This window comes from Ignavibacteria bacterium (genome assembly GCA_025612375.1).
Lineage (GTDB): Bacteria > Bacteroidota > Ignavibacteria > Ignavibacteriales > SURF-24 > JAAXKN01.
This window is the reverse complement of sequence record JAAXKN010000015.1, coordinates 1-92,944: the sequence shown is the minus strand read 5'-3', so window position 1 is coordinate 92,944 and position 92,944 is coordinate 1. Positions and strand designations below refer to the sequence as shown.

The window sequence follows — 92,944 nt, the reverse complement described above, 5'->3', positions numbered from 1 at the left end:
AGGCAACGAATCATTTTTCAATATCCCAGGGTTACATTATTTATGAGTCAACTCGCCTCCCCCGAAGGGGGAATTTCCACTTGTATTAAACCCCCGCGTTAAGTATTTTTATCAATGCCGGGAACTGAAGAATTTAATAATAACTAAATACTAATATGGAACTTCCAACATTATATCACCTGATGGATGACGACGACCTCCTCATGATCTCTAACGCAATTAAAGAGGCCGAGAAAACAACATCCGGAGAAATCCGCGTCAGCATCAGGGAGAAAAAACCCTTCTTAAAGCGCAAAAAAACTATAGAGGAAATGGCTAAAGAAGAGTTCTTCCGCCTCGGAATGGATAAAACACGCGACAAGACGGGTATCCTTATTTACCTCCTTCTTTCTGAAAAAAAGTTTCATGTTCTTGCCGATACCGGAATTAACGAAAAAGTGCAAGATAATACCTGGCACAAAATTAAAGACGATATGCAGGAAAAGTTCCGCCAGGGATTCTTCTCCGACGGCATCACTCTGGGCATCCGTGAAGTCGGGGAGGTCTTAAGCAGACATTTCCCCATTAAGCAGGACGATACTAATGAACTCCCCAATACGGTCTCATTCAGATAAATTGTTCTGATGAATTATAAGTTTTGTTTAGGTGAATAGCTTGATGAATAGAAGATCTTTTATTGAAAAGGGCTTTTTAGCTTCCCTTGGCTTTGTTTTAACTTCCCCTTTTACAGGCCGTAAGGAGGACAGCCTCAGCGCTGCTGCTCTTAAAGTGAACCATCCCGACACCTCGCTCTGGAGCGATAACAGCCTCAGCCTTTCCTGGATCGGGCACTCCACAGTCCTTATGAACTTCTACGGCAAATGGATCTTAACCGATCCCGTCTTCTACGGACGCGTGGGCATTTATGCCTTGGGCTTTACCTGGGGACCTTCACGCTATTCAGCCCCGGCGCTTTCAATTGAGGAGCTCCCCAAAATAGACATGATTCTCCTTTCACACGCCCATATGGACCATATGGACTGGGAATCCTTAAAAACAATCGCTGAAAAGCAGCCCGGGCAAATTGACGTTGTAACTTCCTACCACTCCAAAGACGTAATTCAGGAACTCCCGTGGAAATCCCTTAAAGAACTCGACTGGGGTGAAAGCCACGAAATAGACTCAACAAAAGTCCGCGCCTGCGAGGTAAAGCATTTCGGGTGGAGATTCCCCTGGGAAAAAGACCGCTCAAGAGGCTTCTTTAAGGACGGCAGGAGCTATAACGCCTACCTCATAGAACGCAGCGGAAAGAAAATCCTCTTCGGCGGCGACACGGCTAACACAAATAAGCTCGAGGTCCTGAAAAACGAAGGCGTGGACGTTGCAATTATGCCTATAGGCGCCTACCGGCCATGGAAATTCAACCACTGCAACCCCGAGGAGGCTCTCATTATGGCCGAAAGAATGAATGCCAGATATTTTATTCCTATTCACTGCAATACATTCCAGCAGGGAATGGAACCCCGTGATGAACCCCTCAGGTGGCTTAATGAATCTATAAAGAACTATTCACTTAAACTGGGGCTTAATGAGATAGGACAGAGCTTCCGGATCTAGACTGAATCTTTCTAAAAGAATTGAAATTCTGCAATCCTTCTTATATAATATTCATATAAGCCGTGGGATGATGTCTGCCATGAAAGCTAAGGAACTTATAAGGATTATTGAAAAGGACGGATGGTATCACTTCCATTCGGAAGGGGACATACTTCAGTTTAAGCACACGCTCAAAATGGGCATTATTACCTTATCCGGCAGGCCGCACGGCATGCTGGCCCAAAACTCCATAAATAACATTCTTGATAAAGCAGGTTTAAGATGATGAAATACCTGATTATAGTGGAAAAAACAAAAACCGGCTTTTCAGCCTATTCACCCGATCTCGAAGGATGCGTTGCCACGGGATTTTCAAACGAAGAGGTGGAGCGTGCAATGCTCCTGGCAATCGAAGCCCATCTGAAAAGCCTGAGGGAAGAGGGCTACATTATACCGGAACCCGGATGCTACGCAAAATATATAGAAGTCCCGGATAAAACACACGAAGAATATTCCATGGGACAGTAGTTACCTCCTGGCAGGCGCCCCTTCACTTTCCGGGAGCTTTTTGTCCAGCTGCTGGTAAAGAATTCCCCCAATGATCAGAATAAGCCCTGTTATGGAATAAACCGAAATCTTTTCATTCAGTATAAACGTAATAAAAATAAGAGATATAAAGGGGGAAAGGTACGCCAGCGTGGAAGTCCGCGCTCTGTTTTTACTCAATGCAAGCCCCTTCATCCAGAGGAAGAACGTAACTCCCATTTCAAAAAGGCCTACATATGCAGCGCCCAGTATGTAAAGCGGGTCAGCAACTTTGAAGCTCCCGAAGAACATAAGATACAAGGCTGAATAAACCGTTCCCATAAAAAATGCCCCGAAAAGTTTGGACGGGGCCTCTCTTTTATCTATGACATTTAATATCCAGTACGCGCCCCAGATAAGTGAGCTCCCGACGGCAAGTATAACGCCTTCGGGGTCGTGGAACTTCAGGCTGAAAATGTCCCCTCTTGTAGCAATTACAACAACCCCAATAAAAGCGGTTAAAAGGCCAGCCACAGTCTTAAAGCCCAGTTTTTCTTTCAGGAACAAAGCCGACATAATGGATATCATTATAGGCCATGTGTAGTTAAGCGGCTGCGCCTCATAGGCAGGAAGGAGCGAGTAGGCCTTAAAGAGCACCATATAGTAAAGGAATGGGTTCAGCAACCCCAGGAACATGCTGTTAGGAATATACCGCCCTTTCAGCTCCAGGAACATTTTCTTCCTTTCCGAAAACATCATAATAATAAAAAGGACGATTGTGCTTGTAAGCGAGGAATAGAATAAAAGCTGCTCATAGCCCAATCCCTCAAGAGCCAGCTTAAAAGCCGTAGCCACCGTAGACCACAGCAGCACCGCGCTTACGGAATAAATAAACGATCTTTGTCTATATAGAAATCGGGAAATATTCATGCTGCAAAGTAAGAAAATATTGCTCAGTTTAACAGCTGTAATTTTATGGAGATAATTGAAGAGTGACCTTGATGCCTTCGGAATCTCAGTCTGAATGTCATTTAGCGATCTGACGCCTGCAACTGTGGACTTAAAGCTGGCTATGATAAAGTCTGGAAGAAGAATAAATACATATATTTATGAGTGAGAATCAGTACAAGTATGTATTTACCTTCATAATCCTTTTACTTATGTTGCAAAAGAAAAAGACACTCTTTAACCATAGATCGCCATATTTCCCAGATAATTAAAAGAAGAGCTGCTTCCAATGAGAAATCTTATTAGTTTCGGTCTTTTGGCAATTCTTTTCATCTGCTCAAAAAGTTCGGCTGAGAGCAATCCGGAATCTCAACTGAGACCATCATACTCTTTACATGGCCAAAACAACTCCTCCTTATCTGATAAAGACACAATGATCAGCAGAGTTATAAATGAGGTAAATTCAGACAGCATAAAAAGCTACATGCTTATGCTTGAGAGTTTTAATACAAGATATTATTCTGCTCCAAACAGATATTCTGTTGTCCAGTGGATTATTAATAAATTCAGGAGCTTTGGTTACTCGGAGGTTTATGCTGACTCATTCTTAAATCAGGGCATATGGTGTAAGAATATAACTGCCACCTTAAATTCCAATTCTACTCAGAAGGAAATTCTAATAGCAGGAGCTCACTATGACTCTGAGAATTATACCCTGTCCCCTGGAGCAGATGATAATGCAAGCGGTGTCTCAGCAGTGCTTGAGATGGCAAGAATATTAAAACACTCTGGAGTCAATCTTCCCCGCATTATAAAGTTTATAGCTTTCGACTGTGAAGAAGCAGGACTTGTAGGAAGCATGGATATAGCAAAGAAATTCAGGGAATCTGGGCAAGAAATCGGATTAATGATAAATCTTGACATGATTGCAAATGCAAGCGACACATGCAGGTATCTGAAAATTTATTCTTACAAGGGATTAGAACCATATCACCAGCTTTCTGATATAATTACTAAGAATTATACAACTCTTGAGCCTATAAATCTATATGACTATCATGGGCGTTCAGACAGCTACAGTTTTAATTATTATGGTTATCCTTCTATATATTTTGAAGAAAATGAGATCAATATAGATAGATACCATTCGTCAGGTGACTCAACTTCTTATTGCAATATACCTTATACAAAGGAGGTTGCAAAGGCTGCATTTGCTAATTTACTCCAGTATACATTTCTGCCCTCACCTGTAAAAAATTTATCTGCAGCCAATATTGGTGATGGTCAAAGTATCAGGCTAAAATGGGCTAAAAGCAATGAATCAGGTTTTTATAGGATATATATAGGGAAGAATTCTTATATCTATGACTCATCGATTACTGCTTCGGATACAAATATTGTAATAACAGGTTTAGCTGAAGGCTCTACGTATTACTTCGGTGCAGCCATTACAAGTAATAATTTTGAAAGTGTGATAAATGAAGTAGCAATAATTCCAGGCCATACACCATTAGCGCCTCATAACTTTAAGGATGATCCTCAAAAAGATAAAATTGTACTTTACTGGCAGAAGAATACCGAAGAAGATCTAAGGGGATATAATCTTTACAGGTCAATTGATACAGCTAATGGGTTTATAAAAATCAATACTGAGGCAATTAATGACACATTATATTCTGACAAAGAAAGAACTGATACATCTTACTATTACTACGTAACGGGTATAGATATAAACGGGAATGAAAGCAACAGAAGTAACGTTCTAAAATCACATGCTGTGACATTAAACCACGGACTACTCATTGTAGATGATTCGGATGAAATAACGGGAGACAAATACACAGATTCTCAGATCGACAGCTTTTATATTTCCCTTCTGACAGATAGAAAAGTCAGCTCATACGACTTAGTAAAGCTAAGGAGTATAAAACTATCCGATCTTGGAATGTACACTACAGTTATCTGGCATAATGATTCATATATTTCCAGCCCAAAGTATATAGATGAACTTGGGAAATATCTGGACTACGGCGGAACCCTGTTATATACAGGCAGCAACGTCTATGATTTTAAGCCTCATAAGGCTTACGAGATACCGTATGACTACACAGAAAACGATTTTATCTATAAATACCTGAAAATCAAACATTTATATAATGCAGGATTTTCCGAGTTTATTGGAGCTGTATCTGCCAACGACAGTTATAGATCAGTCGTAATTGACCCGTCAAAAAATCCTTCCGGTTATTTAACAAAAGTCGAAGCATTGCAGCCTGCTCCAGGAGGCAGCGTTGTACTTACCTATGATTCCAAATATAATGACGATACATATGGAAAATTAAAAGGGCAGCCGGTAGGCATTGAATATATTGGGAACGATTATAAAGCCGTAGTGCTTAGCTTCCCGCTTTTCTATATGAGCCTAAATGAGGCAAAAGATCTTATAAATTATATTATAAACGACAGATTCGGCAATGGAACCGAAGTTCATAACAGCCATAATATAGTTGGGAAATACTGGCTGTATCAAAATTATCCAAATCCCTTTAATCCTGAGACCAGAATAAAATATGATATTCCCGAACCCTCATATATAGAATTAAAGGTCTATGACATACTTGGAAGAAGTATCTCTACATTATATTCGGGTTTCAGAAAGTCTGGGAGATATGAAGCATTATTTGACGGCAGCAATCTCCCAAGCGGGATATATGTCTATCAGTTGAGGTCCGCTAATTATATGACTTCAAGGAAGTTTCTGTTGTTGAAATAAATTGGACAATACTTTTGTAAATAAGCCAGCATTAATGTTATGGAAATTAATGCTGGTTATTTCCTTAAAGATATTATGGAAAATCTCATTTCATTTATCATATAATACTTTTCAAAATTACAAACATTCCCCGACATTACCTGATTACCTGCCCGGATAAGACCTCTGCAATGTATATCGGAAATAAAATAAGTGTGATGAATAATTTTATTCCGGAAAATAGAACGGATTTTTTTATTTTTAAAGGTCTGCCTTGGCTTTTTATGGGCAGTTATATAAATTATTTAGACTTACTGATTAATACAGGATTGAAAATTATGCAGATCGTTGGACAAAATGTTACGGTTACTCAGATAATCCAGCTCATGCTGGCTCCCGCTGTTATGATTAACGCATGCGGACTGCTTATTCTCGGTATCAATAATAAATATTCACTCGTCGTCAACAGAATACGCCTCCTTAATGAGGAAAAACGCCACCTTGCGCTGAAAACAGGAGGCAGGGACTTTACTTATGAGGAAAACATCCGCCTGGAAAGCATCGCGCACCAGCTAAGAGAACTCGTCTTCAGAGTCAAACTCGTCCGCAACGCGGTCTTAAGCTATACCGCCGCAGTGGCACTGTTTGTTATGACTTCACTTTTGATTGCAATAGACTTCTTTAACCAGACACTTCACCTTCAGGGCCTGATAATTGCCGCATTCGTAATCGGAATGATAGTGGTCGTTGTCGGCATAGGCTTCGCATTTTTCGAAACTAAAAAAGGCTACGATATCGTGCAATATGAAGTAAAAGCAGATGAATGACGGTAACCAGTTCTCCGAAGACGAATTCCTGGAACCTGAGAATATGCTCATTCTCTATTCCAGAGGCGCCTTCCCTATGGCCGACGAGGAAGGGAGGATCGACTGGTACTGGCCCCAGACCAGGACCGTAATACCTCTCGATAACTATAATTTCCCCAGAAGCCTGCGCAAATTTATGGAGACATCGGGCTTTGAATACCGCTTCGACTATAGCTATATGCGGGTTATTAAAGGCTGCGCCGGACGGGAAACTACATGGATATCTGATAAACTCATCAGGGCGTATAAAAGACTCCATAAGGCAGGACACCTCCATACGGTGGAAGCCTGGCAGGGTGATAAAATTGTGGGAGGGCTCTACGGTATTACTTACCGCGGAGCCTTTTTCGGCGAATCAATGTTCTCAAAAACCCCGCAGGCCTCAAAGGCCTGTCTGATTAAACTTATTGAACACCTGAATGAAAAAGGCTTCCGGATGCTCGACGTGCAGTACCAGACTGAACACCTTAAAATGTTCGGTGCCGTTGAAATTACTTTCCGGCAGTACGAGGATATCTTAAAGAGGGCTTACCTTTCTGACTCTAAATTCTGATACCTACTTAGGGATAAAACCTCAGCCCCAGCGCCAGATCCACCGCCGCGCCTGAACTGGGTGCAAGCCCTACAAGAGCCCCCATCTCAAAGAATATCTCCAGTGGAACCCTGGCGGGAATAACATTAAGCCCGAATGAGCCCCTTACACCAAGACCCACATCACTTGCAGGCCTGTAGAAGAACCTGTCTTTATCATCTTTATACCAGAAGCCGTCGCCTCCGCGTCCGAACCCGAGAGCGCCGCCTAAACCTGCGTAAAGCATTGCTACACGCGAGCGGAAGGCATCAATGTGCCACAGATAATCCACATTAATGCGCGGACTTCCGAAATATGAGCCCCCGATGCTTCCTGTAAGTGCATTCTCCCTGTTAAACCAGTACTTGAGCGTGAGGCCCGTAGGCTCACCTAATATAATTCCAAACCCGAAATTCTTCCCTTCAGGCCCCTGCGCCAGGCTTTCTTTGGAAAAGCCCAGAATGAGGACAAGAATTACAAAAATATATTTTCTGAACATCTCTGTCTCTTCTGATTTCTTGCGTATAATTATTATTAAAAGAAAGCCGTTTCATTTACAAGTCATGATTATAATCATGCATAGGGGATTCACAAGGAGGATCCGGCTGGCGCCACTCTGACATCTACTGTTTTCCGTTTTCCCGCGTGTTGATTACCCTCAGCTCTGTAACAATCTTGTCTATCCTCACGTCGTGCAGGTCGCTTTCAATGTAATCAAAAACCTGAAACTCAAAGGCTGCCACCATCTTGGGGGCAAAGGTTTTCTTTAACAGACGGTCGTAATGCCCCCCGCCCTGGCCTACACGCTGCCCGCTTTTCGATATGGCAATGGCAGGCACAATAAAAAGGTCTATGTCCGAAAGGTCCTCGCCTGCAGATATTCCAGGCTCCCAGTAACCGTCGGAGTTCTGAATGAGGTCACCCCAGCCTGTAAACTGGGCGCGCCTGAAGGTCCCGTTTTCCTTATGAAACTTCGGCAGAAATACCTCTTTTCCCCGCCCAAAGGCAAAATCTATAATTTTCCGCGTGTCAACTTCACCCGGACGCGTGGATATATAAATGTGCAGCTTTTTGGCGTAATTAAATTCATCCGTATTCTTCAGATGCGCAATTATCCTCTCTGTTTTAAGTGATGCTTCAGCAGGAGTCAACAAACGTCTTTTTTCAAGGACCTTCTTTCGGGCCTCGGACTTGGGTATTAAGGTAAGCAGCGCCACTTTAACCTCTTTAGTTGTTTGACAATTTCAGCCTGTTGGACTTTAATATAATAATTTGACCGGTTATTGGAAAGTATTTTATTGAATCTGAGGGGGTGGGAATTCAGCATTAAAAGAAAAATTTTGTATTAATTCTCTGCAATTCTCAAATTAATCAGTTTGACGGAAAAATTTTTTTCATATATTGCGAATTATTTTTAAAAAATTTTCCGAAAACACCACTCGTCACCATATATATTTGTATAAAGAATTTTAATTTGGGGAAGGTTAGCTGAAATGGGGAAGAATCCGGAACAAAAGAGCAATAAGCTGGAGAAAATTATTAAGTCTTTCAACGAGCAGGCAAAAACTCTCCAGGAAATAATTGATAAAGTAAAGGCAGTTGATCTCGACGCCGAATTCCCGCAAAAGGAAGACGAGGAGCAGAAACAGGAAAAATAGCGCCACGGGGGAAATGGCGCCTCTGATTCCTTTTTATCAATTCCTTACTGCCCGAAAGTAATTTTATTTTTTCCGCCCGGGAATCTGTAGGTGTATTCTCCCGTAACGGAATTAATAAACTCAGGAAAATCTCCTTCTTTCCCGTTAAGCAATATGCTCGCGGGCTTTTTACTTAGACTTATATATACATTCCTGTTTTCTTTATAAGAAACCTCAACCATTGAGCCCATTCTCTGTGCACTTTCAACTTCACAGCTTAAAGAAGTAACATAAAGCGTCTCTTTACCTTCGGTGCTCTTTCCCGTTTTAATTTCGTTTTTTCCCGCGGGCACAATAACTGACCTGTTATTTATCAAAGGCCAGGGTTTGCCGTTTATTGTTACTTCGGGCCGCAAAACTTCTGTTTCAAGAATAAATGACTTCGGGGATTCTGAAACGTATTCATTTTCTTTGGTCTTCTTCAGCATGGCCGCCGAAGCTAAAGCGTAAGGGGAATACTCATAGTCGTAAGGATAAGGGGTGTTGTCCGCATAAATGCATACCCTGTCTGAATTCAGCGCCGCTTCGCGTATCAGCTCCATGAGCTCAAGACCTGTCTGTACCGGGGTAGGATACGGGTCGTCACGCCCTTCATCCACAACATTAATGTCAAGCGTCAGTGTTGCGCCTGCGCCAAGCTTTTCCCTGTAGAAGCTTCCTATCTTTTTATACCGGTCGGGCCCCATTACCCATAGGGGATACGGATCTTCCGCCTGCATGGTAAAACCGAACTCCTTCTGCAGGCTTACGTAATCCTTTGTTTCAACTCCTATAGCGCTTTTTACTTCACGGCTTAGAGGGTTGTCTATCTGCGTAAGATAAATATCAAGATCCTTTTCTTCTCTTAAAGGCCCCAGGAATTCCAGCACCTGGCGGTTCAGCTTCGTGCAGAGGTCAGCCCTGTATTCAAGAAATTTGTTCAACAGAGTTTTGTCTTTTCCGTAATAATTGGGGCTTGACGGACTGAAAATATTAATGGGGTCCTTTCCATACGTCTTCCTGAACTCATTCCTTACAAAACTGCTCATCGGGGTAAATGACGCCGGGTGCCTGTAGCCCAGCAGCGATTCAAAATAAAGCTCCGCTATGTCCACACCGTCCCAGTCCTGCGCCTCAATATATTCTTTAAGATAATCTTTCACGGCCTTAAAGCACTCTGGGTTTTCAAGTGCCATAAGCTTCCGCCAGTCGAGCGCCGCGTCCTCTCCCGTTGCCTTCTTCTGCCGCCATTCCGGGTGCATATTCCAGAACTCCTGGCTTACCATCGGGAGCTCCAGCCAGAGATAAACAAGTATTCCGTTTTTATGGCATTCGCCGATAAAACTTTCAAAATAATCCCCGCAATTATCCAAAGTGTACCAGCCGCTTAAGTGAACCTCCCCGATCCCGTAATCCTTTAACCTTGCGGCAAGCACCTGAGGATCCTCCTCGTCATGAAACCCGTAGTCCACGTAGGCTACAAGACGGTTATCCCTTATAAAAGGCTTGTAGTTAAAAAATCCGAGGAAATATTCGTGGAAGTAGGGGAATCTTTCATATCCGAATGAAGCCGGCTTGTCCAATGGAAGTGCAAGATATATGAACTTTCCTTTTCCCAGGCTCCCCCCGGCGGCCAGCGCCATCCCGCTTTCAGGCTCAACCGAGAAAGTCTTAAGATCCAGGCCCGTAAATTCCTCGGCCTGAAGATTACTGCGGAATTTTATTTCAACTTCAGGATGACTTAAATCGCGCGCAAACTTAACGCTTCTACTCCTGCCCGGAAACTTAAGCCCCAGCGCCTCGGCTAAAGATGAACGGGTCTCAGTTATAACGTTTATCCCGTTCCGGACGAAGTTCAGGATTTCTTTCCTGACGTTTTCCGTCATGCTTAGTGCCGCGTCAGAAGGAATAATAAGCACCCTTACTTCATCTGTCTTCAGGCTTTTTAAGTCTGAAACCTCAACAGGCTTTATCTTAAAGCCGAAAGAAGCAAAGGCGTTAAAATACTGGCTGTAGGAGGAAAGGGGAGTCGTGCCGCATTTAAGCAGAACAATTGCCCCGTCGCTTTCAAGCCTTTCCTCTGCCAGGGAAAACTTCCCGTAGGCCAGAAGGAAAAATAATGTTATAAGTAGTCTGAAAAGAAGAGTTTTTTTACCAAAAGAGACAGTTTTCAAATTTTGTATCCGTAGTTTAAGTGAAAGTAATTGCTTTTGCGGATCATCATTTTTTCAATCAGCAGGATTTACTTCCTGCAGGCAGAGTCATTAGTATCTCTCAGGATCCAGGTCGTATTTGCTGTAAAGGTCCAGTTCATCAAGGCGTTTTCTTACCGCTTTTTTAGTTGCGCCGAAATGCTCGGCAATAAATTTCATCGGGACATTCTTCGACACCCTTTTCTCAAGTTCCATGTCCATTTCCCTTGTCCACCTTACATTCGAAGAGGCCGGTTTCTTAAATAATATGCTTTTACTGACCTTTGAGGAATACCTCAGGGAATTCTCACGCGCGGGTATGAGGAAATGTTTTTCCGAAGAAAGAAGCGCTTCCTGCTCCTCTGGGCTTAAGAGTTCTTCAGGTATTTTAAGCCTCGTCTTTGTACGCGTAATTGCCACATAAAGCAGGTTAATTTCCTCGGCAAGCCCTGCTGCATCTATATTCTTGATCCCCTCTTTTCTTATGGCTTTTTTAATTGCCTCTTCGGAAATAAAATCCTTCTCAAGCGTCACCTCGTCATATTCCATCCCCTTGCAGCGGTGCACGGTTGAGAATATCATATCGGCCTTATGGCGCTCGCTGTCCGGAAGGTGCCTTTCCTTCAGAAGTTTTATAAGGCGGGGGAGTTCCCGTCCGTATTCTTCCACAATGTCAATGAGCATCAGAAGCTCTGTTTCCTCACTCTGTTCGGCGTACTCTTTAAGCTCCTCAAGCCCCTTCATGCGGCCTATCAGTTCGTCACGCACTAAGTGTGTGTTCCCTTCAGAAAGGTTCAGCACGTCGTAGAGCGACGCTCCTTCACCGGCAAAAATATAGGAATTCAGGTTGCCTTCAAAATAAATTTTATTCACGCCGCTGAAACCTGTAACGAGACTTATTGCCTTTACAAGAAGCCTCAGGTTTGTTCTGGCAATTACGGCTCTTGTCTTCAGCTCCTTCCTGTGGCCCAGTCCTGTTATTGTGTTTTCTTTATAATCAGTGAAATTTTCCTTCCACTTAAGCACCGACATTGCAAGGCGGGCCATCTCTTCATCCAGGCGGAAGCTGGTGCCGAGAGACATTTCACCAAAGCCCTCAACTTTTTCAAGCGAGTTAATTGCATAGCGCCAGCCGTAGATCTGCTGATGCGTGTCGCCAACGATAACCTTGCCCGCATCCTGATTCAGGAAAACGTCCAGCATTGCAGGGGATGCATCCTGCCCTTCATCAAAAAGTATATAGTCGTATTTAAGAAGCGGGTTTTTAAGCTGGAACATCTTGAGGTAGAAGTCGTGCGTTATGTCAATTTCAGACTTCAGCATTTTGGTCAATAGAAGCCTTGTTCCGTACTCAATCTGCTCATAATAACTCTGGACGAAAGCCTTTGCAACAGGGTCGTTTACAACCTGGCTGTAGTCCAGTTCCTGCACTTTTTCTTTTGTGCTGTTGCAGTAATACGAAACAAACTTCTTTATGTGGTTTGCAAGGACGTAGACGGCATTCCTGTCGCGGCTGTTTGTCTTAAGAGAAAGAATATCCATAACCTGACTTGTGCCTAGGCTGCTGCCAAGCGTGTAATTGCTTCTTTTAACAATGGAATCAAAAGCCAGTGAGTGAGCCGTTTCAACCCTTACGTTTCTTAGGCCTTCCGACTCGAAACGGTCGCGCGCGTATTTTTTTACCGATGAATTAAAAGCCAGGTAGAGGAGCTTTTCCGATTTCAGGGCTCTTTTGCGCGCATATTCAATAAGTGTGGTTGTCTTTCCCGAGCCCGCAACGGCGTTGATTTTAAGATCACCGTGACTATTTACAATATTCTTCTGTTCCTGGGTTAAATGCATATGTATCTATAGTGGACTTCCTCTTAAGTATCCTGCCTAAAAAATGAAAGACAAAGGTAACCAACCCGCGCTAAAAAATCAAAATAAAAGGGAAAATATCGGGGTCTTGTAATCTGATTTTCGGGCTCTTCCTTATCAACAGCAATGTTTTCATCTGATTCATTTGAGCCTCGGAAGAGGCGACTTGTCTGTAGAAAATGCTGTCATAAAAAAATATTCATAGCTCCGGAGGAGCGTCTTGTAAAAGGGGTATAATCGTATTCACCAATCATACAGGTCGCCTCTTCCAGGGCTCTAATGAGAGGTGGGGAAACATTTCCTTCTACAGACAAGTCGCCTCTTCCGAGGCTCTGGTGTGTATTTGGGGGAGTACTTTTACTTGTTCTCTTAACAATTGCATTTGCGGATTTTCTTCAGCAGGATTGCGGGTTTGTCTTTTACCCTCCACAAAAGCCCTTCTTCTTTAACTTCCAGCGCCCTCCCGGGCAGTATCTTATCCAAAAGACTGTTGCGCAGGTCGTAATAATCTGAACTGTTATCAGGCGTAAGCGTCACCTTATCGCCTTCAATATTCCAGCACCCCGTTTCGGTCCTTATTTCAGAAGGATCCCTTACCTGAAGGCTGTATGAGTAGTCTTCATTTATCTGGATATTCACCCACGTCTTCTGCCCTCTGACGGAATCAATTGGGACCTCGTACTCACCGGAAGGCCTGTCCTGGGCTAAAAGGACACCTGTGAAGATAAATATGAGCAATATATGTATTCTTAAAACCTTCATGTTTTACCTGCTTTCCAGGCAAAGATAGGAAATCCGCGTGAAAAGTTAAATCACCTGAGGCTGAAAATCTTCTTTAGTTCACGCTCCGGAAGCTCCGTAATCCAGCTTTCTCCAACCGACACGGTCAGCTCCGAGAGCTCTTTTTTCTGCTTTATCATGTCGTCAATTTTCTCTTCAAATGTGCCAAGCGTTATGAGGCGGTGGACTGTAACGTTCCTGTGCTGGCCTATGCGGTAAACGCGGTCTGTTGCCTGCGTCTCCACGGCAGGGTTCCACCAGAGGTCGTAATGAATAACCCTGGCAGCCGCCGTAAGATTAAGCCCCGTTCCCCCGGCCTTAAGTGAGACTACCATGATCCTTGTTTCCGGATTCCCCTGGAAGTCACTTACTATTTTATCCCTCTGGCTTCTTGTAAGAGATCCGTGAAAGAAAAATGTCTTCTCGTTTAGTTCTTGTGATATCATGCTCTCCAGTATATCCCCCATCCCCTTATACTGCGTAAATATCAGTATCTTCTCTTCCTAGCGTAGCATTTTCCTGAGGAGCTCAAGCGTTTTCTCCGATTTCCCGGAGAGCTCACTTCTAAAGTCTTCCTCTTTCTTAAACTGCGAAGGGTGGTTGCAGATCTCTTTAAGCTCCGTAATAAGCTTAAATATGGCCCCTTTTCTTGCCGCCCCCTTATTCAGCTTCAGCTCACCCAGGGCCGACTTTACAACCTCTTCATATAATACCGTCTGATCCTTTGTAAGAAAGCAGTATTCATCAAACACTATTTTATCCGGCAGGTCCTTTATTATTTTTTCATCTGTTTTAAGGCGCCTTAAAATAAATGGGGAGGTTATCTTCCTGAGCTTTGTTATCTTCTCTTTATCCCTGTACTTTTCAATCGGCATGGAAAAGTTCTTCCTGAAGCTTCCGAGCGTGCCAAGATAACCGTTATTAATATAATCAAATATGCTCCAGAGCTCTGTCATCCTGTTCTCAACCGGGGTGCCGCTCATGGCTACACGGTTAACCGCGCTTATCGACTTAACGGCCCTCGTCTGCTCGGCATCGGGATTCTTGATATTCTGCGCCTCATCTATAATGCCGATAGCCCAGGTAAATTTGCCGAACTTCTCCTCATCACTTCTTAATGTGCCGTAGGTTGTAATAACAACATCCACATTTTTAAGCATAAGCCTCCTTTGCGCGCCGTGATAGACAAAGACCTTCAGCTTCGGGGCAAATCTTGCAAGCTCTTTATACCAGTTTCCTGCAATGGTTGTAGGGCATACAACAAGGGCAGGGGAAGTGAGCTTTCCTTCTTCCTTGAACCTCAGTATGAGTGCAATTACCTGCACGGTTTTCCCAAGCCCCATATCGTCAGCCAGGCAGCAGCCGAAGCCCTTTACAGCATTCGTGTAAAGCCAGCGGAATCCCGTCTTCTGGTAAGGCCTGAGCTTTGTGTGAAGGTCCTCGGGATAAGTCACCTCCTCTGGCTTCAATAGCGCTTCAATCTTTCTTGCCAAAGCCTCGGCGGGAATGAACTTTTTCCCCTGGAACTCTCCCGTAAGAAATGTCTGCAGTATATCCCTGGGCGAAAAATCTTCCGGCTTGCGCGATATTTCATCCAGAATTGCCTCGGCCTTCTCAGGATCTAAGAGAAAGTAGCTGTCCTTAAGCTTTACAATTCCTCTCGACTCCATAGCCATCTTCCGGAATTCCTCGGCCGTAATCAGGGTGTCTCCAATAGCCACCTGCCACTGAAATTCCAGCAGGTCCTTTAAAGAAAAATATGTCAATGACTCATGGTGATCCCTGTCATTTGCCGTAAGTATCAGTTTAGGCTCAGCAAGGTCTTTTATGTTCTCCGGCAGAACGACCTTAAGCCCAAGCAGGTTTAATGTATCTGAAGTTTTCGTTATAAAATCAAAGATCTCCTCAGAGGTCATCGTGCCTAATTCCTCTCCCGAGCTGTTTAGAACTGCATTCAGCTGCGGGAAGTATTCAGAGGCTATCTTAACCTCGCGAAGGAGTTCTGTTCTTACTATTTCGCTTTCCATCCCGAAAAGGCTCCCTTTTTCTTCAAAGAGCCCCGAAAAGGGGAGCGGCTTTGAGCCTTCTTTCTGCCTGTCCCTTATTTCAACCTGGACTGAGTACCTGTCGGCTGTTATACTCTTAATTACCACCACAGGCTGAAGTGTTCTTTTTCTGAAGGTAATCCTTTCAAGCCAGTCCAGAACTGCCTTGGCGTAACTTTCTTCCTCAAACTTTTCAGGCTTAAAACGTTCCCCTTTAAAAAAAGCGTTATATATCTTCTGGTCGAGGAAAAAGAAGTTCCTCCCCAGCTTTGCCTCCTGCTGATGCACTATATAGGTAATGAATTCAGAAAGCACGAAAAGTTCAGGTTCTTTGAACACCGCCTGGTCGCTTTCCCTGAAAATAAAATCTTCCGGCGCCATGTTTTTAAGAAGCTCCATTGCCGCCTGCGTCTTCTCATCGTGTATTAGAGGCGTGTAGCGTATAATAAAGCTGTTGTCTTCAAAAAGCGTAAGCTCTGGGATAAAAGAAAATGTTTTCACCAGCGCCAGGGCAATTGATGAGGCGAGGTTAAGAAACATTACCGGGCGCGATGAATTATCACTGGAAAGGTCAAGGGGCAGTGAAAGGAAGTAGTTCATTACGTCCGTTCTTTCAGCAGCCTTCATCTTTTTTTTCTGGAGGCTCAGACTATTGCCCGAAAGCACGGGCATGTTAAGCTGAAGTGGTTCATCTCTGGTTTTTATTCCGGGGATGTACGTCTCAGGCGAGAAGAGGAAAACGGGTTCACTTTCACGGTAACTGGACTTTTCCTTTTTAGGCTTTTTTCCGCTGCATAGTATATGAATATCCAGGCGGTTCATCCGGACGTTTATTTCATCTTCAACATTTATTGTCTCGGCAAAGGAGGTAAGCGACTTATACTTTTCAATCAGCAATAGCTTAAAGTTGCTCTCGTTATAGAAGAGGGGATTGTCGGGTAGAAGCGTAAAAAGTGACCTTATATTAATGTCGTCAAATGACAGGTCGGGCTCCCTTTCTTCAGGCATTGCGGCATTTACACCCGCCTTTTCGTAAGGGATAAACTCGTCTTCTTCCCTGCTAATCTCCTCAATTGCAACAAGCCCCGCGTTTTGCATCAGCTCTTCTGTAGAAATGCCGCGCAGATTAAAAAGTATGAAAGGGTTTTTATCAATTTCATTTGCAATGAGGTAATAAACCGCGGCACGGTGCCGGCATGGGTTTTCTTTTTCCTCACACGTGCATGAGGAGGTAACTCTCTGCCAGCTTGTGGGGAAAAGGGGAATCGACTTCTCCTTCATCAGCTCCAGCATCTCTTCAGGAAGCCTGCCCAGGCTTAAATCGGAGGCAAGTGCAGGCTTTCCGCTTATGATTTTTTCAACCTGGCGTTTTTCTTCATCGCTGAATTCTATAAGCCTGATCTTCGGCTTATAGGTTTCCTGGTCGTGAACAAAAGCCAGTATTTCACGCCTCTCAAATTTTATTTCTTTGACATTCCCACGGGCGGCATATGCCTTCCCCTCCTCAAGCCTGTCCCTGTCAATGTCACTTTTCTCCAGAGCCTCAATCCACGCATTGCCCCACCACGTCCTTCCGAAAGCACTTCTTTCCACCTTATCCTCTTACTTACGATTACTCATCTTAAAAGATAAGGAATACCGGGAAATTTTAGGGGTCAAATATTATTTCTATTTCTTTTCAGCTCTTAGGCCTTCGTTTCCGGCGTCAAGAACGAACTTCCAGCGGCCGTTTTTATCTCTTTTCCATATTGTAACGTACGTTCCCTCACCAGTCAGTTTTAACCCGCCCGGGGTCCTCACTTCATAAGTCCCGTAAGTGTACCCCAGCTCCCCTGAAGATGCTATATCTGCAAAGACGGGTTTCCATATGAGCACAAAGGACGTGTCGGGCCGCCTGGAAAGAAGGCTTCTGATGGCAGATTTTCCCTCAACTGGATAGCTGTTTTTTCTTAATAGTACGGCGCTGTCTGAAGCAAAAGCAAGGAACGCCTCGTTTGACCCTTTTTCCTGTGAAAGCCTGGAGAACTCCATGTCAGCCTTCAGAAGCAGGTCTTTTCCTTTCTGCAGGTTAGTCTGTGCCGCTGCGCTGGAAATTATAAGCAGCGGGAACAGAGATAAAACAAAGAATCTCATAACAATTACCCTCTTTATTTTAATACAAGATATACAAGCGGTATCACACCGAACCAGATGATGTAGCTAAGCGCAATCTGCATTGTGGAATTAATCCTGCGGTCGAAATCGTTGGATTTGATTAGCCTGTAGAGGTTCATCCAGAGTATAACAGCGTGAAAAAGCACCAGCAGAAGCGCAGCCCCGGCGTAGCCGTCTAGTATTTCATAATACCACAGGAGAAATGCCGCAAGCGCGGCAAATGCCGTAAAGACAATTGAAAGCATGGCAGCGCGCCTGGGACCAAGAATTACAGAAATTGTTCTTTTTTTAACCGAAGAGTCGGCACTATAATCCGGAATGCCCGCAAGCGTAATTGCACCCATTACGGCAAAGAAAAGCGGGATGCTGAAAAACCACGGAAGAGAGTTATTCCACCGCCCTTCCTGGAAAACAAAGCCGCACATGATTACAACAGGACTGTGGGTTGTGCTTACAATAATTTCTCCTAAGCCCCTGTAGCAGAATTTAAGGGGCGGCACGGTATAGCCGACGCCCAGAATGAGGCTGGCCATAATCATTACTGCTGCAGGCAGCACGGATGAGGCAGGCGTGCTGCTTAGAAGCAGAAGTGAGCTTACCAAAATTAAGGCTGTAACCACTGAGGCCGCGGCTTTAACTTCACCTGAGGATATCTTCCCCTCGACCAGCATTCTCGTGCCCCCGGTATAAAAGCTGAAGTTTTTATTCAGCTTATCTGTCGAATAGTCAAAGTATTCATTGCAGAGGATTGTAAGGAGTTCAATTAAGAAAAGTATGACGTAGCCCCGGAGGTAAGCCTGAAGGTTAAAGCGCCCTGAACTTAAGAATGCCGCCGCGGCGCCAAGGCTGTAGGCAATAAGTGTCATGGGATAAAACTGAATGCGTATAATTTTCAGCCAGGAAAACAATTTACTCCTGAAGGGGATACTCATCGGTACCTGCCTTTTTTTAAGTTTTTATTCCCTCACTTTTCCTCTTGCCAGCGAGGCAAAGATTCCCGTAATACAAAGCACGGTAAAAACAGCAAACAGTATTTTTATGCTGTAGAGAAACATGCCGTAATATTCAGGCGTAATTCTGATTTTCCCGATTACAATTGAGAAAACCATAATTGATATTGCCATGCTCAGCATCTGTCCCGTAAGCCTCATCGTTGCAAGCGTGGCCGAGGCAACGCCGTAGATCTTCTTTTCAACCGAGCTCATTATGGCGTTTGTGTTTGGCGAAGTAAAAAGCCCGAATCCCATTCCTATAATCATAAGCGCCGGAACAATGAACCCCGTTGATGTGCCTGTCCCTATAAATGCCAGTGCAAAAAGCCCCAGGGCCAAAAGCCCCATTCCCAAAGAGGCAATTACGCCAGGCTCAACTTTATCTGAAAGCCTTCCTGCAAAGGGGGAAACAATCATCATAATAACAGGCTGGGCAACAAGAATAAGCCCCGCCTGCTGCGGCGTAAAAGCTTTTATGTACTGCAGGTAAAGACTCAAAAGGAACCCTATGGCAAACGTTGCGCTGTAGTTTATTAAAGCCGCAGCATTGGAAAAAACGAAAACCGTGTTGTGTCTGAAAACCTTCAGGTCCAGAACCGGATTTACCGTACGCGACTCCCACTTAATAAAAATTAAAAATCCCGCTATTGCAAGCAATATAAGAATGGCGCCATTTATTGAGGGCAGAAGCGTAAAGCCGTACATGAGCGCCGTTAATGCCAGGCTTAAGACAACTGAACCTGTAAGGTCAAACTTTTCCCCTTTTGCCTCGGCCCATTCCCCTTTAAGCTTCGTAATTACAAGATAAATGACTATGAGCCCCAGAGGGACATTCACATAAAAGAGGCTCCTCCAGCCCAGGTTCTGCGTCAAAACGCCTCCTAAGAAAGGACCAATTGAAAGCCCGAAATATGTAGCTGAAACGTTAATACCCAGAGCCTTGCCTCTTTCGCCCGGGGGATAAACCGACGTCAGAATTGCCACACCTGTCCCGAAGACCATTGCGCTTGCAAGCCCCTGCAGAACGCGTGCTCCTAAAAGGAGGTAGACTGATGACGACAGGGCACACATGAGTGAAGAGACGGTGTATAAAATAATTCCAATCAGAAAAAGCTTTTTTCTTCCATGTATATCGGCAAGCTTGCCCAAAGGGACTAAAAACACGGCGGCGGCAAGGAGAAATGAGCTTGCCACCCAGCTTAAAAGGACTGCATCAAGCATAAACTCCCGCCCAATGGCAGGAAGCGCAATATTTATGCTTGAGCTCATAAATGGAGTTGTAAAAGCGGCTGTTGTCGTAATCAGGAGCGCAGTCTTCTTTTGTTTATCTTCCGGCATCTTATCACTGCAGAAATAGTTTGTATTACGAAATTACCCATTTAACTTAGAAAAAATCCCCGAGAGGTACAACGTTCACCACCTTTCGATTTTCCAGGCGCAGAATAGAATAAATAATTTGTTTTGCGTATCATATATTATTCATTAACAAATTATGCTTTATGACAAAACTTCAACAGAGAAGAAAACGTTTTAAGAGGATCCTTCAGCCTTTCCAGCAGTTCATCCAGGCTGAGACCTTCAGCGGCATTCTCCTCCTGTTCTTTACGGTTCTGGCTCTCGCCTGGACAAACTCGTCTTTCCGCGACTCATACTTCAGCCTCTGGCATACAAAGGTAAACCTTGGCTTTGGGAGTTTCCTTCTGGATGAGCCGCTGCACTTTTTTATAAATGACGGGCTTATGGCCGTTTTCTTTTTTATGGTAGGACTCGAAATTAAAAGGGAAATTCTGGCCGGAGAATTATCTTCTCCCAGACTTGCAGCCCTCCCTGTAATTGCGGCCCTGGGCGGAATGCTTTTCCCGGCCCTCATATACCTCGTTTTTAACCTTGGTACCCCGACAGCCCAGGGATGGGGAATCCCTACCGCAACAGACATCGCATTTGCTTTAGGAATTATGTCGCTCGTGGGGAAGAAAGTGCCTCTGGGGCTCAAGGTTTTTCTTGCCGCCCTTGCAATTGCAGACGACATGGGCGCGGTAATTGTTATTGCTGCATTTTACTCTTCAGGCATATCCGTGTTCTGGCTTCTTACGGCACTGGCATTTTTTGCCCTCCAGATGCTCATGAACCGCCTGGGCGTGCATAAAAATCCCGTTTATGCCATTCTGGGCATTGGACTCTGGTTCACCCTCTGGAAAACCGGCATCCATCCTACCATTGCGGGGGTGCTTTCGGCAATTGCAATTCCTGCAAGAACAAAATTTATAAATGGAAATTTTACAGATTCGGCACGGCATTATTTAAGAGAATACGACAATGCTCCTAAAACAGAAGATCCTTTGGTTACAAAAGAAGAGCAGGAGGCGCTCCTGGGACTCGTGACAATAAGCGAAAACGCCCAGACTCCCCTGCAGAGAATTGAGCATAAGCTCCAGCCGTGGGTTTCATACTTCATTATGCCTCTTTTTGCACTTGCAAATGCAGGCGTTGAAATCGGACGCGAGATATCTGAGGCATACACCACGCCTTCAACAATCGGGGTCATGCTCGGCCTGTTCCTCGGGAAACCCCTCGGAATAATGCTCTTTTCTTACCTTTCAGTAAAGTTCAGGATTGCAAGCCTGCCCGCGGGGGCAAACTGGATGTCAATGCTTGGAACAGGAGCCGTGGCAGGAATAGGTTTTACCATGTCAATCTTTATAGCAAACCTCGCATTCGGGGCCGAAAGCCCTTTCTTAAGCTTTGCTAAAATCGGGATCCTGTCGGCTTCTTTGCTTTCAGGACTTGCAGGATGGCTTATACTAAGAAGCAGCAGATAAACTGCTGCTTCTTAATAAAGTTTAAATGCAGATTTCAGGCTGCCTGTCCGCAGCACTTTTTGTACTTCTTTCCGCTGCCGCATGGGCATGGGTCGTTGCGGCCTACCTTTTCTTCCACCCTGACGTAAGGCTTTACAGAAACACCCTTGCCGTCCTCAAAATACCAGCGGCCGTCTTTCTTCTTAAAGGTGGAAAGCTCATGGTGCTCTTTCTTTATCCCTTTCTGTGAAAAGGAGGCTATAAATTCAACTTCGCCTTCTTCATCCTGAGCCGTGCCTTTGGAAGTATTTTTAATCTCTATTCCCAGCCATTCGGAATTCTTCGACCAGTCGAGCGTGGCATCACGGTCAAAATCATCCCTGTGCTCAGGGTGTGTTGTATCATAAATATAATCTATTTCCTGCTTTACATATGCTGTATAGCGTGATCTCATCAGCTCTTCGGCCGTCTGGGCCGTTCTTTCACCTTTAAAAAGCGGCAGGCAGCATTTATTATACGCTTTACCTGATCCGCAGGGACAGTTTTCCATAGATCCTCTTTTATCCTTCATTTATTGCTTAATTTATTGAAATGCAAATATAAAAATAATTTCCGTTTCCTGAAATTTCAGATTTTAGTACTTGATCTTCTCAAACCCTTTGCCGAAAACACCCATTACAGAATTGTAGGAAAGAAAAGCATCCTCGTCGGCTTCCTTTACAATCCTGAGTATAAGACTCAGCTCATTTTTGCGCGCTACAACCATTAGGACTTCTTTCTCCTCGTTCGTGTACCATCCCTTTCCCTTAAGGAATGTTATGCCGCGCCTGAGGTCTTTTCCTATCTTTTCTGCAATTACTTCATTATGGTCCGAGAAGACAAAAACCTGCATCGACTGCTTTGCGCCCTCTAAGAACATGTCTATTGTATAGGTGGTAACAGCCATTACCACGCAGCCGTAAACAATCTTTTCCAGGGATCCGAAAATAAGGTACGACGAGGAGATAATTATTACGTCAATTACAAGCAGAACCTTGCCGGGACTCACATTTTTGTATTTTACTATCATCATGGCAATTATGTCCGTACCGCCCGAGCTCCCGCCCTGCGTAAAGACTATCCCGATTCCTAAACCTCCTAACATACCCCCTAAAATTGAAGCCATAAAAGCGTCCTTTACTACAGGGGCTTTAATATAATACTGCAGCGCTGAAAGAAAGACAGATAAAATCAGTACCGCGTAAACTGTTTTTATTCCGAAACCGGAGCCGAGAATTTTAAGCGACAGAGCGATTAAAAATGCATTCAGCACCAGAAACGTCAGACCCACGGGAAACCCCGTTACAAAATAAATAAGCGTACCCACACCGCTTAAGCCGCCGCCGACAATCTTGGAAGGAATTAAAAAGGCCGTCCAGCCGAGGGCATAAATAAACAGGCCGAGTGTAATTATAAGATAACTTTTTATAGAAGCAGAAGTTTTTTCCATATTTCCTTGTGTTTTTCCTTAAAATCAACACTATTAATAATTCAAAAAAGGTTTTGAATTTATGCATAAATACGGTACGTTTCAAGTAAAGAAGATTTACATGGATTATGAAGCAAAATTATAATAAACCCTATAAGACAGATAAAAACGGCAGAACGGAAAAAACCGGCAGGTTTGAAAAATCAGACAGAAGAGATAAACCGGAAAGAAGTGAAAAACCCGAAAGAAGGGGAAAACCCGATAAATGGGAAAAACCGGACAGAAGAAACAGGCAGGACAGAACAGAAAGAACTGAAAGAAGGGAAAGGCCTGAGAGAACAGATAGATTTGAGAAAACAGATAGATTTGAAAGAAAAGACCGACCGGAGAAAACAGAAGAATCCGCTGCGTCATTTGCCCGTATACTTTTGGGCAAAACTCCCCCTCAGGTAAAAAAAGACGAGGTTGAACCCCTTTCCAGGATGGACTATAATGCCGAAATAAGGCTTAAAGACGAAGCTTTTGCTGAATTCTGGCAGATAAATAAGCTCCCCCTGAAGCCTGAACCCATAAGGCGTTCACCCAGGCCAAGGCACTACCGAACAACCACAAAAAGAAGGGTTGTAAACATACAGGGTAAGTTTCATCTTTTGTTCAGCGAAAGCCATAAGCCTTCGGGAGAAGGCCTCTATAGCTATTCAGAACTGGAACCGGAAGAGCACAACGCAATATACAAGTTCCTCTTAGACAGGATAAATGAACCTGCCTTCAGGCTCATTGGCTTTAACCTTAACTACCTCATTATACGCGGCAGCTATACAGAATTTACCGTAATATTTAATGTGCACACATTAAATGCCGATACCGTAAGAAAACTTAAGGCTCTTTCCCTCCAATTGCAGAAGCTGGAAGTGAATATTGCCTCAGCTTTTATCTACCTCGATCCCACGCGTTCAGAATATTACCTCGAGAACCTGAGGCCTAAGGATCAGCTTAATTTCAAGAAGCTTTTCGGTCCCGATAAGATCTTTATTGTAATTAATGACAAAAAGTATTCATTCCACCCCACATCTTTTTCACAGATAAACCAGTCCATGATACCCGTAATGCTGGACCTGGCCAGGGAGATGCTTGCTGTAGATGAAAAAGACGTGCGCTTTGTGGATCTTTTCTGCGGATACGGGCTGTTTACGCACTTTCTGGCGGATGATTTCTCCGAGGCCACAGGCATTGAGGCCGAAGGAGCCTCTGTAAGATCGGCAATTGAGAACACCCCCTACTTCTCGCATAAAAGCAGGATAAGGTTCCTGGCAGAAAAAATTGACGAGGAGACCATGGATAGCCTCCTGCCCGCTGACGGGAAGCCCGAGGTATTTCTTTTAGATCCCCCGAGGCAGGGGACAGCTGAAGGGGTAATTGAATCGATTGCGGAAAGGGATCCCTTAAAGGTAATTCACATCTTCTGCGGCGTCGACGAGATCCCGAGGGAACTGAAACTATGGACAAAAAACGGCTACCGGCTTAAGCGCGTGGCCCCTCTGGATATGTTTCCCGGAACGCCGAACCTGGAGGTAATGCTCCTTTTTATCCCTGAATAACCGTTCAATTATTAAGCAATTGATTTAGAGGACTATTTTCCATACTAATTATATATTAATATGGAGAATAGTAATGCTGGAAGAAAAGGCAAAGCGTTTAATTGAGCTGAAGGAAGAGTACGACAGGGTAAAAGACGAATATATAAGGCTGAGGGATGAATTCCATAACGAACTCCTGAACAGCCAAAACAGGGATTTTGAGTTCCAGGGCTACAGGATCATGCTTGTGGACGACACGATAAGGCGTGAACTGGACCGGGCGCTTCTTCAAAGGACATTAAAGGAGCTGGGGCTTTCAGAAGACGAGATTATTTCCATTATAATATCCTCCAAACGTGAAATTCCCCTCTCCGGCGCAATAAAAATCATCAGAATCTAGTCATTTACCTTTAGGGCGCGCCGCCGCGCGCTCCTGCATTTCCTCACTTTTTAATTTTTAATTTTAATTGATTTCAGATTTCATAGCTTCCCGACTGCCCGTTTTCACTGATCCCGATCTCTTCCAGGTCGCGCGCGGCAGGACCGTTTACCACTTTGCCGAAACATGTGAACCTGGAGCCGTGACATGGACAGTCAAACGTCTTCTCCTCCCCGTTCCACTCCAGTATGCATTTGAGGTGTGGGCATACGGCGCTGTAGGCATAAAGCTTTCCATCGTCATCTTTGTATACCGCCGCCTTCGTCAGCCCCTGCCTTATTATTGCACCGTGTCCCGGCGCGAGGTCCTTTATGGAATCTATGTCGCCGGGGGATAAATATTCCTTGAACTGTTTTGCAACGTTCACGTTTTCCTGTATAAAATCGCTTGCCGCCTTAACTGTCTTACGCGAGGGGTCGTAAAGATCCTGCCACGGGTTCTGCCTTCCCATTATCATGTCTGTAATGAGTATACCTGCTATGGTGCCGTGTGTCATCCCGTTGCCGGAATCCCCCGTAACTATAAACACGTTGTCGCTGTCCATGGGATTACGCCCTATAAAGGCCATTGCATCCACAGGCTCCATTACCTGTCCCGACCACTTGTATTCAAACGACTCGACCGGAAATCTTTCCATGGTCCACATAACGAGGTTATTATACTTATCCTCTTCCTGAACCCCTTCTTCATCCGGCTGCCCCGTCTTGTGGTCCTCGCCTCCAGCAATCAAAAGATCGTACTCCGGGCTAAAATTCTGAAGCCTTACGTAGTGGTAAGGATCGCTCGTCCAGATGGAGTTCTGGTCCCCCGTGTCCCACCACAATGCGCGCGGAAGCGAGCCTTTCCTTACAAGCCCGCCAATGACATAAGTGCGGTAGGGCGCCTGCTTGGTATGGATCGCAAATGTATCGTTAATCGGGCTGTTTGTTGCAACAACTATATAGTCGGCCCTGATCGTAAAGCCTTTGTCGCTTGTAACCCCCAGATTCGTAACCTTGGATGCGTGCGTATTTGTAAAAATGAGGCCGCCGTTTCTTACAATGGCCGCGGCAAGCCCGTCGTAGTATTTCATCGGGTTGAAAGTAGCCTGATCGGGGAACATGAGGCATGGCCCTGTTTCCAGAGGGATACCCGGAACACCTTCTATCATCTCAGTTCTTATTCCGGCCTCGTGCGTGGCCTTAAGCTCGTCGTCAAGGGTTTTCTTTTTGTCTGAAGGGTGCAGGAAAAGATATCCCGGAAGGCGTTCAAAATCGCAGTCTATTTTCTCCTCATTAACAATTTTCTCAACCTTGCCTATAGCCGCCGAATGGCTTTCTGCGGCCAGGCGGGCATTTTCCTCTCCCAAGAGCTCCCTGATGTAAGAATACCTGTCGTCCAGGGCATTTGAAATGTGGGCTGTCGTGCGGCCCGACTCCCCGCTTCCTATCTCCCCGTCTTCCATAATGGCAACATTTTTCCCCTCCCTTGTAAGGAGGTAAGCTGTCGTAAGCCCCGAGATCCCGCCTCCAACTACAACAACGTCCACCTTCAGATTCCGCTCAAGCCTGTCGCTGGCAGCAGGTTTAACCGAGGCCGTCCAGTATGAAAGATTTTTTCCCGAGGTGATCTGTGAACTTGGAATCTCAGGTTCATTTGCAATAGGACTTTCCACATCCTGTCCTTTTACTTTCTTTGCCATCCATTCCTCCTCATTTCAAATTCGTAACTCTACTTATAAAGCCATAACTTCCGGATAAATGATGCCATATAAAAAAATAACCCGGCACAACCAAAACACCTGGTAAAAGGTGAACAGATAAGGTCATGCCGGGCAGCATGGGTAAAATGAAAATTTCTTCTTTAGCTTCCCGAATATTACCGGGTGCAAACCCCGGCAGTAAGTATCTGGATTAACAAGGAAAATTATCCGCTTTTAAGATCCTGATAAATGTACCGTACTTAAATAATAAATAAATATAAGTATAAATATGCAAGGTATTTTTTAACGGCGGCTGCAGTCACGAATTATTCCGTATAACTTTCTGGACGAATGTCCCTCTTATTGCGCAAAATTTTTCAAAATTCCACATTTTTTCTTATCATTATTAGTTAACATTTACAAACTGCGGATAAAAAAATGAAGCTTACAATTAATGATAAAGCAAAACTGAATAACGGCGCGGAAATCCCTTATTTCGGCCTCGGGGTTTACCAGTCGCCTCCGGGAGAGGAGACATACAATGCCGTACGCTGGGCGCTTGATGCGGGCTACCGCCACATTGATACGGCGGCTTTCTATAAGAATGAGCACGACGTGGGACGCGCAATTAAGGACAGCAGCGTGCCCAGAGAAGAGGTTTTTGTAACAACTAAACTCTGGAATGACGACCAGGGATACGACAAAGCGTTAAAAGCCTTCGACGAAAGCCTCAAAAAACTCGGCTTCGATTACGTGGATCTCTACCTCCTGCACTGGCCGGTATCAGGTCTTAGAGGCGATTCCTACAGGGCACTTGAGGAGATATTAAAGGATGGGAAAGCCAAAGCAATCGGCGTAAGCAACTACACCACTTCACACCTAAGGGAGCTCCTTAACTCCTGCAATGTGGTTCCGGCTGTAAACCAGGTTGAATTCAGCCCGTTTCTTTTCCAGAAGGGCTTATTCGAATTCTGCCTTGAGAACAATATTCAGCTCGAGGCCTATAGCCCTCTTGCCCGCGCAAGCAAGCTTAAAGACGCCCGCCTTAGGGAAGTTGCATCGCATTACGGGAAAACCACGGCACAGATCATGATCCGCTGGGCCCTGGAGCACAAGATTGTCGTTATACCCAAATCGGTGCATAAAGAGAGGATCTATGAAAACGCAGATGTTTTCGATTTCGAGATCTCAGGTGAAGATATGCAGACCCTCGACTCCCTTGATGAAAACTTCAGGGTAGCCTGGGACCCAAGCAGAATCCCATAAATTAAGGCGGAAATAGTTTATAAAGGGTAAGAGTTTCTGCCTTAGAATCTCCCCCTTTTCCGCACTCTGAAAAGATCCTTAAAATCATTCATTTTAAGGATCTTTTCTTTTTATATATTAGCTTAGATTAATTACCAACAGTTATTAATAACAACGCAACCCCCAATTTCACTCCAAATAATTAAATCAAAGAGGAAGGCGAAATAAAAAATATTAATTAAAAACTTATAAATCTTTATTTTTGCAAATATGATTCCCTTCTTACTACCCTTATTGATTAGAATAATATAAAATAATCTTTTTTAGCATTATAAGATTCATAAAGCGACGTTTCAATAAACATCTCTATATTTTTCTTTCACTGGACTAACACTTTATCAGCAATTTCCTATGGTTCTAAATAGTAATTGAAAAAGAATTTTAAATCGTAATCATTTTAACCAAGAAGTATAAAATTCCTATATTTTATAATCTTTTGCATCTGGCTGAAAGAAAATTATTCCTGCTAAACAAGAAATCGAAACACATTAAGAATATTACACATGTTACATATAGTTGCCATTGTTTCAGCAAATAATTAAATTTCCCCTTGCTTTACTCAAAAATTTGGAAATCCAAAAGGAAGACATTTCTTATTTCAAAATTCATTAAGTCTCTTAAAGAGACACTTTTCCCAATTGATTAATAATTGTAGGAGGAAAAATGAGTTCGGTTAATGAGATTGATGTTATTAAAGAAATCGATATATCTTTATCAAAAATTGAAGATGAAGATGCTCGAAATAGGATTTTAACATGGGTTAATTCAAAATATTTAAAATCACCTCAGATACAACAATTACCAGTTACTATCATTGATCAGCCCATAGCCGCAGCACAAGAAAAAACAAAAATAGCCAAAAGCTCTAACGGGAAATCAAAGAGCGCAAGAAAAACTACCTTTTCAATCGTCAAAGAGATAAGTCTTAGACCAGATGGAGTAAAATCCTTTAAGGAGTTTGTTAAAGAAAAAGATCCCAAATCCGACCAAGAAAAATGTTTGGTTGCTGTATATTATTTAAAAATGAATCTCAACATCGAAAATATTGACGCAAATTATGTCTTTACGTGTTTTAAAGATGCTGGATGGAGGACACCGGCAAATCTTACTACAACATTAACTGTGTTATCAAGTCAAAAGGGATGGGTGGATACTTCATCATTAAAAAGTATTGTTTTAACTAATCTTGGGGAGGATTATGTTGAGCATGACTTACCAGCAAAAGGTAAAAATGAATTATGAGTACAGGTCAACAAATGAATCAGTTTGCAGTGTTTGCGACGATTCCAGACGGATTGCGAATTCCTCTCATTGAAAGTTATAATGAAATACAGAAGAACTTTATTGAGCAAAGATGGGAACCTTCAGAACTAAATGGCGGGAAATTATGCGAAATCATATACACTATAATTAAAGGTTATATTGGCGGCACATATCCTCCTGCACCCAGCAAACCAAATAATATGGTTGATGCATGCAGAGCTTTAGAAAACACTCCCAACATAACCCGTTCATTGAGAATTCAAATTCCTAGAATGATTATCGCTCTTTATGAAATACGTAATAATCGTGGAGTTGGGCATGTAAGTGGAGATGTAAACCCCAATCATATGGATGCAGTCGCGGTGCTATATATGAGTAAGTGGCTAATGTCTGAACTTGTTAGGGTATTTCATAATGCAGATATGGTAACCGCCTCTGAAATTGTTGATTCACTTGTTGAGAGAAAAAGCCCAATTGTTTGGGAGGTAGATGGGAAACGGAGAATTCTAAAAAATGGGTTAACATTCAAAGACAAAACTCTCGTTCTTCTTCATTCAGCAAATCGGCATTTACAGGAATCGGAATTAATAGAATGGCTTGAAATTGTAAAACCGTCAAATTACAGAAGAGATGTTTTAATTCCTCTGCATAAAGAAAAACTTTTAGAATACAATAATTCAACCAAAGATATTTATATTTCCCCTAAGGGAATAAAATATATTGAAGACAATAATATTCTTAGTAATTAATGATATGGACTTCATGGGTGATTATCTAAGATGATGACTTAAAAGCAGCAGGAAATTTTCAGTACGTCGGCTAAACGGAAATGTTTAAAACAGCATAATTTCTAAATATTTTGAAGCCCTACTCATCATCTCCCCCTTCTCATAAAAGCTCAAAGACGGACTTGAAAACGGTTTTGGGCTTTTTGCATCTTTGCACTTCCTTTGCACTTCCCTCGCTCTTCTTATGAACCGCCATTCTGTGTGGCCCAAATGAAAATATTTCACTTTTTTATTTTTCAGGAAAATTTTCCGAAATCGCCCTCCGTCACCATATTATATATTGAGAGATTAATTTTTTTGAGACAATTAACTATAACTTAAAAATTACTGACTCAAAACTGATTTGTATTTTTCTTTCAAATTTTCTAAACTTGAAACGCAGAAAAAGCCATGGCCTTTCATGCTTTCACTTAGAGTTCTACAGTTTTAGTAATAAATAAGGTTGCTGATGAAACTTCTAAAAATTCTCTCCATTTTTCTTTTCTTTTCATCTTTTGTTTATAGCCAGTCAGATGAGTGGATTAACTACAAGCCTCAAAGTGTTGTAAGTTGCCAGGCAGTTGATGGGCAATTCCTGTGGATCGGAACCGGAAACTATCTAACCAAATTGAATATGTTGACTGGTGAAAAAGATATCTACAGCGCTGAGAATTCCGGCTTACCAGGACATCACGTTAATGCAATTACAATAGATCGCCAAGGGAATAAATGGATCGGCACGGATTTAGGACTCGTAAAATACAACGACACTACATGGACCGTATATAATACTTCAAATTCGGATTTGCCGGAAAACTACGTCTTGTCGATTGCCTTGGATCAGCATGACAATCTGTGGATTGCAAACGGCCTGAGAGCTGCTAAATTCGATGGGAAAAACTGGACTGTCTATAAAATAAACGGTTCTATTACTCCAGTCGGATATGTCATTTCTGTTGTAGTTGATAAAAAGGGGAACAAATGGTTTGCTTGCAACGGAGGCGGGTTGTTAAAATACAATGATACCACATGGACTGTATATAACCGTTCCAATTCCGGATTACCAGACTATAATTTTCTTACTCTTGCAATTGACAAAGAGGGAAATAAGTGGATGTCTTGCTATGCCGGACTTGTCAAATTTGACGATAGTACATGGACAATATATGACCCTTCTAACTCGAGATTACCGGATAACGGGATCCGGTCAATTGCAGTGGATTCCCTGGGAAATAAGTGGATCGCCACAAATGCAGGCCTTGCAAAATTTGACGGCAAAAACTGGACAGTATTCAATAACTCCAATTCCGAACTGCCGGAAAATCAGGTTTTATCTGTGGTAATTGATGATAAGGGGAATAAGTGGGTGGGAACAACTTACAGGATTTCCAGGTTCGATGACCAGAAATGGACGGTGTACAGGACTTCCAACTCAGGTCTTCTGTATACCGGGACCAACCAGATTGCCATAGACAGCCACAATAATAAATGGATGGCAGATAATTCTGTATTAACAAAATATGACGGAACTGAATGGACCGTCTATCGCCCTACTTTAACCGGAGTCTCCAATGCACAAATCACTTCAATCGCAATAGACCTTCAGGGGTATAAATGGATCGGATCAGACCTTGGCCTCTTCAGATTTGATGATACGACCTGGACAGTGTATAACAGCACAAATTTCGGGCTGCCTGGAAATTACGTAACATCAGTTGCCGTAGATTCCAAGGGTAATAAATGGCTTGGAATAGATTACACTGCCGGCCTGTTAAAATTTGACGGCCAGGACTGGAAATTTTATAGTACCTCAAATTCCGGTTTCCCAGGAATGTACATAGTTAATTCCATCTTAATTGATGAGAATGAGAATAAATGGCTTGGAACCTCAACATATGGGGAACTGATTGAGTATAACGACACAACGTGGACAGTATATGATAAGTCCAATTCAGGACTTCCACAGGATCTGGTTACTGTAGTTGCCTCAGATCAACAAGGGAATAAATGGATTGGGACTAAAAATAGTGGAGTAGTCAAATTTGACGGCAATAACTGGTCAGTATACAATAAAACCAATTCGGGTTTAAGCTCTAACTATATATATTCAATATGCTTTGATCAGAAGAATAACCTCTGGCTTGGAACGGATAACGGCCTGGGTAAGTTTGACGGAAAGACATGGGTCGTTTTTGACAGCTCTAATTCTGGTTTGGATGCTAAGTTGGTTAAATCAGTAGCTGTTGATAGAGATGGCAATAAATGGATAGCTACAGATAAAGGGGTTTCGGTCTTAAAAGGAGAAGGTATATTAGCAGAAGTTAAGACAGATAAGGTTTCGCACCCAGAAATGTTTTCACTTAGCCAGAATTACCCAAATCCGTTTAACCCGTCGACAAAGATTTCTTTTACAATTCCCGAAGGAAGATTTGTAAAACTAACCGTTCATGACATGCTCGGCAAAGAAGTTGCAGCACTTGCAAATGAATTCAGGTCTCCCGGAATGCATACGGTTCAGTTCAACGCCTCAAACCTCCCCAGCGGCATGTATATATATTCCATTCAGGCCGGAGAGTTCAGAAGTTCAAAGAAACTCCTCCTCATTAAATAGCATCAGGCGATATTTAATTCAAAGCCCTTGAAAATTCACTCTTCAAGGGCTTTTTTATTGAAAAATAAAGACGGATTAAAACATTTTGGGCTTTTTCCATTAAGGCCCGGTTTGCCTCACGCCGCCCACCTTCAGCTCCGGGTTTTCACTGGTTAGAAAAGTTAAAAACTGGTTATTCATGTCCGATAAGCTCATCCCATATATCTGGTCAAAGACCTCGAGACCCTTACCCTGCTGATAAAGCCTTATATATTTTGCAATTCCGTAGGTTGAGATCATATATTTCGTAAAAGCCCCGGCCATGGCGTACGAATTCCTCAGTATATTACCTGTTTCATCGTTGCGGATTATTTCAAATGGGGTCGAAATGTCGCCTTCGGCAATCCTGAGGCGCGCAAACTCATAAAGATCCATCCCGTCCCAGCTGTCCTCTGTCCAGACTGCCAAGCCCTCAGATATGATCCATTTATAGGGGCCTCTTGCGCCTGCTCCGAAAAACTTGTCCACAATAAAATGGGTCAGCTCATGCTTTCCCATAATATTGGAAAGGGAATATCCGTCCACACCGTAAATTGCGTCGTAATTCCCGATTTCATGCCCGTTTCCGAACTGCCCCGCGTCAGTTATATCGTCATACTCGTCAAAACTGCTGAAAATGAAGTAAATTGCCCTGAAATTATGGTCATGCAGGTGCATCTGGTTCAAGATGTCGAGGTAATTATTTTCCTGCCTGTTTGCAATCAGTTTAATTCTTCCTTCACTTTTTGAGCCCGGGCGGTAGTAAAAATCAAAATGTTTTGTGTGGTAAGAAAGCCAATCCCCTTCCTGAAGAATCTTTTCAGGTCTGTTTCTTTCAACAAATCCGGTTCTGCATCCCAAAAGCAGGCTTAAGAAAACCGCAAAAAGGACAAATAATAACTTTCCTTTCATCCAGGATTTCTGTCCCATTAAATGTTTTGAAATTAAGGTCTTAATTTAGCGGTTGTCACCTTTAATTCCAATTTCCCAAATTCAACAGGAATATTCAAACTACTAGTTTTTACCCGTATTGAATTTCCGGGCAGGCGCTCCCGGAGGCATCTACTTACAAATAACCAACTGTTCAATAGTAACCAATAATGGGCACTCTTTTTTGCCCTAAATGGGGGAAATAAGCACAAATACTGAGAATTGCACCCCCAAGGGCAAATGGCATATCTATTGAATGCGTATAGCCATACAATATGGCAAAAACAGATTAAAAAATGGAAAAAGAACTGGATCCTTCAGCAATACCGACCCCTAAAAAAGGGGGAATAAACCCAAAAGTATTAATAATAGGCCTTCCTGTATTTATTGTACAGCTTGTGGTGGTCTATTTTGTTACGGCTAATATCCTTATGAGTAAAAAGGATAAGGAAGCCAGCGCCTCCGATTCTAATAAAGGGAAAACCGAAGTAACCGGAGAAGCCAGCACTTCTTCCATTCAGACGGGCCCGATTGAGACCATAGAGGACCTGATTGTAAATCCGGCAGGCACAAACGGCCAGAGACTCCTCCTTACTTCAGTCGGTTTCGGCATCGCTGCCGGGGAAAAAGAAGCTGAGGAAGCAAAAAAGAAATTTGAAGAAAAAAAAGTGATCATTCAGGATGTGGTCAATACCACGCTTGCAAGCAAAACTGTCCCACAGTTAAGCAGCATTGCCTACAGGGATACAGTTAAGACAGAGATTATTAAAACACTTAAGTCGCGCGTTCCCGACATAAGGATCAACAATATATTTTTCAGCAAATTTATTATCCAATAAGTTTATAAACCCGAAGAGCTATGGCAGAAGTTTTATCACAGCAGGAAATCGATCAGCTTCTTAATAAGATGAAGACCGGCGGGGAACAGTCCCCGGCATCTGTGCCTGAAAAGGAGGCAATTCCCTTTGACTTCAGGCTCCCGAACAGAATTTCCAAAAACCAGCTCAGAACTATACGCAACATCCATGAAAACTTTTCCGAAAGCCTTAGCTCTTTCCTCCTTTCAAAGCTGCAGGCCATTGTAAATATTAACGTTATCTCGGTCGACCAGATCTACTATTCCGAATACGTGCTTTCGGTCTCAAATCCAGCCTGCTTGTTTACATTTGAAATAAAGGATACTGACATAAAGGGCATTCTTGAATTAAGCCCCGAACTGGCTCTTGCATTAGTCGACCGCCTCCTGGGCGGCAACGGAATGGGTACTAAACAGTCCAAGATCATTACCCCAATCGAGCAGAAAGTGCTCTTTATGATCGTTGAAAAGATCATGGTGGATCTTAAAAAGGCATGGCAGATTATAGGGGAATACGATTTTGAAGTCGAACGCTTCGAACCCGATATCGATTTCGCACAGATCACTTCACAGAGCGAAAGCGTTCTTCTTATATCATTTGAAATTTTTATAGGCGAGCAGTCGTACCTTATGAATATCTGCTTTGCCACGTTTGCCTTCGACACAATATTATCTAAAATGTCGAACCAGAAGCTCTCTTCAATCAGACCCGTTAAATATAACGGCACTACAGCCAGGAATATTCTTAACCAGCACCTCCAGAAAACTTCACTTAACCTGGCCGTGGAATTCGGCAAAACATCAATCTCTGTCGATGACCTGATGCACCTGGAAATTGGCGACATTCTGAGAACCAATAAAATAATAGGCGACGAGCTTAAGATTAAAGTGGCCGACAGGGTTATATTTATGGGACTGCCCGGAACGGTAAACGGCCACAAGGCGGTGAAAATTACGCGCAAAGTTGAAAATAAAGAAAGTATTTAAATAAAATCGCTCCCCGAAGGAAGCGATCAGACTATTGATTATAAAAAGAGAATATAAACGGAGAAGAAAATGTCTGCTGACGACATACTAAGCGAATTCGAACAGATCTCAGGAGATCAGATTACCGGCGGCGTGGCTGATTTTACTGAATTTGATGAATCCAATAACCGCAGCCCTGTGCAGAATGAAAAGCTTGAATTCTTAAAGGACCTCCAGCTTAGCGTTTACATTGAGCTCGGACGCACGCAGATGCTCATTAAAGACATTCTTGAGCTCGAAAGAGGCTACGTAATTGAACTCGATAAGCTGGCAAGCGAGCCCGTAGACATTTTTGTTAACAATAAGAAAATTGCCGAGGGCGAAGTGGTGGTTATCGACAAGCACTTCGGTATTAGAATTACAAACCTCGTCGACTCAAACGACAGGTTAAAAGGACTGTCCTGAAATGGAATTCTGGAATATATTAAAAATAATTTTTCTGCTGATCTTAATCCTGGGACTCATGTACGGAACACTCTACCTGGCCAGGAAATATTTCTTTACGTTTGATAAAAGTACAAAAAAATTAGTAAAAATAAAGGTGCTCAGCACCCAGATGATACTGCCTAAAAAGTACATTCAGGTGGTTCAGGTGCACGACAAGGTACTGGTTCTTGGCGTAAGCGACAACTCGATTAATCTTTTGCAGGAACTCAACAGCTCGGTAACAGCACGGCTGGTTGAAGAAGAGACTGCCAGAAACGATTTCAAAGACAACTTTAAGGATAATTTTGTTGAGATATTGAAAAAAAATTTGGGTATGAAATGAAAGTTTTTACTGCTGTAGTTCTCCTCTTCATTACACTTTCTTTATTCAGTGACGTAAGTTTTGCCCAGGCTAAGACCATTCCGCTGCCTAAAATAGGAATTGACGTCGGAACGGCTGACAGCCCGAAGGACGTATCTGTGACAATGCAGATGCTGATCCTCCTTACAGTGCTGTCGCTTGCTCCTTCAATAATGATTATGACCACCTCTTACCTGAGGCTGATCATTGTGTTCCATTTTCTTAAGACCGCACTCGGCACTCAGCAGATGCCCCCTTCGCAGATGCTTGCAGGCGTGGCGCTCTTTATAACGTTTTTTATCATGGCACCTACATGGACAAAAGTAAACAATGACGCCATTAAGCCTTACATGGACGGCAAAATGACCATGGAGGCTGCATACGACAAGGGCATTGAGCCTATAAGAGAGTTTATGTTCAGAAACGTAAGAGATGCCGACCTGGAGCTTTTCCTGGGGCTTTCTCACCTCGAACGCCCGAGGACAAGACAGGACCTGCCCACATACGTCCTCGTCCCGGCTTTTGCAATCAGCGAACTTAGAGCGGGCTTTATTATAGGTTTTTTCCTCTTTATCCCGTTTTTGATGGTGGACATGATAGTCTCAAGCGTGCTGATGAGTATGGGTATGATGATGCTGCCCCCGATGCTCGTCTCGCTCCCGTTTAAGATTCTTTTGTTCATACTGGTCGACGGCTGGAATTTAATTATCGGATCTGTAGTAAGGAGTTTTGGATAATGACAGAAGAACTGATAGTAGAAATACTGACAGACGTATTTTATACAACATTTATAATTTTACTGCCGATTCTGGGCATTTCGCTCCTGGTCGGTATCTTTATTTCTATCTTCCAGGCTGCAACCTCAATCCAGGAGGCAACGCTGACTTTTGTTCCCAAAATACTCGTCACCGCGGTCGCAATTATACTGCTTCTGCCCTGGATGATGGATAAAATGATAGCTATTACGCTCAGGCTCGTCAACATGTTCAGTACTGTGGTAAAATGACCGACATACTGGTAAATGACTTTGTAATTACTTTCCTGATATTCTTAAGGATTATTGCGGTCTTTGGAACGGCTCCCATTTTCGGCAACCAGGCTTTCCCCGCAATTGCAAAGGTATTCCTGGCCGGAATCATAGCTTATATTACGTTCCTGACGCTGAACACGGCAAAAATACAGATTGAACCGGACCTCTTTAACCTGGCCTTCTACGGCCTTAAGGAAGTGGTAACAGGACTCATAATAGGCTTCAGCCTGAACCTGGTCTTCTACGGCTTCTCTTTTGCTGGTATGCTCATCGGAAACGACATGGGTCTTAATATGGCCAGCGCTCTTAACCCTCTTCAGGAAACCGAGAGCAACGTTATCGGCGAAGTGTTAAACGTATTTGCAATACTGATTTTCTTTTTAATAAACGGGCACCATTACATAATTAGGGCAGTTGTATCTTCCTTCAGGATAATTCCCCTCGGGAAGTACACACTTACTCAGCCGGCATTTGACATTTTTATCAGGTATACGGCATCCGTCTTTGTTATTGCGGTTAAAATTGCCTCTCCCGTAATGGTATCCTTTTTTCTTGTCCATCTGGCAGAAGGCATTTTAGCCAGGATTATACCCCAGATGCAGATTTACTTTGTTACGCAGCCGTTGAAGATAGGTATAGGCCTCCTTCTTTTAATTTTCGTTCTGCCCATTTATATGTATTTTTTCAAAGGCATAATGGAAAGCTATGAAAACAGTCTCTACGACCTGATAAAAGCAATGGGAAGTTAGCACGATATGGCTGAAGCGGACGGACAGGAAAAAACCGAACAAGCCTCGAGTAAAAAGCTCGGCGACTCGAGGCAAAAAGGGCAGGTAGCAAAAAGCATCGAGATCAACTCCTTTGCGGTGTTTTCTGCGGGGCTTCTCCTGGTTTTTATGATGCACAGGCATCTTGGTGAAAATATAAGCACCATGGCAATCAGCATTTTCGGCGGCCTGGATAAACTGACGCTCGAGAAGGACCAGATTTCCGAATATGCCTATAAAGGAATTAGTTTTTTTATCGCAACGCTCGGCCCCATATTCGGAGGGCTCGTTGCAGTTGCTGTTATAGCCAGCTACGGGCAGATCGGCTTCCGCTTCAGCCCTCAGGCACTGGCACCCAAGTTTTCAAAGTTTAACCCTGTAACAAACCTTAAGAGCCTGTTCTTCTCCTCAAGGTCGATCGTTGAAGTGGGGAAGTCGCTTCTTAAGCTTATTGTTGTGGGTCTTTTTACATACTGGGTTCTTAAGGATTTTATACTCTCTGCCATCGGGCTGGTCAACTACCAGATCGACGACCTGGTAAACTTTATGATTGAGGCGGCCTATACGCTCCTGTGGAAGGTTTCCTTGTGCTACGCGCTTATTGCAGCCGCGGATTTTGCTTTTCAGAAGTACAAATTCAGGCAGGATATGATGATGACCAAACAGGAAGTTAAAGAGGAAATGCGTGAAAGCGACGGCAACCCGGAGATAAAAGGCAAGATCAGGTCTATACAGATGAAGCAGGCAAGGGCAAGAATGATGAAAGAGCTGCCGAAGGCAGACGTGGTCATTACTAACCCTACTCACTTTGCAGTTGCACTTAAATATGACCTGGGCAAGGATTCAGCTCCCAAGGTTATTGCAAAAGGTATGGATGAGCTTGCACAGAAAATAAAGAAAGTCGCCACGGAAAACGGCGTTCCTTTGCACGAAGACATTCAGCTCGCACGAGCCCTTTATAAGAACTGTGAAATCGGCGACGAGATTCCGGCTGAACTCTTTAAGGCCGTGGCTCAGATACTGGCATACATTTTTAAGGTCAAAAACGAAAAGAAAAAGAAGAGCATTGTTTAACCTATGAACCGGTTTGGTAAAAATAGCGACATTATACTGGCATTCGGCCTGATACTCATACTGGGCCTTATGATCATCCCCCTGCCGGCATTCCTGCTGGATTTCCTGCTTGCTGTCAGCATAACCTTTTCCGTGCTCATTCTTATCGTTTCGCTTTATATACAGTCGCCGACGGACATTTCGGTCTTCCCGGGACTATTGCTTGTTCTTACGCTTTTCCGCCTTTCACTTAATATGGGCTCAACACGCCTTATTCTCCTTGAAGGCTACGCCGGAAAGGTAATCGAATCTTTCGGCACCTTCGTCGTAGGCGGAAACTACGTCGTGGGTTTTATCGTATTCATTATACTCGTCATCATCCAGTTTGTTGTTATCGTAAAAGGTTCCGGCAGAATCTCCGAAGTTGCCGCCCGCTTTACTTTGGACGCCATGCCGGGTAAACAGATGGCAATTGACGCCGATTTGAACACCGGCCTTATTACAGAGGCCGAGGCAAGGGCAAGACGCGAAGGCATTTCAAGGGAAGCAGAGTTTTACGGAGCCATGGACGGTGCCAGCAAGTTCGTTAAAGGAGATGCCGTTGCAGGACTTATTATTAACGGAATTAACATTATAGGCGGGTTTATAATAGGCGTTGCCCAAAGAGGGCTCTCGCTTACAGACGCACTGCAGTCCTACACAATTCTAACCATCGGCGACGGCCTGGTCTCCCAGATCCCGGCTCTCCTGGTTTCGACGGCCGCAGGCCTTGTTGTTACAAAAAGTGCTGCCGGAACCTCACTCGACACGCAGATGAAAACGCAGCTTTTTTCAAACCCCAGGGTTCTGGGAACGGTTTCAGGAGCCGTTTTCATGTTCGCTCTCGTGCCTGGCATGCCTACAATCCCATTCGTTTTAATCGGCTCGGGACTTGCAGCTGCCTCATACTTCACCAAAAAGTCTAATGCCGCAAAGGCTGCCCTTCCGGCTGAGACTCCCGAGGAGATCATCTCAGAGCCTACGGCAGAGGATAAGGTTGAACAGTACCTGCAGGTCGATCCTATTGAAGTTGAAATCGGCTACGGGCTCATTTCACTCGTTGATGAAAACCAGGGCGGTAACCTGTTCCAGAAGATCTCTTCAACAAGAAAATATATCGCGCTCGAGTACGGCGTACTAATTCCGCCGGTAAGGGTAAGAGACAACCTGCAGCTTAACCCAAACGAGTACATAATTAAAATTAAGGGCAACGTTGTCTCGGCATACGAAATTTATACCGACCACTTCCTGGCCATGAATCCGGGCAACGTAACTGAAGGCTTAAGCGGCATACCTACTCAGGATCCGGCTTTTAACCTCGAAGGCTTCTGGATCTCTAAACAGGAAAAAGATAAGGCCGAGCTCTTAGGCTATACTGTTGTCGACAGCATCTCTGTCCTGTCGACACACCTGCAGGAAACCCTGAAGAAGAACTTCGATAAGATCCTCTCACGCCAGGCTGTTAAAACCCTGCTTGAAAACCTGAAGAAAGACTACCCGGCGGTAATTGAGGATATTAACCCCGACCTTCTGCCAATGGGCACAATACAGAAAGTCCTGCAGAACCTCCTTAAAGAACTTATCCCGATCAAGGACCTGGTGCAGATTCTTGAGTCGCTTATAGACTACTGCAAGGTAACAAAAAATATTGACGTGCTTACTGAATACGTAAGGCATTCTCTGGGCTACACAATTTCTAACATGTTCAAAGACGCCAACGGCATCATTCACGCCCTTGCTCTCGGCAATAAGGTTGAAAATTATATTACGCGCGCACTTCAGAACCAGAAGGAAGCCGTCCAGACGCTCGGGCTTTCTTCTAAAATGCTGAACGACATAAATGATTCTCTCAAAGAACATATACAGAACTTCAGGATGCTTGGCTACGCTCCTGTTCTTATTACATCGGCTACAATCAGGCCTTATTTCTACAGATTAATTAATTCAAGTTTCCCTGATATAGCAGTTCTTTCCTATACGGAGCTCCCTTCGGATACGGAAGTTGAATTTATAGGGAAATTAGAGGTTGAATATGCAAATTAAAAAGTACATCGCACTTACCCTCAAAGAAGCTTCACAGAAAATGAAAGATGAGCTGGGCAGCGATGCCATAGTACTCAGCACAAGAATTATTGATGACGACCCGCGCTACGGCCACAAAAGAGTCTTTGAGCTGACGGCGGGCGTGGAGGATGATTACGACAGGTCGAAGGCAGCCGTGCCGCCTGCTAAAGCCCCCAAAGCCCAGAGCCCGGCTAAACCTCAGGCCAAGACGAGGACTTTTGCCGAGGAGCTTCAGGAGCTTTCAGAAAAAGTTTACCTGCCCCCTGATAAGGATGCAGGACTCCAGGATCTGAAAAGCCGGATCATGAAGGCCAAGGATCCTCTTCAGAAGGCACCCTCGGCAAAAGCTGCCACTCTGAAAAAGGAAAATAAGAAAGATGCGCTTGAGCGCGAGCTTAATGAAATATCGGACACGCTTATTGCAAGGGAAGTGCAGAAAACCATAGTTGACGCCATAATAGACCAGCTCGGCAAATACACGGAATTTCTGCAGCCTTCGAATATAGACAGCTACGTGATTTCGACAATAAGCTCCATGATACCGACCTCCGCCTTTGAGGTGCAGAAAAAGCAGAAGACAAAAGTAATTGCTCTTGTCGGCCCCACGGGTGTCGGCAAAACAACCTGCATAGCAAAGCTCGCTGTAATTTCAAAAATACTGCATAACCTTAATATAGGGCTTATTTCGCTCGATACGTTCCGCCTGGGCGCAATCGACCAGCTTAAGATATTCTCCGAAATCAGCAACATTGAAATGAGAGTGGCCTATGAGCCGCAGGAGATCCCGGGGCTCATTGCAGAGTTCAGGAAAAAAGACATTGTATTTATAGATACCGCGGGAAGAAGCCAGAACAACTCGGGCCTCCTTAAGGAGACCAGCCGCTTCCTCGCATCTACAAAAGTCGACGAGGTCTACCTGGTCTTAAGCACCACAAGCACAACAAAGAACATTCTGGACGTGGCTCAAAAGTTCAGGGTCCTAAACTATAACGGCGTTGTCTTTACAAAGCTTGATGAGGCGGTCTCATTCGGCAATATACTGAACGTAACGGCTAATTTTAACGTGCCCATAAAGTATCTTACAAACGGACAGATAATTCCGGATGACATAATAGCCGCAGACCCGCAGTTTATTGCAAACATGATCTATACCGGGAAGATCAGCAAATGATCGGACAGACGGAAAGATTACTTGAACTTCAGCGCCTGAAGGCACAGGAGAAGAAACCCGAAGGAAAAGGAAAGATAATCTCATTCAGCTCAGGCAAGGGGGGAACGGGGAAGACATTTGTTTCCCTTAATACAGCCTACGCCCTTTCAAGAATTGGTAAGAAGGTGCTTTTGATAGACCTCGATTCAAATCTTTCCAATATCAATATAATGCTGAACCTGAGGCCCGAGAAGACGCTATTAAATTTTCTCCTGCACAGGAATTCTCTTAAGGAGCTTATTACACGCTATGAGCCGAGCCTCCACTTCATATTCGGAGAATCAGGTAAAGCCGACTACCCCATCCAGAGCGACCACCTCCTGGATTACCTCATAGAGGAGGTAAAGGACTTATGCCGCGAGTATGATTATGTGCTGCTCGACATCGGCGCCGGCGCCGGAGACGAGATAATTCATATTCTAAGCCAGGTGCACGCGAACGTTATTGTCCTTAACGCCGAACCCACGGCAATAATGGACGCTTATGTAATTGTAAAACTCATGCACATGAACGGATCAGCTACACCTAACTTTGCAGTCATAAACAAATGCTTTTCTGAAGAAGAAGCATCAACGGCTTACCTGAACCTCAGCAAGGCTGCCGAACACTTCCTGAAGGAAAACGTTTATTCACTCGGCTTTGTGGGGCACGACCAGATGGTAACAAAAGCCATTATGGCGCAGGAGCTTTATATAAGAAAATATCCTCGCTCAAAAACTTCACTTCAGATCATTAAACTTGCACAGGGACTTGTCCAGAAATTAAGACAGCAGCAGCTAAAGGCCACAGGTTTTTAGCCCGGGCCTTTAATGACTGAGTTAAAAATTCCATCCCTCAAATCCGTCTGTTAATCCCCTCAGCACGGCAAGGTTTCCAACAGCTCTTCCGCTTTCAAGACCCATATCGCTGTCGAAGCGGTAATGGATTCCGCCGTAGAGCCTGGAGATTGCGGCCTCTTCGGCCATCTTCTTAAATTCATCAGCCTTTTCAGGGAAAAGGTATCCCAGAACCGTATGTGCAGCCCCGGAGAAGCTTGAGTGCCCAGAGGTATATGACGGGAAGTTAGGCAGGCCCACAGGCGTAGTTATAGTTGTATCCACCTGCGAGGGCCTGATATACCAGTACGTATACTTTGCGTCCCAGCAGCAGATTCCTGCATCCATTATTGCCATATTCATGAGCGCAAGAGCCCTTGCGGTCTTAAATTCACTCATGTTCTTTGTTTTGATATAGTTGCTGGCAATTTCATTCCAGTGCCCCGGAGGCGTCGCGGTCCCGGCGCCGTCGGACCAGAATTTTGCAATTCTCAGCTGTTCATCCGTCCTGGTGTCTGAAATCTTTTTTACTTCGGCCAGAGCCGCCTTAAACTGGTCAGATCCGAATATTGGAGGTGGTGCCAGTGGCGGAAGTGAAGTCATAAGCCATGATCTTACCTTGCCCCACATTGGGAGCAACGGCTTCTGCGGAGGGTTCATGCTGCTGAACCAGCAGCCCGGGAAAATGGGCATTGTGCCCGTCCAGACCGCGTCATGCCCGTCCTGCATAGCGTAGCTGATGAATACACTTGAAATTATTGCCCCAAGAGTGTCTCCGGCCGTTATGTCGCTCGGGAAATTCTTTCCCGTATAAAGCTGAGAGCTTATTTCCTGAGTGGCCCAATAGTTAATGCTGTCTATGTCTTTAGGAAAGAGATAGCTTAAGACGCGCCTTGAGACAGAAGCAATAACTGCCTGCTCACATGGGTAGCAGGGTTCGGATGAGCTTCCCGGGGGAGATTCCCTGAGATAAATGTCCTTGTTGTACCATGCGGCAATTAAAGCGTCATACTGCGCCGTGCTTAAAAGTGCGTATGCCCTGGATGCCAGAGGCGGGTTGGTGCTGTTTTTTATGACGAGGTGTCTTGTAATCTCATTCCAGCGGATAATGGCCAGGCCATCCCAGTATTCAATAATATTGTTGAGGCTCTGTGTTTTCTTAAGCTGATACGCTTTAAGCTGATTAAGCTCATCTATAGCCTTCAATGAATTTTTCTCTGGCGGGGGAGGCAGTTTATAGGCCGAGGCTGAAGGAATAAGTATTGTTTTCAGATTGCCGCCGTGCGTTCCGGCTCCTGCTTTGGAGCCTGCGGGATCTACAGGGGACGTGGGCTTATCGCTGCAGCCCTGAAGAATAATAATTAAAATTGTTAAGAGCAGTACTGCTAAGAATCCAGGCCAACCGGAAAAGCTAAAAGTTTTCTCATGCGTTTTCATTCCTTTCTCTCAATTTATTGAAGAAACTTTACAGCCCCAAAGGATACATTAGTCCTTTGAAGCTGCTTCCAGATATAATTTAACAAGCCGCATGAGAATTTATAAGGTTGAAATCGGGTTCAACGGGTGCTGAAAATTATGCATAACATGGGTGGAACTTTAAAACATCCCGTAACCGGGAAGGGCCGGACGTACCTTAATTTTACTGCCGGATTTAAGGAGCGGTTTTTCTTCAATAATGATATCTTGCCTGCAGGAAATCTATCCTGTCATCCCGGACAAGATAAACAATTCTGTGCTCCTGCGTAATTCTGCGCGACCAGCAGCCGGCAAGCCCGTACTTGAGAGCTTCCGGTTTACCTTTGCCTTCAAAGGGAGTTTTTAGGATTTCTTCAATAAGCCTCAATATTTTCAGGGCCGTCTTCCGGTCCTGCTCAACCCACCAGATGAGGTCTTCGCGGAACTCGTCCTGAAATACGGCTTCCCGGTTTCTACCTGCGCTTTTCTTCGTCAATTTTTATCTCTGCCATAAATTCCTTAAGAGACTGTGGTTTAACATTCTCCGACTTTGCCCTTTCGAGCGCACTGAAGAGTCTTTCTGCATTTTTAGGCGAACGCAGAAGGTGAGCCGTCTCGATAAGTCCCGATAATTCCGAAGCCGATATCATAGCCACAGGTTCTGCATTACGGCGTGTTATAACAACGATCTCCTGATCATCTGTAACAGTATTGCAAAGCTTGGCGAAATTTGCCCTCGCCTGCGTATATGTCAAAGTAGACCTCATATTAAACCCCTTATCCAACTTACATAAAATAATAATGATGCTGTGTGCAGCTGCCAACCTGTACAGTACTAATGTACAGGTTAATTTAGGCAAAATCAAGCCCAATTAACTCCGGGTGTTAGGAAGCTGAGCATGTATAAACAGGTACATCACCAATACCGGTTTCATTGGGTAATTCAGAATGCGGATTTGATTATGCGGGAGCCTTCGCTCCCGCCTTGATTTGAAATGTCAGTTGAGCTTAATCTTTGCTTCAACACTATTAAGCACGGTGTCACTCCTGATTAAAGAGAGTACCTTCTGCACGTCATCATACAAAACACGGTCGCGCTCCATCGGGGGTACAACTTTCCTTACTTCATTATATGCTATTGCCGTACCCATCCCGCACTTTAACGGCTTGTGAAATTCTATGGCCTGACTGGCCGTCAAGAGCTCAATGGCCAGAACCGACTGCAGGTTCTGCATTATCCTGAAACACTTCTGTGCTGCAATGGAGCCCATGGAGTTGTGGTCCTCCTGGTTGGCCGATGTCGGTATTGAATCCACACTTGCCGGATGGCTTAAAACTTTGTTCTCTGAAACGAGGCTTGCCGCCGTGTACTGCGCAATCATTAAGCCTGAATTTAAGCCTCCGTTTGTTGCCAGAAACCTCGGTAACCCGCTTAAGGCGCCGTTAACCATGCGCTCAATTCTTCTCTCACTTACATTTGCCAGCTCCGAGAGCGCTATGGACATGAAGTCCATCGGGAGCGCCATAGGCTGCCCGTGGAAATTTCCCCCTTCAATGTGCTCTTCTTCTTCGGGAAAAATTAGAGGATTATCATTAGCCGAGTTGATCTCAATTTCAACCCTTGAACAGACGTAATTTATCGCGTCCCTGGAAGCCCCGTGTATCTGCGGTATGCACCTTAATGAATACGCATCCTGCACCCTCTTGTCGCCTGCAATGTGTGACTTCCTGATCTCGCTTCCTTTAATTAGCAAAAGCATATTCTGTGCGGTTTCTATCTGTCCCGGGTAAGGCCTGAGCTCGTGGAGCTTATGGTCAAATGCGCGGTCAGTCGCCCTTAAGGCCTCGTGCGTAAGTGCGGCCGAGATGTCTGCCGTCTTGATCAGTTTTTTTGCCTGAATCGCGATATAGGAGGCAAATGAAGTCATCATCTGCGTGCCGTTAATGAGTGCCAGCCCTTCTTTTGCCTGAAGCCTTACAGCTTCAAGCCCAAATTTCTTAAGCCCTTTTGAAGCCGGAATTATCTTCTCATTTTTTGCCCCATCACTCATCACGTCTTCAATTACCTGGACCCTCCCTTTTCCTATCATTGCAAGCACAAGGTGCGAAAGCTGCACCAGGTCGCCCGAGGAGCCTACAGAACCCTGCGAGGGAACAACCGGAATGATGTTGTTATTCATCATGTCCATTAAAAGGTTGACCGTTGAAAGCCTGATGCCGGAATGCCCCTTGGCAAGGGCGTTTACCCTAAGAAGCATCATTATTTTAACTATGAAGGGGGGAAGATATTCTCCCGTTCCTACCGAATGGCTTAAGATGAGGTTTTCCTGCAGGCTTGCAAGATCCTCTTTTGATATCCTGACGTTTGAAAATTCCCCGAAGCCGGTTGTAACACCGTAAATCACTTCTTCGTTTTCAACCCACTTTTCAATTAAGGCTCTTGCCCTTTTTACCTTCTTTTCTGATTCTTTAGAAAGGCGGACAAGAGGATTTTCCCTGAGAAAAAGTTCGATTTTACTTAGGCTCAGGGAATTTCCGTCAACTTCCATGATTGGTCTTTTCATGCAGTATTCTTTTTATTTTATTGGATGAGGCATCATTTGCCCTGTATTTAATCAATATCCTGTCCTCATCGTAAGTCGCACTGATGACGTCTGCAAGAGAGTGTATCTTTGCAACCGTCCTGGAATCTGTTAGCTCCAGCTCGACTGTCTCCTCCTTAAATTCCTCTTCAATGACAGATTTTATCTTATCCTTCAGCCCGTTAATATTAATCCCTCTTTCGGCTGAAATAAAAACGGCATTCATGTATTTGCGCAGTATGTAATCGATACGGGTCTTGTCCTCCAGGGCATCCACCTTATTAAAGATCTTGATCTGGGCTTTTTTCTCAACTCCCAGTTCCTTTAATGTCTGGTCCACAACGGCAATATGATCCTCAAAAAACGGGTGCGAAACGTCAATTACGTGCAGTATGACGTCGGCTTCACTTACCTCATTTAATGTGCTCTTAAAAGAAGCTACAAGGTGATGAGGCAGCTTGCGTATAAAGCCTACTGTATCGCTAAGGAGTATCGTCTGCCCGTTATCCAGCCTTAAGGAACGCGTTGTCGAGTCAAGCGTTGCAAAAAGCTTGTCTTCGGCCAGTACACCAGCATTGGTCAGAAGGTTAAGAAGCGTGGATTTGCCAGCGTTGGTGTAGCCAACAAGAGACGCCCTGAAGAAATCCTTCCTGTTTGCGCTCCTGGTCTGGCGCTGCGATTCAATTTTCTCCAGCTTTTCCTTCAGCATGCTGATGCGTGTGCGGATCATACGGCGGTCAGTTTCAATCTGCGTTTCACCGGGACCTTTGGTTCCAATACCTCCGTACTGCTTACTTAAGTGCGTCCAGGCGCGTGTAAGCCTCGGCAGCATGTACTGAAGCTGTGCCAGTTCCACCTGTGTTTTTGCCTCCCTCGTCTTTGCGCGCGTGGCAAAAATGTCAAGTATAAGACCCGAGCGGTCGACAATTTTCTTATTTACAAGCCTCTCAAGATTCCTTACCTGCACCGGTGTCAGGTCGTCATCAAAAATAACTATGTCAATATCGTTAAATTCCACCAGCTGCGCCAGTTCCTCAGCCTTGCCTTTACCCAGGTAATAGGCAGGTTCAATCCTGTCGCGGTCCTGAATAACCTTCATCCTCGTGTCCGCGCCTGCTGTTGAGGCGAGCATTTCAAGCTCGTCGAGGTGTTCTTCCACCTCCTGTTTTGAATATTCTCTTGTATTAAGAGAAACTAAAATTGCTTTTTCTGTCGTATTCTTTTGATTTTCTATCATAGATACCTTTCATTAAAACACATGTTCTGTTTTTTGGCAGAACTGCTTTAGATACTTAAATTCATGCAATATCTTTCTTTGCGCTTCTGGAAACGAGCATTTCAACAAGAGCCAGGACGAATGCCAGCATGAGGAAAAACCTCCAGAGTTCCGATCCAAAGCGCGCCTGCTGAATTTCACGCGTATAGTTTTCATTTACGTCCAGCCTGATCTGTTTCCCCTTAAAGCCGGTCTTGCTTAAGTAGTCGTTGAATTCCTTAAGCGTCAGGCTTGCCGGGTTGGATTCCATGGACGAATGATTTACGGAGAAATAATCTATAAGCCTGTCGCCCGAAAAAACCCGGTAGTTGCCGGCAGCGTTTGTATTGCTGTAGGTAATGTAATTCTGTCTCTCATTACCCATGTTAATAAACTCATCCGTCTTGTCGGGCCTCGAGATCTTAACCTGCGGAAGAGCCCTCATCTGCAGGTTTATTGTAACCATCTCGCCCGCCGTAAAGCTTGCGTCTTTGTGATCCTTGCTGGCCAGGTAAAAAACCGATTTATCTACTACAGGGGCAAAAATACCTTTAAGAGGGAAGTTGGACCAGTTAAGCACGGGAGCCGTATTCATCAAAAGTACTTTTCCTTTTCCCAGTGAATATTCGCTTAAGAAGGAGGAGTTGTCGGGCAGAGTAATTATGCTTTTTCCTTTCCCCTGTGTATTAAGCCTGAAGTAGAAGTAAACGTCCGGCGATTCGACCTGTTTTTTTGCTGATTTTGCAAATAGGTCAGAAAAAACCGGGTGCTCAAAGTCAATTTTGTCAAAGACGGCAGCATTCTGAAAAGAATTAGGATTTCCGGCCATTGAACCGGGCTCCGGGAGCTGAAGCTGTGATAAAAGCCCCCTGAAATTTGACAGGTTTGAAGCTGAACCGGGCATTATAAAAAGACCGCCGCCGCCCGTAGCATAATCCTTCAGCTTCTGAACGTTATTCTGTGCCTCGGAACCAATGGCAATTACAACATCGTAACTATTAGGATCAACAGAAGAAATCTGGCTAAAGTTTCTTTTTGTAACATTAATTGTCCCGTTTTCGCCCGAAGCCATAAGTGCAAGTTCCACATACCTTGAATCAGCGTCATTGTTGGAAAATATCATAACCGAGACCTTGTCCGGCACCACAATATTCATGTAGCGCCTGTTATCCTGGTTTATGTCGTCATCTTCCAGCTCGGCCTGAATATCCGTGTAGCCCGGGGACTTTATTACGGTCTCAAAGCTTACCTTCTTTGTCTCCCCGGCCCCCAGGCTAACGCTCTGCTGTGCGCTCCTTTCGCCGTTAATAAATAAAGAAGCTACGGTGTTGTTGGCGCCTCTGGAGGAGTAATTGGTAAGAGTGGCAGTAAAACTGACGGGCTTACCCTTTTCAAATATCTGGTTATTTGCCTCCAGGTTATCAATTCCAACGTTAAAGACGTCTTTTCCTGAAAAATCGAACGTATAGAGCTTAATCTTATCTCCCAGGATTCCGCTTAAATTTGAAGGGCGCTGATTAGGCTCGATTAAGTCTGTTTTCTGGAAGTCGCTTAAAAGATAAATTTCCCTGTTAAAATTGTGGCTTTCTGAAAGGAGTTCTCCCGCCTGAATAAGTGCCTTATTTATGGTCCCGCTCTCATAGGAAAGATCAACGGCATCCAGCTTTTTCCTGAAATCAGCAAAATTGGTCGTCGTTTTAACTTCTTCGTTTCCTGCCCCGGCAACCGTAATGAGGGCAACTTCGTCCCCTTCCTGCAGCTCATTAAGAAGAGTCTTTATGACCTGGCGCGCACGGTTAAAATCTGAGCCCTTCTCGTTTACAACCGACATGCTGAAAGTGTTATCCAGTATAAATACAGCCGTTGTTTTGGCAGAGCTTGTGGTTCCGCCTATGGCTATACCCTGTATGGTCGGCCTTGCAAATGAAAATACAACAAAAAGAATAACCAGGAACCTGAGTGCCAAAAGAAGCCACTGTTTCAGCTTTATCCTGCGTATCTTATTTTTCTGCAGCTCTTTGAGGAAAGTAAGTGTACTGAACTCTATGCGTTTTAATTTCCTTAAATTAAGCAGGTGTAGTAATACGGGGATTGCTGTTGCAATAAGTCCAAATAATATCGCGGGGTTAAGAAATGTCATTTATGAAAATTTATTCCCTCTAAAAATCTGTTTTTTATATCGAATCCGCCTCTTTTGGAAGCAGATATCCCTATGCTTAAGATCGTTACCATTCATAATAAAAATAGGAACTTGTCCTGTTAACAGCAATATAAAAATGAGGCAGTATTCTCTGAGGGAACACCGGCTGCCGGAGGCCGCGTTTTTGGTCCTCCCCGCGCAGCCGGTTAATTTCCTGTATTAGTATATTTTTTCAGATTAATATATCTTTTTCAGCTTTGCACCCCTGAAGTAATGGAGCAGTATCTCGTCGAAACTGTAACCCATTTCACCCATGACTGCAGCGCCTATCTGGCAGAGGCCGACGCCGTGTCCCCAGCCTGCACCCGTAAGAATGAACTTTCCGGGTACGCCGTTATTAACTTCCTGCTTATCCACAACAAAAGCCGAGCTGTAAAGGTGGGAAGGGGAAAGTATTCTTCTTATTTCAAGCTCTTTGCCGATCGTCAGTGTCTTTTTTGTACCCACAATTTTAAGCTTTATAAGCCTTGCCGAATAACCTCTTTCTACAGGAATAAGATCAACTATATCGCCGAAATCAATTCCGCTTTTTTCCTTTATCAGCTTGGAAATTTCTTCCTGTGTGTATTCAACTTTCCAGCGGTAGAAATCCGTTGTCTTCTGATCGAACTTTACCAATACCTGTGAAAGCACCTTCTGGTCGTGCGTATTGCAGAAAGCAGGAGGATTTGAGCGGATCCACTTGTCGGCGCTCTCTTCGTCTGAAAAATCGACCTTAAGGTTTTCGGGATCGTACTTATAGTCAACCACCTGCGAAAGATAAGGATGCTTTACCGGCTCCCATACATTCTCAAAAGCCTCTGAAATTCCGCCGCATGACTTTGAGTACCTGGTGTCGCATATCTTTTCGTCATATGTAAGAACAATTCCGCGGGTTTCCTCGATTGCTTCCCTTACCTTGTCGGTATAAGCCTTTGTAACACCCTGGTAACGCTGGCAGTGGTCGTCGGCGCATACGTCAAAGAGTGTATGGTCTTCCTTGTCGTACCATTTTATCAGCTCATTTTCAGTTTCGAAGGTTGAGGCATGCTTTGTGCCCGGAGTGCTTTCTTTTGTTTTATCCATCTGTGCCAGGAGCCAGCTTCTGGAAATAATTGAATGGGCTTTCAGGAGCTCCAGTGAGCTCGTAGCGCTCATTTCAGAAGAGATAACGCTTGTAAGATAAGACTCCACGGGAAGAGCATTTACGGCTGTAATCTTATCGCCTTCCTTAATAAGCTTCAGCTGGCCTGCAAATCTCTGGTTTTCTTTCTGTTCCCAGTGGAATTTAACGCCTATAACCACCTCTCTGATCAGGAACGATTCGCTTCTGAAGTCGTTCGGGCTGAAGGAGATTTCGCCTGTTACCTTGTAGGTCTCCTTTTCCGCTTCAATTACGATTATATCATCTTCCAGACTTGCAGTATATCTGCCGCTGAATGTATTCTTAAAACCGAAGGAGGAAAAGTCGCCATAAAGGTCAAAGCTTATTTTCTCTGCCGTCAGTATGCCCACGCTTACGGTTGGTTCAGTCATTTTATAATCTCTTGTTTGGGGTTAAATTTATTAAAACAACAATTAATAACTTCAGTAAATATAAATATAACACCTCAAAAGGTGAAATATAAAGTTTATTAATGATACGGGTTTTCGCATCCAATCTTGCGCGTTCATATCAATTGGAGTATATTTATTCCTGATAATTATCATCTGGTAAACATTTATTTTAACATAATGACATCTAAAGAAAGAATGCAGAAGGCGATGAGCCTTGAAGTGCCCGACAGGGTGCCTGTAATGTGCCAGCTTTCTCTCGGGCATTATTTCCTATATTCAGGACTGAAGCCTCTGGATATATGGTACACTTCCGAAGGCTTTTCTGAAGCCCTCGTAAGACTGCAGAAAAAATATAAATTTGACGGCATACTTGTAAACCTGCCCGGACGCGACCCGGACTACCGGCGTGACATTTCTGAAATTCAGGAAAAGGATAATGAAACCGTTATAAGGTGGAAAGACGGAAGCTATACGCTCTTCCCCCTTAACGATAACCCCCATTATTTCCTCTCCGGCGGCAGCCGGGGGTTTCCCTCTTTCGATGAGCTCGACCCGGAAAAGCTCTTCTACATAGAGCCTTGGGATATAACAGAAATTAAATACCCCTTTACATGGGGCTTTGAAAAGGAAGTGCGCCCCTTTGATGACTTCTTCCCAGGTTATCACTTTCTGACAATAAAAAAAGTTATTGAAAAGACAAAAGGCGAAGTATCCGTCCACTCCGAGGTCTTCTCTCCGTGGTCGCAGTTCCTGGAACTCCTGAATTATGAAAATGCCCTCATGGCTATTATGCTAGACCCCGTAAAGACAAAAGCCTGCCTTGAAAGCCTGACCCGGGGCGCAATAGCTCTCGGCAAAAAACAGGCTTCCATGGGAGTTGACGCCATACTAATCTCTTCGGCTTTTGCCGGTGCAGGCTTTATATCCAGAAAGCACTATGAAGAATTCGTTGCGCCCTATGAAAGAAAAATAGTTGAAGAAATTCAGAAAGAATATAATATACCCGTCTATACACATACCTGCGGCTCAATTGGCGACAGGCTCGATCTGATGATGAAAACCGGCACAAACGGAATTGACACGCTTGATCCCCCTCCGATTGGAACCGTGGATCTGGAGGAAGCAAAAAAAATATTGTCCGGAAAAGTATTTATTAAGGGAAATATAGACCCTATAAATACACTCCTTAACGGAAACAGGAGCCGGATTTTAGAAGACGTCCGCTGGCGCCTTGAAACAGGAAAGCCCGAAGGGGGCTACATTCTCAGCTCTGCCTGCTCGGTTGCCCCTTCAACGCCTCCTGAAAACATAATGCTTCTTGAAACTTTGTCTGAAGAATTCGGGAAATACTAGCAATATGAAACAGCACAAAGTGACCTTTCTTCCCGGTAAAAAATCCGGATACTTTTTTGAAGGCACCACACTGCGCGATGCGGCACTTGAGCTTGGACTTGTAATTGAGTCCTCCTGCGGCGGCATGGGCACGTGCGGGGAGTGCAAAGTGATAGTATCTGAAGGCCTTACTGCCCCGGGCGCTGCGGACAAAGAACTCCTTTCGCAAGAGGAACTTAAACAGGGCTTCAGGCTTTCATGCCAGAGCGTAATTACCAGTGACACAACCTGCATGGTGCCTGAAGAGTCTGAAACATTTGACCTCAGGATCATGACGGAAAGTAAGACCGGAGGATTCCTCTTAAACCCGGGTCTAAAAAAAGTGTTTCTAGAACTCCCGGAGCCCATGGGAGGGGAAAACTATTTTGATTTTGAGACTCTGACACTGGAGCTTAAGAAAAAAGGTTTTCCCGTTAAAGACTTTAATTTTCAGATGCTGAAAGAGCTCCCGTGGCTTTTAAGGAAAAACCGCTTCAGGATAACGGCAGTGCTGGACCAGGAAAGGCTCCTGCAGCTGGAAGCAGGAGACACAACAGGCTTTCTCTACGGAGCTGCCGTGGATATAGGCACAACTACGGTTGCTGCAAAACTCTTTAACATAAATACCGGCGAAGTCTCTGCCGTCAGCTCAGCCTTAAACTCACAGCAGCCCTTCGGGGCAGACGTTATTTCGAGGACAAATTATATTATAAGCAATAAAGGGGGCCTTGAAGAGCTTCACAGCTTAATCGTCAGCCAGGTAAACTCTCTTATCGAAGAGCTCTGCCGCGAGGCGGGCATTGAAAAAAGCGCAATCTACAAGGTTTCCGTTGCAGGCAACACCATAATGCGCCACATTTTCCTCGGCATTACGCCTGAGAATATTGCCTTCAGCCCTTACACACCCGTTGTAAAAAGGGCTTTAAGCCTGAATGCCGGTGAATTAAAAATTGACATCAATAATGGCGGAATTGTTTATCTTCTGCCCGACCTGGGTAGCTATGTAGGAAGCGATATTACAGCCGTGCTTACAGTATTAAATCTTGAATCTGAGGACGATATAAGGCTTGTTGTTGACATAGGGACAAACGGCGAAATAGTCTTAGGATCAAAACAAAGAATACTCGCATCATCTTCCCCTGCGGGTCCCGCCTGGGAAGGAGCCACTATTACGCACGGCATGAGGGCTTCCAGGGGCGCAATTGAAAGGGCTGAAATTAAAAACGGAAGCCTCAAGGTTCTAACCATTGGCGGCGCTGAGGCCAAAGGCATCTGCGGCTCAGGCCTCCACGACCTTGTAACTGAGTTCTTAAGAGCCGGAATAATTGATAAAAGCGGCCGTATTCTGGATAAGGAGTCTCTGCCTCAGGATACAAGCGATGAACTGAAAAACAGAATAATCCCTTCAGAAACCGGGATCAATAACATCATGCTTACCCAAAGCGGCATTATGCTTACACAGAAGGATATACGCGAGGTGCAGCTTGCAAAGGCTGCAATATCGGCCGGAATAAGCATACTGATGAAAGAGCTTAATGTTACCTCAGGCGGAATCGGCGGAATATTTGTTGCCGGCGCCTTCGGCAACCACCTGAAAGGGGAGGACGCCGTGGAGCTCGGGATGCTGCCTGATGTTGCACCGGATAAAATAAAGTTTATCGGGAATGCCGCACTTTCGGGCGCCGGGGCGGTGCTCCTCTCAGAAGAGGCACGGCTTAAGGCTGAAAGGCTTTCTGAAATAGTTGAGTATGTAGAGATCTCGGGACGGGAGGACTTTCAGGATATTTTTGTCAACTCAATGCTGTTTCCTTAATGCCGGGCACGGACTTATATACAGTTTACTTTGAGGCTGAAAGCATCCCATTTGATGAGGCCTCAGCGCGCAAATACCTGAGGCTTGGCAGCACCTCGGAAGACAGGGAGGCGCTCCTTGAAGTCTGCCGCGGCCTGTACCGGAAGCACATACATACCTTCAGCCCCGCCCTAAGGTATGGGACTTTTAACATTGCTGAAAAAGACCCCGAACGTTTCCGCACAGCGTTTAATGAAGGAAGCTCATTTTCCGGCAAAGGTATTTTCCGCCTTCTAAAAGACTGCGAAATGGCTTCACTATACCTCATTACTTTAGGCGAAGAAGCCGACAGCGTGATCCGCAGGCTTGAAGCTGAGGACTTTTTAGAGGGCTATATGCTTAACGCCGCAGCCTCAAGCCTGATTGAACAGATACAGGTAGAAGCCCAGGAGCTAATTCAAAAAGAAGCAGAAAAAAAAGGCCTGCACCCGGGAAAAAGGTTTTCTCCTGGCTACAGGGGCTGGGATCTTCAGGAGCAGGAAACTCTTATCTTAATGCTGCAGGGAGGCGACCTTGGAATTCACCTTACGGAAACTTATCTCATGCTGCCCATGAAATCCGTAAGCGGGGTCTACGGCTTAAAGAGATAACTTTCATAATGTGCCCCTGGGCCCCTAATTAATTGCTATTTCTTTCTTATATTTCGTTTAACATTTTTGATTTAACTAAATTGATTTAACCAAGAGAATTAAGATATATGTCCAGAAAATTCTTAACCAAACTGCACTCAGGCATAGTACTCGTTTCTGACGGCGCCATGGGCACCGAGCTTCAGAAGCGCGGCATGAAAACAGGCGTATGCCCCGAGGAACTTAATTTCGTAAATCCCGAAGTAATTCAGGCAATTCATAAAGATTACTATGAAGCCGGAAGCGACATAGTTGAAACAAACTCTTTCGGCAGCAACCGCATCAGGCTTTCACTCCACCAGATGGAAGACAGAGCCTTCGATTTCGCAAAAAAGGCGGCTGAACTTGCGCGTGAGGTATGCCCCGAAGGGAAATTTGTAGCCGGCTCAATCGGACCTACAGGAGAAATACTTGAACCCCTGGGACCGCTTAACCTCCAGGACGCCTACGGTGCATTTGCCGAAGAGGCAGAGGCTCTGGCCGAAGGGGGCGTAGACGTAATCTTTGTTGAAACCATGATGTCTATTGAGGAAGCTGAAACAGCTGTCCGCGCCGCTAAGGAAATAACAGGCCTTCCTGTAAGCGCCTCGATGACTTTTGAAGTCGGACCCTCAGGCCCAAAAACAATGTGGGGCGTGGACGTCAAGACAAGCATTGAACGCCTGGCAGCAGCAGGAGCGGACATAATTGGCTCCAACTGTGGCCGCGGTTTTGATGAAATGATACAGGTTATAAGTGAAATGAGGCCCCTGACACAATTGCCCATCCTGGCACAGGCAAATGCCGGCATACCTGAATGGATCGATGGCGTGAGCGTTTATAAGGAAACTCCTGAAATTATTTCACCCAAGGCCGGTGAGCTCTTAAAAATGGGAGTAAACATTATCGGCGGATGCTGCGGCACAGGCCCTCAGCACATCAGTGAGATAAGAAGACTTGCAGATAAATTTAACGACAGGAAAAAATAATATTGAGAACAAAACTTGAAATTGCCCAAAACTGGCTGCCGCGCTACACGGGGACAAAAATAGATGAATTCGGCGATTACCTGCTTCTGACTAATTTTCATAACTATGTAACACGCTTTGCCGAGCAGTTCAACTGCGAGATGCGCGGCATCGGTCGCCCGATGCAGACGGCCACAAATTCACAGGGACTTACAATTGTAAATTTCGGCATCGGCTCACCAAACGCCGCAACAATAATGGACCTCCTGGTTGCACGCCAGCCCAAAGGGGTCCTTTTCCTCGGCAAATGCGGAGGCGTTAAACACTCCACCGAAATCGGGCATTTTATTCTGCCTATTGCGGCAATTAGGGGTGAAGGAACTTCTGGCGACTATATGCCGCCCGAGGTGCCGGCACTCCCGTCGTTTAAGCTTCATAAGTTCGTTTCTGAAAAAATTGTTGAACACAACCAGGATTACCGTACCGGGGTTATCTACACCACAAACAGAAGAGTCTGGGAATGGGATGAAAAATTCAGGCATTACCTCGAAAAGCTTTCAGTTATCGGGATCGATATGGAAACGGCTACGGTCTTTATTGTGGGCCACGTAAATGAAATTGCCCGCGGGGCGCTCCTGCTCGTATCCGACATGCCCATGATCCCCGAAGGGATCAAAACCGAAGAATCGGACCGCAAGGTAACAGAAAACTACGTCGATCTTCATCTTCAGATTGGCATTGAGGCAATGACGGAAATAGGAATAAAAGGGGAAGCGATTAAACACTTCCGCTATTAAGATATTTTCAGATGCTTAACTTTCCTGGCTTCCCGATTCGGGATTCCGGGGCTTTGGCGTTTCAGAATGGCCTTCACTTCTGTTTTGGGATGCCGGTTTATTTTCAGAGGATCCCTGATCCTGCTGTTTCTCAGGCGAGGTGCTGTTGGGCCTGTCCTGGTATCTCCTTCCTCCGGACCTCTGACCCTGCTGGGGTCTTTGTCCCCCTTGCCTTTGTCCCTGCGGCCTCTGGCCTCTTCCCTGACCGCCGCCGCCAGGCCTTTGTCCGCCCTGTCTTCTGTATCCTCCGCCCTGCCTCTGTCCACCTGAGGGCTTTGACTCCTGGGGTTTTGCCTCACCCGTTCCGGTCTCAACCGGGGCTGCCACTTCAAGTTCACCCGGAAGCTGAAGGAGCTTTTCATCGGGCTGAATGCAGTGCAGGCTGTGTCCCAGGAAGCCTTCAATGGCCGGGATATAGAATGAATCGTCCTCTGTGGCAAAACTGATTGAAGTGCCTGTTGCGCCGGCCCTTCCCGTGCGTCCTATGCGGTGCACATAATCCTCGGGGTCCTGCGGCAGAGTATAATTTATCACGTGGCTTATGCCTTCGACGTGGATTCCACGGCTTGCAACGTCTGTAGCAACAAGAACGCGTATCTTTCCGTTTTTAAAGTCATCAAGTGTTCTTATTCTCTGGCGCTGATCAACGTCGCCTGAAATAAGAGAGCAGCTGATGCCGTGCTTAAGAAGAAGATCTGTAAGCCCCTGCGTTTCATCGCGCCTGTTTGCAAAGATAATAACCCTGTCCATATTCTGCTTTGTGATCAGGTTATAGACAAGAGGGTACTTCTCCTCGCTTGTAACTATATAAATAATCTGTTTTACCGATTCAACTTCCACCTGTGCCGGCTCAATCTCCACGCGCACCGCGTCTTTTGTCCAGTATCCTGCAAGCCTTTCAACGTCCGGCGTAATTGTAGCGCTGAAGAAAAGTGTCTGGCGCTTTTCCTTGGGCGGAGTAGCGCGTACGATCTTGCGCACGTCGGGTATAAAGCCCATATCTAGCATGCGGTCGGCTTCGTCAATTACCATTATTTCCACCTGGCTCAGGTGCACGTCGTGACGGTTATAGAAGTCCAATAGCCTTCCCGGCGTAGCCGCAAGTATATCAACCTGCTGGCCGTTAAGCTGGCGCTTCTGCTTCTGGTAATCCATGCCGCCGTAGACCGCCATAATGCTGAGGTTTGAATATTTCCCGAGCTTATCGGCATCGCTTGCAATCTGCATCACGAGTTCGCGTGTAGGAGCTATAACAAGGGCGCGGGGTGCGCCGTTGCGCCTTTTTGCCTCCGGCTTTTCTTTCATCAGGCGCGTTATGGCTGTAATGAGGAATGCTGCCGTCTTGCCCGTACCTGTCTGTGCCTTTCCCGTGGCATCCTTGCCGTTTAATGTATTAAAAAGGATTTCTGCCTGAATTGGAGTGCAGTACTGGAAGCCGAGGTCATAAATTGCATGCATGAGCTCGCGGGGAAGGTTGAGGTCATGAAACCTTGTTTTTCCTTCTGAGGGTTCTACCTTGAACTGCGAAACATCCCAGTTATCGGGCTGCTTTTTCTGCACCGGGGCTGCCTTGGGAGCCTGCGGCGGCCTTTCTTTTCTGACGGGTGCAGGGGTTTGCTGCTGCTGCTGGGGCTGTGGCCTGCGCCCTCTTTGTGCACCGGGCTGCTGTGGCGCCCTCTTGTCCTGTATTGGTGCGTGCTGGCGCCCGGGCTGGCGCGCATCCCTTGTTCCGGGTTTTCTTTCCTGTGCCGCCTTGCCGCCTGTAACCTTTATTTCCTTGGCCGGACCCTCTTTTTTCTTCTTACCAGCGTTTGATATCTTGCTTAATCTGTCCCTGACAAACTTAATAATATGTCCTAACAATTTTCCACCTTTTGAAGTTTTCTTTCATTTACTTAAATCAGCCCGCTAAATGGGACTGACATTCTTTTTCAGTTCCTCAGACCAATGCATACCCCTCCTCATATAAAGATACACATTTAATCGAATTAATAAACAAAATATACTAAATAAGTCTCTCATTTTCCTGTTTCAGGTGCTGCTCTCTTTAGCAGCCTTTTTCAGGCCTTCAGTGCATTATTTGCCATTTCCCCTTATGCCGTTTATACATTTATTTTGCCGGAGGCACAATACTGATGCCGCAGGACAAAATTATTCAGATCTATATTTCCTTTTTATTATGATTTGTATAACTTACCTCCGCAATAATCCACCATGAACAAGCGAGCAATTATGCAAGAACTAAAGTTGCCCGGGATCCTGTTTTCCCTCTTGCTTATATTTTTCTTTTTACCTGCCGCTTCAGATTCCCCAGGGATCTATGCCCAGGGAAGCGGAAACTTACGAGGCCTCATAACCGATTCAACCAGCGGGGAAGCCCTCGCATACGCCAGCGTTGCAATTCAGGAAATTTCCACGGGAGCATACTCTGATTCCAAAGGATACTTTCTCATCACCTCCGTTCCTGCCGGAAGACCACTTACACTCGTTGTGTCCTATATGGGCTACTACCCGAGGAAGATGACAATAAAACTTGAAAAGGGGAAGATGACCCACCTCGATATCAGGATGGTCCCTACAAGCGTTGTGCTACCGATGGTGGAAAAAGTTGAAAAGCGCATCGCGGAGGAAAACGCAACGGACATAAGCCTTCAGAGACTAACAATTAAGGAACTGGAACTCCTGCCCAAGGGAGTGGAGACCGACATATTCCGCTCACTTCAGTACCTGCCCGGCGTAAGATCCACCGGGGACGTATCGGCCAGGTATTACATAAGAGGCGGGGCAAGCAACCAGAACCTCGTTATGATAAACGGCGCCACTATATATAACCCTTTTCATGCTTTCGGCCTTTTCAGCATAGTTGACCCCGAAATGGTCAATAACATTGAGTTTTTCAAGGGAGGCTTCACAAGCGAATACGGCGGCAGGCTCTCCTCGGTCATGAATATTTTTACAAAAGACGGCAACAAGAACAGCTACGGCCTGAAGGCCGGCATAAGCTACTTAAGCGCAAAGGCCCTGGCTGAAGGCCCCATACCTTACGGCTCTTTCATCGTGACAGGCCGCAGGAGCTATTCAAGCGATATATATAAAAAATTTCTGAACGATAAGAACATCCCGCTCGACTTCTACGACCTTTCATTTAAGTTAAACTACTCAAACCCTGAATTTGTCGAAGGAAGCAAAATTACAATCCAGGGCCTTTTAAGCGACGACCGCCTCATGAACGGCGATGAGACACAAGCAGACCTCAAATGGTCTAACAGAATCTTCGGCTTCAAATGGTTCCAGGTCTCAGACAGCCCGCTTTTCTTTGAAATGGGAGTCTCCTTCAGCAGCTTTTTAGGAGAGGTTATTCCAAACTACAGCACGAGCAAACCCAAGAAAAATGAAGTAAGCGACCTTAATATGAAAGTCGACTGCAGCTATGTTTACGACTCAAAGGACGAGCTTGGAGTAGGCCTTAGCATCCTCCGCCTTAAAACAAATCTTTTTCTTGAGAATAACGGCGGAATTATTACGGATATCGGCTCCTCGGGAACCAACTTCGCCGTTTATGTTAAATACAAATACCTGCGCTTTAAGAACCTTGGAATCGACCTTGGAACAAGAATTAACCTGACCGGGCTTTCCAAAAAAGGGGGCGGATTCTTAAATGAACCCCGCCTGAGCTTTACATACAGGTTCATCCCTGAAATTGCACTTAAAGGCGCCTGGGGAATTTACCAGCAGGAAATGACTACACTTTCAGATGAAAGCGAGGTAATCTCGCTGTTTGAACCGTGGATAATTACTCCTAACTACCTGAGCCCCGCAAGGGCAAGGCATTATATTCTGGGACTCGAGACTAACTTTACCGATGAACTGAGCCTTGAGACAGAAGGGTACTACAAGAAAATCGAAAACTTCCCGGCATTAAACGAAAAGAAAGTATTTGATTCCGACCCGGATCTCGTTGCCGGCTCCGGCGAGGCCTACGGCCTTGAATTCATGCTAAAATATAAATTCCTGGATTTTTACTTCATGGGCTCTTACTCACTGGGCTGGACATACAAGACTGTCGGCGACTGGCTTTTCTACCCCAAGTACGATTCCAGGCATTCGCTTAACCTCACGCTTGAGTACAATTTCGGCAAGGACTGGCAGGCAAGCGTAATATGGGTTTATAACTCGGGACTCCCCTTTACAAAGATAACCGGGTACTACGACAAGCTGGATGCAGGGGATTACTTCAACCAGTTGAGCCTTTTTACTCCATATCAGCCTTTCCTGCTCCTGGGGGATAAAAACCTGGGAAGGCTGCCCGACTACCACAGGCTCGACATCAGCCTGTCGAAGAAGTTCAGTATCGGATTTGCAAACTTTTATCTGGATGCAAGCATAGTCAACGTTTATGACAGAAAAAACATTTTCTACTTTGAACGCAATACAGGCAAACGCGTCAACATGTTACCATTTTTACCAACAGCAACATTGAAGCTTGAAATATGAAGAAAATACTCCTTAGCATGATTGTCATTACGGCAGCCTTTCTCTCACCGGGCTGCAAGGACGAGGATTTCAGCCCGAAGGGCGATTTCAAGGAAAAGTATATACTTAACTGCGTCTTAAAGTCGGATACAACAGTGCAGACACTGACACTCTCCTCAAGCTACAACGTCGATGGGTATGACCCTCTGGCAAACAGAACCGACCCGGCTCTCCGGGGAGCAGACGTCAGGGTCTGGGTTGGCGACAGCGTCTATATCTTCAGGGAAGCAGAAGAATCCAGGAGCGACACTTCAAGATACAGCACTCCAATAAGATATTATTATGCAAAAAACTTCAGGCCCCAGGCCAATAAGCCTGCCGAAATACTGGCCGTGCTTCCAAACGGAAGGAAACTGCACGCCGCAACCAGTATTCCACTCCCGGTTTATGTCAACTTTGCCGAAATTGACTCAATCATCCCAATTGACGGCAGAAGTTACTTCAGAGCAGTCTGGAACACAAACTCGGGTCAAAACACCTACTATTATCCCAGGCCGTCACTGGTATACTTTAAGTTTGAAAACGGCATCCCAATTCGCCACGTCAGATATCTGCCGGAAAGATATATTCTGTCCGGAGGAAAATTTGTACCCGTTTATCCCTCTCCCACTTTGAACCTGGTATGCACGGTTGAGCTTGATGCCCTGAACCGCGTAATGGAGGAGATTTCGGCAGGGGACCCCAATAAGAAAAATTACGTGGTTCTGTCTGTCATTTTTGAAGTATGGACACTGGACATGAGCCTTTCGGGATACTACTCATCGTGCAAACTTGCAGACGATGGGTTTTCCGTAAAACTCGACCAGACCGATTTTACTAACGTTGAAGGCGGCCTCGGAATTTTCGGCTCCTGCGTAAGCTACCAGTTCCCTATGAGGCTCGACAAGAATTATATCAGCTCCTTCGGCTACAAGACAAAACTTGGAGCAGAATGAAATTGGCTAATATCCATAATGCCGTAAAAACCAACACATATTAAAATATGAGAAAACTTAATAAGACAACCGGAATTACTTTTTTACTTACTCTCCTCCTGTTTTCATTTGCCTGTGATAAGGAGGTTTCTGTAAGCCCTCCCGATCCGCCCGTCACTACGGGATACATTTATATAGATTCCAACCCCCGGGGAGCGGATATTTACTTAAATTCCAGGAATACAGGAAGGCATACGCCGGACAGCCTGAAATGGCTGGAAGGAACAGATTATACCGTAACACTGAAGTATCCCTTATACCGCGACACCGTATTTACAATAAAAATTGACGAAAAAGTTAGACAGGAAATTTTTGTAGACTACACTAATAATCCTCTGATGTACGGAAGAATCCAGTGCGAAAGCGACCCTAAAAACGCCACGATTTACATGGACGGGCAAAATACGGGCAAGGTGACCCCGTATATTCTGGGGCACATTTCTCCGGGCAGCCATCAGATCGCCTACAGCTTCCCGGGCTGCCGCGACGACAGCGTAAAGGTCACCGTCGAAAGCGACAAAACCAAATGGGCTTACGTTAAACTCAAAGACACAACCGTGTGGGTTAACTATAATACATCCAATTCGGGAATTCCCACAAATGCCCTTACCTCCATTCTAATCGATCAGTATGACGTCAAATGGATCGGCACAAATGGTGAGGGGATAATTAAATTTGACGGCAGGAACTGGCAGAGCTACAACTCCGGGAATTCCCCTCTTCCAAATAACTTTATTACCGCCATGGCCTTTGACAAAAATATGCACCTCTGGATAGGCACCAATAAAGGACTGGCTGAACTGAACGGTGATAACTGGACCATTTACAATAAGACTAACTCCATGCTCCCGGAAGATTACATTAACGCAATCTGCGTGGGCAGGAATAATGTCATATGGGTCGGGACAGAAAAAGGGCTTGTACAAATTGACGGAACAAACTGGAAGTTATTTAACACCGGCAATTCACCATTGCCTAACAATTCAATACAATCACTCGCAACTGAGCTCAACGGTAAGCTCTGGATGGGTGTCCTGGCAAAAGGTCTTGCAACATACGACGGCCAGGTCTGGGAAACATTTACTAAGGAAAGTGCCGGCCTGCCGGGGCGTAATACTACAGCCCTGGCCGTAGGACAGTTCTCGGAGGGCGTATGGGCAGGCTTTGTATGCACCTTACCCAGGGGAGCCGACGAGGGTGGACTCGCAGTCAGGGATAACGGAACCTGGATTGACAACTATTATTCCAAACTCCCTTCAAGAATTATAAAAAGCATCATGATTAAGGATAATATCAAATGGGTATGCACCGAAGCGGGACTTATTAAATTCTTTACCCCCTCGCGCTGGGATGTCCTTAATACCGCAAATACCCAGCTCCCGACTAACAATATTAGCGCCATAAGCCAGGATTCACACAGCTGGATGTGGATTGCAACCGAAACGGCGGGACTGGTAAAATATAAAGCGCGGTAGGCTTTTAAAAAATAAATCTTCATAAAAGGGGCATAAGTCTTTTGGGCTTATGCCCCTTTTATATATTGCCATTATCCTGTTTTTTTATTTCCTTAGATTTAATTGGAACTTAAAGTAAGTCTCCTTCCCGGCATTGTAATGCCTTTCCGGAACTTTTTAAGTGTATGTGTGTTTTCAGGAATAGATTTTATTTATTAGGAATTGTAACGTATGAATAGCAATGCTGTAAAGGTAATTCTTGTATCGTTAATCTTTGTAATCTTACTGTTTTTACCCTCACTTGATTCACTGGGGAAGAAGTACAGCCACCTGGTCTTCAAAGAGGAGAAAAAAGCCGACACCGTACTCGCTATGGATAAAACCCCGCCGGTTCCTGTAAACAGGAATCTGACGGCGGCAGTTTTTGGATACCTCCCCTCCTGGAAATATCCCGAAGCCGTTAGAAACATTAAGTTCAGAATGCTTACTCACCTGGCTGTTTTTAATTTTGAGGCAGACCGGGATGGAAATATTGCAAATCCCCCAATGTGGCCATGGACGGATGTCATCGATTCGGCCCATACAAACGGCGTTAAGGTCATAATGACGGTCCTGAACACAGACTCGCTTCAAAATCATAATATTCTGACAGATGCCGCATCCAAAGAAAAAAGCTTTAAGAATATCAGAAAAACCCTTAAGCAGTTCAGCCTGGACGGCGTAAACGTGGACTTTGAGAACCTGAAGCGCTCCGACAGGGACGGTGCAATTATCAGTTACATGAAGGATTTGACCTCATTTATTCATACGGAACTTCCCGGTGCAGAGGTGTCCTTTGCAGGCCCTGCCGTAAACTGGGGAGGGTGGAACTTCAAGGGGCTTTCAGAGGCCTGCGATTACATTTTTATAATGGGTTACGATTATTCCGACAGCAGGAGCAATATTTCAGGTCCCACGGCATCACTTAACGGCAGCTATTATTCAATTGAGAGCACGCTTTTAAGCACCGTATTCGGATACGGCGAGGTTACACAGACTGCCCCGCAGAAGCTGATCCTGGGCGTGCCTTATTACGGCAACCACTGGGTAACTGAAACAGGAAACCCGCAGGCTTTTAACGTCCGGTACGTGGAAACCCCCACATTTTCCAGCCTGATGCAGGATGCCGAACGCTACAGGTATAAAATTTTCTGGGATAAGTATAACAGCGTCCCCTGGATACGCTACCAGAAAAACGGCGAATGGCACCAGGTGTGGTTCGAAAACGCAAGAAGCATCGGTATGAAATACGACTATGCCATGGCCAGAAAGCTCCGTGGTGTCGGCATCTGGGCTTTGGGTTATGACGGCGGACGCCAGGAATTATGGAAAGAGATAGAAAAAAGATTCCTTTTCAGCAGCTTTACAAAGCTTGCAGCTATGCCCTTAAATCTCCAGGACAGGCCCTTTGACTTCAAAACCCTTCTTCCCAAAGGGATTCTGCGGGTTTCAGGAGTAAAAGAAAGATCTTAAATTTTGCATTATATTAGCTCGTAAACAAAAAAAGCCTGATCAAATCAGGCTTTTTTTATTTTCCTTTCAGAAATATTTCAGACGGAGATGATTTTCCGCGCATCATCAATTATAGATTCGGCTCTTTTCTTCCCATCCTTTATAACGTCTTCAACAGCCTCGTAGTAGTCGTTCATATCTTCCATTATGCCGTCTTTCTTCTTGATAATCTGTTTCCGCATCTTTTTACCGGAAACCGGAGTATAAAGCAGAGCTGTTATGCCTCCTGCAATTCCGCCGAGTAAAATGCCATACACAAAACCCATCGTTCCTTTACTCATAATAATCCCTCCTCATATTTAATCAATGCCTAATGACTGTTAGTATAGAATAATTAAATTGAATGATATTATCAATATTCAGCAAACATTAATTCACAATGACCTTGGACACAAACGGGGAAATATTGCCCCCTGACTTCTCTACAGCTCGCAGTACGACCCTTCGCCTGAAAGATTCCTGCACGGGTAGCGCCACGTGAGCCCCGATTCCTCGATCAGATCATCAGCGTTTTCCGGCCCCCAGGTGCCGGCAGGATATCCGAAGAGTTTAATTGTTGGGTACTTCTCCCATGCATCCAGCACCGGCTGAATGAACTTCCAGCAGGCCTCCACGGCATCCCCCCTGGCATAAAGCGTGGCGTCACCTTCCATTGCGTCTAAAAGAAGCCTTTCGTAGGCCCCGGGGACGTACTGGCTGGCAAGCTCTGAATAATGGAAGTCCATGTTGATGTCCTGCACGTTATAGCCGCGGCCGGGGACTTTCATGCTGACCCTTAAGAGCATCCCTTCGTCGGGCTGTATGCGGATTACGAGGTAGTTAATATAGTTATCCTGAGCTCTGAATAGGATGTGGGGTGAAGGCCTGAAGTGTATAACAGCCTCTGTAACGGAAGTCGGCATTCTTTTGCCCGTTCTTAAATAAAAAGGCACCCCGCCCCAGCGCCAGTTATCAATAAAAAGCTTAATTGCAACGTAAGTCTCGGCGTGGCTGCCCCTGTCCACCCCCATCTCCTCACGGTAGCCTGCAACAATTTCGCGCCCGATTTTATTTGCCACATACTGGCCGCGTATGACGTGGCTTTCAACGTCCTCCGGCTTCATGATCCTGAGGGATTCAAAAACCTTCAGCTTTTCATCCCTTATGGCCTCCGGCCTGAGTGAGGCAGGCGGCTCCATGGCAATAAGCCCCAGTATCTGCAGCAGATGGTTCTGCACCATATCCCTCAGGGCGCCCGTACTGTCATAGTACCCCCCGCGAGAGCCTATTCCTGAGCTTTCGGCCGCGGTGATCTCAACGTGGTGGACATAATTCCTGTTCCATAAGGGCTCAAATATGCCGTTTGAAAACCGGGTTACAAATATGTTCTGCACGGTTTCTTTTCCCAGATAGTGGTCTATGCGGTAGATCTGGTTTTCATTAAAAATGCGGCAGAGCCTCTTATTCAGGTCCTTAGCCGTTTCAAGGCTTTCCCCGAAAGGTTTTTCAATTATCAGCCTTTTCCAGCTTTTCTCCCCCTGAAACTGCATTTTTTCAACCCCAAGGCTTATTGCAATCTCCTCAAAGGCGCCCGGAGGCGTGGCAAGATAATAGATGCAGTTTTCCCCGGTTTCCAGCTCCCCGGAAAGTGATTTAATTTTCCTGTTTAGTTTCGCGAATTCCCCGGGAGAATAATCTTTAAGCGCTATATAATAAAGGCCGTGCTTAAAGCGTGCGGCCGTTTCATTTTTATCTTCCTCCGGCTCTATAAACTGAAAAGAGGAGTCCCTGAATTTCTTATCCGCCATCTCTGTCCTTGCCACTCCAAGTACTGCAAACCTTTCAGGCAAAAGGCTGTGCTCAAAAAGCTTATAGAGCGCAGGGATGAGTTTTCTTTTCGTAAGGTCACCCGAGGCTCCGAATATGACAATAATGCAGTTTTCCGGCTTTTCCATATCCCTTCCATTTCTTGTATACAAATTTTTGCCCTCTACATATGCCCTTTACAAAGCGATAATAACCTGAATGAGGTGCTCACATTTTTCCAAGACAAATTGGCATCTGTCTTTGAGGAGCCTTAATTTTGTATGGTCATTTTTAAGAACCATGTATGTTATTTAATGTAGAAAGAACATTGGTTAAGCAAAAGACATTATTTTTCACATTTTTCACACACAGAAGTGATGCATAAAAAAAACATATTCAGACTAAAAAAGTTAACTTTCATCCTCGTTTTCTTAGCTTCCCTTACAGGCACCATCTATCCGCAGCTGCCGCCGGTCAGGCTGGACTATTCATCCTACGCGCTTTCAGCCGACGGGAGGCTTTTAGGATACTACGGTGAAAAGCACAGGGTAGAGGTTAGAAGCACGGGCAATATCTCAAAATGGGTGATTTATTCCCTTATTGCCACAGAAGACAGGGATTTTTACAACCACGACGGCGTCTCCTACAAAGGCCTCGGGCGTGCAGTCATAAAAACGCTTACTGGCTCCACACAGGGAGGCAGCACGCTTACAATGCAGCTTGCACGTAACCTTTTCCTTTCACGCGAACAGACTATAACCCGTAAGCTCACCGAGATCAACATCGCACGGGAAATCGAGAAGAAGTATACCAAAGACCAGATACTCCTTCTATATCTTAATACATGCTACTTCGGCCACGGGGCCTACGGCATCTGGGCAGCCAGCCAGGAGTTTTTCAGCAAAACCCCCGACAAGCTTTCTGTAACCGAAGGCGCCACCATAGCCGGACTGCTTCAGTCGCCAAGCGGCTACGATCCGTCCAAAAACCCCGAGAAAACTTTAGCCCGCAGAAATGAAGTTCTGCACAACCTGCTCGAGGTAGGAAAGATCAACGAAAAGCAGTTCGAACGCTACCGCAGGCAGCCTTTGGGTCTTAAGATGAACCAGGGCCTGGGCCGCCATTTTTTAGAACACGTGCGCAAGGAGGCGCTCGAGATACTAAATTCAAGAGGAATTTCCCTAAACAGGGACCAGTTAAAAATAACAACAACACTGGACTACGACATACAGAAAGCAGCCGAAGACGCCGTTAACTGGCAGTATGGCCGGTTCCCCGGCTCAATGAAGCAGGCGCAGATTGGTCTCGTTTCAGTGGAAGTGGGTACAGGCAAAATCAAGGCAATGATCGGCGGAAGCCCCGGCTCGGAATCCCGCGGACTTAACCATGCAGATGAAATCCACCGCCAGCCGGGCTCATCTTTTAAGCCTTTTTTGTACGCAAGCCTGCTGGAAAAAGGTTTTACACTTGCAACACCCCTGCACGACTTCCCGATTGTTGTCGATTCGGGTTCAACAATGGAGTGGAGGCCTGAAAATTCAACAGGCAACTTCTCATACACCATGATGCCGATGATAAATGCCGTAAAACACTCCGTAAACGCGTGCGCTGCCGACGCAATGGTAAACTTTACTAAGCCCGATTCCGTAGCAGCTTTTGCTAAGAGACTCGGCATAAAATCAAATATTCCCCCTTACCCTTCAATTGCCCTGGGTACAGCTGAGGTTACTCCGCTTGAAATGGCCTCGGCCTATGAGGTATTTGCCTCGGAAGGACTTTATGCAAAGCCTTATTCAATACTTAAAATTGAGGACAGGAATAACAGGGTGCTTTACCAGGCACACCAGGAAACCACAACAGTGCTCGACTCTGCCACCTGCTACCTCATGTCACAGGCACTTGAGCAGGTGGTCGAAGGTGGAACTGCCACTTCGGCAAGGCCGTACTTTAAGGGTGTGGCGGCAGGCAAAACCGGAACCACACAGAACTCAGCTGACGTCTGGTTTGTTGGCTACAACACAAAGCTTTCCACTGCCATATGGATCGGATACGATAACCCTTCAAGAAAGCTTTCGGGTGGTTTTCAGTACGGCGGAAGCGCCTGCGCCCCCATCTGGGGAAGGCTGATGTCCGTAGCACACCTTCAGTACCATGGCTCATACGGCATGCAGTTTACACGCCCGTCAACCGTTCAGGAAATTGAAGTCTGCGAGGATACAGGCGAACCCGCAACCATAAGCTGCCCGCATAAGAAGCTGTACCCGGTAAATTTCCTCCTTCTTAAAGGAAGCTGCCATTTGCACCAAAACCAGATAGGACAAAAATTCTGATAAAGATCTATTCTCATGAGGGTAAAGTGAAAAGTCACTTTACCCTTTTTTATTCCCCTTTCAATTACCCCTTATTTTACTTTTAATATTTTTATAAGAAACAAAAACTAAAGATGCACAGGGCATTTCTCAGGTTTTACGAAGAGCTTAACGACTTCCTTCCCGAAGAAAGACGCAAGGTGAGGTTTACGCACTTTTATACCGGCCGCACTTCAGTAAAAGATATGATTGAGTCCCTCGGCGTGCCTCATTCGGAAATAGACCTGATACTGGTAAACGGGCAGTCGGTGGACTTTTCCTATATCGTTCAGGATGACGACGACATAAGCGTTTACCCTGTTTTTGAATCCTTTGACGTAAGGGATCTGACCCACCTGAGGCAGAAGCCTTTGAGAGAGCCGAAGTTCGTGCTGGATGTGCATTTAGGGAAGCTCGCCCATTATATGAGAATGCTGGGACTGGATACGCTCTACAGCAATAATTACTCGAAAGACGACCTCGTTAATATTTCCATTGAGAAAAGAAGGACTATTCTTACGCGCGACCGCAACATACTTAAGCGCAACGACGTAACCCACAGCTACTGGGTAAGAAGTGAGGACCCTGTAGAACAGGCGCGTGAGGTAATAGAAAGGTTTCACTTAGAAAGGGAATTACATGAATTCTCGCGCTGCATGGAATGTAACGGCCTGCTTGAAAAGGTGGATAAGGAGGATATCCTTGATGAACTTCCACCTAAGGTTGAGCAGTCGCAGACCGATTTCTACCGCTGCCCCGATTGCCTGAGAGTGTACTGGAAAGGGAGCCACTACGACAAAATGAAGAAGCTCATCGGCAAGATTGAAGGGAAGCAAAACTCCTGAGGCTTAAATCCTCCTGTTATCATTCCATAGCAATTCTTTCTCAACCGCTACTTTTGGCTTTCATTAATTGGCTTTTCTTTCTTAACTTCCAGTTTAGATTTTTTCCCGTTCTGAATTTTTCTGTCCTGAAACTTTTTCTCAAAACATAATTTATTGAGGAGTATCCATGCAGGAGCTAGAACAGTTACTTTCCCGGATAAGCGATTGGGTCTGGGGTTACCCGTTACTTATACTACTTTTCGGCACACACATTTTCCTTACTTTTAAGCTGCGTTTTATACAGCGCTATACCGGTAAAGCCATAAAGCTTTCCTTGAAGCGCTCCAAAGAAGGCACGGGCGACGTCAGCCAGTTCGGCGCCCTTACAACAGCTCTTGCGGCAACAATCGGTACGGGCAACATAGTGGGAGTGGCTACCGCCGTTGCGGCCGGCGGCCCCGGGGCAGTCCTCTGGATGTGGCTTACGGGCGTTTTCGGCATCGCAACCAAATATTCCGAAGCACTTTTATCAGTTAAGTACAGGGTTAAAACCAAAGAAGGTTTTATGGCCGGGGGCCCCATGTACGTTCTCGAACGCGGGCTTAAGATGAAATGGCTGGGCGTGGCCTTTGCGGCCCTAACAGCCGTTGCAGCCTTCGGAATCGGAAACATGGTGCAGGCAAATTCAATTTCCACGATGGTCGAAAGCAACTTCCACATCCCTGCGTGGATCTCGGGCATTCTCATGACCATACTGACAGCCGTAGTAATTATCGGCGGAATTAAGTCCATTGCCAGCGTCTGCGAAAAGCTGGTGCCCTTTATGGCAATTTTTTACGTTCTGGGATGCATAGCTCTTCTAATAATAAACGCCTCAACGGTTCCTGCAACTTTCATGCTGATATTAAAAAGCGCGTTTACCGGCCACGCCGTAATAGGTGGGTTTTTAGGAGCAGGCTTTAAGGAAGCCATCCGATTCGGCGTTGCCCGCGGCCTGTTCTCTAATGAATCGGGCCTTGGAAGCGCACCGATCGTTGCTGCTGCGGCACAGACAAAAAATCCGATACGCCAGGCTCTGGTTTCCTCAACAGGCACATTCTGGGACACGGTTGTTGTATGCGCAATGACGGGGCTTGTAGTTGTAAATTCAGGCGAATGGATGAAAGGCCTTCGCGGCGGGGAGCTCACAAGCTCGGCTTTTTCAGATATTCCGGTTATTGGCCCTATCGTCCTTACAGTGGGACTCCTGACATTTGTTTTTTCAACCATACTCGGCTGGTCTTATTACGGTGAAAAAGCCGCGGAATACCTTTTCGGCAGCAGGGTGATAAAACCCTACAGGTGGCTCTGGGTATTTGCCGTAATGCTGGGCTCCGTGCTCTCGCTTCCTGTTGTATGGTCATTTGCCGACATTGCAAACGCCCTTATGGCTATCCCGAACCTGGTCTCTCTCATTGCATTAAGCGGGGTTATTGTAGCCGAAACGAGAAAGTATCTCTGGAATGACCAGCTTGACCTCTCAGGCGATGAAGTGGTGGAAGAGGCAGAGGTTTCATCGGTAAAATAGCCTTAAGTTAAGGATAAAATTCTTAAGCCCCGGGAGAGTTAAATAATCCCTCCGGGGCTTTCTTTTTATGCGCCAAAACACGTTATAAGAGACCTTCAGGTTTGCTTTTCATTTTCGAAAGTAATAGATTTATTACTGCAGTAAACACATTTTCTAATTTATCGGTTGAGCTTTTTTTCCGGTACTGAGGATTGGCAAAGATGTGTTATATCGAGCAGCTTTTGTTAGGGCTTTTGCTTGAGAAAATAGGCTTTTATAAGCAACTGCCAGAACCCGGGTCGCCCCCTATAATTGTCTAGGACCGGTTCTTCAGTATCTGGACTTCAAGTTCATCAAGGAGTTTAGATAATGAAGATTCACTATTACATGCTCTCTTACCGCTTCGAGGCACTCGTGGCCTCTCACCTGGAGCCGGAAGCCTTCGGTTTGTATATGGCTGTCGGTACTCAGAAAAACACACGCGGCAACGTCCTTTTCTTTGAGATTGATCCGGATCTTCACAGTGATTACTTTCATCTTGAGGACATCAACGAGCGCTGTACGCCTCACAAGGATGGGAGCCCGAAACGCAGTAAATACATCAGCGTTTACCGTGTTATGGAGCACCTTAACCTTTCTGCCTTCGGCAAACTCTATCTTACTACTGCCGACGGGAGGGTGATACACCTTGAAGCCTCTGAGTATGACGTGAGCAATAACAGCTCAGGTCCAAATCTTTATCAGGAACTCTGTCCCGTATCTCCTTTAGTGTTATCTGCCCTTTCACCTGATGCCTTCGCAAAATTCATGACGGACCCGTGCAACCCGGTCAGCGTACCAAGAATATTCTTTGCCGACTTGCTGCTCGACCGTGATGACTCTGGAAGACTTGCAGGATATCTGCCGTATTCAGACCCGATGCACATAGTTGACTGCATAAACGAGCTGAAGCACAGCAGAAAGCAAACCAAAACCGTTTCAAGAAGTCCTCATATTCACAGCTTCTACAGGACTCTGCGCAGGGGATTTTTCCTGGGGGATCAGTCCGGGATAAAATACTATCCTTTCCCGGAGAGGCGTCACCTGGAAGTTGAATATGCTAAATGGTGGAGGTCCGCTTCGGAAAGTCTGGTTTCTTAAATAACTAATTTCTATAACAGTTTCAGAAAAAGCATTTTTGGTCCCGGCGCACGCCTGAGGTGTGCACCGGGACGGCATGTTTTTCTGTCTAAAAGCGATTTAATGGAAAAGTGAAATGACTCGAATCAAAAACTTTATGCGTTCCAGTAAGGCCCGGCGTAATTATTTGTTCGCTCTCATGCTTCTGTTCGTGGTAGCTTTTTTCTACAGGCCGGGTTTCAGTCAATCTGAATCAGCTGCTTCCAATATTGGTGAAGCTAAGTCCTTTGTTCCTTTCGCCCTTTTTTCTGATCCCAAATACAGCGGACTTGAGATCGTATGCCTTTTAACGGTCCTGGGTATTGCAGTTGCAGGATTACTTTATGCTCTTTTATTAGTCAAGCAGGTTTACAAAGCCGATACAGGCACAAAGAAAATGCAGGAGATAGCAGCAGCCGTCCGTGAGGGCGCAAATGCATATCTCGGTGCACAGTTCAAGCGTATCGGTCCCCTCATCGTAATTATTACATTACTTCTTTATTTTACATACACCGGAACAGTTGATGCTTTCCGCTGGGGGCGTTCGGGTGCATTCCTTGTAGGTGCACTCTTCAGCTGGATGGTTGGTTTTGTAGGCATGAGGCTTGCAACCGCCGGCAACCTCAGGGTTGCCGCTGCAGCTACAAGAAGCTACGGGGAAGCAATGCAGCTCGGCTACAGAACCGGTACCGTAACTGGTATGCTTACAGACGGCCTCGGCCTCCTGGGCGGAACGATGATATTCCTGATTTTTGGCGATACAGCCTATGAAGCCCTCTTAGGATTCGGCTTCGGCGGCACACTGCTCGCACTCTTTATGCGTGTCGGCGGCGGTATTTATACAAAAGCCGCAGACGTGGGAGCCGACCTGGTGGGAAAAATTGAAAAAGATATCCCAGAGGACGACCCTAGAAACGCCGCAACTATTGCCGATAACGTCGGCGATAACGTGGGCGACTGCGCCGGTATGGCAGCCGATATCTTTGAAAGCTATGAAGTAACGATCGTAGCTGCAATGATCCTCGGTATGGCTTCATTCGGCCACAAAGGCGTTATATTCCCGCTCCTTGTGCGCGGAATCGGCGTCCTGGGCTCAATCATCTCAACCTATACCGTTAAGGCAGGAGCTCATGATACCTCGGATACGGCTCTTCACAGCGTACACCGCGGTTTCTGGATCGGTTCAATAATATCTATACTCGGATTCTTCCTCTTAGGATTCGGATATCTGCATTTTGACGTAAATTATTTCGGTCTCGATAAATTAAACGAACTTACAAAACTGGGCTACTGGGCCGTTGACCCGAGAAACTTACCCTGGTTTGCTAATTTCGGTTTTACGGGACTTGACCTCCGTCCTGCATGGACATGCCTCATAGGCGTATTCCTTGCAATAGCACTCAACAAGGTAACCAGCTATTTTACACATACGGGCCACGCCCCTGTAAAAAGCCTTGCCAAGAGCTGCCAGACAGGTCACGCTACAAACATCATTCAGGGCTTTGCAGTAGGTTATGAGTCTACAGTTGCAGCAATCATAGTAATTGCAGCAGCCATTATGCTCTCAGTACTCTGCTACGCCGGAACACCTCCTCTCTTCGTAGCTTACGGCGTTGCAATGACAGGTATCGGTATGCTTACATTAACGGGCAATACCATTTCAATGGACGTTTTCGGGCCTGTTGCCGACAACGCCAACGGTATCGGTGAAATGGGTTATGAACCTGTGGAAATGGAAAAAGAAAAACCAGGCAACTACAAGCGTGCCCGCCAGATACTTGCAGACCTCGATGCAGTAGGCAACACAACAAAAGCCGAAACAAAGGGTATTGCAATCGGCTCGGCAGTTATTGCCGCGGTTTCACTTTTCTCAAGCTTTATTGCAGTAATTGCAGTAGGCAGCGAGGATAAGATCAACCAGATGAGTATTGCACAGTATATAACTGAAGCCGGAAAACTGACGGTTGCTAACCCGATAGTATTTATTGGCTTCTTAATCGGCGGCGCTGTTCCGTTCCTTTTCAGCAGCATGCTGATCCGTGCTGTTGGCCGTGCCGCTTTCTATATTGTACATGAATGCCGCATCCAGTTCCGCGACCCTCATATTTGGGAAGGCACAAAGAAGCCTGACTACGGACGCGTGGTTAATATCTGCACTAACACGGCTCAGAAAGAACTTATCGGCCCGGGATTCCTCGCTATTATGACCCCGGTTCTGGTCGGCTTCCTCTTAGGGCCCTACGCCCTTGGCGGTTTCCTTGCCGGAATGATACTTGTCGGACAGCTCCTTGCAGTATTTATGTCCAATGCCGGCGGTGCATGGGACAATGCAAAGAAGTTGATTGAAGACGGTATCTATGGCGGCAAGGGTTCAGATGCCCATAAGGCCGCTGTTACAGGCGACACGGTAGGCGACCCATTGAAGGATACCGCTGGACCTGCAGTCAACCCTCTTATTAAAGTAATGAACATGGTAAGTCTTCTTACACTGGGAATGGTGTTAAACTACAACATCGTCAGCGGACGCGTTCAGGGCTTTGGAGCTATCGTTGTAGGCCTCCTGGTGGCACTGATTGCACTTGGTGCAATTATATGGGCTGTATGGCAGAGCAAGAAAGAATCAAGCGATGCCCCTCAGTTTGAGGAGATGATAAGCGAGTCTGCAGAAGAAGAACTCCAGGAGCAGGACACCCTGAAATAATTCTTCGCAATCAAATAGTGCCATAAAAAAAATCCCCGCTTTTTAACAGGCGGGGATTTTTTTTTGACGTAAATGTAATAATAGGAAGTTAATTTTCTCTGTTAAAAGAAGCTATCAGTTCAAGCACGCTGTCTGTTATGTCTTCTGTTTCTTTGTTCGTACGCAGGTGCCCGTTTACAAGGAAGGAGAAGACGAGGTCTTCACCGTCAGCTGTTTTAACGTAACCTGAAAGCCCGCGCACGTTTGAGATGGTTCCTGTCTTTGCGTGAACGTTTCCTTCAGCCTTGGTGCCCTTCATGCGGCTTTTGAGCGTTCCGTCTATTCCCGCAACAGGCTGCGCGTCGTACCAGACGTTCCAGTAGGGGCTTTTCTTCATTTTTGTAAGAATAGTTACAAGCTGCTTTGGACTTACGTAATCGTACCTTGTAAGGCCCGAGCCGTCGACGTACGCGTAGGTGTCAGGCGCAATGCCGAACTCCTTCAGGACCTCCTCAACTATTTTCTTTCCTCCTCTGAAACTCCCTTTTCCTGTATATTTCCAGCTTAGTATCCTCGGCATTATCTCGGCATAGAGGTTCTGGCTTCTTTTCATCATTTCCTTTAAGACTTCGCTTAGTCTTGGGGAAAGGTGCTTATCGATGACCAGGAAGTCATTTGAGGTGTGTTTCCACCCCTGGAGGTCGTCACAGTCCACTGCACTTCCGTCAACCCTGATGCCCGACTGCTCCAGCACTTCCTTTAACACAGTAACATAGAAAAGTGTCGGGTTCGTGATAGTAGGCGATTCAACTATAGGCCTGGAACCGGCAACAAGGGTTCCGTTTATTACAATTTTATTTGTGCCGAAAGCGCGTGTAACGTAAACATTGCTGCGCCCGGTATCTGTAACCGTAAGGTTATTTACTATTGTATAATAGCAGCTCGGTATGTTGGGCTCAATTTTCACAGGCTCAAGCACTGTTTTGGGAGCCGTAATTTTAATATCTACATAGTTTTCATTTAACTGCAGGGGGCCGACTTCGGCAGAATACCAGGCATCCAGGCCGTCAAGCGACCAGCCGTCGCCAAGAGAGTTGTCGTCAAACGCATTGTCGTCGCCGATGACGTTTCCTGTAATGTGCCTGATCCCTTTCTCACGGAGCATTTTTGCCCAGCTGAAGAAAAGATCCCGGGGATCTTTCTGGAAATGGTTATAAAGCGTGGGGTCCCCGTTTCCAAAAACCACCAGGTCGCCATTTATCACCGAATCCCCCACAATTCCGTTGCAGCAGAGGTCGGTTTCAAATGTAAAATCGGGTCCCAGCCTGGTCAGAGCCGCAGCGGAAGAGAGGATCTTGTTGTTTGAAGCAGGATTGAACATGCGTTCTGAATTTCTTTCATACCATACGCGCCCTGTTTTAAGGGACTGTATCAGAACGCCCCAGTGCGCATGTGCAAAGAGGGGATCGCTGAAGCGCGCGTCAATTTTCTGCTGGAGCTCTTCAACGGTTGTAATTTTGTCTTTGGATGTTTCTTTAACAGAGGAGCATCCGGCGGAAATAAGAGCCATGGCCAGTAAAGGCCATGCGAAGGCAAGTTTTATCTTCATTAGAATATGTCCTGAAAAATTTATGTGCAATTTACAATTTGCATCGCTGAAATTAAAGTCCGGGCTTTCTTATTTTTGATTTTACAGCAATTCGCCTGAATTCAACGTTATTTCAAGGCTAATTTATATTCCTTTTCCGTTTTCCTTTTCTGGCTTAAATTTTCAGGAGAGTAAGTTATTTTAAGAAAGAGAGAAAAATAATCATGCATAAAATATTTTTTGTTTTATTATTTGCTGCTGCAATAATAGCCGGATGTAAAAACGATGATAATTCCACAACTCCACAGACCGGCAGCGGCCAGCTTAAAGTTTATATGACGGATGCTCCGGCGCATTACAGCTCCGTTAACATACAGGTTACAAGAGTGGAGGTTCACCAGGGAAGTGACACCAGCAGCTCTGCAGGCAGCTGGCTTGTAGTTAAAGACAGCACAATGAACATCGACCTCGTGCAGCTTCGTAACGGCGTAACGGCGCTTTTAGGAAATGCGCCTTTACCGGCAGGGCAGTATTCGCAGATCCGCCTGATTATCGGACCGGGGAGCTATGTTACTGATGAAAACGGCACCAGGCACGATTTGACCATTCCAAGCGGAAGCCAGACGGGCCTGAAGCTTAACAATTCCTTTACACTACAGGATGGAGTAACCTATGAGCTGACTCTGGACTTTGACGCATCGAAGTCGATTGTAGTAACAGGCAATAACAGCTACAAGCTAAAGCCTGTAATAAGAGTTGAGGCCAATGCCCTTACAGGCACCATATCGGGACAGGTGCTTCCTTTGGATGCCGCTGTTGACGTGCATACAATTGCGGGGCAGGACACCATTACAACATATCCTGATGCGCAGGGTCATTTCAAGCTAATGGCGCTTCCCGAAGGCACCTACACAGTCCACATTGCGCATTCAGAAACAGGCTACAAAGATGTTGAGCAGGCAAATGTAAAGGTAGTAAAAGGCCAGAACACCGACATAGGCACCATAACACTTCAGAAATAAATAATTATAATATTCATAAAAAACCGCGAGAGCGGTTTTCTATCTGTAGCCCAGGGTTTGACAGCCACCGCCGAAGGCGGATGGCAAAAACCCTGGGTAAAGAATATCCCAAACCATAATAGAACCGCCCATAGCGGTTCTATATCTGTTACATGAGCGTTTAATATTGTGTGATTCCGGTAACATATATAAAACCACTGACGTGGTTTTTTGTTATGTTGTGATATTTAACCCAGGGTGTCCGCATTCACCTGCGGTGGATGCAGCTACCCTGGGCTACAGACAGAAAACCACTCGCGTGGTTTTTCATACAGAATTCTGATTGCTTTTATCCCGTATTTCTTACACCGGCGGCGATGCCGTTTACGGTGGAGCGCAGGAGTGACAAAAGCTGTGCCTTCTCAGGAGGGGAAAGCTTCCCATTTCTGAATTCTTTTATAAACTTCACCTGTATAAAGCTTATAGGATCAATGTACGGGTTCCTCAGAAGGATCGACCTCTGCAGAGATTTATTTGAATCCAATAGGTTCTCCTCTTCTGTAATTTCAAGAATCATTTTTACCGAAAGCTTAAACTCTTCATCAATCCTTCTGTATATCTCCCACATTGGATCGCCATCCTCACAAAGCGAAAGGTACTCGCGCCCGATTATCATGTCCGTCTTAAGTAGCACCATCTCAATATTATCCACCATCACCTTAAAGAACTCCCAGTTCCGGTACATCTTCCTGAAGTCTTCAATTGAAGCCCGCCCTTTCTCAATCACCCTGCTTATGGCGTGTCCAAACCCGTAGTAACCCGTAATGGTCTGGCGGTTCTGCGTCCATGAAAATACCCATGGAATAGCTCTAAGCAGCCTGATATCTTTTCCCTTTTTGCGCGAAGGGGGGCGCGAACCGATCTCAATCTGCTCAATTATATCAATCGGCGTAACCGTTCTGAAGTACTGATAGAAGTCCGGGTGCGTAATAAGCTCCCTGTAGTATAAAAGTGCCTCACGTGAAATGTCTTCCATAACGGCACTGTACTCCTCAAAGCGGTCTTTCTTATTCTCCTGCCTGGAATTACTCGTGGCAATCATTACGGCTGAACTTATCAGTTCCAGGCTCCTTTCTGCAATCTCAGGAATCAGGTATTTTGAAGAGATCATCTCCCCCTGCTCTGTAATTTTAATTTTGCCCTGTATCGTTCCTCTGGGCTGAGCAAGAATGGACTGGTTTAAGGGGCCGCCGCCTCGTGAGATGCTGCCTCCGCGCCCGTGAAATAGTATGAGCTCAATGCCCGAATCCCTGCAGAGCTTTGTAAGATTGCGCTGCGATTTATAAAGCTCAATTTTAGAAGTCACAATTCCGCCGTCTTTGTTGCTGTCGGAATAGCCGATCATGATTTTCTGCACCATATTGCGCAGCTTTAAGTGGCCTCTGTATGCAGTGTTACTAAAAAGCTCGCGCATAATAGTTTCGGAATTTCTCAGGTCATCTATTGTCTCAAAGAGGGGAAGTATGTCGAACATCGACTGATAAAGCCCCTCGCGCCCCGCGTGGACTACACCTGCCTCCTTGGCAAGAAGAAGGACCGACATAACGTCGCTTACAGCCGAGCAGTTGCTTATAATATAGTCGTTGCAGGAATCCTCCGAAATATTTTCCTTTGCCCACCTGATGACGGAAAGCTCGCCAATAACCTGACGGGCTGTTTCCGAAAGTTCACTGAACTGGTTTATAAGCGGCCTCGGGTTCAGGATCTCCTCTGCAAGGATCTGATTTTTTTCATCCTCCTCCAGTTTCGAAAAATCCTTCTTTACGCCGCAGTAAGAAAATATCTCCTCCGTTGCCTCCCTGATCAGTGAAGCGTTCTGCCTTATGTCCAGAGAAATAAAATTAAACCCGAAGGTCTTTACCTTATATATGAGAGGAAGGATTTTAGAATCAGCAATTATGCGCCCCTTGTTCTCCGAAAGGCTGTTATACATTAGCTCCAGATCACCTATGAACTCTTCAGCATCCCTGTAGCCTTCAGACTGCTCTTCAATTGTTTTCCTGAGCTTAAGGGAGATAAGGAATAGCTTTACGCGGTAGACTTCCGAGGGATCCCTCAGAACGCTTTCAGCTGCCAGATCCTTCAGGCGGCTTCTGTCGTTTTCAATTGAAAGGTGGAGCCCGGGGCTTGCCGAGACGAGGTTCAGCGAAGTGCTGATGGAATCATATATCGGATCCAGATCCTTAAGATAAAGCTCAAGTATAATTTTCTTATAGTTTGCGGCTGTCTCTTTTGTAATATCCACCGTAACATAAGGGTGCCCGTCGCGGTCGCCTCCCATCCACGAGCCGAACTTAATTAAGGCAGGCGCAGGCGTCTGAATATTGAACACAGAGCCCAGCTTCAGGTTCAGGTTCTCATAGAACTCCGGAATAACGTCGTAGAGCACATTTTTGAAGAAGAACAGCCCGCGCTGTATTTCGTCTTTTACCGTCACTTTATGAAATCTTATTTCATTTGACTGCCAGAGAAGTGTAACTTCAGTCTGCAGCTGCCGCTTAATTCTTTCTTCTTCTGAAGGGGTAATCCTGGTGTACTCTCTTTTTAAGAGCAGGCGGCTGATGTTCAGTATCTTCTTCAGTATGGTCTGACGTGTGGCTTCTGTAGGATGCGCTGTAAAGACCGGTATCACCTCAAGGGATTTCAGGACATCCTGCAGTAGTTCCCTGCCTGCGCCTTCGTTTTTAAGGCACATCAGGGCTTCTTCAACCGATCCTTTCTGCGGCTTGTCGTTTGAGAAGATGTGCGCTCTCATGCGCCTTATGCGGTGAATTTCATCGGCGGCATTAACCAGAATAAAATAAACTGAAAATGCCTTTACCACCTTATAAGCCTTTTCGGGCGTTAATGTATCTATAAGAGAAACAATCTTTTTTCTTACCTCATCGCTGTATTCTGTTCTGAGGGATTTTGTCAGGGACCTGAGTGTTTCAACGGCTTCAAAAAGCTCCGGGTCCTCCTGTTCCACCAGAACATTGCCCAGTATAATGCCCAGCTCGCGGATATCCTTTTTAAGAGGCTCATCTTTTTCAGTTTCCTCGAGCTGTGTCAAGGGTTTAGTGTTCATATTCAATTCCCTGTTTTTCAGAATTAACCTTTATTGAGTGCAGCAAGGCTGCATTTTCTAAAGATAGCCTGATTTTGCTTAAATGTCATCAGGGAATTTCTGTCACCATGCGCGGTCTTACTTAAGAAGAATCATTTTCCTTGCCGCGCGGTAGCTAACAGATCCTTTCATTGAACTTGCCTCCATTAAGTAGAAATATATTCCGGAAGAAAGCTCCGAGCCATTGAAATTAAGCTCATAATAGCCCGCGTCTTCCACTTCGTCTACGAGTGTCCTTACAACGCCGCCGATTGAGTTGTAAATCTGCAGCCTTACCCTGCTTTGATTAGGCAGTGTGTAGCTTATTTTTGTTGAAGGGTTATACGGATTAGGGTGATTCTGAAAAAGCGTATAGTCTATTGGAACCGCCGCCGGCTTATCAACGCCTGTTATTACAGCAGCGCTTGCCTCGTTGCTATAGTCTGAGGCGCCAATCTGATTATAGGCCTGCACTCTGTAGACAAATACATCTTCTTCAAGCAGGGAGTCTGTAAATGACGCGGCATTTTTGTCAAGTGTTGTCAGGAATTTATACTGGGCGTCACTGATTATTTTTCTTTCCACGCTGTAGCCTGCTTCACTCTGGGAATTGTCCGTCCACGTAAGCCTGACCCTGCGGCCGTTCAGGGCTTCAGCCCTTAGGTTTCCGGGGGGTAAAAGAAGCGTCGAAAAGCTCCGGGGCGCGGAATAAGACCTTATCCCGGAAGAATCCTTTGCCGAAATTCTCCAGTAATACTGAAAGCCGTCTTTAAGATTACTTACCACGGCTTCGGGCTTATATAGAACTGAATCTGAAAAAACTGTATTATTAAAAAGCCCGTCTTCAGAAATCATTATTGAATAGCTTTCCGCATCGGGAGAAGGCTCCCAGTTAAAATTCAGCTTAAGAGGCTGGTTTTTCGCCTTGTCCTCAGGCAAGGTAAGATGGGGCATAACCGGGGCGCTTATTATAGATTCATTACTGTAGTCGGATATATTATAATCATTAAAGGCTCTTATCCTGTATGAATAAACCCTGCCTTCCTCAATTGAAGGGTCCGTGTAGTTCGTGCGCCCCGCGGGGGTTACGGCAAGCTGGCTGTAGGAATCCGAACCTGAGACCTTTCTTTCAATTACAAAACCTTTTTCGTTGTCTGAAATGTCTGTCCAGCTAAGTTCTATGGAACATCCGTCCTTTGCTTTCTGTGCAGTAAAATTCATGGGTGCCGGTATATAGTCGTCCACCATTTTAAGCCAGCCGTTGGATACTGCCGCCTGGCAGAACTGTTCCATAGTGGCGGCCGAATCGGCTCCAAGGCCCTCGCGTGCATAAAGCCATATGCCCTCGAGTCCAAGTGAGTTGGCTGCCTTAAATAGCTCCTGGTACTCATCGCCCCTTCCATCCATCCAGCTCATGGAGAATTTTGCTCCGAACTTTGAACGCATATCTCCCCAGCTGTCTGTCTGCTGGCTTTTACCCTGGGTCCATGGGGCTTCATAGTCATCGCCGTAGCCAATGTTTACATGGCAGAACGGAAACAGTATTGTGTTCCAGTTTACGTATGAAGTATACATTATATTGTCTGCGCAGTCAGCCGCAAGCCTCAGGTGGCTGCACCTTTTATAGCCGCCTATAACAAACCTGGAGCCGGGACGCACACTGTGCACGTAATCCCTTCTTGTTGCCAGTTCCTCCGGAGTATAAATATGGTCCCCTACAGTCGCATGCCCGCTGCAGTCATGTTCCACCGGCTCATCCTGGTAGTAGTAGCCTGCGGGCAGCTCTTTTACGGCGTCAAGATAAGTAGTACCCCACGTCATGATTACAATGTTCTTTGGTTCAAAGCCGGCATCAATTGCTCTTTGGTAGGGACTATCCTGGCTGTAGTGGATCTGGATTATTCCGGCACCGGAAAAGCCGTATTTCTTTCTGTAAGCGCTATAGCTTTCTTCTGTACAGGTTATATCGGTAGGACATATTACAATTAGTTTACCTTCAACGGGTTCATAGTGCCAAGTTGAGGCAACACACGTACCGGCGCCATCACTATTCTGCTGAAGTTTTTGGGCCTGCGCATTTATCCGCGCAGGAAATATTATGTTAAGCGTTAAAAGGAACAGTATTAGTATGCGTCTCAAGAAAGTACCCCTCATCGATGTTGCTCTCTGTAAATAATAACTTCGTATCTGAGTTTTAGAAAGATTATCGGAAAAATAAACGCTTAAGTTTAACCGCTTTGAGGGCAAGTCCCGCTTAAGGGACTGAAAGTTTACACCGTGTGAGACAAATTGAAAAGCAGGCGGAAGTCTGAATCCGCCTGCTTTATTTACCGGACATAATTAACTACATAACAAGTAAGCAGAACGCTAACGGGACTATAGACTTTTTATGTAGTTAATTATTTCTTCTCTTGATTGACCTGTTCTTTTCTGTATTCTGCCGATAAGTTCATCATCTTTTCCGTCTTCATATCTCAGGTCATCATCCGTAAGGTTTCCGTATTTCTGTTTCAGCCTGCCTTTAATAATATTCCAGTTGCCTTTTAATTCAAGCCTATCCATATACCTCTCCCTTTCTGATTGTTATTACACAAAATCAAATTACTTATTCACGCGCTCAGAATGCCTGATACCGGAAGATATTCTGGACTGTACATCCTTCCACCACTGTTTCTTAACCTTTTCATATTTAGGTTTCTGGTTGTCATTCAGTACATCCACAATCTTATCGTCAGCCGACTTTATAGCGCTTTGCATCTCATTTGAAAAGTTGCTTCTGTTTCTGCTGCTGCCGACATTTTCATTGTCCCTGTCTCTGCGGCTTTTTACGCTGCCCGTATTATCAGCCACATTATTTCTGTTTTGATCCATTCTGTCTTTCTGGGCGTCGGCAATGTTCTTCTGATAATCTATCAGTACGTCCTCAATATCAGCCGCCTTCTCGAGTGAGAGGTCCAGCTTCCTCATCAGATCGACCGACATGTCTTTGGCAAACTGCTCGAACTGAGGATTATCCTTATCCTCGCCTCCGGCATTATTATCAGTTCTGTCAGATCTGCCGCTGCCAATAACGTCATTTTTATCTGTACCTCTTCTTGTCTTCTTTCCCTTGGCAACGTCTTTACTGGTGCGGGCCTGATCTTCATTGGCTGCAAAGCTTTGAGAATAAACCTTATCCTTTATCTTTGACCACCAATCCTTTTTAACCTTCATGTATGCCGGAATTTCCTTATCCGTAATTATCTTTTCTATCTTATCGTTCGCGGATACATCGGCATCCCTGAATTTGTTATCCGACTTATCACTGCTGCCTACATTTTCACCCTTATCACCTTTCTGCTTGTCGTACACATCTTTCTGAAGGTCCACGAGAACGTTACTTACCTTATCTGACTGGTCCTTGGATAGATTTATTCTTCTTGAAAGCTTTAGGGTGAGATCCTTTGCAGTATTCTGGAATTGATTATCCTGATTGCTGCCGGATTTATTATCTTTGTCTTTATTTTTATATTCCTGCGCCGGCAGCTGAGAACTCTGAGACGATAAGAATAAAACAGCCAGAACGAAAACGAACATTTTTGCTAACTTTTCCATATAGCTCATAACCATCTCCCATTCTAACCTATTTTACTTAACCTTGCTATTACTTAACTTACCATATTACACCGAAACTTTAAAAAGTATATTCCTTAAATAGTACTTCTGCCGCGGAACAAGCTAATAAGAGCCAGTACAATTGCTATTACCAGCAGTACATGAATGAAGCCGCCGAGTGTGTAAGATGAAACCATACCAAGCAGCCATAGAACGATCAATATTGCAAAAATAGTCCAGAGCATAGTACCCTCCTTTTTATTTTAATTGAGTTCATATAAAACATAACATATTGGTTATATAAGAGGAATAAGGAATTTTCTGATATTAATGTCAGATAATCCGCTAACTGATTGTAGGATAATAACTTACATTTTTTAAAACAAAAAAAAGGCAGGCGGGAAAAGATCCCCATCTGCCTTTTTCGTTAAAAATTACCGGTTTTTCAGAGGCTCAGAATGTCGTTATAAATTGCAAAGGCCATAAATATGAGCAGAATTACAAATCCCACGTTCTGGATTGCCAGCTTTACTTTTACGGGAATTTCCCTTCGCATAACTCCTTCAATCAGGATTATTACAAAGTGGCCCCCGTCCAGCACAGGGAAGGGAAGTATATTTAATATTGCAAGACTGAGGCTGAGCATTCCAAGGAAGTAAATAAAAGGAATAAGGCCTGTATCGGCAGATTTAGCCGCAAACTGCGCAATCTTTACCGGTCCGCCGAATGCCGAGGAGAACTCAACTTTTCCTCTTATTACGTTGCTGAACATGGTGAAAGTCATAGAAGTAATGCGCCCTATGTCAGTCACTCCCGTCCACATTGCCTCACCCAGGCTCATTGCTCTGGATTCAATAGGGCCTGTAAACTGGTCATTCAGCATAACGCCTATCTTGCCGTCTTTAGAAGGTGTAACAGAAAGCTGAACTGTATCCTGGTTTCTTAAGACCTTGACAGGGATTGTTTTTTCCTTACTTTCCGAGATAATATAAGTCGTCTGTGCGTGGCTTTCGATCGGTTCATTATTCATCGAAATGAAAACGTCACCTTTTTTAATCCCGGCTTTTTGAGCAGGGAGCCCCTTAATGACGCTGTCAATTGAAACCTTAAAGCCGTCGGGAAGAAGCGGTCTTCCTTTACTTACATCCTGCGAGAAAGTTTTGCGCGGAACGTTAAGAGTAACCTCTTTGCCATGCCTGTCCACCTTGATAGTCAGGTCGCGCACAATATTATCTATATAAATTTTTGTCTCGGCGTCTTCCCAGTAAGTAACGGTTTTGCCGTCAACCGAGAGTATTTTGTCCTTATTTTCAAATCCGGCCTTGTCTGCAGGGCTTCCCGGTGCAACGTAGCCAATGGTAGTTGTCTTTGCCAGCTGCTTTTCCTGGAAGTAATTAATGCCGGCAAATACAAAGTATGCAAGCAGGAGGTTCATCAGCACGCCTGCGGTAATAACAAAAACCTTCTGGTGAGTAGGCCTGCTGCGGAACTCGTAAGGCTCGGGCTTTTTATCGGCAAACTTCACGTCAAAGCTTTCATCTACCATGCCTGCAATTTTAACATAACCGCCGAAAGGTAAAAGGCACACCCTGTAGTCTGTATTTCCCTGTCCGTCGAAGTCATCCGGCAGGTCGCCGAAGGAAAAGCCGTTCAGTTTATTCCATCCGAAGAGGCGTTTACCGAAGCCGATGGCAAAAACGTCAACCCTCATCTTGGATATTTTAGCCGCTATGAAATGCCCGAACTCGTGCACGAACACCAGTATAGCGATTGTAATTAAAAAATAAATTATATAATTCATACTAAGAGTTATTCTCCTTTTCGGTTAAAATAAGTTCAGGGCGTACTGCCTGGTCTTCCTGTCGCATTCAAATATCACATCCATATCCGGTGCACGGTGATTTTCAATTGAGTTCAGGGATTTTTCAATTACACGCGGAATCTCAAGGAATCTGATCTTCCCTTCAAGAAATTTCCCCACAGCAACTTCATTTGCAGCGTTCATAATGCATGGCGCCGTACCACCCGTATCCATTACGTCATAAGCAAGCCTGAGGCATTCAAATTTCCGGATATCAGGTTCCAGAAATGTGAGCGCCTTGATAGCAGGGAGCTTTGTTTTTTCATTTGTACTTACGAGCCTTTCAGGATAGCACAGTGCATACTGAATAGGCAGTTTCATATCCGGAAGCCCCATCTGAGCCTTGATGGAACCATCAACAAATTCAACCATTGAATGAACAATGGACTGCGGGTGGACTACCACCTCAATTTTTTCTTTGGGAACGGAGAAAAGCCACTTGGCTTCAATTACCTCGAGCCCCTTATTCATCATAGAGGCGGAATCGATTGTAACTTTGCTGCCCATCTTCCAGTTCGGATGATTCAAAGCTTCGCTTACCGTTACATTCTTCAGGCTTTCGGCACTCCTGTTAAGGAAAGGTCCCCCGGAGGCTGTAAGTATGAGCTTTTCAACCTCTTCGTGTTTTTCACCCACAAGGCACTGAAATATTGCGCTGTGCTCGCTGTCTACGGGTAAAAGCTCGGCATTGTACTCTCTGCACAGGCGTGTTATGAGCTCGCCTGCAACAACAAGGGTTTCCTTATTTGCCAGTGCAATTCTTTTCGAACGCTTTATCCCTTCAATTGTCGGAGCCAGACCCGCAAAACCCACCAGAGCGCTGACAAGTATGTCATAGTTTCCCTGGCTTGTTGCCTTAAGCAGGCCCTCATCGCCCGAGAGGATTTCAGTACGTGAAGTTATCCTTTTACTGAGTTCCTTTGCCGCTTTAGTGTCCCTGACAACCACAACAGAGGGGTGAAATTCTTTGATTTGCTGTTCCAGTAAGTCTATATTGGTGTTTACGGTCAGGCCTTCAATCTTAAATCTATCCGGATAGGCTCTGACCACATTCAGGGTATTAACCCCAATTGACCCGGTAGACCCCAAAATTAAAATATTCTTCATTTCAGCCAAATATTAAACACCAAAAGTTAAAAAAGTAACCGTTGCAAAGCAACGTAAAAGAACAGCAATCAGGTTCCATCAGTAAATAAATCTGTGAGTAACAGCCAAAAGAAAGTTTATTAATACTAAAACGTTAATTATGGTAATAATTGTTTCCAAACGCCCCAGATTCCCGTAAACTTCTTCACCTAAGGAAGTCCGGCCTTCCGTGTCCGCTCCAAGTGCAAGCCTGACCTTTTTAGCCTTCGGAATAAGGAGTGCAAATACGAGCACGATAAGTATAACCATTATAACCTGCTTTGTTACAAGCCAGTGGTTTATAGAAAAATTAAAAAACTGGTAATAAGGAAGAATTGAGGTCAGAATAACCCCCGTAATTACAATACCCGTCATGCCGATTATGCCCGTGATATTAACCAAATGCAGATAAACGGAAATAAGTTTCTTTTCCGGGGCGAGCCCCCTGGATCTTTTAATATTTTTCCTTAAGACCAGGTCGGCCGGCACAAGTCCCAGCCATACGACGGCTGAGAGTATATGTATTACGGTCAGAATTGCCTGCAGCAGCATTATTTACCCTCTTTAATATATTTTATGAATAAACTGAAAGAATTGGACATGGAATTGCCCTTTCTTTGCCCGTATTAACAGAATATATGAAAAATCTCAAAACAGTTAAAATTTAATTTATTTAAAAGCAAAAAAGGCGGAGACATTTTCTCCGCCTTTAAAACCTGAACTCCTGGACTCCGGGAATATCATACCGCAGCAGCTTTCCTGCGCTTTGAAGACTTATTATCCTCGGCAACAGAAAGTTTAACGTGCAAGGCACTGCAGACCTTCAGCAGCGTCATAATGTTTGAAATTATTCCGCTTTCAAGTTTGGAAACCTGCTGCTGAGTCAGCTTGGCCTGCCTGGCTAATTGGGATTAGGTTAGTCCTTTCTTCTCCCTGATCTTAGCAATCTTAACTGCTATGTCCTGAAGGAGTTTTTCTTCATATATGACGTAAGGTCAAGAAGGGGCCGTTTTTATCAGGAAGAATCCGCACGTGACTTACACCTTTAAGAATAAACGCTCTGCCGGGCCCACAAACAAAAGGCAGAGGCCCATTATTGAGCCCCTGCCTTATTTGCTATCTTATCAGATCATTACTTGAGAAGAATAATCTTTGAAGTAGTCACATTGTTCCCTGATTTCAAGAAGTAGTAGTAAATGCCGCTTGAGTAGCTTGTGGCATTCCATTCAAATGTATACTTCCCTTTTGCAAGATAGTCTGAAACGAGTGTCTTTACCTCCTGCCCCAGGGAGTTATAGATCTTAAGCTCCGTAAAGCCGTCAGAAGGAATAGAGAAGTTGAACCTGGTTGAGGGGTTAAATGGATTTGGGTAGTTAGAGCATGTGAAGCCTTCAGAAGTACTGCCCAAAGACTTAAGCCCCGGTTTTTCAACTTCAACGCCCGGCATTTCAGATATCTGACCCATGGCCATTTTACCCAATGGGTGATTGGGATACTTTGCCGTTATGGAAGAAAATGCCCTGTATGCCTCTGTGTTATTATTGAGATAGAACCTGTTTATGATTCCTTTCTCATAGAGCATTTCACATGTGAGGTCACGATCTATGTCTTTAGCCTTCAGCACTTCGTCACACTGGGCAAATGCCCCGGCAAAGTCATTCTTTCCAATCAGGCCTGGAATTAAGTATTTCTTAATGTATGGGGAATAAGGCTGAATCCCGCTCATACCAAGGAGTTCACTCAGATAAGAGGAGAGGCTTTCTTCTTCCCCTAAGTACCTGAGGCAGTTGGCGGTGAGGGAAAGTGAGTTTTTCAGTTTTGAGAGCTCATTAAAGCTTTTCTTTAATTCACCTTTTGATTTTTCTGCAATACTCAGGTATTCAGACTTATATTTCTCTATCCTGCCTTTATGATCCAAAGTAGTGTCCTGACTTGTCCTGTGTATTAGATCCGGATACATCCTGTCCAGATCCCCTGCAGGAGTTCCTTTTACTTCAGTCTGGTTGTTCAGGCTCAAAGAGGCAGTATTTGACTTAGCCAGGCCTGAGGGTGAAGAGCATGCAAGTGCAGATGGAGGGTCCGGTATGATGCAGTTTCCGTATACGCTTATGGGGTTTATCCTGCTATAGGTATTATGAAGCAGGTATGCGTAGCTTCCTCCTTCTGCATCCACGTCAAGCTCGTTATTGCAGAAGTAGTCCTCAGTCACATTATAGCTTGAGGTGCCTGAAAGGTAAATTCCCACCATCTGGTTTTCTATGCGGGAGGAACTGCATACGTTTCCGGTGCTGTTATAGATATTCAGGCCGAAATCGGCTCCATTTCCATTAGTAGCCGTAAGATGATATACGTTATTATTTGACGAATTTTCGATATGCATTACAGTACTCCAGAATCCGGAACTGACATCCTGTACCAATGAATTTGTGCCGCCATTGACATAGATACTTCCACTAGGCAGATATATCCCGTATAAATTGCAGTATGACGTGTTATTCAGGTATACAGTGCCGTTTATTGTTGCACCGTAGCCTGAGATTGTGACGTTACTTTTTCCAGTGAGGGAAAAGTTTTCATTGTAGGCTCTTTTTTGCAATTCGACTGTCTGTCCATAACCAGAGTAGTCTACAGCAGATTGTATCTTCGGGAAAAGGCCTTTCAAGATTCCGTTCTGTTTGAGGTATGCACAGTCTACCTCAAAACCGTTTTCAGTGGCCAGTGTCCCCCCGGAAGAAGCAATGTAATAGTCATTAAAATTTAATTTTGTCCTTGCTTTGATTGTAAGTGAATTTCCTGACGGGATTATTATATTACCGGAAAGATTACAATAATCCCATTCATTCGCGTTGAACGGATAATTCATAATATTATATATTGAAGGAATATAAGACGGATATATTTTCGGTAAACAGCTTTCGTTAACCGAAGCTGTTGCATTACATATAGCATCGATTCCGCATGTTCCATAGGCTATACGGAAATATCCTCCCCAGCCCCAGTTATCTCCCCAGCTGTTTTTGCATATCCAACATTCATTATTATCATCATAACCAACGATAACGACTGCATGTGAGCCAAGATAAGTAGTATCATATTTGCCATCATAAATTGCATAGTCGCTATTATATAAGTAACGGAATTTGTAATACACAAACATCCCAGCTAAAACAGGACTATATTGAAGTGAATTTTTTATTGCTTCTATAGATGCAGTGTTTTCCGAATAAGAAACTGCCCCAGCATATAAATTTGACATTGGATTTCCTGGTATTATGACATCAACTCTATTCTTTGATAAATAATCAAGCCCGCATGCCGGGTTTCTAGAACCAAAGCAACCACCACAGGAAGAGTTATTTGTGATTGTTGTTTCGTTTAAATTAATCTTGTCATTTCTTCCTATATATTGATGCAGCAACCCTTCCACTACCCCTGTTGCGGCATGCGCCCAGCAATTGTTACATTCCTGTTCTTCAACGTCTGACATTAAAGAACGCCAATCGGGTATAGCCTGTGTCTTCTGAAGAAGACCTAATTTCTTTTTCTTCTTGTACTCTTGATACATGCTATCCTGTCGCGCTAATATGCCTTTAACTGCAGCCCTGTCAATTATCAACCCGCATCGGTATTTGTCAATAAAAATGAGACAAATTTTTATAAATATTTAAGCAACA

At 45.0% G+C, this 92,944-nt stretch carries 77 protein-coding genes; 41 read left to right on the top strand and 36 right to left on the bottom strand.

All coding sequences use genetic code 11. The features are described from left to right. The first annotated feature begins 155 nt into the window (after positions 1 to 155). The 4 genes from HF312_11410 (at position 156) to HF312_11395 (ending at position 2,103) form a co-directional block, all read left to right on the top strand. A complete protein-coding gene (locus HF312_11410) occupies positions 156 to 614 on the top strand; it encodes a TPM domain-containing protein (protein ID MCU7520813.1) in 459 nt (152 codons plus the stop codon). A gap of 43 nt (positions 615 to 657) precedes the next feature. Next, positions 658 to 1,596, top strand: a complete 939-nt coding sequence (locus HF312_11405; GenBank protein MCU7520812.1) for a Zn-dependent hydrolase — start codon at positions 658 to 660, stop codon at positions 1,594 to 1,596. A gap of 79 nt (positions 1,597 to 1,675) precedes the next feature. Next, positions 1,676 to 1,861 (top strand): addiction module toxin, HicA family, encoded by a 186-nt coding sequence (locus tag HF312_11400; protein ID MCU7520811.1) that lies wholly within the window; start codon positions 1,676 to 1,678, stop codon positions 1,859 to 1,861. Then, positions 1,861 to 2,103: a type II toxin-antitoxin system HicB family antitoxin gene (locus tag HF312_11395; protein ID MCU7520810.1), complete on the top strand. Its 243-nt coding sequence runs from the start codon at positions 1,861 to 1,863 to the stop codon at positions 2,101 to 2,103. The genes HF312_11400 and HF312_11395 overlap by 1 nt, the downstream gene beginning before the upstream one ends. Here HF312_11395 and HF312_11390 read toward each other — a convergent pair whose 3' ends face one another. After that, a complete protein-coding gene (locus tag HF312_11390) occupies positions 2,104 to 3,030 on the bottom strand; it encodes an EamA family transporter (GenBank protein ID MCU7520809.1) in 927 nt (308 codons plus the stop codon). 307 nt (positions 3,031 to 3,337) lie between these two features. Here HF312_11390 and HF312_11385 point away from each other — a divergent pair, with 307 nt between their 5' ends. The 3 genes from HF312_11385 (at position 3,338) to HF312_11375 (ending at position 7,219) form a co-directional block, all read left to right on the top strand. Next, complete coding sequence (locus tag HF312_11385; protein ID MCU7520808.1) at positions 3,338 to 5,821, top strand: M20/M25/M40 family metallo-hydrolase; 2,484 nt, start codon at positions 3,338 to 3,340, stop codon at positions 5,819 to 5,821. A 365-nt stretch (positions 5,822 to 6,186) separates the two neighbouring features. Beyond that, positions 6,187 to 6,627 (top strand): DUF2721 domain-containing protein, encoded by a 441-nt coding sequence (locus tag HF312_11380; protein MCU7520807.1) that lies wholly within the window; start codon positions 6,187 to 6,189, stop codon positions 6,625 to 6,627. After that, on the top strand, positions 6,620 to 7,219 hold the full coding sequence (locus HF312_11375) for a leucyl/phenylalanyl-tRNA--protein transferase (protein ID MCU7520806.1): 600 nt from the start codon (positions 6,620 to 6,622) through the stop codon (positions 7,217 to 7,219). Before HF312_11380 ends, HF312_11375 begins: the two co-directional genes overlap by 8 nt. A gap of 7 nt (positions 7,220 to 7,226) precedes the next feature. Here HF312_11375 and HF312_11370 read toward each other — a convergent pair whose 3' ends face one another. Then, complete coding sequence (locus HF312_11370; GenBank protein ID MCU7520805.1) at positions 7,227 to 7,736, bottom strand: hypothetical protein; 510 nt, start codon at positions 7,734 to 7,736, stop codon at positions 7,227 to 7,229. Between the two features lie 124 nt (positions 7,737 to 7,860). Next, a complete protein-coding gene (locus tag HF312_11365; GenBank protein ID MCU7520804.1) occupies positions 7,861 to 8,454 on the bottom strand; it encodes a 5-formyltetrahydrofolate cyclo-ligase in 594 nt (197 codons plus the stop codon). A gap of 276 nt (positions 8,455 to 8,730) precedes the next feature. On the opposite strand from HF312_11365, the gene HF312_11360 reads away from it, so the two are divergent. Beyond that, a complete protein-coding gene (locus tag HF312_11360) occupies positions 8,731 to 8,895 on the top strand; it encodes a hypothetical protein (GenBank protein MCU7520803.1) in 165 nt (54 codons plus the stop codon). 44 nt (positions 8,896 to 8,939) lie between these two features. Here HF312_11360 and HF312_11355 read toward each other — a convergent pair whose 3' ends face one another. From HF312_11355 to HF312_11320, 8 genes are all read right to left on the bottom strand, one after another. Beyond that, on the bottom strand, positions 8,940 to 11,087 hold the full coding sequence (locus tag HF312_11355) for a hypothetical protein (GenBank protein MCU7520802.1): 2,148 nt from the start codon (positions 11,085 to 11,087) through the stop codon (positions 8,940 to 8,942). Between the two features lie 90 nt (positions 11,088 to 11,177). Further along, on the bottom strand, positions 11,178 to 12,947 hold the full coding sequence (locus tag HF312_11350) for a UvrD-helicase domain-containing protein (protein MCU7520801.1): 1,770 nt from the start codon (positions 12,945 to 12,947) through the stop codon (positions 11,178 to 11,180). Between the two features lie 387 nt (positions 12,948 to 13,334). Beyond that, positions 13,335 to 13,727, bottom strand: coding sequence for a copper resistance protein NlpE (locus HF312_11345; protein ID MCU7520800.1), 393 nt, complete (start codon positions 13,725 to 13,727; stop codon positions 13,335 to 13,337). Between the two features lie 50 nt (positions 13,728 to 13,777). Then, the gene (locus HF312_11340; protein ID MCU7520799.1) at positions 13,778 to 14,212 is read right to left on the bottom strand and encodes an SWF/SNF helicase family protein; all 435 of its coding nucleotides are present in this window, start codon (positions 14,210 to 14,212) and stop codon (positions 13,778 to 13,780) included. Between the two features lie 36 nt (positions 14,213 to 14,248). After that, entirely contained in the window at positions 14,249 to 17,383 is a 3,135-nt protein-coding gene (locus tag HF312_11335) for a DEAD/DEAH box helicase family protein (GenBank protein ID MCU7520798.1), read from the bottom strand. Between the two features lie 75 nt (positions 17,384 to 17,458). After that, positions 17,459 to 17,923, bottom strand: a complete 465-nt coding sequence (locus tag HF312_11330; protein MCU7520797.1) for a nuclear transport factor 2 family protein — start codon at positions 17,921 to 17,923, stop codon at positions 17,459 to 17,461. A gap of 14 nt (positions 17,924 to 17,937) precedes the next feature. Beyond that, a complete protein-coding gene (locus HF312_11325) occupies positions 17,938 to 18,876 on the bottom strand; it encodes a prenyltransferase (GenBank protein ID MCU7520796.1) in 939 nt (312 codons plus the stop codon). Between the two features lie 24 nt (positions 18,877 to 18,900). Continuing rightward, a complete protein-coding gene (locus HF312_11320; GenBank protein ID MCU7520795.1) occupies positions 18,901 to 20,274 on the bottom strand; it encodes an MFS transporter in 1,374 nt (457 codons plus the stop codon). A 161-nt stretch (positions 20,275 to 20,435) separates the two neighbouring features. Between HF312_11320 and nhaA the strand changes: the two genes are divergently transcribed. Continuing rightward, on the top strand, positions 20,436 to 21,755 hold the full coding sequence (nhaA, locus tag HF312_11315) for a Na+/H+ antiporter NhaA (GenBank protein MCU7520794.1): 1,320 nt from the start codon (positions 20,436 to 20,438) through the stop codon (positions 21,753 to 21,755). Positions 21,756 to 21,789: 34 nt separating this feature from the next. On the opposite strand, the gene HF312_11310 is transcribed toward nhaA, so the two are convergent. Both HF312_11310 and HF312_11305 read right to left on the bottom strand, forming a co-directional pair. Beyond that, entirely contained in the window at positions 21,790 to 22,284 is a 495-nt protein-coding gene (locus HF312_11310; protein MCU7520793.1) for a YchJ family protein, read from the bottom strand. A gap of 84 nt (positions 22,285 to 22,368) precedes the next feature. After that, the gene (locus HF312_11305; protein ID MCU7520792.1) at positions 22,369 to 23,223 is read right to left on the bottom strand and encodes a YitT family protein; all 855 of its coding nucleotides are present in this window, start codon (positions 23,221 to 23,223) and stop codon (positions 22,369 to 22,371) included. A gap of 107 nt (positions 23,224 to 23,330) precedes the next feature. On the opposite strand from HF312_11305, the gene HF312_11300 reads away from it, so the two are divergent. Then, complete coding sequence (locus tag HF312_11300; protein MCU7520791.1) at positions 23,331 to 24,800, top strand: class I SAM-dependent RNA methyltransferase; 1,470 nt, start codon at positions 23,331 to 23,333, stop codon at positions 24,798 to 24,800. Between the two features lie 73 nt (positions 24,801 to 24,873). Continuing rightward, positions 24,874 to 25,179, top strand: a complete 306-nt coding sequence (locus HF312_11295) for a hypothetical protein (GenBank protein MCU7520790.1) — start codon at positions 24,874 to 24,876, stop codon at positions 25,177 to 25,179. Between the two features lie 73 nt (positions 25,180 to 25,252). Here HF312_11295 and HF312_11290 read toward each other — a convergent pair whose 3' ends face one another. Beyond that, positions 25,253 to 26,899, bottom strand: coding sequence for an FAD-dependent oxidoreductase (locus tag HF312_11290; protein ID MCU7520789.1), 1,647 nt, complete (start codon positions 26,897 to 26,899; stop codon positions 25,253 to 25,255). Positions 26,900 to 27,337: 438 nt separating this feature from the next. On the opposite strand from HF312_11290, the gene HF312_11285 reads away from it, so the two are divergent. From HF312_11285 to HF312_11270, 4 genes are all read left to right on the top strand, one after another. Beyond that, complete coding sequence (locus tag HF312_11285) at positions 27,338 to 28,165, top strand: aldo/keto reductase (GenBank protein ID MCU7520788.1); 828 nt, start codon at positions 27,338 to 27,340, stop codon at positions 28,163 to 28,165. Between the two features lie 702 nt (positions 28,166 to 28,867). After that, positions 28,868 to 29,446, top strand: a complete 579-nt coding sequence (locus tag HF312_11280; protein ID MCU7520787.1) for a hypothetical protein — start codon at positions 28,868 to 28,870, stop codon at positions 29,444 to 29,446. 14 nt (positions 29,447 to 29,460) lie between these two features. Beyond that, a complete protein-coding gene (locus HF312_11275) occupies positions 29,461 to 30,216 on the top strand; it encodes a hypothetical protein (protein ID MCU7520786.1) in 756 nt (251 codons plus the stop codon). Between the two features lie 487 nt (positions 30,217 to 30,703). Next, complete coding sequence (locus HF312_11270) at positions 30,704 to 32,845, top strand: T9SS type A sorting domain-containing protein (protein ID MCU7520785.1); 2,142 nt, start codon at positions 30,704 to 30,706, stop codon at positions 32,843 to 32,845. Positions 32,846 to 32,944: 99 nt separating this feature from the next. On the opposite strand, the gene HF312_11265 is transcribed toward HF312_11270, so the two are convergent. After that, complete coding sequence (locus tag HF312_11265; protein ID MCU7520784.1) at positions 32,945 to 33,775, bottom strand: hypothetical protein; 831 nt, start codon at positions 33,773 to 33,775, stop codon at positions 32,945 to 32,947. A gap of 365 nt (positions 33,776 to 34,140) precedes the next feature. Between HF312_11265 and HF312_11260 the strand changes: the two genes are divergently transcribed. The 11 genes from HF312_11260 to HF312_11210 all read left to right on the top strand — a co-directional run bounded on the left by HF312_11260 (position 34,141) and on the right by HF312_11210 (position 43,422). Then, on the top strand, positions 34,141 to 34,632 hold the full coding sequence (locus HF312_11260) for a flagellar basal body protein FliL (protein ID MCU7520783.1): 492 nt from the start codon (positions 34,141 to 34,143) through the stop codon (positions 34,630 to 34,632). 20 nt (positions 34,633 to 34,652) lie between these two features. Beyond that, positions 34,653 to 35,636 carry a flagellar motor switch protein FliM gene (gene fliM / locus HF312_11255; protein ID MCU7520782.1) on the top strand — a complete coding sequence of 328 codons (984 nt, stop codon included), beginning with the start codon at positions 34,653 to 34,655 and terminating at the stop codon, positions 35,634 to 35,636. Positions 35,637 to 35,705: 69 nt separating this feature from the next. Continuing rightward, entirely contained in the window at positions 35,706 to 36,080 is a 375-nt protein-coding gene (fliN, locus tag HF312_11250; protein MCU7520781.1) for a flagellar motor switch protein FliN, read from the top strand. Between the two features lies 1 nt (position 36,081). After that, entirely contained in the window at positions 36,082 to 36,444 is a 363-nt protein-coding gene (fliO, locus tag HF312_11245) for a flagellar biosynthetic protein FliO (GenBank protein MCU7520780.1), read from the top strand. Continuing rightward, positions 36,441 to 37,199 carry a flagellar type III secretion system pore protein FliP gene (gene fliP, locus HF312_11240; GenBank protein ID MCU7520779.1) on the top strand — a complete coding sequence of 253 codons (759 nt, stop codon included), beginning with the start codon at positions 36,441 to 36,443 and terminating at the stop codon, positions 37,197 to 37,199. Before fliO ends, fliP begins: the two co-directional genes overlap by 4 nt. After that, entirely contained in the window at positions 37,199 to 37,468 is a 270-nt protein-coding gene (locus HF312_11235) for a flagellar biosynthetic protein FliQ (protein MCU7520778.1), read from the top strand. Before fliP ends, HF312_11235 begins: the two co-directional genes overlap by 1 nt. Further along, entirely contained in the window at positions 37,465 to 38,241 is a 777-nt protein-coding gene (gene fliR / locus HF312_11230; protein ID MCU7520777.1) for a flagellar biosynthetic protein FliR, read from the top strand. Before HF312_11235 ends, fliR begins: the two co-directional genes overlap by 4 nt. Before the next feature lie 6 nt (positions 38,242 to 38,247). Continuing rightward, positions 38,248 to 39,333, top strand: a complete 1,086-nt coding sequence (gene flhB, locus HF312_11225; protein ID MCU7520776.1) for a flagellar biosynthesis protein FlhB — start codon at positions 38,248 to 38,250, stop codon at positions 39,331 to 39,333. A 3-nt stretch (positions 39,334 to 39,336) separates the two neighbouring features. Next, the gene (gene flhA / locus HF312_11220; GenBank protein MCU7520775.1) at positions 39,337 to 41,394 is read left to right on the top strand and encodes a flagellar biosynthesis protein FlhA; all 2,058 of its coding nucleotides are present in this window, start codon (positions 39,337 to 39,339) and stop codon (positions 41,392 to 41,394) included. Then, on the top strand, positions 41,384 to 42,586 hold the full coding sequence (flhF, locus tag HF312_11215) for a flagellar biosynthesis protein FlhF (protein MCU7520774.1): 1,203 nt from the start codon (positions 41,384 to 41,386) through the stop codon (positions 42,584 to 42,586). Before flhA ends, flhF begins: the two co-directional genes overlap by 11 nt. Beyond that, positions 42,583 to 43,422, top strand: coding sequence for a MinD/ParA family protein (locus HF312_11210; protein ID MCU7520773.1), 840 nt, complete (start codon positions 42,583 to 42,585; stop codon positions 43,420 to 43,422). Before flhF ends, HF312_11210 begins: the two co-directional genes overlap by 4 nt. Before the next feature lie 21 nt (positions 43,423 to 43,443). Here the strand turns inward: HF312_11210 and HF312_11205 are convergent, their stop codons facing one another. The 7 genes from HF312_11205 to HF312_11175 form a co-directional block, all read right to left on the bottom strand. Continuing rightward, positions 43,444 to 44,877 (bottom strand): phosphatase PAP2 family protein, encoded by a 1,434-nt coding sequence (locus HF312_11205; protein ID MCU7520772.1) that lies wholly within the window; start codon positions 44,875 to 44,877, stop codon positions 43,444 to 43,446. Positions 44,878 to 45,109: 232 nt separating this feature from the next. Next, complete coding sequence (locus HF312_11200) at positions 45,110 to 45,391, bottom strand: Txe/YoeB family addiction module toxin (protein ID MCU7520771.1); 282 nt, start codon at positions 45,389 to 45,391, stop codon at positions 45,110 to 45,112. Then, positions 45,369 to 45,662 carry a type II toxin-antitoxin system prevent-host-death family antitoxin gene (locus HF312_11195; protein ID MCU7520770.1) on the bottom strand — a complete coding sequence of 98 codons (294 nt, stop codon included), beginning with the start codon at positions 45,660 to 45,662 and terminating at the stop codon, positions 45,369 to 45,371. Before HF312_11195 ends, HF312_11200 begins: the two co-directional genes overlap by 23 nt. Before the next feature lie 231 nt (positions 45,663 to 45,893). Further along, positions 45,894 to 47,459 (bottom strand): histidine ammonia-lyase, encoded by a 1,566-nt coding sequence (hutH, locus tag HF312_11190; protein ID MCU7520769.1) that lies wholly within the window; start codon positions 47,457 to 47,459, stop codon positions 45,894 to 45,896. Further along, complete coding sequence (gene hflX / locus HF312_11185; protein ID MCU7520768.1) at positions 47,434 to 48,714, bottom strand: GTPase HflX; 1,281 nt, start codon at positions 48,712 to 48,714, stop codon at positions 47,434 to 47,436. The genes hutH and hflX overlap by 26 nt, the downstream gene beginning before the upstream one ends. 61 nt (positions 48,715 to 48,775) lie before the next feature. Further along, a complete protein-coding gene (locus HF312_11180) occupies positions 48,776 to 50,872 on the bottom strand; it encodes a VWA domain-containing protein (protein MCU7520767.1) in 2,097 nt (698 codons plus the stop codon). A 237-nt stretch (positions 50,873 to 51,109) separates the two neighbouring features. Further along, a complete protein-coding gene (locus HF312_11175) occupies positions 51,110 to 52,447 on the bottom strand; it encodes a SpoIID/LytB domain-containing protein (protein MCU7520766.1) in 1,338 nt (445 codons plus the stop codon). Positions 52,448 to 52,645: 198 nt separating this feature from the next. Between HF312_11175 and HF312_11170 the strand changes: the two genes are divergently transcribed. The 5 genes from HF312_11170 (at position 52,646) to HF312_11150 (ending at position 58,064) form a co-directional block, all read left to right on the top strand. Further along, positions 52,646 to 53,821, top strand: coding sequence for a hypothetical protein (locus HF312_11170; protein MCU7520765.1), 1,176 nt, complete (start codon positions 52,646 to 52,648; stop codon positions 53,819 to 53,821). Positions 53,822 to 53,825: 4 nt separating this feature from the next. Beyond that, positions 53,826 to 55,652 (top strand): DUF4445 domain-containing protein, encoded by a 1,827-nt coding sequence (locus HF312_11165; protein MCU7520764.1) that lies wholly within the window; start codon positions 53,826 to 53,828, stop codon positions 55,650 to 55,652. Continuing rightward, positions 55,652 to 56,281 carry a hypothetical protein gene (locus tag HF312_11160; GenBank protein MCU7520763.1) on the top strand — a complete coding sequence of 210 codons (630 nt, stop codon included), beginning with the start codon at positions 55,652 to 55,654 and terminating at the stop codon, positions 56,279 to 56,281. The genes HF312_11165 and HF312_11160 overlap by 1 nt, the downstream gene beginning before the upstream one ends. Positions 56,282 to 56,388: 107 nt before the next feature. Then, entirely contained in the window at positions 56,389 to 57,288 is a 900-nt protein-coding gene (locus HF312_11155) for a hypothetical protein (GenBank protein ID MCU7520762.1), read from the top strand. Between the two features lie 2 nt (positions 57,289 to 57,290). Beyond that, a complete protein-coding gene (locus tag HF312_11150; protein ID MCU7520761.1) occupies positions 57,291 to 58,064 on the top strand; it encodes an AMP nucleosidase in 774 nt (257 codons plus the stop codon). Between the two features lie 15 nt (positions 58,065 to 58,079). Here the strand turns inward: HF312_11150 and rhlB are convergent, their stop codons facing one another. Continuing rightward, positions 58,080 to 59,876 (bottom strand): ATP-dependent RNA helicase RhlB, encoded by a 1,797-nt coding sequence (gene rhlB / locus HF312_11145; protein MCU7520760.1) that lies wholly within the window; start codon positions 59,874 to 59,876, stop codon positions 58,080 to 58,082. Positions 59,877 to 60,335: 459 nt separating this feature from the next. Here rhlB and HF312_11140 point away from each other — a divergent pair, with 459 nt between their 5' ends. The 4 genes from HF312_11140 to HF312_11125 all read left to right on the top strand — a co-directional run bounded on the left by HF312_11140 (position 60,336) and on the right by HF312_11125 (position 66,576). Then, positions 60,336 to 62,597 carry a TonB-dependent receptor gene (locus HF312_11140; protein MCU7520759.1) on the top strand — a complete coding sequence of 754 codons (2,262 nt, stop codon included), beginning with the start codon at positions 60,336 to 60,338 and terminating at the stop codon, positions 62,595 to 62,597. Continuing rightward, positions 62,594 to 63,571, top strand: a complete 978-nt coding sequence (locus HF312_11135) for a DUF4249 family protein (GenBank protein MCU7520758.1) — start codon at positions 62,594 to 62,596, stop codon at positions 63,569 to 63,571. Before HF312_11140 ends, HF312_11135 begins: the two co-directional genes overlap by 4 nt. Positions 63,572 to 63,618: 47 nt before the next feature. Beyond that, on the top strand, positions 63,619 to 65,085 hold the full coding sequence (locus tag HF312_11130; protein MCU7520757.1) for a PEGA domain-containing protein: 1,467 nt from the start codon (positions 63,619 to 63,621) through the stop codon (positions 65,083 to 65,085). Between the two features lie 210 nt (positions 65,086 to 65,295). Continuing rightward, the gene (locus tag HF312_11125; protein MCU7520756.1) at positions 65,296 to 66,576 is read left to right on the top strand and encodes a hypothetical protein; all 1,281 of its coding nucleotides are present in this window, start codon (positions 65,296 to 65,298) and stop codon (positions 66,574 to 66,576) included. A gap of 77 nt (positions 66,577 to 66,653) precedes the next feature. On the opposite strand, the gene HF312_11120 is transcribed toward HF312_11125, so the two are convergent. After that, positions 66,654 to 66,896, bottom strand: a complete 243-nt coding sequence (locus tag HF312_11120; protein ID MCU7520755.1) for a YtxH domain-containing protein — start codon at positions 66,894 to 66,896, stop codon at positions 66,654 to 66,656. A gap of 141 nt (positions 66,897 to 67,037) precedes the next feature. Further along, positions 67,038 to 68,549 (bottom strand): glucose-6-phosphate dehydrogenase, encoded by a 1,512-nt coding sequence (zwf, locus tag HF312_11115; protein MCU7520754.1) that lies wholly within the window; start codon positions 68,547 to 68,549, stop codon positions 67,038 to 67,040. Positions 68,550 to 68,777: 228 nt separating this feature from the next. On the opposite strand from zwf, the gene HF312_11110 reads away from it, so the two are divergent. From HF312_11110 to HF312_11090, 5 genes are all read left to right on the top strand, one after another. Next, the gene (locus tag HF312_11110) at positions 68,778 to 70,730 is read left to right on the top strand and encodes a PBP1A family penicillin-binding protein (protein MCU7520753.1); all 1,953 of its coding nucleotides are present in this window, start codon (positions 68,778 to 68,780) and stop codon (positions 70,728 to 70,730) included. 113 nt (positions 70,731 to 70,843) lie between these two features. Then, positions 70,844 to 71,593 (top strand): Mut7-C ubiquitin/RNAse domain-containing protein, encoded by a 750-nt coding sequence (locus tag HF312_11105; GenBank protein MCU7520752.1) that lies wholly within the window; start codon positions 70,844 to 70,846, stop codon positions 71,591 to 71,593. A gap of 166 nt (positions 71,594 to 71,759) precedes the next feature. Next, positions 71,760 to 73,139 (top strand): sodium:alanine symporter family protein, encoded by a 1,380-nt coding sequence (locus HF312_11100; protein MCU7520751.1) that lies wholly within the window; start codon positions 71,760 to 71,762, stop codon positions 73,137 to 73,139. A gap of 348 nt (positions 73,140 to 73,487) precedes the next feature. After that, the gene (locus tag HF312_11095) at positions 73,488 to 74,258 is read left to right on the top strand and encodes a hypothetical protein (protein ID MCU7520750.1); all 771 of its coding nucleotides are present in this window, start codon (positions 73,488 to 73,490) and stop codon (positions 74,256 to 74,258) included. A gap of 136 nt (positions 74,259 to 74,394) precedes the next feature. Further along, the gene (locus HF312_11090) at positions 74,395 to 76,977 is read left to right on the top strand and encodes a sodium-translocating pyrophosphatase (protein MCU7520749.1); all 2,583 of its coding nucleotides are present in this window, start codon (positions 74,395 to 74,397) and stop codon (positions 76,975 to 76,977) included. Between the two features lie 88 nt (positions 76,978 to 77,065). On the opposite strand, the gene dacB is transcribed toward HF312_11090, so the two are convergent. Continuing rightward, positions 77,066 to 78,565, bottom strand: coding sequence for a D-alanyl-D-alanine carboxypeptidase/D-alanyl-D-alanine-endopeptidase (gene dacB / locus HF312_11085; protein MCU7520748.1), 1,500 nt, complete (start codon positions 78,563 to 78,565; stop codon positions 77,066 to 77,068). A 203-nt stretch (positions 78,566 to 78,768) separates the two neighbouring features. Here dacB and HF312_11080 point away from each other — a divergent pair, with 203 nt between their 5' ends. Next, on the top strand, positions 78,769 to 79,566 hold the full coding sequence (locus tag HF312_11080) for a DUF4382 domain-containing protein (protein MCU7520747.1): 798 nt from the start codon (positions 78,769 to 78,771) through the stop codon (positions 79,564 to 79,566). 328 nt (positions 79,567 to 79,894) lie between these two features. Here the strand turns inward: HF312_11080 and ppc are convergent, their stop codons facing one another. The 10 genes from ppc to HF312_11030 all read right to left on the bottom strand — a co-directional run bounded on the left by ppc (position 79,895) and on the right by HF312_11030 (position 92,526). Beyond that, positions 79,895 to 82,672 carry a phosphoenolpyruvate carboxylase gene (ppc, locus tag HF312_11075; protein ID MCU7520746.1) on the bottom strand — a complete coding sequence of 926 codons (2,778 nt, stop codon included), beginning with the start codon at positions 82,670 to 82,672 and terminating at the stop codon, positions 79,895 to 79,897. A gap of 117 nt (positions 82,673 to 82,789) precedes the next feature. After that, the gene (locus tag HF312_11070; GenBank protein MCU7520745.1) at positions 82,790 to 84,829 is read right to left on the bottom strand and encodes a fibronectin type III domain-containing protein; all 2,040 of its coding nucleotides are present in this window, start codon (positions 84,827 to 84,829) and stop codon (positions 82,790 to 82,792) included. A 237-nt stretch (positions 84,830 to 85,066) separates the two neighbouring features. Further along, positions 85,067 to 85,252, bottom strand: coding sequence for a CsbD family protein (locus HF312_11065; protein MCU7520744.1), 186 nt, complete (start codon positions 85,250 to 85,252; stop codon positions 85,067 to 85,069). Between the two features lie 39 nt (positions 85,253 to 85,291). Beyond that, positions 85,292 to 86,284: a hypothetical protein gene (locus HF312_11060; GenBank protein MCU7520743.1), complete on the bottom strand. Its 993-nt coding sequence runs from the start codon at positions 86,282 to 86,284 to the stop codon at positions 85,292 to 85,294. A 95-nt stretch (positions 86,285 to 86,379) separates the two neighbouring features. Continuing rightward, complete coding sequence (locus HF312_11055; protein MCU7520742.1) at positions 86,380 to 86,529, bottom strand: lmo0937 family membrane protein; 150 nt, start codon at positions 86,527 to 86,529, stop codon at positions 86,380 to 86,382. A 200-nt stretch (positions 86,530 to 86,729) separates the two neighbouring features. After that, a complete protein-coding gene (gene rseP, locus HF312_11050) occupies positions 86,730 to 88,085 on the bottom strand; it encodes an RIP metalloprotease RseP (GenBank protein MCU7520741.1) in 1,356 nt (451 codons plus the stop codon). Between the two features lie 24 nt (positions 88,086 to 88,109). Next, positions 88,110 to 89,252, bottom strand: a complete 1,143-nt coding sequence (locus HF312_11045; GenBank protein ID MCU7520740.1) for a 1-deoxy-D-xylulose-5-phosphate reductoisomerase — start codon at positions 89,250 to 89,252, stop codon at positions 88,110 to 88,112. Positions 89,253 to 89,330: 78 nt separating this feature from the next. Next, positions 89,331 to 89,822: a hypothetical protein gene (locus HF312_11040; protein MCU7520739.1), complete on the bottom strand. Its 492-nt coding sequence runs from the start codon at positions 89,820 to 89,822 to the stop codon at positions 89,331 to 89,333. A 188-nt stretch (positions 89,823 to 90,010) separates the two neighbouring features. After that, positions 90,011 to 90,157, bottom strand: a complete 147-nt coding sequence (locus tag HF312_11035; protein ID MCU7520738.1) for a hypothetical protein — start codon at positions 90,155 to 90,157, stop codon at positions 90,011 to 90,013. A gap of 245 nt (positions 90,158 to 90,402) precedes the next feature. After that, positions 90,403 to 92,526 carry a T9SS type A sorting domain-containing protein gene (locus HF312_11030; GenBank protein ID MCU7520737.1) on the bottom strand — a complete coding sequence of 708 codons (2,124 nt, stop codon included), beginning with the start codon at positions 92,524 to 92,526 and terminating at the stop codon, positions 90,403 to 90,405. Positions 92,527 to 92,944 lie beyond the last annotated feature (418 nt).

Excerpts from the sequence above, each read along its gene's own strand:
- HF312_11340 (MCU7520799.1), bottom strand. The coding sequence starts at position 14,212 with ATGGGGGATATACTGGAGAGCATGATATCACAAGAACTAAACGAGAAG.
- HF312_11290 (MCU7520789.1), bottom strand. The coding sequence starts at position 26,899 with ATGGCAAAGAAAGTAAAAGGACAGGATGTGGAAAGTCCTATTGCAAAT.
- HF312_11320 (MCU7520795.1), bottom strand. The coding sequence starts at position 20,274 with ATGCCGGAAGATAAACAAAAGAAGACTGCGCTCCTGATTACGACAACA.
- flhB (MCU7520776.1), top strand. The coding sequence starts at position 38,248 with ATGGCTGAAGCGGACGGACAGGAAAAAACCGAACAAGCCTCGAGTAAA.
- HF312_11300 (MCU7520791.1), top strand. The coding sequence starts at position 23,331 with ATGAAGCAAAATTATAATAAACCCTATAAGACAGATAAAAACGGCAGA.
- HF312_11360 (MCU7520803.1), top strand. The coding sequence starts at position 8,731 with ATGGGGAAGAATCCGGAACAAAAGAGCAATAAGCTGGAGAAAATTATT.
- HF312_11140 (MCU7520759.1), top strand. The coding sequence starts at position 60,336 with ATGCAAGAACTAAAGTTGCCCGGGATCCTGTTTTCCCTCTTGCTTATA.
- HF312_11090 (MCU7520749.1), top strand. The coding sequence starts at position 74,395 with ATGCGTTCCAGTAAGGCCCGGCGTAATTATTTGTTCGCTCTCATGCTT.
- nhaA (MCU7520794.1), top strand. The coding sequence starts at position 20,436 with ATGACAAAACTTCAACAGAGAAGAAAACGTTTTAAGAGGATCCTTCAG.
- HF312_11170 (MCU7520765.1), top strand. The coding sequence starts at position 52,646 with ATGACATCTAAAGAAAGAATGCAGAAGGCGATGAGCCTTGAAGTGCCC.
- HF312_11390 (MCU7520809.1), bottom strand. The coding sequence starts at position 3,030 with ATGAATATTTCCCGATTTCTATATAGACAAAGATCGTTTATTTATTCC.
- HF312_11405 (MCU7520812.1), top strand. The coding sequence starts at position 658 with ATGAATAGAAGATCTTTTATTGAAAAGGGCTTTTTAGCTTCCCTTGGC.
- HF312_11400 (MCU7520811.1), top strand. The coding sequence starts at position 1,676 with ATGAAAGCTAAGGAACTTATAAGGATTATTGAAAAGGACGGATGGTAT.
- HF312_11095 (MCU7520750.1), top strand. The coding sequence starts at position 73,488 with ATGAAGATTCACTATTACATGCTCTCTTACCGCTTCGAGGCACTCGTG.
- flhA (MCU7520775.1), top strand. The coding sequence starts at position 39,337 with ATGAACCGGTTTGGTAAAAATAGCGACATTATACTGGCATTCGGCCTG.
- HF312_11375 (MCU7520806.1), top strand. The coding sequence starts at position 6,620 with ATGAATGACGGTAACCAGTTCTCCGAAGACGAATTCCTGGAACCTGAG.
- HF312_11065 (MCU7520744.1), bottom strand. The coding sequence starts at position 85,252 with ATGGATAGGCTTGAATTAAAAGGCAACTGGAATATTATTAAAGGCAGG.
- HF312_11100 (MCU7520751.1), top strand. The coding sequence starts at position 71,760 with ATGCAGGAGCTAGAACAGTTACTTTCCCGGATAAGCGATTGGGTCTGG.
- fliM (MCU7520782.1), top strand. The coding sequence starts at position 34,653 with ATGGCAGAAGTTTTATCACAGCAGGAAATCGATCAGCTTCTTAATAAG.
- HF312_11165 (MCU7520764.1), top strand. The coding sequence starts at position 53,826 with ATGAAACAGCACAAAGTGACCTTTCTTCCCGGTAAAAAATCCGGATAC.
- HF312_11380 (MCU7520807.1), top strand. The coding sequence starts at position 6,187 with ATGCTGGCTCCCGCTGTTATGATTAACGCATGCGGACTGCTTATTCTC.
- HF312_11310 (MCU7520793.1), bottom strand. The coding sequence starts at position 22,284 with ATGGAAAACTGTCCCTGCGGATCAGGTAAAGCGTATAATAAATGCTGC.
- fliP (MCU7520779.1), top strand. The coding sequence starts at position 36,441 with ATGAAAGTTTTTACTGCTGTAGTTCTCCTCTTCATTACACTTTCTTTA.
- HF312_11295 (MCU7520790.1), top strand. The coding sequence starts at position 24,874 with ATGCTGGAAGAAAAGGCAAAGCGTTTAATTGAGCTGAAGGAAGAGTAC.
- HF312_11275 (MCU7520786.1), top strand. The coding sequence starts at position 29,461 with ATGAATCAGTTTGCAGTGTTTGCGACGATTCCAGACGGATTGCGAATT.
- HF312_11210 (MCU7520773.1), top strand. The coding sequence starts at position 42,583 with ATGATCGGACAGACGGAAAGATTACTTGAACTTCAGCGCCTGAAGGCA.
- HF312_11350 (MCU7520801.1), bottom strand. The coding sequence starts at position 12,947 with ATGCATTTAACCCAGGAACAGAAGAATATTGTAAATAGTCACGGTGAT.
- fliO (MCU7520780.1), top strand. The coding sequence starts at position 36,082 with ATGGAATTCTGGAATATATTAAAAATAATTTTTCTGCTGATCTTAATC.
- HF312_11155 (MCU7520762.1), top strand. The coding sequence starts at position 56,389 with ATGTCCAGAAAATTCTTAACCAAACTGCACTCAGGCATAGTACTCGTT.
- HF312_11110 (MCU7520753.1), top strand. The coding sequence starts at position 68,778 with ATGCATAAAAAAAACATATTCAGACTAAAAAAGTTAACTTTCATCCTC.
- HF312_11045 (MCU7520740.1), bottom strand. The coding sequence starts at position 89,252 with ATGAAGAATATTTTAATTTTGGGGTCTACCGGGTCAATTGGGGTTAAT.
- HF312_11130 (MCU7520757.1), top strand. The coding sequence starts at position 63,619 with ATGAGAAAACTTAATAAGACAACCGGAATTACTTTTTTACTTACTCTC.
- ppc (MCU7520746.1), bottom strand. The coding sequence starts at position 82,672 with ATGAACACTAAACCCTTGACACAGCTCGAGGAAACTGAAAAAGATGAG.
- HF312_11180 (MCU7520767.1), bottom strand. The coding sequence starts at position 50,872 with ATGACATTTCTTAACCCCGCGATATTATTTGGACTTATTGCAACAGCA.
- HF312_11120 (MCU7520755.1), bottom strand. The coding sequence starts at position 66,896 with ATGAGTAAAGGAACGATGGGTTTTGTGTATGGCATTTTACTCGGCGGA.
- HF312_11235 (MCU7520778.1), top strand. The coding sequence starts at position 37,199 with ATGACAGAAGAACTGATAGTAGAAATACTGACAGACGTATTTTATACA.
- fliR (MCU7520777.1), top strand. The coding sequence starts at position 37,465 with ATGACCGACATACTGGTAAATGACTTTGTAATTACTTTCCTGATATTC.
- dacB (MCU7520748.1), bottom strand. The coding sequence starts at position 78,565 with ATGAAGATAAAACTTGCCTTCGCATGGCCTTTACTGGCCATGGCTCTT.
- HF312_11205 (MCU7520772.1), bottom strand. The coding sequence starts at position 44,877 with ATGAAAACGCATGAGAAAACTTTTAGCTTTTCCGGTTGGCCTGGATTC.
- HF312_11325 (MCU7520796.1), bottom strand. The coding sequence starts at position 18,876 with ATGAGTATCCCCTTCAGGAGTAAATTGTTTTCCTGGCTGAAAATTATA.
- HF312_11030 (MCU7520737.1), bottom strand. The coding sequence starts at position 92,526 with ATGTCAAATTTATATGCTGGGGCAGTTTCTTATTCGGAAAACACTGCA.
- hflX (MCU7520768.1), bottom strand. The coding sequence starts at position 48,714 with ATGATAGAAAATCAAAAGAATACGACAGAAAAAGCAATTTTAGTTTCT.
- HF312_11345 (MCU7520800.1), bottom strand. The coding sequence starts at position 13,727 with ATGAAGGTTTTAAGAATACATATATTGCTCATATTTATCTTCACAGGT.
- HF312_11160 (MCU7520763.1), top strand. The coding sequence starts at position 55,652 with ATGCCGGGCACGGACTTATATACAGTTTACTTTGAGGCTGAAAGCATC.
- fliN (MCU7520781.1), top strand. The coding sequence starts at position 35,706 with ATGTCTGCTGACGACATACTAAGCGAATTCGAACAGATCTCAGGAGAT.
- HF312_11125 (MCU7520756.1), top strand. The coding sequence starts at position 65,296 with ATGAATAGCAATGCTGTAAAGGTAATTCTTGTATCGTTAATCTTTGTA.
- hutH (MCU7520769.1), bottom strand. The coding sequence starts at position 47,459 with ATGAAAAGACCAATCATGGAAGTTGACGGAAATTCCCTGAGCCTAAGT.
- rseP (MCU7520741.1), bottom strand. The coding sequence starts at position 88,085 with ATGAATTATATAATTTATTTTTTAATTACAATCGCTATACTGGTGTTC.
- HF312_11410 (MCU7520813.1), top strand. The coding sequence starts at position 156 with ATGGAACTTCCAACATTATATCACCTGATGGATGACGACGACCTCCTC.
- HF312_11370 (MCU7520805.1), bottom strand. The coding sequence starts at position 7,736 with ATGTTCAGAAAATATATTTTTGTAATTCTTGTCCTCATTCTGGGCTTT.
- HF312_11305 (MCU7520792.1), bottom strand. The coding sequence starts at position 23,223 with ATGGAAAAAACTTCTGCTTCTATAAAAAGTTATCTTATAATTACACTC.
- HF312_11080 (MCU7520747.1), top strand. The coding sequence starts at position 78,769 with ATGCATAAAATATTTTTTGTTTTATTATTTGCTGCTGCAATAATAGCC.
- HF312_11055 (MCU7520742.1), bottom strand. The coding sequence starts at position 86,529 with ATGCTCTGGACTATTTTTGCAATATTGATCGTTCTATGGCTGCTTGGT.
- HF312_11330 (MCU7520797.1), bottom strand. The coding sequence starts at position 17,923 with ATGAGATTCTTTGTTTTATCTCTGTTCCCGCTGCTTATAATTTCCAGC.
- HF312_11280 (MCU7520787.1), top strand. The coding sequence starts at position 28,868 with ATGAGTTCGGTTAATGAGATTGATGTTATTAAAGAAATCGATATATCT.
- HF312_11105 (MCU7520752.1), top strand. The coding sequence starts at position 70,844 with ATGCACAGGGCATTTCTCAGGTTTTACGAAGAGCTTAACGACTTCCTT.
- HF312_11135 (MCU7520758.1), top strand. The coding sequence starts at position 62,594 with ATGAAGAAAATACTCCTTAGCATGATTGTCATTACGGCAGCCTTTCTC.
- HF312_11195 (MCU7520770.1), bottom strand. The coding sequence starts at position 45,662 with ATGAGGTCTACTTTGACATATACGCAGGCGAGGGCAAATTTCGCCAAG.
- HF312_11175 (MCU7520766.1), bottom strand. The coding sequence starts at position 52,447 with ATGACTGAACCAACCGTAAGCGTGGGCATACTGACGGCAGAGAAAATA.
- flhF (MCU7520774.1), top strand. The coding sequence starts at position 41,384 with ATGCAAATTAAAAAGTACATCGCACTTACCCTCAAAGAAGCTTCACAG.
- HF312_11285 (MCU7520788.1), top strand. The coding sequence starts at position 27,338 with ATGAAGCTTACAATTAATGATAAAGCAAAACTGAATAACGGCGCGGAA.
- HF312_11060 (MCU7520743.1), bottom strand. The coding sequence starts at position 86,284 with ATGGAAAAGTTAGCAAAAATGTTCGTTTTCGTTCTGGCTGTTTTATTC.
- HF312_11265 (MCU7520784.1), bottom strand. The coding sequence starts at position 33,775 with ATGAAAGGAAAGTTATTATTTGTCCTTTTTGCGGTTTTCTTAAGCCTG.
- HF312_11385 (MCU7520808.1), top strand. The coding sequence starts at position 3,338 with ATGAGAAATCTTATTAGTTTCGGTCTTTTGGCAATTCTTTTCATCTGC.
- HF312_11040 (MCU7520739.1), bottom strand. The coding sequence starts at position 89,822 with ATGCTGCTGCAGGCAATTCTGACCGTAATACATATACTCTCAGCCGTC.
- HF312_11270 (MCU7520785.1), top strand. The coding sequence starts at position 30,704 with ATGAAACTTCTAAAAATTCTCTCCATTTTTCTTTTCTTTTCATCTTTT.
- HF312_11395 (MCU7520810.1), top strand. The coding sequence starts at position 1,861 with ATGAAATACCTGATTATAGTGGAAAAAACAAAAACCGGCTTTTCAGCC.
- zwf (MCU7520754.1), bottom strand. The coding sequence starts at position 68,549 with ATGGAAAAGCCGGAAAACTGCATTATTGTCATATTCGGAGCCTCGGGT.